Below are 115,343 nucleotides of genomic sequence, written 5' to 3' on the forward strand. Positions count from 1 at the left end.
TGGCCGGGTCCGGGCCCGGCACCCAGCACAGCACCGACAGCAGCGGGCGGACCGAGGCACGGCCCGCCGACACCCCCTCCACCACCAGCACGTCCGGCACGGGAACCACCACCTCGGAGCCGAGCCGCGGTCGGCCGGTGCTCCAGTCCATCCGCCGGTAGCGGCCGGGTCGCCCCTCGGCCAGCGGCCGGAGCACCCCGTCGTCCAGCCGGGGCCACCAGCTCACCGGGTCGTCCCAGGTGGCGAAGTGGTCGGTGGGCACGAGACCGACCCGGCGACCCCTGGCACGCAACCCGGCGACCACGGCCACGGCGAGGGTGGACTTGCCCGCGCCGGACGGGCCGTCGACCGCGAGCAGCCGGACCCGACCGAGCCGGGGCGGCGCGGCGAGCACGGCGGCGACGATCCCGACGGTGTCCACGAGGGACCAGCGTAGGGCGGGCCCGGCGGGGCGTTCGCGAGCCGGAAGGCAGCATCGGAAGGGTCAGGACGACACGGGGACGCCGAGCGCGACGACCAGCCGCATGCCGGCGTACTTCTCGCGCAGCTTGCGCCGCCGCAGCATCTCGACCACGACGAGCAGCACGACACCGGCGATCACGATGCTGAGCGCCTGCCAACAGGCCACGCCTGTCGGCCCTCCTCCACGTTGTCGTCGCTGTCGTCGCCGAACCCCGTGCCGCGCGGCGGTCGCCGGGTGCGTTGCCCGAGCCGGTCCCGTCCTACGCCGCGGCGTGCCGGGTGAGCCACTCCGGCTCCACGGCGTCGGCCGAGGGGCGGCGCCGGAGCAGGGCCAGCAGCAGGGCCAGCCCGGCGCGCCCCAGGTACGCCGCGGCCCGCAGCGGGGACTGGCTCGGCCGGCCCGACGCCCGCTGCCACATCACCACCGGCACCTCGCGCACGGTCAACCCGGCACGGAGAGCGGCCACCAGGACTCCACGGTGTCGCCGAGATACTCGGCCGGGTGGGTCGTGGCGAACAGCCGCACGCAGCTGTCCCTAACGACTCATCGGCCGTTGACTGGCTCGTTCACACCTTCGTACCGGTAGATCACCGCATCCTGGTTACGGAAAACTTCTTGAAAACTCTCGGTAGTGCCGAGGTCGGTCAGGCCGGACACCCGCTTGAAGTACTTGCGGACGTAGCCGTTGCCGAGCACCACGTACCGCACGCCGAGATCGGCCAGTGCCTCGCGGACCGCGGGGTTGCTGTCGGCCTGGTTCAGATGGCCGGTGAGGAAGAACGGCGTGCTGCCCTCCGGGCTGCCGTAGAAGGTCCACTCGACCGGGTGAACCCCGGCGAGCGCGTACATCCAGACCGAGCCGTCACCGAGGTCGTTCATCACCCGCTCGCCCGGCACGGTGTGCGCCCCGAGCCACTCGTACGCCTCCCGCTCGCCCTTCGTCACCGTCGGTCCCTCGGTGTAGATACTGGCGAGCCGGCCGGCGTTGCGACCGATGTAGCCGCCCTTGCTGATCAGTCCGAGCACCAGGCCGATGACCACGGCGACGGCGACCGGCACCAGCGGGCTCCGCCACCGCGGCCGCCACGCCCCGAGCTTGCCCGCCACTCCGTCCGACGCCGAGGACAGGAACTGGCCGAAGGCGACCGCGCCGGACAGCGGCACCAGCGCCGCGATCCGCCAGTGGTCGTTGTAGAACGGCCCGGTGAGTGTGTGGATCAGCGGCGTCTCCAGCGACACCGTCGCCGCGAACAGGCCGCCGAACAGCAGAAACGCCCCGACCATCCACATCATCCTGCGCTGCTTGACCAGCAGGAAGATCCCGGCGAGCGCGGGAAGGCCGACCCACCACTGCGGGAAGCCGTGCATCGGCGAGAAGGTGAGCATCTGCCCGAAGCCGCCGGCCGGGCTGGCCTCCGAGTGCCAGATCGACGCCGTGACGTCCTCGGCGCTGCTCAGCGCGGGCAACACCACGGGAAGGGCGAGCACCACGCCCAGCACGGCCGTGCCGACCAGGCTCGGCGCGCTGCGCCGCCAGTCGATCCGCTCCCAGCCCACCAGCACGGCCACCAGGATCAGCAGGAAGTAGGCGGCGATGACGAACCCGAGGCTGGTGTGCAGGCCCACCAACCCGGTCACGCCGAGCGCGACGCCGAGCGGGCCGGCGGGACCGCGCGGGGTGACCAGGTGCCGGGCGACCGCCAGCACCGCGGGGATCAGCGCGACCCCGGCCGCGTACGGCCACAGTGGACCGCGGGTGAGCGGGTCGAACGGGAAGGCGGTGAACCACGTGGACACCGCGGCGGCGCCGGCGACCGCGAGGGTCGGCATCCGCCACGCCGCGGTGAGCGCGGCGATGCCGAGCGGCCAGGCGAGGACCGTGGCCAGCGCCGCGATGTTGAGCAGCCGCGGCGCGTCGAGGCCGGCCGTGCCGAACAGCGTGGCCAGGAGCGCGTGGTAGGTGTCCGGGTAGAAGTAGTTCGGGTTGTCCGCCTGGTTGGCGATCGGGCCGAGCACCGACGGCAGCGCGGAGCCGTGCTCGTGGATCCAGCGGACGGCGTTGGCGTGGAACGGCGCGTCCCACTCCTGGATGATCTTGGCGAGCCCGCCGACGCCGCGCAGGAACGCCGTCACGCCGACGGCCATGCCGACCACGACACCGCCGGCGATCAGCAGGTGGTCGCGCGGCGGGCGGCGCCGCTCGACAGTGATCTCGGTCTCGGTCTCGGTCCCGGCTTCGGCGCGGGGCGGCCAGCGGCGGGCGAGCAGCAGCGAGCCGGCCGCCAGGACGAGCGCGACCAGCGCCGCCCACATCGCGACGTTGACGAGGTTCCAGGTGATGCCGAGCCGGCCCAGCACGATCGTGCCGACGGCGACGACGCCGAAGGTGAGCGCCGGCGCCGCCGCGGCCAGCGTCCAGCCGCGCAGCCGGATCGCCGCGCCCACCGCGAGCCCTGGCAGCCAGAACGCGAGGAGGACCAGCAGGACGTTCATCGTGAAACCAACCTCTCCCGCACCGACGCGCGTCGGGCGACGAACGTGAGCGCGACCGCGAGCCCGGTGGTCGGCCCGAGCACCAGGCCGAGCACCGCACGCAGCACGGTATCCCCGGGCCCGAACGCGAGCGCCAGCGCGGTGGTCGCCGCGACCACCGCCCATGTGACGAGCACCCGCCGGGCCTGCACCCTGGCCACCAGCACCGCGCCCAGCAGCTGGACCGTCGCCAGCACCACCGACGACCAGACGAGCCCGGCCACCGCCGGGCCGTCCACCTGGTAGCCCGGCCGTAGAGCAGCCGGACCAGCCAGGGGCCGACCAGCAGCCCGGCCAGCGCACCCACGGCGGCGAGGGTGAGCGCGGCGACCGTGCCCACGCCGAGCAACCGGCGCAACCGCTGCCGCCCGGCCTCGTCGCCGGAGAGCCGCACCACTGCCGGCACGGCCAGCGCCTGCACCGCACCGAGCATCAGCAACGGAATCCTACCGACGGTCAGCGCGGCGAAGAGCGCGCCCAGTCGGTCGGCGTTCCCGCCCGGCGCCAGCAGACTGACCAGCGCCGGGTAGCCGGTGACGACGCTCGCGGTGAGCGCGGCACCGAGCATCAGCGTCAGCACCCTGCGGCCCACCACCCCGCACGGTTCCCCGGGCGACTTCTGTCGACATGTCTATTCATTCCCGGGATGAATGCCAGCCAGGCGAACGAGCCGGCGGCGACGGTGAGCGCCAGCGGGAGCATCCCGGTGAGCCCGGCCAGCACGACCACGACGACCAGCGCGGGTCGCACCGCGGCCTCGAGCACGACCAGCCACGCGTACCCGGCCGACCTCGTGCGGGCCCACCAGCAGCCCGCGCACGACGAACTGCGCGGCGAAGGCGACGGCGGCGCCGAGCACCACGACGGCGAGCGCCGGATACCCCGGGAAGAGGCGCTCCCGTACCGCGGGCAGCAGCGTCACCGCGGCGGCCACGGCGACCACGCCGGCCCCGGCGGCGAGCGTGCGGAGCACGGTCCGGTCGGCAGCGGTGCCCCGCTCCCGCGCCACGGCCGCCAGCCGGGACGCCTCCTGCTCCAGCGGAGACAGCGTGCTGCCGAGTCCGAAGAGGACTCCCCAGAAGGTGAGGAACACCGCGAACTCGGCCGGGCTGAGCAGCCGGCCGACCGCGACGGTCAGCGCGTAGCCGAGCAGCGACCCGGCGGCGATGGCGATCCCCACCGTGCCCACCGCCCACCCGACCCCCGGCGCGGCGACTTCGCCCTGGCCATCACCCCGGCCCGCGCCGCGGTCCCGCCGGCCATCCCAGCACCGCAGCCCGTGCCGGTTCACCGGTCCGCTCGGCGCTGTCCCGGCAGCCGCGCCCGCAGCGCGAGGGCCAGCCCACGCAGCAGGCCCGCGCCGAACCCGGCCGCGAACAGCGGCAGCAGGGTCGCCACCGCGCGGGCCTCCGGTCCGCTGGCCCCGCACCGGCGCACCACCGCGCCGGCCGTCGCCGCGCCGGCCGCACCCAGCGCCACGGCGGTCCTCGGCCGCCGAACCAGCAGCGCGAGGCCACCGGCGCCGGCGCCGAGTGCGGCGAACAGCGCCGTGCGCGCCGGCCCCGGCGCGCCCAGGTAGGAGTCCACGTAGGTGGTGCCGCGGAAGTAGGACTGGGCGAGGAACTTCCGCAGGGTGTCCCGGCCGTGGTAGATCGCGGCGAACGCCGGCGCCAGGTGGATCCGCTCGCGCTCGGCGATCCAGCGGAGCATGCGGGTGTCGTCGCCGGCCAGCCGGAGATCGTCGAACAGCGAGGCGAAGCGGCCACCGCGCCGTCGAGCAGCTCTCGGGGCGCGCAGAAGAAGCCGGTGCCCTTGGGGTAGTGGTCGAAGTCGGTGATGTCGTAGGACATCGGCCGCGGATCGGCGATGTAGCGGCGCCACGGCACCGTGACCATTCCGGCGAGGAACCCGGCGTACGGGTTGCCGGCCGAGGCGACCTCGACGTGCCCGTTCCACACCCGGCGCTCGAGGTGGGTGGTGAGCTGCTCACGCAGGAACACCAGCGCGTCCGGGTGCACGATGACCCGGCTGTCCAGCAGCATCTGGTCGCCGGCCGCCTTGGCGAGACCGGCGCGGCGGGCCTCGGCCTGCCGTGCGCGATCCACCGCGAGCGCACCGAGTCGCGCGACCAGCTCGGCCATTCGATGGTGCTCGCCGGGCTGCGCCGGGACACGCTGGCGGAGTTCCTGGGCACCTTCCCGACCCGGCGCGGTGAGTCCTTGTTGGACCGCTTCCACCCGACGAGGGCCGTCGTCGACACCCTCGCCCAGCTCGGCTACTGCTGAGTGCTCCGAGGGGTGTTCAGAGGGCCCGGCGACCGGAGAGGGCGCGGCCGAGGGTGAGCTCGTCGGCGAACTCCAGGTCGCCGCCCATCGGCAGGCCGGAGGCGAGCCGGGTCACCGTGAGGCCGGGGAAGTCGCGCAGCATGCGCACCAGGTAGGTGGCGGTGGCCTCGCCCTCGGTGTTCGGGTCGGTCGCGATGATCACCTCGGTGACCTCCTCCGCGCCGATCCTGGCCAGCAGCTCGCGCATCCGTAGCTGTTCGGGTCCCACGCCGGAGAGCGGGTCGAGCGCGCCGCCGAGCACGTGGTAGCGGCCGCGGAACTCGCGGGTGCGCTCGACGGCCAGCACGTCCTTGGGTTCCTCGACGACGCAGAGCACCGAGGGGTCCCGCCGGGCGTCCCGGCAGATCCGGCAGCGCACCTGCTCGGAGACGTTGCCGCAGACCTCGCAGAACTGCACGCCCTCCTTGACCTTGCCGAGGATCTCCTGCAGCCGGGAGAGGTCGGCGGGGTCGGCGGCCAGCAGGTGGAACGCGATCCGCTGGGCGCTCTTCGGTCCGACACCGGGCAGTCGGCCGAGCTCGTCGATCAGGTCCTGGACGACACCTTCGTACAACTGCTACTGCCCGGGGAGTCCGAGCCCGCCGAGGTCGGGCATACCGCCACCGAGCCCGCCGGCGAGCGGGCCGAGCTTCTCCTCGGTGAGCTTCTGCGCGCTCGCCGTGGCGTCCCGCACCGCCGCGACCACCAGGTCGGCCAGCGTCTCGGTGTCCTCGGGGTCGACCACCTTGGGATCGATCGCCAGGCTCTTCAGCTCGAGCCCGCCAGACACGGTCGCGGTGACCAGCCCACCGCCGGCGCTGCCGGTCACCTCGGTCTCGGCGAGCTCCTGCTGTGCCGCGAGCAGTTGCTCCTGCATCTTCTGCGCCTGCTGCAGGATCTGCTGCATGTCGGGCATTCCACCGCCGGGTTGCACCATGATTCGGCTTCCGATCCTCGAACTGGTTGGCACGTGCCTCCAGCCTAGCGGCTGCCGGTGTGGCACCGTGTCGGCGTGCGACGTCTCGCGATGCTGGTCGCGGCGGCCGGCTGCCTGGTGGCGGCCTGCTCGGCCGCCCCGGAGTCGACCGGAGCGGCGGTCGTGCCGTCCCCGGCCACGTCCTCCGCGCCGGCGCTGTCCCCGTCGGTTCCTCCGTCCACCGTGCCGGAGCGGGCGGCGCCGCTGGTCGTGCTGGATCCCGGGCACAACGGCGGCAACGCGCGGCATCCCGGGGAGATCAACCGCCCGGTGCCGGCGGGGCGCGGGCGGACCAAGGCATGCAACACCACCGGCACGTCCACCGACGCCGGGTATGCCGAGCACGCGTTCACCTTCGACGTGGCGCGGCGGGTCGGTGAGCTGCTCACCGCGCGGGGCGTGCGGGTGGCCTACACCCGCACGGACGACGAGGGCGTGGGGCCATGCGTCGACGAGCGGGCGCGGATCGGGAACGCCGCGGGGGCCGACGCGGTGGTGTCGATCCACGCCGACGGCTCCCGCGCGGCCGGGGCGCATGGCTTCCACGTCGCGTACTCGGCCCCGCCGCTGAACGACGCGCAGGGCGAGCCGGCGCTGCGGCTGGCCAGGGCGGTGCGGGACGGGATGCGCGACGCCGGGCTGGCGGTGGCCGGCTACCTGGGCGAGCGCGGCCTGGCGGCGCGGGACGACCTGGCCGGGCTGAACCTGTCCACCCGCCCGGCGGTGCTGGTGGAGTGCGGGAACATGCGCGACCCGGCGGAGGCGGCGGCGATGTCGTCCGCGGCGGGCCGACAACGCTACGCCGAGGCGATCACCACCGGCATCGCCGCCTACCTGGACCGCTGACCCGGACTCAGCACCCGGCCCCGCCCCTCGAAGAACACCCCGAAAAAACGCCCGAAACGCCGCAAAGGTGGGAAAACGCCGAAAACGCCGCGAGTTCGCCTTACCCCATCCCCCACCCGCTCCTGGGGGCCGGCCCCGCTTCCAGCCTACCCAGGACAGGGGCCACGGAAGGGGAGCGCGGAAATCTGTGGATCACTAATGGGGGATGTGGACAACTGGCGCGGGATCGGAAGGTGCACATCAACAGCTGGCACTGGTCCCCGACGACGGCCGGCCGCCTATACGCCTGGATGATCCGCACCTTCCGCACCAGGCTGCACCGTGCTGCACCGGGCCTCGCCGGGCTGCACGGCGCCCCACCGGGCTGCACCACTTCCCGCTGAGCTCAACCGGGCTACACCACGCTCTGCCGAACTACACCAGGCCCGCACCACACCGCACTGGGCTGCGCCAGTCTGCGCTGGGCTGCACCGCGCCCCGCCGAACTGCACCAGGCCCACACCGCACTGGCCTGCGTCAGCCTGCGCTGGGCTGCACAGTGCTGCGCCGGTCGCACCGGGCTCATGTCCACAGCGGACAGAACGCGGGCAGCGCGGCGTCGTCCAGCGACTCCTGCGGTGACGAGCGCCGGCTACTCCCGGGTGCTTCGGAGCGTGGAGCGCCCACGTCGGGGTCAGTCCAGCGGGCGGGCGCCCAGGTGCTCGGACAGCAGGCGGTGCGCGGTCTCGTCCGGATCCTCCGCGGTGGAGGGCACGGGCGCAGGGCCACCGCCGTCGGGGTCGTCCGCCCAGCCAGCGGCGTGCAGGTCCTCGTCGTCCTCCGGCTCGGGGGGCAGCGGGATGTCCGGCTCCCCCTGCGCCGGCGCCGGGCGCCGGGCGGGGGGCGCCGTTCGCTGCGCCTGCTGCTGTGGCTGCTGCTGCCGTGGCGGCTCCCGGCGCGGATCCTCCCGCCGCGGGGCCTCCCGCCGGGCGTCGTCCCGGGGCGGTTCCTGGCGGGGCGCGCTCCGCGGGCCGCTGGAGGGTCGCGGCGACGTCGGGCGGGCCGTGGCCTGCCCAGCCGCCCCACCGCCGTGCACGCAGCGCACCTGCCAGCTGCCGCCGAACAGGTCGTGTATCGCGTCGACGATGTGCCGCGTGCGGGACTCCTGGTCGAGCTGGCGCATCAGCGGCGCGGTGGGCATGGACAGCACCAGCGTCTCGCCATCCACGTCGTGCAGCGTCGCGTTCTGCAGCAGCACCAGCGTCGGCTTGTGCCGCTCGCCGACCTTGCGCAGCAGGTCCGGCCAGACCCGGCGGATCTCGGTGGCGTCCAACCCGCCACCCGTCGACGCGGGCTGCTCGGCGGGGGCCGGCTGCTCGTGGTCGGTTCCGGGGTCCGGCGCCGGCCGCGCGGGACGCTCCGCCGGCGCGCTGACCGGGGGCGCCGGCTCCGACCCCGTCGCCGCACGCGCTGCCTCCGCACGCGGTGTCCCCGGTCCCGGCTTGTCCGGACCTGGCGTCTCCTGACCCGCGGGCTCGGGGCCGGACGGAGCCTCGCGGCGCTGGGAGGGCCGCTCGAAGCTGCGCGGCGCACCTGCCGGACTCGGCGCGCCGTCCTGGGCCGCCGGCGCCGCACCGCCACCGGCGGTGACCCGGCGCTCCAGCCGCTCGACCCGCTGCAGCAGCGCGGCCTCGTCCTCGGCCGCCGAGGGCAGCAGCATCCGCGCGCACAGCAGCTCGAGCAGCAGCCGGGGCGCGGTGGCGCCGCGCATCTCGAGCAGCCCGTTGTGCACGATCTCGGCGTACCGGGTGAGTGTCGCCGGCCCGATCCGGCGAGCCTGCTCGACCATCCGGTCCAGCTCCTCGTCCGGCACGGCGACGAGGCCCAGCCGGCCGGCGTCCGGCACCGAGCGGAGCAGCACCAGGTCGCGCAGCCGGTCGAGCAGGTCGGTGGCGAACCGCCGCGGGTCGTGCCCGGCCTCGGCGAGCCGCTCGACGGTGCCGAACACCGCGCCGGCGTCGTCGGCGGCGAGACCGTCGATCATGTCGTCGATGAGGGTGACGTCGGTGACCCCGAGCAGCGCGACGGCCCGCTGGTAGGTGACGCCCTCCGGGCCGGCGCCGGCGAGCAGTTGGTCGAGGACCGACTGGGTGTCCCGCGCCGAGCCGCCGCCCGCGCGGATCACCAGCGGGTAGACCGCGGGCTCGACCGGGATGTCCTCCGCCGCCACGTTGCGCTCCAGCAGCTCCCGCATGGCCTTGGGCGGGATCAGCCGGAACGGGTAGTGGTGGGTGCGCGAGCGGATGGTGGGCAGCACCTTGTCCGGCTCGGTCGTGGCGAAGATGAAGATCAGGTGTTCCGGCGGCTCTTCGACGATCTTGAGCAGGGCGTTGAAGCCCTGCGTGGTGACCATGTGCGCCTCGTCGATGATGAAGACGCGGTAGCGGGACTCGGCCGGCGCGTAGAAGGCGCGGTCGCGCAGCTCCCTGGCGTCGTCGACGCCGCCGTGGCTGGCCGCGTCGAGTTCGGTGACGTCGACGCTGCCCGGCCCCTCGGGGGCGAGCGCCCGGCAGGAGTCGCACGTGCCGCACGGGTCGGGGGTGGGGCCCTCGACGCAGTTGAGCGAGCGGGCCATGATCCGCGCGCTGGACGTCTTGCCGCAGCCCCGCGGGCCGGAGAACAGGTAGGCATGGTTGATCCGCCGCGCGGCGAGCGCCGTGCGCAGCGGTTCGGTCACGTGCTCCTGCCCGACGACCTCGGCGAAGGTCGCCGGACGGTACTTTCGGTACAGCGCGAGTGCCACGCCGCGAGACTACCGGCCCACCCCGACACCCACCCGCCCGCGTTCCCGCGCCCGCTCCGCTTCCAGGTGGCGGCGCGTGGGGTCCTCGACTTGGGGCCTTGCTCGGCGCCCCCGGGGGGTGGGCGGGGTGCACCGTCCCTTTCCCCTTCTGGGGCCGGCAGTGTCTGACGGGGTGGGGCTCGCCTCAAGGGCGCCTTCGGCGTCGCTGCGCGATTCGCTTCGCTCACCCTGGACCCGAGCCCCACCCCGCCAAAGCCGGCAAGGACGAAGGGGACGGGGGAGAACCAAGGCGACCAACACCGAAGGTGACACACCACGAAACGTGCCCAGCGCGCCCAACCCACCCCGCAGGTGGTACCAGCGAGCGAGCGCAGCGAGCAAAGCGATCAAGAAATGCCGCCCCGCCTTAATGCGGAACTCATCGTCCCGAACGCAGGTTTCGCGGTCCCGAACGAAGATCACGTGCCCAGCCACCCGACGGGCGGCACGTCGCGAACGAGCGCCAGCGAGCGAAGCGACAAGAAGACGTGGAACCCCGCGTGATGCTGGTTCACGATCAACGTCACCAGCGCTCGCCCAAGGCGAGGAGCTCGCACCGTGGGGGGTGTGGGGGGCTCGGCCCCCCACTGCGGACACGTCACCGGGAAGGTGGCCGTCAGGCCAACGAACAGGCGGAATGGGGACCCCGCGCACCCGTCAGAGCCTGCTTATCCTTGCTGCCTTCCGGCCCTGGGGAGGTTCACAGGGTGGACGCCGCGCGGGGTCCGGGGGCCAGTGTACTCAGGTGTCGCGGCGGTACTGGGCGGGGGAGGTGCGGGTGGCCGGGTCCTCGTACGAGCCGGGGCGGCCGCGGTCGACGTGGAAGGTGGTCAACGTGCGGACCGGGGAGTCGGGGACCCTGCGGTCGCCGATCACCCGGAGGTGAGTGCTCCACCGGCCGGGTGTCACCTCGTAGAGGTCGTAGCCGTAGTGGTTGCCCTCGAAGTACTTGAGGTGCGGGTTGGCCCGTCCCATGACCGGGCCGTTGGTCGCGTTCCATTCCGGCGAGTAGGCGCCGGAAGAGATCGAGTGGGCGGTGAACTCGGTGCCGATCACCGGCGCGGAGGGGTCGTCGAAGTCGGGGCGGATGTCGTCGACGAAGGCGGAGTGCCAGTCCCCGGTGATGACGACGAGGTCGGGCATCCCGGTGTCGTGCACGTGGGTGAGCACCTCGGTCCGCTCGGCACGGAAGCCGTCCCACTGGTCGGTGAAGTAGTAGCCGCCGCCCGTTCTGGCCAGCTGGCTGAGCATGATCGAGTTGACCCAGCAGTGCCAGCCGTCCCCCGCGGTCGAGATCCGGTCGCGCAACCACGCCTTCTGCTCGGCGCCCAGGATGGTGCCGTCCGGCAGGTTCTGCTCGGAGCGGTACTGCCGGAGGTCCAAGATGGACAGATCGAGCAGGTCGCCCCAGCGGCGCTCCCGGTACACCCGTGGCGTGGTCGGGTGGTCCGGCCGCACCGGCATGTGCTCGTACCACGCCTGGTAGCCGGCGTCGCGCCGGCGGCGCAGTGAGGGCCGGGTGCCGCTGTAGTCGTTGACCACCTCGTGGTCGTCCCAGGTGACGAACCAGGGGTGCGCGGCGTGCGCGTCCCGCAGCGCCGGGTCGCCCTTGTACAGCGCGTGCCGCCGGCGGTAGGCGGGCAGGGTCGTCACCGCGGGGCCCTCGTGGTCGCGCACGTGGTCGCCGCCGACCTTGCCGTGCTCGTAGATGTAGTCGCCGAGGTGCACCACGAAGTCGAGCCGCTCGCTGGCGATCCCCCGGTGCGCGGCGTAGTAGCCGTCGTGGAACGCCTGGCAGTTCGCCGAGGCGAAGCGCACCCTGCCGACCCTGCCGACGGGCGCCGTCCTGGTCCGGCCGACCCGGCTGGTCCGGCCGCGCGCCGAGAACCGGTAGAAGTAGCAGCGGCCCGGCTCGAGTCCGGTGACCTCGACGTGCACGCTGTGCCCGAGCTCGGCGCCGGCGGGAGCGGTGCCGGCGGCGACCCGGCGGCGGAACCCACGGTCGGCGGCCACCTCCCAGCCCACCTCGACGGTGTCCGGCAGCGGCTGGGTCTCCGCCAGCGGCTCGGGCGCCAGCCGGGTCCACAGCGCCACGCTGTCCGGCAGCGGATCGCCGGACCCGACGCCTAGCGTGAACGGCGGCTCGTCCCACCGCGCGCCCAACGCCACCGCGGCCTCGGTCGCCTGCGCGACGGTCAGCCGGCCGGACAGCGGCCAGGCCAGCCCCAGCGCCCCCGCGGCCGCCGCGCCGCGCAACAGATCCCTGCGGTTCACTGCCATTCCGCATCTCCCTCGGTCGAGTCGTGCCCCGGACACCGAACCGGCCGCACGTTGCCACCACCTGGCACCCGGGTGAACCGTGGCGGAACTCGCGCTGCAGAGGTCAGGGGCAGGCCGTAGGAATTGAGGCCCTGGCGGCCACCGTGCTGATAGGATGCGGCTCGCGATGCGGGGCACGCTTGAACGTGGCTTGGCCGCGCGAGCGCACGTTGCTCCTCTCGACCCGTTCGCCACACCACTGAGTCGCCTCTACCTTGAGCCCTTCTAGTCCGAATAGAAGTGTCGCCCTCTTGTATTCACCGTATTGGCAACACGAACTCCAAAATCAAGATCTTCCTCGGCAACAGCAGTGACGTCGAACCCGGAGACTGTCAGGAGAACACCTTCATCGACTTGGTACTCAACTCGAACAAATACCTCGCTACCGCTCCTAACCACCAACACCCGCCTCGCGCCGTCCCGCTCGAACGCTGCGGAAACGCGATCGGACAACTCAATCCTTCTATTGTTGACTTGCAAGTAGACACTGTCTCGACACCGGTCTAAGATCACCGTCTCGCTGCCCAGATCTCCGAAAAGTCCAGACACATCCTCCCGTCTTGGCAATCCGCTTAGCTCGAACCGCTGCAAATCATTTGTTTTCCTTCTTGCCGCAAGTTTCGCAAATCTGCAAACTTTCGCGATCCCCAGACTGTCCCACTGAGGCGATGAGCCGCCACTTCCCACTCTCTGGATCCCACTTGTAGACGTTGCCGTCTTCGTGGATCACGGGCCGTGGCAGGCTTCCGGCGAGTTCAGACGGAGGCTCGTCGCCCACTGACTGCACGACGGGCGAACTTGGATCGACGAACTTGCTCTTGAACTTGCGGTAGACGTCGTTCAGGTCCTGCACTCCGTCGGTGACACTCGACACCACCTCGGCAGGAACGTTCGGGTTCGACGAAACCACGCCCCCGGCAAGCACCAGCTCCATCGCCGCCCGAGGAATCGCGATCGCTACGTTGATCGCCCTTGCCCGAGCATCGATACGAGCCTTGATACCGGGTGGTGGCGGTGGTGGAGGCGGAACCAGTCGAACGAAGCGCGTTCGACCGCCGAATGCGCCTACCCGCCCGTATCGCCCGGCCTTACCTCGTCCAACGACGCCCCCGTGGCCGACCGAGCGCCAGGTCCCGCTGTTGGCCGCCCGCCCGAAGGGCTCCCCGTGCTGCCCCAGTAGAGCGGTCCCACCAGTAGCTGGCGGATCGACGCTCCCGTCGGGTCATAGCCTGGAATGGGAGTCGGCGCAGGACCTGGCCTGGGCCTCGACAACATCGAGCCGAGCACCGCGGCTCCCCGGAATACCAGCACCGCCGTGTTGACGGCGGCCGCGGTGCACAGCGGTAGCGCGACAGCGCACACCGCCGGCACCAGGTGGCCGTCGGGGTCGATGTGGTTGGTGGGGGAGCCGAGGGCGTAGGTGTAGCGGTTGCCGGCGATGGAGGGATTCACCGGCAGGTCGATGTTGTCCCGCGCGGTGAAGGTGCCGGTCTCCGGGGCGTTCCAGCGGGCGCCCATGTCCACCGCACCGGTGTCGGGATCCGTGTAGTCGGACTGGTAGCCCAGTGCCGAGCGGGCACCCGACGCGGCCAGCACGCGGCCGAACGGGTCGAACGACGCCGACCCGGCCAGCCGGCCCGTCGTCGGGTCGAGTCCGGCGACGACGTCCTGGTGCCGGTCGGTGACGGCCAGCTGACCGGCACCACCGACGGACTGCGCCAGCGGGTCGCCGCCCGCCGGGGCTCGTCGGCCGTGGAACCACCGGTTCCCCGCCCGACGGGCCCCGGCTTGGTGTCGGAGGCCTTCCTCCGCCCGATGCCGGTGACCGCCGACGTAGCTCAACACCGGCTGTTCCCTCAGGCGGGCGGCCGGGTTCACGGGGTGTTCGGGAGGGCCGGCTAGCGTCCGGCGGCGGGTGAAGGGAGTCCGGATGAGAGCCGGAAGGGTGTTGCTGGCCGTCGTGGTGTTGGTGGGGGCGTTGACGGGTGCGGCGCCGGCCCACGGCGGAGTGCCCGGTGCCCTGCGGGTGTTGACCTGGAACGTCTACCTCGGTGGGCACGGCGTCGGCCCCGACAACCTGGACGACCTCCTCGACCAGGTCGTCGAGCTCCGCCCGGACGTCTTCTTCAGCGTCGAGACCTACGGGTCCGGCCCGCGGATCGCGGAGGCGCTGACCCGCCGGGCCGGCAAGGGCGGCTACACCGGCGTCCAGGTCACCGACCACCCCGCGGGGCGGGACAACCTGTGGATCTTCACCCGCTTCCGGGTCACCGAGGTGTTCGACGCGGCCGCCGGGCTCAGCGGCGACTTCCACTTCGGCGGCGCCCGCGTCCAGCCCCGGCGCGGCCCGGCGCTCAACCTGTTCGCCCTCTGGCTCCCCTACACCAACCCGTGGAACGGCTACCTGGTCGACGAGAACGCCGCGGGCGTCCGCGCCGGCCTGCCGCCCCGGCACTCCGCCGCCGACGTGGCCCACGCCGAGCGCGCGCAGACCGACCACATCACCGACATCGTCGACCGCCGGCTACCGGCCATGCTCGCCGGCAACACCGACCCCGTGCTGATCGGCGGCGACCTCAACACCCTCCCCGCCGACGACTGGACGCCGCGCTGGGCCGGCTGCCCCCACCACTTCGGGATGAGCTACCCGCTCCGCGCCACGCGGGTCCTCACCGACGCCGGCTTCGTCGACACCTACCGCGCCGCCAACCCCGACGCGTGCACCCACCCCGGCGCCACCTGGAGTCCGCTGCCCACCGAGCGGCTGATCACCGAGCAGCGCATCGACCTCACCTTCGCCCGCGGCCCGCTCGAGGTACGCCGCGCCTTCGTGGTGGCCGAGCGGATGCGCCGGCACGGCCCCGGCACCTTCTACTCCGACCACGCCGCGGTCGTCACCGACCTCGCCCTGCCGCGCTGACGGCCTCCCGCTCCGCATGATCGACGAGCGCGTAATCCAGGTGTGACCTGCCTCACTTGAGCCCCGCCGCGGGGCGGAACAGTGCGGGTGGCTACCCGGGAAGATCGAACTGGCCGGCCTTGACGGCCGCGACGAACGCCGCCCACTCGCGACTGTTGAAAACGAAAACCGGACTGTCCTCGAGCTTGGTGTCGCGCACCCCGACCATCCCGCGGCGGCCAAGGTTCACCTCGACGCAGTTGCCGCCGTTCGGCTCGCTGGCGAAGGACTTCTGCCAGGTCGCGGCATCGAACAGGGATGCGGCGGTGCCGGGGTCGTACTCCGCCCGCGCGCCAGTGTCGGCCATAACCGCTACCTCCGTGCCCATCTCGTGGAGGGGTGCGAGCCTGTGGAACGCGCCCTCATCACCGTGCCCCGAACATCTGCCACCCGCGGTATGCCTCCGTCCGAGCGACATCGCCGCTCGCGACTCGACAGTGTGATTAATCTGCGAGTAAGATTATTACTAACCGGTACACCTCTTCCGCGCAATCCGATCGCACGTGACGAAGGGAACACCGGCCACAGGCGCTACAGACTGGGGAGGACATATGAGCGCTCCATATCCGCCGGCCGTCACAGTACGTCACATTTCCGGTACAAGCCGCAGCGCGGCTAGGCTGGCTGGGTGATCTTCCGTGGCCGTTCGACTGAACATTGACGCGCATCGTAACGCAAAGTCACGAATTGCCGCCGCGGCGGCCGACCCGGGGCCGACCTGCGGATCCGTGGCGCGGCTGCGGGACCGCTTCGGGCTCAGCCTCCGCCGAATCTCCTTCCGGAACTCCGGCGACTCCTGGCTGGAGGACCTCGACGACGAGCGCCGGCAACTCGCCGCCAGGGCGCAGGCGGCCTGGCAGGCCCGGCCGATGCTGTTCGACGACCAGGGCGACCTCCGCCTGCTGCTCCGCGGCCAGGCGGTCGCCAGGGGCATCTGACCGGCCGAGCACCACGGCGCCGGGCCGGCACCGGCCCGGCGCCGCTCAACCGTTCATCTGGTCGCGGTAGAGCTCGGCCATCTCGCGGAGGAACTGCCGGGTCTCGTCCCGCTCCATCGCCGCGCCGCGCAGCCGGTCCCAGGAGTCGACGAACAGCTGGAAGTCCTTCACGTCGTCGAGGTAGAGCCCGCCGGCGGAGTGCTCCACGTACACGAAGTCCCTGGTCCGGTCGGGGAACCGCATGATCGTGAAGTCGTTGGGCACCGACGCCAGCTTGGCCTCGAACGGCAGCACGTGGACGTAGACCCTGGGCCGGGCACCGAGCTCGAGCATGTGCTCGATCTGGTCGAGCATCACCGCGGGGGCCCGCCCGCCCGGCGCCCTGCGCAGCGCGGACTCGCTGAGGATGAACCGGTAGTACGGCGGCTGCGGCTGGTCGAAGACCGCTTTGCGGTCGAGCCGGTTGCGCACCAGCGAGGTCACGTCCGTGGCGCCGAACTCGGTGAACTGCTTGAGCATGTAGTGCTCGGACTGCAGCGGCCCGGGGATCCGCTCGCCGTGCCAGGTCATGATCTCCGCGGCGGCCGGCTCGAGGTCGGTGAACGTGCGGAACCAGTGCGGGACGACCGAGCGGTAGCCGGACCACAGACCACGCTGGCCCGCCGCGGCCCGCGCCAGGTTCATCAGCGTGTCGGCCTCGTCGCCGGTCACCCCGTAGGCGTCCAGCATCGTGCGCACGTCGCCGAGCTTGACCCCGACCGCGCCCGACTCGATCTTGTTGATCTTCCCCTGGGTGCAGCCGAGCACGTTGGCGACCTGCTGCTGGGTCATCCCCGCGGCGGTGCGCGCGTGCCGCAGCTCGTTGCCGAGCTGCTTCCGCCGCGAGGTCACCGTGCTCGCCATCTACCGGCCTCTCACCAGCGCACCACACCTCACTCCGGATGATCGAGTCTTCGCAGGCCATGACGTTACCTTCTCCGGGCCGCCAGTTCGAGCCCGACGCCCACTCGTCCACTGTGGACCCCACGCCCGGCCGAGGTCGCCGCGCACCCCGCGACGGGGATAGCCTGCGAGCAGGCGATCAGCGGAAGGTGACGAATGAGCGACAAGGCGAGCATCGGAGTGACCGGACTTGCGGTGATGGGCCGCAACCTGGCCCGCAACCTCGCGCGGCACGGGCACACGGTCGCCCTGCACAACCGGTCCGAGCAACGCACCAGGGACCTGGTCGAGCGGTTCGGCGCGGAGGGGACGTTCGTCCCGACCTACTCCGCCCGCGACTTCGTGGCCGCGCTGGAGCGGCCGCGGAAGCTGGTGATCATGGTGAAGGCCGGGGCACCCACCGACGCCGTGATCGAGGAGTTCGCGCCGCTGCTCGACGAGGGCGACATCATCGTCGACGCCGGCAACGCGCACTTCGCCGACACCCGGCGGCGGGAGGCCGAGCTGCGCGACCGCGGCCTGCACTTCGTCGGCACCGGCGTCTCCGGTGGTGAGGAGGGCGCCCTGCACGGGCCGAGCATCATGCCCGGTGGCTCGCCCGAGTCCTACGACACGCTCGGGCCGCTGCTGGAGGACATCGCGGCGAAGGTCGACGGGACGCCGTGCTGCGCGCACATCGGCCCGGACGGCGCGGGGCACTTCGTGAAGATGGTGCACAACGGCATCGAGTACGCCGACATGCAGCTCATCGCCGAGTCGTTCGACCTGCTGCGCGGCGCGCTCGGCCTCGAGCCGGCGCGGATCGCCGAGGTGTTCCGGACGTGGAACACCGGCCGGCTCGAGTCGTACCTGATCGAGATCACCGCCGAGGTGCTCGCGCACACCGACGCCGCCACCGGCACGCCGTTCGTCGACGTCGTGGCGGACCAGGCCGAGCAGAAGGGCACCGGACGGTGGACCGTGCAGGTCGGGCTCGACCTCGGCGTGCCGATCACGGGGATCGCCGAGGCGACGTTCGCCCGCTCGCTGTCCGGCCACACCGAACTGCGGTCGGCCGCCCGCGGCCTGGCCGGACCCACCCGCGCGCCGCTGACCGGCGCCGCCGCCGAGCGCTTCGCCGACGACGTCGAGCAGGCGCTGTACGCGTCGAAGGTGGTGGCCTACGCCCAGGGCTTCAACCAGATTCAGGCCGGCAGCGCCGAGTTCGGCTGGGACATCGACCTCGGCGCGGTGGCGGCCATCTGGCGCGGCGGCTGCATCATCCGGGCCCGCTTCCTGGACGACATCCGCGCGGCGTTCCGCGCCGAGCCGGACCTGCCGACCCTGCTGACCAGCGGCGAGTTCCGTGGGGCGGTGGAGGACGCGCAGGATGCCTGGCGCTCCGTGCTGTCCACCGCGGTCCGGCTGGGCATCCCGACCCCGGGCTTCTCCACCGCGCTGGCCTACTACGACGCGCTGCGGGCCGAGCGGCTGCCCGCCGCGCTGGTCCAGGGGCAGCGGGACTACTTCGGGGCGCACACCTACCGCAGGGTCGACCGCGAGGGCACCTTCCACACGGAGTGGGCCACCGAGGGGCGACCGGAGCAGCTGGCGTGATGGGCGCGCGGGACCGCCTCGCCGCGGGGCTGGCCCGGCAACTCGGCCACCCGAGCGGGCTGCCGGGGCTGCTGGTCGGCGCGCTGCTGAACCGGAGCAACGCCAGGCCGGTCGCCGCCGCCGTGCGAGCGCTGCGGCTGGCGCCGGGCGAGGAGGTCACCGACATCGGCTACGGCGGTGGCGCCGGGCTGCGGCTGCTGCTCGACGCGGTGGGCCCGGCCGGGCGGGTACACGGCGTGGAGCTGTCGACCACCATGTCCGAGCAGGCGCACAAGCGGTTCTGGAAAGCGCTGGCCGCCGGCCGGCTGCGGCTGCACCACGGCTCGATCACCGCGCTGCCGCTGGACGACGACTCGGTGGACGCGCTGATCACCATCAACACCGTGTACTTCGTGGCCGACCTCGACCGCGCGTTCGCCGAGCTGGCCCGAGTGCTGCGGGCCTCCGGCCGGCTCGTGGTGGGCATCGGCGACCCGGACGCGATGGCCGGCATGCCGTTCACCGAGCACGGCTTCCGGCTGCGCCCGGTGGCGGAGCTGGTCGACGCGCTCACCGCGGCGGGCCTGCCGCTGCGCGAGCACCTGCGGGTCGGCCAGGGTCCGCGCGCGTTCCACCTGCTCGTGGCCGCCCACTGAACGCGACGAGGCCGCCGACCCGGTGTGCGGGAGCGGCGGCCTCGTGCGCTCGGGTCAGCCGGCGTGCTGGCTGATCCAGGAGGAGTAGGCGGGTGCCGAGGTGTAGATCGACGGTCCGGTCGCGCAGGTCGGGTCGCCGTTGCCGCTGCGGCTGGTGATGCCGATCAGCTCCCAGGCGGAGCCGGTGCGGACGATCTGCGGGCCACCGGAGTCGCCGTAGCACGCGCCGGCCTTGCCGCCGGGGTTGTCGGTGCACAGTTCCACGGACCCGTCGATGTCGGTGCACTTCGCCGCGTCGAGCACCTGGGTGTCGAGCTGCTGCAGGGTGACCGGCGCACCGCAACCGCCGCGCTCCGGGCAGGTCTGCCCCCAGCCCAGCAGCCGCGACTTGGTCCCAGGGTCGGTGGTCGAGCCGAGCGAGACGGGCGCCGACTTCGCCGGTGCGGACAGCTTCACCAGCGCGATGTCCGCGCCGGCCGACTGGCCGTCGTAGTCCGGGTGCACGACGATCTCGGAGGCCGCCGCGGTCTCACCACCCTGGGTGCGGTCGTTGCTGCCGATCCGCGCCCGGACCGAGCCCGGGCTGGTGCCGTCCACGCAGTGCGCGGCGGTGAGCACCCAGTCGGGCTTGATCAGCGAGCCTCCGCAGAAGTGCCCGCCGGTGCCGCGCTGCAGCGACACCATGAACGAGTACTCCTGGTCGGCATCCGAGCCACCGACGATCAGCGGTGTGACATCGGCGCTCGCTGTTCCGGTCCCGAGCAGGCCGGCCAGCGCGAACCCGGCGCCGGTCAGCAGTGCGGTGACCATGGAACGTGCCCTCATGCTGTTTCTCCTTCCGTGTCCCTCCCCGCGGGGACTGACACGGAACGTAACCGAGCTGGTGCGCTTGCTCCCACCCTCCGAAAGTTCCGAGTCGCTCGTTCGTGGAGGATTTTGGACCGTGAGTAACCGGACCGTCGGATTGTCCTAAAAGTACGACTCGATTGAGTGATGCGCCGAAGTCGCCTGCGGGCGGGGCGAAAAGTGGTTACGTTGACCGGCGGGGCCGGTGCGCCCCGATCGGGCGGGTCCACCGTGGACGGGAGTGCAGGTGCCGGCGTTGGGGCGCGCGGGGTGGCGCAGGCTGCTGCCGGGCTGGCGGCACCCGGCACGGATCGTGGTCACCGCCTTCGCCGTCGCGATCCTCGCCGGGACGCTGCTGCTGACGCTCCCCGCGGCCACCGCGGACGGCCACCCGGCCGACCTGGTCACCGCGCTGTTCACGGCGACCTCGGCGGTGTGCGTGACCGGGCTGGTCGTGGTGGACACACCCGACTACTGGTCGGCGTTCGGCGAGGTGGTGATCCTCGGCCTGATCCAGATCGGCGGCCTCGGCATCATGACCCTGGCCTCGCTGCTCGGGCTCCTCATCGCCCGGCGGCTGGGGCTGCGGTTGCAGCTGACCGCGCAGGCCGAGACCAAGGCGCTCGGCCTCGGCGAGGTCCGCCGCGTGGTGTCCGGGGTCGTGACGGTGAGCCTGCTCTTCGAGGCGGTCACCGCGGTCGTGCTCACCCTCCGGCTGGCGCTCGGCCATCACTACACCTGGCCGGACGCGCTCTACCACGGCGTGTTCCACGCGGTGTCGGCGTTCAACAACGCCGGGTTCGCGCTCTACTCCGACAGCCTCGTCCGGTTCGCCACCGACCCGTGGATCTCGCTCACCGTCGCGCTCGCGGTGATCGCCGGCGGACTCGGCTTCCCGGTGTGGCTGGAGCTGTGGCGGCACCGGCGCGGGCGGCGACACTGGTCGCTGCACGCGAAGATCACCCTGCTGGTCATCGGGATGTTGCTGGTGATCGGCACCGTGGCGATCATCGCCGCCGAGTGGACGAACCCGAGGACGCTGGGCGCGCTGGACCCCGGGGAGCGGCTGCTGGCCGGCTTCTTCACCGCGGTGATGACCCGCACGGCCGGGTTCAACAGCGTCGACATCGGCCAGCTCGAGCCGGGCACGCTGCTGGTGCACGACATCCTCATGTTCATCGGCGGTGGCAGCGCGAGCACCGCCGGCGGGATCAAGGTCACGACGTTCGCGCTGCTCGCGTTCGTCATCCTCGCCGAGGTCCGAGGTGAGCCGACGGTGCACGTGATGGGGCGCCGGCTCCCGGCGGCGGTGCAGCGGCAGGCGCTGACCGTCGCGCTGCTCAGCGTGGGCGCGGTGGTGGCCGGCACGCTGGCCCTGCTCACCCTCACGCCGCACGACCTCGACGAGACACTGTTCGAGGCGGTGTCCGCGTTCGGCACGGTCGGGCTGTCCACCGGGATCACCGCGGACCTGCCCACGGCGGGGCGGCTGGTGCTCGTCGCGTTGATGTTCGTCGGTCGGCTCGGGCCGATCACACTTGCCTCGGCGCTGGCGTTGCGCGACCGTACGAGGCGGTACGAACTTCCGGAGGAGAGGCCGATCGTTGGCTAGCAGGAAACGGCTGCACCGGGTGGTGGTCATCGGGCTCGGCCGCTTCGGCGGGTCGCTGGCCCGCGAGCTGGCCCGTGGCGGCTGCGAGGTGCTCGGCATCGACGCCGACGCGCGGCGGGTGCAGCGCTACGCCGACGAGCTGACGCACACCGCCGTCGCCGACACCACCGACGAGGAAACGCTGATCCAGCTCGGGGTGAAGGAGTTCCGCCGGGCGGTGGTCGGCATCGGCACCGACATCGAGGCGAGCATCCTCACCACGTCGCTGCTCGCCGACCTGCACGTCGAGAACATCTGGGCCAAGGCGGTGAGCCGGCAGCACGGACGGATCCTCGAGCGGGTGGGAGCCCACCACGTGGTGCTGCCCGAGCACGACATGGGCGAGCGGGTGGCGCACCTAGTCACCGGCCGGATGCTGGACTACATCGAGTTCGAGGACGACTACACGATCGTGAAGACGCTGGCGCCGGAGGAGGCGATCGGCAGGACCCTCGGCGACAGCAGGCTGCGGGTACGGCACGGCGTCACCGTGGTGGGGGTGAAGCGCCCGGGGAAGGGATTCACCCACGCCACCGCCGAGACGGTGATCCACCAGGACGACATCCTCGTGGTGTCCGGCCGGCGCGACGATGTCGAGGACTTCGCCGACCTGACCTGAGCTCGTTCGCCGGGTCCCGGACGTCGAACTCGCCGTCCCGAACCTCGAACTCGCGGTCAGTCGAGGTCGGGGCGGGCGCCGGTGGGGAGGTTGTCCGGGGGCTCGACGCGCAGCGCCCTGGCGACCGGCACGTCGGTGGACGAGTGCAGCACGATCGACAGCGCGATGGTGACCGCGACGAGGTCGAACACCACCTCGTTGTTGGGGATGCCGGACTGCAGGGCGAGGAGGCCATAGACCACCGAGGCGAAGCCCTTCGGGCCGAACCAGGCGGCGGTGACCCGTTCGGCGCGGCTGAGCAGCGGCGTGCGGGCCAGCGAGAGCAGCATCGCCGCGGGCCGGACCAGCACGATCGCCAGCACGGCGAACGCCCACTCGCCCACGCCGAGGTGCGAGAGCCGATCCGGGGTGATCAGCGCGCCGAACACCAGCAGCGCGGCGAACTTCGTGACCTCCGACAGCAGGTCACCGAACGGCTCGAAGCGCTCCGCGGCCAGCGCGTCCATGGTGGCCAGGGTGGAGCCGGCGGCGAACGCGGCGAGGTAGGGGTTGGCGTGGGTCAGGTGACAGGCGCCGTAGAGCACCACCGCGATCGCCATCGGGCCGAGTGCCTGCAGCCGCGGCTCCGCGGTGAACAGCCGCAGCCGCCAGGCCAGGGTCACCAACGCCGGCACCGCGACGCCGAGGACCAGCCCGAGCAGCAGCTCACCGGCGATGGTCAGCGGGTGCGAGGCCTCGTGCTCCACGATGGCCAGGAAGATCAGCACGAACGGCAGCGCGAGACCGTCGTTGAGGCCGGACTCGACGTTGAGCAGCCGGCGCAGCCGCAGCGGCACGTCGTTGCGGCCGACGATGGCCGAGGCGAACACCGGGTCGGTGGGCGAGAGGATCGCGCCGAGCAGCAGCGCCGTCGGCCAGTCCAGCCCGGCGAGGAAGTGCGCGGGCACCGCGATCCCCACCATGGTCAGCGGCATGGCCAGCCCGAGCGCCCTTCCGGACAGCCGCCAGTTCTCCCGCAACGCCCGCAGGTTGGCCCGCTGCCCGTCGGTGAACAGGACGGTGAACAGCGCGATGTCGGCCAGCACGGTGACCAGCGGGTCCCGCGGACCGATCTGGACCAGACCGAAGCCGCCCTCGCCGATCAGCGCGCCGGCGAGCAGGAACAGCAGCGCCGTGGACAGGATCGTCCGCGCGGCCACTCCGGACAGTGACACGCTGATCAGCAACACGACCCCGAAGGCCAGCACCAACGCCACGAACACCCTCCCCAGCAGACACCGTGCGCCGACCGTAACGATGCCGCAGCCCCCGACCCCCGGCAAACCCGGGCCAGCCCCCGCCGTGTCCGCGCTCCACGATCACGTGTCCGCGCCCCGCGACGCGGACACGTGTGCACGGGGCGCGGACACGCGTGCACGGGGCGCGGACACGCGTACACGGGGCGCGGACACACCGTGCGTGGGGCTCACTTCTGGTGGGGGGCCTGGTAGTCCTTGGCGTCGGGGGCCTCGAACAGCGGCTTGACGTACTTCAGCCCGCCCTCGGCCGCGGCGTCCGGCTGGGCCACGTACACCTTCCGGGTGGCCGGCGCGCCGGGCTGGGAGAAGTCCAGCTCGGCGACCAGGTCGCCGGTGTCCACCGAGCTCGTCCGCTGGAACGCGGCGTGCACGCCCTCGCGGGTGAGGTCCTTGTTCTCGCACGCCCTGCGCAGCACCGCGCCCCACACCTCGGCCACCGCGTAGCCGTAGGGCACCCCGGCGTTCGGCGGCTCGGTGTAGCGGGCCTGGTACTTCCGGGCCACCTCCTGCGCCTTCGGGATGTCCGCGGAGAACGGCACGCTGCTGGCCACCACGTACAGCTTGTCCAGCGCGTCGGCCGCGGGGCTCGAGTGCAGCACCGGGTCGAACACCGGGTTGTTGCCGAGCACCGGCACGTCCAGGCCGAGCGCCTTGTTCGCGGCCAGCACCGATCCGGTCTGGGTGGGCGAGGTGGTCAACAGGATCGCCTTCACGCCGTCGCCCTTGAACCCGGTGACGATGTTGGTCAGGTCGTTGTCCGTCGAGGTGATCTTGACCTCGCGCAGGTCCAGGTCGTGCTGCTCGGCGTAGTACTTCGCGCCGCGCAGGCCGTTGGCGCCGTACTCACCGTCGATGTAGATGTGCCCGACGGTGTCGCCGTCGGCGATCATGCCCTGCTCCTGCAGGTAGGACAGCCCGTCGATCATCTCCACGTCGTAGGTCGTGCCGACGATCATCAGGTACGGGTTGTCCAGCAGCTCCGACGACCACGACGCCGGCGCGGCCACCGCCTTGTCGGACGCGAGGTTCTGCTTCAACGCGGCGGTGATCGGCGAGCCGAGCAACTGCACGAAGCCGAGCACCTTCGGCTCGATCTGCGGGTACAGCGTCTTCGCGGTGTCCGCCTTGTAGCCGTGGTCGACCTGCTCCAGCCTGACCTGCCGGCCGCAGATCCCGCCGGCGGCGTTGACGTCGTCGACCCACAGCTCGTTGCCCTGGGTGATGCCGAGCCCGAGGTTCTTGAACACCCCGGTCTTGTCGGTCATCACGCCGAGCGTGATGTCGGCGTCGGTGACCCCGACCCCGGTCTTCACTCCCGACTCGTCGGTACCCGACGACCCGGAGTCACCTCCCTTGGTGCCGCACGCGGTCAGCGCGAGCGCGGTGGCGAACGCCACGGCGACCAGTCGCTTCATGGTCACTGTTCCTTTCCAGGGTGCTTGACGGTCAGTCGGCCCGCGATCCTGCGGCCGATCGCCGCGAGCCCGCCGGGTTCGAAGAGCACGACGAGGATGATCGCCGCGCCGTAGACGAACGAACTGATCAGGATCGGGGTGAGCGCGCCGTCACCGGTGCCGGTGAACCAGCCGAGGTCGGCCGCGTAGAGCGACAGCACCTGGGGCAGGCCGTTCACCAGTAGGGCGCCGACCAGCGCGCCGGGCACCGAGCCGAGCCCGCCGATGATCACCATCGCGAGGTAGGCGATGGACACGTTGATCCCGTAGGTGCCGAACTCGCTCTCGTCGGGCTTGAGGATGTCGAACCAGAGCACGGTCATCACCCCGGCGAGCCCGGCGTAGGCCGAGGACACCGCGAACGCCCCGGCCTTGGCCCTGCCGACGCTCACCCCCATCACCGCGGCCGCCGGCTCGCTGTCCCGCACCGCGCGCCAGGCCCGCCCGATGCGGCTGGTGACCGCGCCGCGGGCGAGCACGAACGCGATCACGGTGAGCGCGAGGAACAGGTACCAGACCCGCTCGGCCTGGCGGATCGGCACGCCGAGGATCTCGATCTCCGGGCCCGCGTTGCTGAACGGGAAGCCGAACAGCGAGAACTCGGCGGGCGAGCGGCCGGTGGACGTGCCGCCGGTGAGCGACTCGAAAGCCTGTCCGAAGTAGAGCCCGAGGAACACCAGGGACAGCGAGGCCACGCCGAGGTAGATGCCCCGCAGCCGCCCGGCGACCGGGGCGAACGCCAGCCCGAGCAGGGTGCTCACCGCCACCGCGCCGAGCAGCGCCAGGCCGGGATCGAGGCCGAGGCCGACCACCCGCTCGTCGTCGGTCGGTCCGGACAGGACGGTGTAGGCGGTGGCGCCGACCAGCAGGAAGAACGCGTGCGCGAGGGAGAGCTGCCCGGCCTGGCCGATCAGCATGGTCAGCCCGATGGCGCCGACCGCGCCGATCATCATGTACTGGCCGGCCTTGAGCCACGCGGCGTCGAGGTAGAGCGGCAGCGCCAGCAGCACGGCGAGCAGGGCCAGCCAGAGCAGCAGCCGGACCAACCGCAGCGGGTCGCGGCGACGGACCTCGACCGGCGGCGCGGGCGGGGTGACCGGCGGCAGCGAGGTCACGGCGGTGTCAGACACGGGTGCTCTCCCTCGTTCCGAACAGCCCGGAAGGGCGGACCACCAGCACGACGAGCATCACCAGGAACACGGCGCTCTTGGAGAAGTCGAACGACACGTAGTGCGCGGAGAGGGCCTCCACCAGACCGACCACCATGCCGCCGACCACCGCGCCGGCGGTGGAGTCCAGCCCGCCGAGGATCGCCGCGGGGAACGCGGCCAGCGCGATCGAGTGGGTGCCGCGGGACAGCCCGGCCCCGGAGAAGTCCTGGGTGGCGATGAACAGCACCGCCACCCCGGCGAGCAGCCCGGCCACCAGCCACGCGGTCGCGGTGACCCGGGAGCTGCGGATGCCCATCAGCGCGGCGGCCTCCCGGTTCTCCGCCTGCGCGCGCATCGCCACGCCCCAGTTGGAGTGCCGGAACGCCAGGTAGAACGCGGTGATCAGGACCGTGGCGACGACGAGCGCGACGAGGTGGGTGCGGAACAGCGTGATGCCGCCGACCTGCACCGGCTGGGCGTCCCAGGCGTCGCCGATGAACGGCAGGCTCACCCCGAGGCGGCGGACGATCTCCTCGGTGATGATCACGTCCACGCCGATGGTGAGCAGCGCGAGGCTGTTCGGGTCGGCGAGCCGGGACCGGGACAGCAGCAGCCGCTCGACGGCGAGCGCGAGCAGGCCGGCGCTGACCACGCCGAGCACCGCGGCGCCCGCCCAGCCGAGGCTCTCCCGAGTGGCGACGACGATGTAGCCGCCGAACAGCACCAGCGACCCGTGCGCGAAGTTGATGACCTCGGTGGCCTTGAAGATGATGACGAAGCCCAGTGCGAGCAGCGCGAACACCGCACCCTTGCCGAGGCCGTTCACCGTGAGTTGCAGGAAGGTGTTCACGCCGGATCCTCCAGGCCGTCCACTGTGTCCTCGTCCGAGCCCGTGCCCAGGTACGCCTTCACCACCTCCGGATCGGCCTGCACCTCGGCGGGCGTACCGTCGGCGATGCGCCGGCCGAAGTCCAGCACCGTCACCCTGTCCGCGATGGCCATGACCAGGCCCATGTCGTGCTCCACCAGCAGGATCGAGATGCCCAGCTCCTCGCGGATCTCCCGGATCGTGCCGGCCAGCTCGGCCGTCTCGGTCGCGTTCATCCCGGCGGCCGGCTCGTCGAGCAGCAGCAGGGTGGGCTCCACGGCGAGCGCGCGGGCGATGTCGACCCGCTTCGCGGCGCCGTAGGGCAGCGCGCCGACCGGGGTGTGCAGCACGGCGCCGATGCCGAGGAACTCGCAGATCTCCGCGGCGCGGGCGGCGTGCCGGCGCTCCTGCCGGGTCACCCAGGGCATGCGGGCGCCGCAGGCGAGGAAACCGCCGCGGGTGAGCGAGTACCGGCCGAGCATGACGTTGTCCAGCACGGTGGACCGCGGGGACAGCGCGGTGTTCTGGAACGCCCTGCCGACGCCGAGCGCGGCGAGCTTGTGCGGGCGGACGCCGGTGATGTCGCGGTCGCCGAGCAGCACCCGGCCGGCGGTGGCCCGGTAGACGCCGCTGATCACGTTGAAGCAACTGGACTTCCCGGCGCCGTTGGGGCCGATGAGCGCGTGCAGCGAGCCAGGGCGGACAGTGAACGAGACGTCGTCCAGCGCGGCCAGCCCGCCGAAGCGCAGCGTGACGTTCTCCACCCGGAGCTCGGGCACGTCGGTCCGGGTCTCGGTGCGGGTCGCCGCGGTCATCAGCGCCACCTCGACAGCCGGCGGGCGCCCGCGCGGGCGCCGGCCGCGGCCAACTCCGCCTCGGCGGTGGCCTGCGACTCGGCGTGCCCGCCGAGGTAGAGGCGTTGGACCTCCTCGCTGCGAACCAGCTCGCCGGCGGTGCCGGCCAGCGCCACCCTGCCGACCTCGAGCACGACGGCGGAGTCGGCCACCCGCAGCGCCATCACGGCGTTCTGCTCGACCAGCACCACGGCGGTGCCCTGGTCGTGGATCTCCCGAATGATCGCGCCGATCCGGTCGACCACCTTCGGGGCGAGGCCGAGCGAAGGCTCGTCGAGCAGCAGTAGCGACGGGTTCGACATCAGCGCGCGGCCGATCGCCAGCATCTGCTGCTCACCGCCGGAGAGCAGCCCGGCGCGCTGCCGGGACCGCTCGGCCAGCACCGGGAACAACTCGTGCACACGGCGCCGGGCGGCGACCCGCTGCTCGGCGGAGCGGGCGCCGATGCCGCCGGCGCGCAGGTTCTCCTCCACCGTCATCCTGGCGAAGACCTGCCGTCCCTCCGGTACACCGACCACACCGAGGTGCACGATCGCCGCGGGGTCGAGCCGGTCGATCCGCCGGCCAGCGTAGGTGATCTCACCGCCGGTGACCGTGCCGCGGTGCAGCCGGAGGGTGCCGGAGATCGCCCGCAGCAGGGTCGACTTGCCGGCGCCGTTGCTGCCCAGGACGGCCAGCACGCCGTCGTCGGGAACCTCCAGGTCGACCCCGTGCAGGGCGGCGACCGAGCGGCCGTACCGGACCCGCAGGTCCCGCACGCTCAACACGCTGTCTCCCCAGGTCGGACGATCGTGCGCACGCAGCCTCCTCCGCTCCTGTGACTGGGGTCACCGGCAGTGGCGGCAATCCTGATTCGAGGGCCGACGATCGGGCACCCCCACGTGGAGAGGGACGGCGAGATTCGTTGCGCCGCTGTGACAAGGATCTTCGCGGCCGTGCCACCGGCAATCGTGGACCCGGAAGCCGGGCTGAGTTGCTCACCCTCCGTGGTTCCCGCCCCCGGGACCCGCGCGCCTGCCTACCGGGTGATCGGGTTGGCGACTCGGAGGGATGGGGGATCACGTCCACCCCCGTTGGCTGGAGGCTGGACCGGGTGGAGCGCCACGTACCACCCCGAGGCGTGTCGGTCCCCTTGGTGCTTCGCTGTCCCTTTCACCTGTGCCGCCTCGCGCGAACTGGGGGCCGGCACGGGTGGGCGCCTTAGGCATCACCCGGGGCGTGGCGTGGCCTTGGTTCTCCCCCGTCCCCTTCGTCCGTGCCGGTCCTGTGCGGGGTGGGGCTCGGGTCAAGGGTGAGCGCAGCGAATCGCGCAGCGACGCCGAAGGCGCCCTTGACCCGAGCCCCACCCCGTCAGACACTGCCGGCCCAGAAGGGGACGCGGGACGGTGCACCCCGCGCACCCGCGGGGAGGATGCGGCCCCGCCCACCCCGGGGTCGCCGAGCCGCTCCAGCGTATCGCCACCCGGGGTGCCGGGACGGTGCGCGCGAAATCTGTGGATCACTACCGGGGGATGGGAACAACTCGACAGGTGCACAGCGCCGTTTGCTGCGCCGGGAGGGTTCTCCTCGCATACCCGCTGCGGGTGCATCCCGTGCCGGGGTTGCCGTGTCGTCGGGTGGTGGGTCCCCACCCCGAAGCCTGATTGTGTCGACGGTCGTCGGCACCGTGTCAAGGCGGGAAAGCGTGCCTTGACACGGCACCGCCGACCGCAAAGCGGCTTCGGATCGGGGTGGGGAGAGGGAGTGGCTGCAGCCTGCAACCCGTGGGGTGGGGGCGTGCCCCGACCCGGGTGGGAACAGCGGGTGCTCTCGCGCCTGGTGGGGCGTGCCTCGGCCCCGGGGTGGGAACGACGGGTCGTGGCCCGAGCCGGGGTGAAACGGCTGCTGTCCCGCGCGTGGCGCGCGTCGGAGGGCGCTCTCTGGCCAGCAGCGTCGCGTCCTGCCCGGGTCCTCGGCGGGACGGAGGCAACGCCCGCGCCACCGAACGAAGATCTCGCCGTCCCGGATGTAGATCTCGCGGAGGCTCTCGAGGTTCGCGGGTCGGGGTGGTCAGAGTAGGCCGGCTTCGCTGGCCTTGCCGATGGCTTCGACGCGGTTGCGTGCGCCGAGCTTGTGCAGCGCCGACTGCAGGTAGGTCTTCACCGTGTTGCGGGTCAGCCCGGTGGACTCGGCGATCTCCGGGTTGGTCCGGCCCTGCGCGGCCAGCCGGATCACCTCGTACTCCCGGCGGGTCAGTCCGCTGCGGGCGAGCGCGTCCGACCGGTACGCGGCGTCCGGCATGATCCGCGGGTCCACCACCCGCTCCCCGCGCAGCACGCGGCGCAACCCCGAGACCAGGTCCGTGCCGGCGACGTCCTTGAGCAGGCACCCGTTCGCGCCGGCCTCGAGCGCCGCGATGACGCCCTGGTGGTCGCCGTGCGCGGTGAACACCACGACGCGCACGCCGGGGTCCTTCTGCCGCAGCCCGGAGATCACCTCGGGGGCCAGCATGTCCGGCAGCCGCAGGTCCAGCAGCACGAGGTCGGGCCGCAGCTCCTCGACCCGCTCGAGCGCGGCGCGCCCGGCCTCGGCGGTGCCGACCAACACCAGCGACGGGTCCGAGCGGAGCAGGAGAGTGACGCCGTCGCGGACCACGGGGTGGTCGTCGACCACCATCACCCGGACGGTCATCGCGGGCCCGGCGGCTCGACGTCGGGCAACCAGGCCCGCAACGTGCACCCACCGTCCTCGTCCCGCACCAGGCTGACCCGGCCGCCCAGCCGGGCCGCCCGCTCGGCCAGCGAACGCAGTCCCATCCCGGTCCCCTCCCCGCCCTCGCCGACATCGCCGGTGCCGTCGTCGGCCACCATGACCTGCAGCCCGCCGTCGCACGGGCCGAGGCTCACCACCACCGAGTGCGCCCGCGCGTGCTTCTCCACGTTGAGCAGACCCTCCCGGACCACGGCGACCACCAGCGCGGTGCGCTCGGCATCCATCGGCGGCACCGGCGCGAGCTGCACGAACCGGGCGGGCACCCCGCGGCGGGCCTCGAACGACCGGCAGTGTTCGGCCAGCTCCACCGGCAGCGCCCGTTCCGGGCTGGACTCCGACAGGGCCAGCAGCGCCTCGCGCAGCGCGCTGGACGCCGCGGACACGTCCGACTCCAACCGGCGCAGCCGCAGGTCCAGCGCCGGGTTGTCCTGGATGGACTGGTGCAGGTCGCGCACCTGCACGCCGATGGAGAACAGCAGCGCCCCGACCGAGTCGTGCAGCGCACTCTGCATCCGACGGCGCTCGGCGGCGACCGCGTCGGCCCGGCGGGACTCGGCGACCGTGGCCAGCCGCAGCGCGTTGGCCGCCTGGTCGGCGATCGCCTCCAGGTCGCGCACCGCGTCGTCGCCGAACTCGGCCCTCTCCCGCAGCGCGGCGTAGGCGATCGCGACGGTTCGCGGCCGGCCGCCATACCGGTCGATGATCGGCACGGCGAGCATCGCGGCGAGCCCCTCACCGCGGACCTGCGCGTCGAACTGGTGGGTGATCGTCGGCGAGCTGACGTAGTCGCTGACCCTGGCCGGCTCACCGAGCGCGAGCACCCGCCCGCCTATTCCCTGGCCGATCCGCAGCCGCAGGTTCTGCAGGCTGGCCGTGCGGTTGCCGGCCAGCCAGCGGATCACCGCCTCGTCCGGGCCGTCCAGGTCGGCGACGAAGCCGGAGTGCGCGCCGAGCGTCTCGCGGATGAGCTGGGCCGTGCCGCGCAGCGCGGCGACCCGGTCGAGCGACGCGAGCAGGCTCTCGCGCTCGCGCAGCAGCCCGTCGAGCACGGAACTCCGCTCGACGGCTCGCTCCATCGCGACGTGCTGCTCGGCAGGCACGGGCCAACCTTCGCACATCACCCGGCTCCACGGAAATCCCCGGGCACGGATGTCGCCCGCCCAGCGCTCGAGCCGGGGAGCTCAACGCGGGGAACGCAGCGGCACGCGGCGGAAGGTGATCGTCTCGTACGGCCCTTCGACGCCGGTCTCGTAGAGCAGGCCGACGGTTCCGCCGTCGAGCTGGACCAGGTCGGAGTACGCGGCGGGAGCGCTGGAGACGGTCACCGCGGACCGCCAGGTGCGGCCGCCGTCAGCGCTGGCCCGCAGGGTCATCGCGCGCCGCGCGTCGGGGTCGGCCGGGCCGGAGAACAGCAGCAGGTCCGGCCGGACGGTCTGCAGGACGCTGCCCTGCACGCGGGGCCCGACCAGCCCCGGCTGCGGACGGTAGGGCGCGGCGAGGCTCTGCCCGCCGTCCGTGCTGCGGGCGTCGACGCGGTGGCCGGGCGCGGTGCCGTGGTCGCGGCTGTTGAAGTAGAGCGTCCCGTCGGGCAGCTCGGCGACGGTCGTCTCGTTGGCGGCGACGACGCCGTCGGTGCGGTCGTCGGTGAAGCCGATCCGCCAGCTGCGCCCACCGTCGTCGCTGAGCAGGTCGTGCCCGCCGTAGTACTTCTGCTCGGTGCCGAGGTCGGGAGAGCCGGCCGGTGGCGCGCTGGAGTGGTTGGCGGGCACCACGATCCGCCCGGCGTGCGGGCCGTGCCGCAGCACGATGGCGTGCCCGGGGCCGGTGGCGTACCAGCGCCAGTGCCCCAACTTGGCCGTCGCGGTGATCTCCCTGGCGGGCGACCAGGTCCGGCCGGCGTCGGTGCTGCGCTGCACGAACACCCGCCGGCTGTCCTCCGGCGCCACCGTGCCGGCCATGATCTCCCGTTCAGAGACCCGACCGTTGCGGACGGTGAGCAGCACGATGTCGCCGTTCGGCAGCGTGACCGGGGTGGGGTTGCCGGCGGTGGCGTCGCCGTTGCCGCTCACCACGGTGAGCGGGCCCCAGGTGCAGCCGTGGTCGCGGGAGCGGCGCTGCACGACCTCGATCGCGCCGGTGTCGCTCGCCGAGTCGCGCCGGCCCTCGGCGAACGCGAGCAGCCCGCCGGTCGCGTCGCGGACCAGCGCGGGGATGCGGAACGTGTGGTAGCCCTCGGTGCCCGCGGTGAACGGCACCGAGGACGCGCATCTGTACTGCTCCGCGGCGGCGGGAGCGGTGGGTGGGGCCAGCACGGCGAGGGCGGCGGCCAGCACGGCGGTCAGTGCGGCGCGGCGGCGGGGGGACCGGACCACGACTCCTCCTAGTTATAGGACGTCCTATGTCCGAATCCTGGCGAGGGAGGAGCATCGGCGTCAAGAGCCCGGCCGCGCCGCCTGCCGGTCGGTGGGGCGGCGCGGCCGGGATCGGTCCGCCGTCAGTAGGCCGTCAGTAGGTGTTGTAGCCGGTGGCCAGCCGCTTGTCCCCGGCCGGAATCGAGCAGCGCCCCCCACCCGCGTTGGTCAACCCCTCGGGCTTGAGCTTCCACGTGGGCAGGTTCGCCGAGCCGGCGTAGTTCCGCCCTAGCTTGTTGGAGAAGAACCGGTTGTGGAACGACGCGCACTGCCGCTGCGCGCCCGGGTTGGCCGCCACGCACGCGGCGTCGCAGAACTCGCCCTTGTAGTGCGCCTGCCGGCCGGTGCGGACGAACGTGTTGTGCTCGAACGAGTTGTAGTTGCTCTGGTTGCGCACCTTCACCGGATCACCGGAGATGTAGGTGAACTTGTTGCGGGTGACCCGATTGCCGGAGCTGTAATGCGTGATGTAGAGGCCGTGCACCAGCGACGCCTGGTTGCCGGTGTTCTCCACGTAATTGAACGCGTTGTTCTCGATCCGGTTGTCCGACGACGTGGTGGTGAGGATGGCGGCGTAGCCGGTGGCACCCGGCGCGTGCTTGTTGCCGATGTCGCGGAACTCCATCCCGAACACGCTGTTGCCATTGACGCCGGCACTCGGCTTGATCCGCCAGTTCTGCTCGTCGACGTACGTGCGGCCGGTCTGCCCGTCGAAGGACAGCCCGTTGGTGTAGTTCCGCACCTTCAGGTACCGGAAGTGCACGCTGGTCGTGCCGCCGCCGTGGAGCGGATCGGCCGGGTCGCTCGGCAGCATCACCCGGAACCACCAGCCCGGTTTGTAGGCGCCGTCCTCCTTGACGTTGGTGAACACCGGGCGCCCGGCGATCCCGCTGGCGTTGTCGCCGGGCTCGTAGTCGACGGGCACGAACGAGATCGAGTGGCCGGGCACGTAGAACCGCCAGTCGGTCTGCCCCGCCACGTAGGTGCCCTGCTTGATCCGCACCTCGACATCGGTGGTGGGCTTGGCCGCGACGAGCACCTGCTGGGCCCTGGCCAGGGTGCGCACCGACTGCTCGGGGCTCAGGCCGCTGTTGGCGTCCGAGCCGGTCGGTGAGAGGTACACCTGGAACGCCGCCGCCGGTCCGGTTGGCGCCGCCTCCGCCAGCGCCGACCCTGGGGCGGCCGCGAGCACGGCCAGCGCCGCGGCCGCCCGGAGAAAGGTCCTTCGCATCTTGACTGTCCTTTGTGGTCTCGATGGGAACGTCACTTGCCCGACTGCAGGGCCTTCCAGGTGTTCGGTCCGACGATGCCGTCCACGCCGAGGCCGCGTGAGGACTGGTAGCTCTTCACCGCCGACTCCGTGGCCGGGCCGAAGATCCCGTCGATGTCCAGCTTGGCCATGGTCGCCGCGTTCAGCGCCCGCTGCAGCCGGGTCACCGCCTCGCCCTGCGCGCCGTTCTGGATCTGCGGCGTCGTGCCGCGGGAGAGCAGCGCGGTCCAGGTGTGCGAGTCGATCGTGCCGTTCGCCGGCAGCCCGACCTTGGTCTGGAACGCCTTGGCCGCCGCGATCGTGCCGGCGTCCACGGTGCCGCTCGGGTCACCCTCTCCGGTGCTGTGCCCGGCCGCGCGGAGCAGGCACTGCGCCGCGGTGACCGCCGCGCCGGTGGCGCCCTGGTTCAGCGTGGGGTAGGTGGCGAAGTCCAGCCGCGCGGTCGTGCAGGCGCTCGGCTTCGGCGGGTTGCCCGCCTTGACGTCGAGGAAGTTGCGGTCGATGTTGATCCGCACGCCACCGTGGGTTTCGGTGACCTCGCCCGCGTACTGCTTGATCCGCTGGCCGTCGGCCCACTTGTGCGCGGCGAGGTAGGACCCGAAGTCGGTGTCGGCATTGCCGTTCCACCACGCGCCCCAGATGTGGTCGGGCAGGGTGTAGGTGCGGCTGCCGTAGTGGTTGTTCATGTCGGTGACGCCGGAGGCGCCGCTGGAGTAGAACCCGGACAGGTAACCGTGCTGGTGCAGCCGCTCGGTCCAGCCGGAGGTGTGCGAGAGCACCGCGGCCGAGCAGGAGCTGGTCCGCGAGTACGCCTCGATGTCGAGGTAGATCGCGGTGCCGGCGGGAAGGCCCAGCCTCCTCGCCGCGGCGACCGCGGTGTCGGCCTCCGCGACCCCCTGCTGCTTGGCCGTGCTCGGGTTGCTGGAGAACTTGGTCCGGAAGTTGGTGCACGGCGCCTGCGGGCCGACGTGGATCGGGGTGAGCCGCCACCCCTTGCCGACCTGCCGGCCCACCCAGTCCGCCGTGAGGTTGCCCTGGCCGCAGGCGCGGACGCTGCCGCTGGTGTAGACGCCGATCGCCCGGTACGGCGAGGACAGCCAGGCGTCCATCGCCGAGTTGGACGGTGCGGCGCAGGCGTCGAAGCCCTTGCCCCGGTAGGTCCCCGGCTGCGGGCCGACCGCCGCGGCCGTGGACTCCCCCTCGGCGCGCTGGGCCCGCGGCGCCGGCCGGGCGGCGCTGGTCAGCTCGGCCGTGCGCAGCACTCCGGCGACCTCGGCGGCGTCGGACCCGGAGTGCACGGCGGTCACCAGCACGCCGGCGCCCTCCACGGCGAGCTCGAAGCTGCCGTCCCGCCAGGCCGGGCCGGCCGGGTCGAGTGCCGCGTCGGCGGGCCGGGCGCTGCCCGGCTCGGCCGACACGGGGTCGCCCTCGGCCGCCGCCAGCGCCCGCCCGTCCAGCGGCCGCACCACCAAACTGGCTGCCCGGCCGACGGCGCCGCCGGCGCAGTTCGTCTGGTCGCCGGGGTGGCCGAGGTAAATCGTCGGGTGGTCGAACCGCACGCAGGTGTTCGGGGCCCGCTCCAGGTCGACCACCCGCCAGCCGGCGGGCACCTCCACGGAGAAGCCGCGGTAGTCGACGGTCGTGCCGGCCGGTGCGGCGGCGCTCGGGGCCGCCGCGATGGCCTGGCCGGTGGCCGCCAGCACACCGCCGGCTACGGCCAGCGCGGCGGCGCCGATTCGCAGGGAATATGACATCGGGTGTCCTCTCGCCAACGTGGACAATCACCGGCCGCACGCGGCGCGGCGGGACGGACATTAGCCGCGGCGCGCCGGGAAACCAGCCGGCAATCGGACTATCTCGCCGTTTGTTAACCTTTCCCTCCGGCCGCCTGACCAGGACCTACAATTTCCGGTGAGGGAGTTTAGGATTTCGTTGGGTTCTGTCTTCGCGTTGACCGGTCGCCGCGCCGCGTGATTCGTTGGCGCCGTCTTCCGACCCTCATTCCAGGAGTCTCGATGAGAAGAGTGACTACGGTGGCCGCCGGCGTACTCGCCATGGCCCTGATCCTGATCGGCCTGTCCGGGGTGGCCAACGCCGCCAGCTGGCCGCTGGTGCAGAGCGGGCACAAGGGCACCAACGTGCGCACCGTGCAGCACCTGGTGACCCACCACGGTTTCGCGACCGACGTCGACGGGGACTTCGGGCCGAACACCAAGAACCAGGTGACGGCGTTCCAGCGGGCGAACAGCCTGGACGCCGACGGCATCGTCGGCCCGAACACCTGGCCGAAGCTGGTGGTCGAGGTCGCGGAGGGCAGCACCGCGAGGCACGCGGTCACCGCCGCGAAGGAGCAGCTCAACAAGCACGGCGCCAAGCTCACCGTGAACGGCACGTTCGACGCGGCCACGACCGAGGCGGTGAAGAAGTTCCAGAGCGCCAACGGGCTCACCGCGAACGGCGTGGTGAACACCAGCACCTGGCGCGAGCTGGTCGCCGGTGCCGGCGCGGTCGGTGGGTACTCGCTGCCGGTCGCCAAAAGCGTGCTGCCGCGCAGTGAGTACGACGACCCGCACCACGACTACCCGGCGATCGATCTGCCGGTGTCCTCGGGCACCCCGGTGTACGCGGTCAACGGCGGCAGCGCCACCAAGATCCCGAACACCGGCAGCTGCGGCTACGGCGTGACCGTCAACGCGAAGGACGGCGGCGTCTACACCTACTGCCACTTCCGGCAGGCCGCGGTGGCCAGCGGCGAGGTCAAGGCCGGCCAGCTCATCGGCTACTCCGGCAACACCGGCCGGACCAGCGGACCGCACCTGCACCTGCAGATCAAGCGCAACGGCACCCTGGTCTGCCCGCAGCGGCTGCTGCTGGCGATCTACGACGGCAAGCCGGTGCCCTCCGTCGGTTCCCTACCGACTACCGGCTGCTTCTACTGATCCCCGTCGTAACCCGCGCCCGGGCGACTGTGGCGCCCTCGCCGGCACGGCCGGTCCAGCTGCCTGCCCCTGGTCCGGTGGCAGAGGAGTGTCCGGGTGGGGCTGCCGCGGGCCCCACCCGGCGGCGGCAGCACGACGGGGCCGCGGGCGAGAATCGGGCGACAAAAAGCCAGCCGCGCGGAGCGATAAATGCTCCGCGCGGCTGGCCGCTACCTACACTCCGAATGACCTGGTCTTGGTCTGTTGTGCTTGCTTCGGAGCGAGTTCAACCTCGACGCCGAATCAGTGGCCGTCGTCGACGTAGGTGTGGGTGTCGGCGACGCAGAACTTCGACCAGGAGGTGACGTCCGAAGCGTCCGAGCCCGGGGACAGGATCGGGATGTTAAGGCCCAGGTCGTTCAGGACCTCGTCCAGCTCGATGGCGAGGATGTTGACATCCCAGTCGCACAGACCGATGTCCAGGTCGTTCAGGACGTCAGCAACGTTGAGCAGCCCGAGCTGGGGCTGGATGTGGTTGTCGTCATTGCCATCCTGCGCGAAAGCCGGCGACCCAGCCATCATCAGCGCAGCCGTTGTAGCGGCGACAACTGCAGCCTTCTTGAACACTGAAATCTCCCTACACAGCAATCAATAGGATTGAGTACGACAGCTATCTTGTCTGCCGGTGGCGATGAGACTACAACACCGTCCCGATCGGCCGCACATCCGACACGAAGAGGGAGCTGTAACCGAAAGGGATGAAAGATATCGGCCCTCTCGAGCGGGAGCGGGAGTTGACCGGCGAGGGCAGCCCGACAAACATCGCAGCTAGAACGCTTGGAGTAGCCGATCCGACCCGATAACCGACAGGGCGGTTATCTACGGACAGTAATGGGACGCGACTCGCGTCATACTGCCGATACCTCGAACCGCTAGCAAACTGTAACCATCTACCGTCCACACACTACCTGTTCGGGTGTTCTTTACTCGGCTATGATCTGAGTCGGGTGCCCGTGGACGGCCGGCGTGGCCCATCAGAGGGGCTGCTCTCACTCACCCGCTTCGCAACGGCCACACCCGCCACGTGCGGCAGCCCCCTCTGGCGCCCGCTCACGCGCGATCGTGGAGCACACTCGGTCGGGTCATGATTGAGGAGGCTCCGGCCAAGGGGGGGCCCAGCGAGCTGCGGGCACGCAAAGACATCTGGTATCGGCGGCGCTGCTTCCCGTCACGTCGCCGTCGCCCTACACGGGAGCGAATACGAAAGTGGGCCCCGGTCCATCGACCGGGGCCCACTGCTCATTGAGGGTTCACGATTTCGCACCCGGCGAGCCGGGCACGAGTGGAGGCGCGACTACTCCTCCTCGTCCTCCTCGTCGTCGCTGTCGATCTCGATCTCCGCGTCCGCCATGACCTCGGCGTCGGCGTCGGCCGAGTCGACGCTCTCCATGCTGGTGCTGCTCACGTCGGCCGCGACGACCGGCTCGGTGGTCACGGCATCCCGGTTGCTGGCCTTCGCCGCACCGGCGAAGCCCGGGCCCGCAGCGGTGGCACCTTCGCGCTCGATGGTGTTACCGAGGATGTCCTCGGCCGAGGCGATCTTGTGGGTGCCGGCACCGGCCGGACCAGCGGTGGTCGACTTCTGCCAGTGCGCGCTACCGGCGTCACTCGCGGTGGAACCGACCTTGTGCGTCGCCGCACCGTTGATCCCGGCCACCGTGGAGAAGCTGCCGTACGCACTGCCGTGCTCGTTGGCCATCGACTTCACGCTGTTCGTCGCGGCACCGTCGACGCTGGCCGCGGCGGAGTTGCTCTTGAAGGCACTGGCACGCGTGCCGGCCAGCGACTTCACAGTGTGCATCGAGGCACCGTCGATACCGGCGGCGGCCGAGTGGTTCCAGTGCGCGGTACCACGCGTGCCAGCCAGCGAGCCGACCTGGTGCGTCGCGATGCCGTCGTCATCAACCGCCGTTGACTGCTTCCAGTACCCGATACCGCCCCAGAGAGTGGGCAGGGTCCCGGAGGTGTGGCAGTCCCGGTCGTCGCAGTCCCGGATCGGGCGCTTGTGGTCGCACACCTTGTGATCACACGGCCTCTGGCTGCACACCTTGTGATCACACGGCCTCTGGTTGCACACCTTGTGATCACACGGCCTCACGATCGGCCGCTTGTGGTCGCACACCTTGTGATCGCACGGCCTGACGACCGGGCGCTTGTGGTAGCAGTCCCGATTGCAGTCGCCGACGACGTAGTGGTTGTCGTAGTCCACGTGGTCCACGTAGATGGGGTGGTGGTAGTCCACGTGGTCCATGTACACGGGGCTGTAGTCCGCGTGGTCCACGTACACGGGGCCGTAGTCCACGCCGTCGAGGTACACATTGTCGTGGTCCACGAACGTGTCGTCGCCCGTGTCGACCGAGACCTTGACCCAGCCGCCGCCCACGTGGCTTCCGGACACCGGGCTAACACCCGGGTGCAACCACGGTACGGAGGTCCGGGTATAGTCTCCCGCCGACGCGACACCGGCGGTGCCAAGCGCCACCAGGAACGTAAGCGCTCCGGTCATGATGGCGCGTTGAACTACTCGCATGAAAGAATCCCTTCTCTGTTCGGTGAGCAGAGCAGGGCCTGGTCACTCCAGACTTCCACGGTACGAGGAGGGGCCAGGCCCTGTGTTCACTCCGGCCGCCCGGGCCGCGGCAACGGCTCCGGGCCTCCGGCTTGGTTCCGCTGTCCACACAGTTGACTCGGTATCTCACATATGTTGAACCAATCTGTCGTTTGCTACTCGACGCCCGACCGACTGCTCGCAGTCCCGTCGGGTGGTCCTCCACGATGAGGTTGTCGCCCTCGCGCCAAGCTTAAGCACTGCTTCGACATGTTCGAAGTGTTGTCCCCCCACTACCGAAAGAAACCACTCGAAACGGTAATCCGTGGTGCTGGTGTTCACCGCACTCTTCCGGTAACCGGCGAGACTGTTGTCCGTCTGCCAAAATGCCGCCTTTCCAGGCATCTGGACGGCCGTCCGAGCAGATGGCGCCGACGCGCGCCACCGGATCCGAACCATCGGCGGCCATTTCCCCATCCCCGATCGGGGGAACTTCCGGCAGTCCTGGTCCCGGGCCGGGACATGGCCAGGTGGCCAGCCGAGGACCCGCCGTCCACAGCGGGTCGTCCGCTTGCCGCACCCGCTCCACCGCATGACACTGGGCTGGTCGCCCGTGCGCGTGGCGGGTCCGGCCGATTTTCCGGAAGTCTCCCACCGGGTGCTTCCGGCGGCGCATCTCTCCGACAAGGGGGTAGCGGTGAACTTCGAAGATCGCGACGAGCCCGGCGGCGCCGACCACCCCGACGCCGAGCCTTCCCGGCGCCGACCGCTGGCCACCCGCCTGCTCCTGGGTGGGGTGATCGCCCTGGTGGGCGTCGTGGCGGCGTTGGTGGTGGGAATGGTGGTGCCCGGGCCGACCGTCGCCGTCGCCGGGTCCCCAGGTGACGTGCTGGCCGGCGGCACGCTCCGGGTGACGGGTGTGGTAAGCGACGCGCAGGTGTTGATGGACGGTCGACCGGTGGCCGCGCAGCGCGACGGTGACCGGTTGGTGGTGGACGTGAGTCGGCTCGAGGACGGGGAGCACGCGCTGGTGGTGCGGGTTCCTCGGGCGCTCCCGCTGCTGCCGGCCCGTGAGGTCACGCATCGGTTCCGGGTGGACACCACGCCACCGGAGCTCGAGGTGGCGGACCCGGTGCAGGCCGAGTCGCTGCGCGGGCCGGTGGTGATCCGGGGCCGCGCGCGGCAGGCCAGCGCGGTAACGGTGGACGACGTGCCGGCGCGGTTGGTGGGCGACGAGTTCACCGTGGAGCTACCGCGGCCACCCGCGGTGGCGCACGTCGTGGCGCGGGACGAGGCCGGCAACGTCGCCGAGCGGGACGTCACGGTGCAGGTACGGCATCCGGGGATGCGGGCGGTGCACATGTCCGCGCTGGCGTGGAGCTCGCCGAGCCTGCGGGAGCCGGTGCTGCAGATGATCCGCGAAGGCCGGATCGACACCGTCCAACTCGACATCAAGGACGAGAGCGGCGAGGTCGGCTACGACTCCCAGGTCCCGCTGGCGCGGGAGGTCGGCGCGGTCAAGGGCTACTACGACGCCGAGGAGACGCTGAGCCAGCTGCACGCCATGGGAGTGCGGGTGGTGGCCCGGCTGGTCGCCTTCCGGGACCCGCTGTTGGGCGCGGCCTCCTGGCGCGGCGGCCAGACCGACCGGGTGGTGCAGACCACCGACGGCCGGCCCTGGTCGGCGCACTACGGCCAGTACGCCTTCACCAACTTCGCCCACCCGGAGGTGCGGCAGTACAACATCGACCTGGCCACCGAGGCCGCCGAGTTGGGCTTCGACGACATCCTCTACGACTACGTACGCCGCCCGGACGGCCCCATCGCGCAGATGGTCTTCCCCGGCCTGGAAGACACACCGGAACACTCGATCGCGGAATTCCTCCGGCAGACCCGCCACCCGGTCCGCGCCCAGGGTGCCTTCCTGGGCGCCTCGGTGTTCGGCATCGCCGCCACCCGGCCTACCCAGATCGGCCAGGACATCTCCGCCATGGCCCACCACGTCGACTACATCGCCCCCATGGTCTACCCCTCTCACTGGGGCGCCGGCGAGTACGGGGTCGCCAACCCACCCGCCCAGCCCTACGACATCGTTCACCGCTCGCTGGCCGACTTCGGCCATCTCGTCGAGGGCACCGCCGTGACCATCATTCCCTGGCTCCAGGCGTTCTCCCTGGGCCACCACTACGGACCCGCGGAGATCCAGGCCCAGATCACCGCCGCCGGCGACAACGGGATGTCCTCCTTCCTCCTCTGGAACGCCGCCTGTCGCTACGACTCCTCGGCACTCCAGCCGGCGGGGTGAGTCCACCGTCGAGCGTCGCCGGGCCTCGGTTACCCGTCGCGCCCGCGATCGCGGTGAGCACCGCCGCCAAGGCCACCCCGGGACCTCGGCACCGCCGAGATTAGTGGTACAACGCGTCACAGATACTTGCTAGACTCCGCGATCGTGCGCAGCTACTTCGTGACCGGTGGCACCGGCTTCCTCGGCCGCAGGCTGGTGCCGCTCCTGCTGGAGCGGCCGGACTGCGACCGCGTGTACGTGCTGGTCCGGGAGCGGTCCCGGCCGCGACTGGCGGAGCTGACCGAGCGATGGCCGCACCCCGAGCGCGTGGTGCCCGTGGTCGGCGACCTCACCGCGGACCATCTCGGGGTCGACCCGGCCACGCTGCCGGAGCCGCCGGAGCACGTGCTGCACCTCGGCGCCGTGTACGACCTCACCGCCGATCCGGCGGTCAACGAGGCGGCCAACGTCGCGGGAACCCGCAACGCGCTCGATTTCGCCGCGCGCGCCGGGGCACGGTGGTTCCACCACGTCTCGTCCATCGCGGTCGCCGGGGAGCACCCCGGCCGGTTCACCGAGCGCGACTTCGACCTCGGCCAGCGGCTGCCCACCTCCTACCACGAGACGAAGTTCGCCGCGGAGAAGCTGGTCCGCGAGCAGAACCGGGTGCCGTACCGGGTGTACCGGCCCTCCGCGGTGGTCGGCGACTCGCGGACCGGCGAGATGGACAAGGTGGACGGTCCGTACTACTTCTTCCCGGCGTTCACCCGGCTCGCCCGCCTGCCCGCCTGGCTGCCGCTGCTCGCCCCGGAGCTGGGGAAGTCCAATGTGGTCCCGGTGGACTACGTGGTGCGGGCGATGGTCCACCTCGTGCACGCCGACGCCGAGTCTGGGGCCACCTACCACCTCGCCGCGCCGGAGTCGCAGTCGCTGAACGAGATCTACAACGCCTTCGCCGGTGCCGCCGGTGGCCCGCGGGTGGTACGCACCCTGCCGGTGGACCTCTCCGGACCGCTGCGCCGGGCCGGCCGCGCGCTGGCCCGGCCCGGCTCGGTGCGCCGGCAGGCGCTCACCGCCGCGCTGCGCGAGGTCGGCATCCCGGCCGAGGTACTGCCCGCGCTGAGCAGCCCGGTGGAGTTCGACACCACGGCCACCCGCGCGGCGCTGGCCGGAACCGGAATCGAGTGCCCGCCGCTGGCCGAGTACGCGCCCACGCTGTACCGGTACTGGGCCGAGCACCTCGACGTGGACCGGGCGCGCCGGGCCGAGCACGGCGCCCCGCTGCTCGGACGGCGGGTGATGATCACCGGGGCGTCCGCGGGGATCGGGAGGGAGGTGGCCCGGCAGGCGGCGCGGCGTGGCGCCACCGTGCTGCTCGTCGCCCGGCGCGCGGACGAGCTCGACGCGCTGCGCGACGAGATCGTCGCCGCCGGCGGGCAGGCGCACGGCTACCCGTGCGACCTCACCGACCCGGAGGCCGTGGACGCGACCGTGAAGCGGGTGCTGGCCGAGCACGGCGCGGTGGACATGCTGGTGAACAACGCCGGGCGGTCGATCCGGCGGTCGGTGGCACTGTCCACCAACCGGATCCACGACTTCGAGCGAACCATGGCGCTGAACTACTTCGCACCGCTGCGGCTGACGTTCGCGCTGCTGCCGGCGATGATCGAGCAACGGTTCGGCCACGTGGTCAACGTGACCACCCAGGGCCTGCAGAACCACACGCCGCGGTTCGCCGCGTACCTGGCGTCGAAGGCGGCGCTCGACGAGTTCGGCAAGGTGGCCGGGCGCGACCTGCTCGCCGAAGGGGTGACGTTCAGCCTGGTACGGCTGCCGCTGGTGCGCACCGCGATGAGCGCGCCGAGCGCGAAGGTGTACCGCCGGTTCCGGGCGCTGGACGCCGAGCAGGCCGCGGCGCTGGTGGTCCGGGCGTTGGAGCGGCGCCGCGAGGTGATCAACATGCCGGCGGGTGCCGCGGCCGACCTCGCCGACCGGGTCGCGCCACACAGCATGCGGCTGCTCACCCATCTGGCCGCGTACCAGGCGATGCCGGAGACCGCACCGGACACCCGCAGGCTCGAGCCGCGGCGGCACCCCGTGGTGGCCGTGGCCGCCACCGTGGCCCGGCTGCTGTGGCGACCGCGGTAGGTTCGTGGCGTGTCGGGACCGGCCAGGGATGGGCGCGCGGCCCGCTGGGAGGGCCAGCGGGAGCGGCGGCGCGCGGAGTTCGTCGAGGCGGCCATCGCGGCGATCGAGGAGCACGGGCCGGACGTGCTCACCGAGCAGATCGCGGCGCGGGCCGGCGTGGCGCGGACCCGGTTGTACCGGCATTTCGCGGACAGGGCCGACCTGCAGGAGGCGGTGTGCCGGCGGATCGTCGAGCGGCTGATGGGCGAGCTCGCGCCGATCTGGCGGCGCGGCCGGTCGCCGATGGAGCTGATCACCTCGGCGGTGGACACGATCCTGCGCTGGCTCGGCGCGCACGAGCCGCTGTACCGCTACCTCGGCCGCTGCTCCCGGGTGGACAGTGGCCGGTCGGCGGCGTTGGGCGACGTGACCGGGACGTTCGCGCTCAGCCTGAGCCGGCTGCTCACGGGTGCGCTGGACACGCTGGGCCGGGACGGGCGGGGCACCGAGCCGTTCTGCTTCGGGCTGGTGGCGTTCACCGAGGCGTCGGTGGGCCGATGGTTGGCCCGGCCGGGAGACCTGCCGGCCGCGGATTTCTCCGCCGACCTGGTGCGCGGTCTGTGGGCCCTGCTCGACGCGTTCCTCCGCGAGCGTGGTGTCCCCGTGGACCCGGACCGCCCGCTGCCGGAGCAGCTCCCGATCCCGGCCCTCGCCCCGGACCCCGCGCGGAGTGTCACGCCCGGTGAGAGCGAACGGCACCCTGCCAATCGAGCGTTCCGCGACCGGCGTTCGGGCGCTCGGGTATCAGCGCCACGCACAAACGCGGACGCACGGCCACACGGCTGAGCGAGCGCCACCGGAGCCACTGGCCTCGGCGACCAACCGCCGAGGCCTCGTCCCGACCGCCACCCAGGTCGTGCCGTAACTCCACAAGGGACGGTCCCAAACCCCCAAGCGAACTCGAAAATCGCAGCCATTCCTTTACCCCCACCCCCACCCGCACCAAGGGGGCCGGCCCCGCTTCCAGTCTAGCGGCCACCTCCGGCGGGTTGTTCGGAAAACGCTTCCTCGAGGGGAGTTGTCCACATCGCAGCGTGGGTGTGGACAAACCAGGAATTGCGCTCCGACCAGGGGTTACCTGGGTGGCGCGCGCTGGCCCGCGCAGGAGACTCGCATCCTGAAGGGGGAACTTTCGGTCCGAATACGGGATAACGCAGTGATCCGGAGGACCACGGAGCACCAGCGGAGCCACTGCCCGACGGGGAGCCCTTGTCGGGCCGAAGGTGACCCGACGAGGTATCTTGGTGGTCAGCAGGCGGCCCCGTGGCGAGCCTTGCGGTCAGGAGGCGGCCGCGCTGTGTCCCGGAAGGGCTCGCGGTGCCGAACACCGAACCCACTCCGCCCGTGGATCTCGCGATCCTCGACCAGGTCCCACGGCCAGGACCTGGACATCGTGCCCTGAAGCGGCGGAACTTCAGCACTCCGCCAGCAGGGCTCGCGACCCTCAGCGCGCAACCCGCGCAACCCGCGCAACCCGCGCAACCCGCGCCACCCAACGCAACCCAGCGCAACTCGGGCCACCCACGCAACCCGCACGACCCTGAACGTAGATCTCGCCGTCTCGAACGCAGGTCTCGCCGTCTCGCACGTAGATCTCGTGCTTCGGGGCGTGGGTCAGCGGGCGGTCAGTAGGCCCTTGGCGATGTGGGTCACCTGGATCTCGTTGCTGCCGGCGTAGATCATCAGCGACTTGGCGTCCCTGGCGAGTTGCTCCACGCGGTACTCGGCCATGTAGCCGTTGCCGCCGAAGAGTTGCACCGCCTCCATGGCCACCTCGGTGGCCGCCTCGGACGAGTACAGCTTCATCGCCGACGCCTCCGCCAGCGACGGCAGCCGCCCCGCGCGCACCGTCTCGATCGCGCGGAACACCATGTTCTGCACGTTCAGCCGGGCGATCTCCATCCTCGCCAGCTTCTGCTGGATCAGCTGGAACCGGGCGATCTCCTGCCCCCACAGCGTCCGGCGGCGCGCGTAGTCCAGGCTGAGCCGCAGGCACTCGTTGATCACGCCGAGCGCCATCGCCGCCACCCCGAACCGCTCCAGGGAGAAGTTCTCCCTGGCGCTGTCCCGGCCGTCACCGCCACGGTGCTCCTCCGTCTCGCCGAGCAACCGGTCCCGGCCCAGCCGCACGTCCGAGAAGAACAACTCACCGGTGGGCGAGGACCCGATGCCCATCTTCCGGAACGGCCTCGACCGCTCCACCCCGGGCATGTCGCCGTCGAGCACGAACGTCAACACCCTGCGGTCCCGCGGGTCGGTGCCGTCGCCCTCGTCCAGCTTCGCGTACACCACGATCGTGTCGGCGTAGGGCCCGTTGGTGATGAACGTCTTCCGTCCATTGAGGACATATTCGTCCCCGTCCCGACGCACGTTGGTCTTCATCCCGCCGAAGGCGTCCGACCCGGAGTCCGGCTCGGTGATCGCCCACGCGCCCACCTTCTCGAACGTGAGCAACCCGGGCACCCACCGCTCCTTCTGCGCCAGCGTGCCCCTGGTCATGATCGTCCCGGCGGCCAGCCCCAGGCTCACCCCCATCGCGGTGACGATCCCCATCGACACCCCGCACAGCTCGGAGATCGCGACCATCGCCAGCGCCTCCTGGCCGTTCAACTCCATCCCGAAACCAGGGCGCCGGCCGCCCGAGCGCTCACCGGCGGCCTTGCGCTTCTCGTGCTCGACCAGCTCACCGAACGCTTCCGACGCGATCGCGCCGACCCCGAACGACGTGAACAGCTTGCGGATGATGTCGTACGGCGGCAGCTCACCGCTTTCCAGCGCGTCGACATGCGGCCGTATCTCCTTGTCGACGAACTCCCGGATCGCCTCGCGGATCAGCTCGTCGGTCTCGGACCACTCGATCATGTCAGGCTCCCGGAAGCCGCTCGGCGATGTCGTCGATCCGCCACGGACCGTCGGTCTCGATGGTGCGCACGTCGTGCCACCCAACCAGCTCGCTGATCGCGCCGCCCTGCACGGCGAACACCTTCCCGGTGATCGGGCACGTCGAACTGGCCAGGTACGCCACCAGCGGGGAGATGTTGGCCGGGGCGAACGCGTCGAACTCCCCCTCCGGCACCTCCTGCGCGAAGATCGCCCCCATCCCGGGCGTCGCCAGGGTCAGCCGGGTCCGTGCGATCGGCGCGATGGCGTTGACCCGCACGCCGTAACGCTCCAGTTCCTCAGCGGCCACCAGGGTCAGCGCGGCGATGCCCGCCTTGGCCGCGCCGTAGTTGGCCTGCCCCGCGTTGGGCACCGTGGTCCCCGACGCCGAGGCGGTGTTCACCACGGAGGCGGCCACCGGCTCGCCGGCCTTGGTCCTGGTCTTCCAGTACGCCGCCGCGTGCCGCAGCACCGCGAAGTGGCCCTTCAGGTGCACGGCGATCACCGCGTCCCACTGCGCCTCGTCCATCCCGGCGACGAACGCGTCCCGCAGGATGCCGGCGTTGTTGACCACCACGTCCAGCCCGCCGAACTCGGCGACCGCCTGCTCCACCAGCCGCCGCGCGCCAACCCATTCGGCCACGTTGTCGATGTTGGCCACCGCCTTGCCGCCGGCCGCGGTGATCTCGTCGACCACCTGCTGCGCCGGCCCGGTGTCCGCGCCGGTGCCGTCGTTGCTCCCGCCGAGGTCGTTCACCACGACGCTGGCACCCTCCCTGGCGAACAGCAGGGCGTGCTCCCGCCCGATGCCCCGGCCCGCCCCGGTGATCACGGCGACCCGGCCGTCCAACACGCCCATCGCTACCCCTCGCTCCCTTCGGCGACCACGGCCAGCCCGTCCTTGACCACCACGTCATCATCCACAGTGGTCTCGTAGGCGTATCGCGTCGCACCGTCGTCCACGTCGGACTTCCAGATCCGGGTGGTGATGTCCTGCCCCGGCAGCACCGGCCTGGCGAACCGCACCGCCAGCCGGCGCAGCCGCCGCACGTCGGAGCCGGCGACCTCGGTCAGCACGGCCCACGAGGTGAACGCCATCGTGCACAGGCCGTGCGCGATGATCCCCGGCAGCCCGGCGGCGCGCGCCACCTCCTCGTCCAGGTGGATCGGCATGGGGTCGCCGGCCGCCGGCGAGTATCGGAACGTCTGGTCGTCGTCCACGTGCTGGGTCACCTCGGCCGCCGGCTCGGTGCCGCGCAGCTCGTCCGGGAACCGGTGCTCCGGGGCCAGCTCCCCGACCCGCTCATCGGCGTCGAACCCGCGCACGAAGAACGTCACGTTCTGCTCGTTCACCAGCTCGCCGGACTCGGTGCGGGTCTCCAGGTAGACGTTGGCCCGCGTGCCGTTCGGCAACCCCTCGTAGCCGCGCATCGTGCCACGGGCGACCAGCACGTCGCCGGGCCGGATCGGCCGGTGGAAGCGGAAGTCCTGCTCCCCGTGCAGCACCCGGCCGATCACCTCGAGCGGCACCACCTCCAGCGCCGGCTCCAACAGCGACTGGAACACCGGGACGATCGCGAACACCGGTGGTGCCACGTCCCCGGCCCGGTGCGCCGGGATGGGGTCGTTGGTGGCCTCGGCGTAGGAGACGATCCGTTCCCTGGTGACCTCGAACCGGGTCGGCTCGGTCCACCTGCCCAGACCAGCGGCGTCGAACCGCGGGGCCTGCTCGTCCACCGCCATGCCTCAGCCCGCGAGCAGCTGCGCGAAGTTCGCCAGCGACGTGTCGAGCTGCTTCTGGCCGTCCTTCTCCACGGCCTTGCCCAGCGCGCCGACGATCATCGAGCCGGTGAACTCCGCGTCCAGCCGGGCGCGCGAGCCGCCGTCCCCGGCCGGCTCCACCGACATGACGATCGCGACCTTCACCCCGGCCATCCCGGTACCGGAGATCCGGACCCGCTTCGGCTCCTCGTAGTCGTCCACGGTCCAGGTGATGGTGTTGGGCATGCCCAGCATCGTCACCACCTCGGTGATCTGGCTGCCGGCGGAGAACTGCCGTGGCACCTCGCCCTTCCACTTGGTGTGGATGGTCAGCCACTTCTCGAAATTGCCTGGGTCGGCGAAGACGTCCCACACCTTCTGCGGGTCGGCCGGCAGCTCCACCTCGGCGTTGATGCTTCCCATGAGGACTCCTTCGGTACGGAAACGGTCGGTTCAGCGCTCGGCTGGCCGGTAGGCGGTCACCACGGCGGCGCCGCCGAGGCCGATGTTGTGCTGCAGCGCGACCTTCGCGCCGGGCACCTGCCGCGCCCCGGCGGTGCCACGCAGTTGCCAGGTCAGCTCGGCGCACTGGGCGAGCCCGGTGGCGCCGAGCGGGTGCCCCTTGGAGATCAGCCCGCCGGAGGGGTTGACCACCCACCGGCCGCCGTAGGTGGTGTCGCCGGCGTCGACGAGCTTGCCGCCCTCACCCTCGGGGCACAGCCCCAGCGCCTCGTAGGTGATCAGCTCGTTGGTGGAGAAGCAGTCGTGCAGCTCGATGACGTCCACATCGGACGCCGAGAGCTCGGCCTGCCGGTAGACCCGCTCGGCCGCGGCCCTGCTCATCTTCGCGCCGACCAGGCTGATCGCCGAGTCGTCCTCGAACGTGCTCGGCAGGTCGGTGACCATGGCCTGGCCGACCACCTCCACCGCCCGCCCGGCGAGGCCGTGCCGCTCGACGAACCGCTCGCTGGCGACGACGGCCGCGCCGGATCCGTCCGAGGTCGGCGAGCACTGCAGCTTGGTCAGCGGCTCGTAGATGACCTTCGCGCCCAGCACGTCCTCCAGCGAGTACTCCTCCTGGAACTGCGCGTACGGGTTGTTCACCGAGTGCCGGTGGTTCTTCACGCCGATTCGAGCGAACTGCTCGGCGGTCGTGCCGTACTTGCGCATGTGCTCCCGCCCGGCCGCGCCGAACATCCACGGCGCCGGCGGCATCGCCACCTCCTCGAGTTCGGCCAGCGCGAGGATGTGCCGCATCATCGGCTGCTCGCGGTCGTCGTACGTGCCGCCCAGCGAGCCGGGCTGCATCTTCTCGAAGCCCAGCGCCAGCGCGCAGTCCACCGCCCCGCTGCGCACCGCCTGCACGGCCAGGAACAGCGCGGTCGACCCGGTGGAGCAGTTGTTGTTGACGTTGACCACGGGGATGCCGGTCAGGCCCAGCTCGTAGACCGCCCGCTGACCCGAGGTCGACTCGCCGTAGACGTAGCCGACGTAGGCCTGCTCGACCCGCTCGTAGTCGATGCCGGCGTCGGCCAGCGCCGCCGAGCCCGACTCCCTGGCCATCTCCGGGTAGTCCCAGCCCTCCCGCCGGCCGGGCTTCTCGAACCTGGTCATTCCGACACCCACGACGTAAGTCCTGACACCCACCGCGGCGACTCCTTCGACGTCGGCTGCTCGATGCCCAGCACGCTAACATACGTACCGTCCTGAATGTAAGTTACGAAGGCGAGTTTCCCGCCCGCCACGATGATCTTGGCCGCGCACACCGCGCGCCCGAGGGTGGGCCATGGACGGTTGCGTGCACCCCTGCCGACCGGAGCCGGCGGTCAGGACCGGGCGGACACCTGGCGAAGCAGGTCGTCGACGCTGACCCTGGCGCGGTCGAGCACCGCCTCGGCGAGCACCCGCAGCTCCGCCTTCGCCCGCCGCCACCGCGCCGCGAGCTGCCGCTCGTCCCGCGCGGCGAAGCCGCCGACGAGCACCCCGCGCACGGTGTCCATCACCGTGTAGAAGTAGTTCAGCAGCTCCTGCTGCGTCGCGCGGTCCGGCAGCAGGGCCTGGGCGATGCCGATCATGGAGCCGGTGGCCGCCGGCTCCACCGCGACGATCTGCCGGCGCAGCTCCGGGTCGGTGCGCGCGACCAGCCACAGCTCGACCGTCGCGGTGAACACCGGCCCCTGGTGCAGCTCCCACACCAGGTCGAGTACGTCGCCGATCGGGTCGGTGGACTCGACCAGTTGGGACATCCGCTGGATGGCCTGCTCGGTGCGCCGGGCGGCGAGGTGGTGCACGGCGGCGGTGACGAGGGCGGCCTTGGTCGAGAAGTGGTGCGCCTGGGCGCCTCGGGTCACCCCGGCCCTGCGCACCACCCTGGACGTGGTCATCCCCGCGTAGCCGTGCTCGACCAGGCAGTCGATCGTGGCGTCGAGGAGCTTGCGCCGCGTCTCCGCGCTGCGCTCGTCCTGCGTGCGGCGCGGCCGCGCCGGTGCGTTCATCCGCCACCTCCCTCGATCGACCTTCGGGCGGGCGGCGACGCACCTCCCGGGCGGGCGAACCCGCATCGTACTTCGGCGGAGCCGATCAGAACACGGAAACCGGCAGCCCTGCCGGTAACCACATTGGTCTGGACAAATTGATCAACGCTCTCTACCGTGGCCACATCCGCCGCCACTCCACCGCCGCGCGACGACCGGCCAAGCACTGACCGAGCCCCGGCGAGGTGAGGAGTGCGGCACGGAAGGCACTGGGAGCCGAGCGGAGGGAGGACATCCGTGCACCTTCGCCGCGAACTCGGTCGCAGACTCGGCGCACTCGCCCTCACGGCCGCCGCGCTGGCCGCCACGGCGCCCGGCACCGGCGCCGCAGATACCGCCGGCGGCGCCGGCACCGCCGGCGTGGCGCACCGGCCCGGCTGGCGGCTGGTCGCGGCGGAGGGCTTCGGCCGCCCGCTGCACGTCGACGCCGCGCCCTGGGTGCGCGACCCGCTCGGGCCGAACAGCCCGTGGGCGGTCGACGCCTTCGACGACGACGGCGCGGCGTTCCGCGCCATGAGCGACCCGGACTTCTCCGCGCAACTGGCGACGCTGGACATCTACCGCAAGCGGGTGGCCTTCGGCGAGCGAGGCTGGCTCACCGCGGAGATCGCCGCGGTGGACTCCGACCGCGACGGCCGGCCGGACTCCAACCCAGGACTGTCCACCGTGCACGTTCCAGGGCACGGAAGGGCGGCCAGGATCGACCAGCCGAGCTGGGACGCCGGGGTGCTGATCCGGCCGACCCGGCCGCTGCCGCCGCGGTACCGGGTGGAGATGACCCTGCGCGCCATCGACTTCGGCGGCACCCGCGACGGCTCGTTCTCCTACGACGGCAAGTTCAACGGGTACCGGCCGACCGGCTGCAAGACCAGCTACCCGTGGACCTTCACCGGCGCGTTGCCCGGCACCGCGCGCTGCGACTACCCGGACGTCACCCGGTTCAACGGGTTCTACTACCTGACGATCCTGGACCACGCCAACCCGGCGCCGCACGGCAACCCGGGCATCCACTACCGCCGCAAGGTCATCATGGACGGCTACTACACGGCCACCCAGAACCCGTACGGCACCTGCAACCCGGCCACCGGACAGATCTACGGCACCCCGGACAGCAGCGCCAACGGCGTGAACGCGATCTTCGCCAGAGGGGACCGGTTCCGGAACAACAACGTCAGCAACGAGTACTACTTCAAGACCGCGTGCGGCGAGTTCGACGGCACAAAGCCGTTCGGCCCGGACGGCCGCTACCGGGGCATCCTGACCAGCGCCGAGCTCCAGCCGGAGCTGCTGCCCGCGGCGGAGTACCGGTTCGCGGTCGAGCGCGACGGGTCCGGCTACACCATCGAGATGAGCGGGCCGTTCCGCTTCGTCGGCCAGACCACGCTGCGGTTCCGGCACGAGTTCGTCGAGGACGGCCGGCCGATCTGGCACCACAACAACACGCCGGACGCCTACGGCGGCGAGTTCGACACCTCGCTCACCTCCACCGGCCCTTCCGGGGAGTACCGCACCGAGCACACCTGGCCGGCCGGCTCGGCCTACCCGGACACGTTCATCATCGGCGACCCGCACCTGAACTTCTACGAGGGCTCGGCGGTGGTCGACGACATCCGGCTCTACGTCCCGCGGAGGTGAGCGGTGGACGCCATCCAGAAGGTGCTGGCCTTCCTGGCCGACAACATCTTCGGCCAGGTGCCGATCCTCATCGGACTGATCACCCTGGTCGGGCTGCTGCTGCAGCGCAAACGGATCGAGGACGTCGTCGGCGGCGCCCTGCGGGCAACGATCGGCGTGGTGATCCTGTTCATCGGCATCGAGGTGTTCACCGGAGGGCTCACCAGCTTCCAGGCGGTGCTGGCCGACGCGATGGGCACCACCCCGCCGAAGGCCGACCGCACGCTGACCGACTTCCTGAGCACCCACGGCGGCACCATCGCGCTGGTCATCACCGTCGCGTTCGGCCTCCACGTGCTGCTGGTCCGGCTGTTCCCGGCCGCCCACTACCTCTACCTCACCGGTCACCTGATGTTCTGGGTCAGCGCGGTCACCGTGGCGATGCTGGTCACCGTGGCCCCCGGCGCCGACCAGCTCACCCTGGTGCTCTGCGGTGCGGGGTTCGTCGCCGCCTACTGGACGCTGCAGCCGCTGTGGATGCGGCCACTCATGCGCGGGGTGATCCCGCAGGACACCTTCGGCTTCGCCCACACCAGCTCGCTGACCTGCGTGCTCGCCGGTGTCGCGGCCCGGCCACTGGGCAGCAGGGAGCGGCACGACACGGAGAAGCTGCGGCTGCCCCGGCAGCTGTCCTTCTTCAAGGACGTCAACGTCAGCACCGCGCTCGTCATCTCGGTGCTCATGCTGATCGGCGTGGCGCTGGCCGACCCGGCACTGGTCGCCGGCCAGGCCGCGGAGCTGGACGAGAAGCTCTCGCCGTGGGTGTGGGGGCTGCTGGTGGGGCTGCGCTTCGCCGGCGGCATCGCCATCCTGCTGTTCGGCGTGCGGATGTTCCTCGCCGAGATCGTGCCGGCGTTCAAGGGCATCAGCGACAAGGTGATCCCCGGCACCCGCCCGGCGCTGGACGCGCCGACGGTGTTCCCGTCCGCCCCCACCGCGGTGATGCTCGGGTTCGTCTCCGCGACCGCGGTGTTCCTGGGTTGTCTCGGCGCGTTCGCCGCGGCCGGCTGGTTCACCCTGGCCCCACCGATGATCATGCTCTTCTTCGTCGGCGGCGCGAGCGCGGTGTTCGGCAACGCGGTGGCCGGCTGGCGCGGCGCCCTGCTCGGCGGGGTGCTGACCGGGCTGGTGCTGGCCATCGGGCAGGCCGTCACCTGGGGTGCGCTGTCCGGCACCGCGCCGGAGTTGGCCACCCTGGCCGACCCCGACTGGTACGCGATCGTGTGGCTGCTGCAGCTGGTCCGGCCGCTGGTCGGCGGGGCGGCGATCTGGGTGGTGCCCGGGGTCGCGCTGGCCGCGACCGTCGGGGTGCTGATGCTGCTCGGCCGGCGCGAGCGGCGCGCCGCCGGGCGCGAGCTGTCGACGGCGTGAGGGAGGAACGGCGTGGCACTGGACCGACCGCTCGAGGTGCTCACCGTGTGCGGGGTGGGCATGGGCTCGAGCCTGATGCTGAAGATGACCGCCGAGGAGGCGCTGCGCGGCCTCGGCGTGGACGCGACCGTGGAGTGCACCGACGTGTCCACCGCCCGCGGCCGGCGACCGGACGTGGTGATCGGGCAGGAGATGCACACCAGCGAGCTGACCGACCTGGCACCGGTGGTCGTCGCGGTCAGCGACTTCCTCGACAGCGCGGCGCTGCGGACGACGCTGAGCGCCGAGCTCGCGGCGCGCGGCTGGTTGCCGTGAGCGCCCCGCTCACCGGGGCCCGCGACGGGGTGGTCGCCGCCGAATGGCGGGCCGCGGTGCGCGCGGCGGCCCACGTGCTGGTCGACCTCGGCGCGGCCGGGCCCGAGTACCCCGCGGCGTGCGAGTCGGTGGTGGCCGAGCACGGGCCGTACATCGTGCTGGCGCCCGGGCTGGCGCTGGTGCACGCGCGGCCGGAGCACGGCGGCCGCGGGGTGGGTGTCGCGGCGACCAGGCTGGCGGATGGTGTCGCGTTCGGGCACCCGGACAACGACCCGGTGGACCTGCTGCTGGCGTTCTGCACCCCCGACCCGGACGCGCACGTCGCCGCGCTGTCCACCCTGGCGAGGGCACTGACCGGCGGGCTCGCCGACCGGCTGCGCGCGGCCGGGGACGAGAACGCGATGACCGCGATGCTGAAGGAGGCACTGGGTGAGTGAGGTTCCGGCCCGGATCCGCGGGCTGCTCGACGAGGTCGACGAGCGGTCGGGAGCGGCCGTGCGCGAGGCCGCGCGGCTGCTGCTCGACGCGATCGAGAGCGGGGGCATCGTCCACACCGCCGGCGCCGGGCACTCGCTGGCCATGGTGTGCGAGACGTTCTACCGGGCCGGCGGGCTGGCGCCGGTGCGGCCGCTGTGGGAGCCGCCGATCCTGCCGCTGACCGGCGCCGTGCCCAGCACGCGGCACGAGCGTGAGCCCGGCAGGGGGCTGGCCGTGCTGCGCGCCGCCGCGCCGGCACCACCGGACGTCGTGGTGGTGTTCTCCACCAGCGGGCGCAACCCGTACCCGGTGGAGATCGCCAGGGAGGCGGCGGCGCTCGGCGTGCCGGTGGTCGCGGTGACGTCGCTGCCGGCGTCGGCGGTGGCCACCGACCGCGCGGGCGGCAGCATCGCCGACTCCGCCACCGTGGTCCTGGACACCCGGGTTCCGCCGGGCGACGCGGTGTACCCCGCGGCCGAGCCCCGCACCTCGGCGGTGTCCACGATCCTCGGCGCGTACCTGTGGTCGCTGCTGCTGGCCGAGCTGCACGACCTGGCCGCCGAGCGCGGCGTGACGCTGCCGGTGTGGACCAGCTCCAACGTCCCCGGCGGCGACGAGCGCAACGCGGCCCTGCTGGCCCGCTACGCCCCCCGCATCCCCGAGCTCGGCGCCCCCTGAGCCGTGTCCGCGCCCCGTGCGCGCGTGTCCGCGCCCTGTGCGCGCGTGTTGGCGTCGTGCGACGCCGACACGGGTACACGGAGCGCGGACACGGCAAAGGGGTCGGCTACTCGCGCTTGCCCTTCACCATCACGACGGCCAGCGCGATCATCCACACCCAGGCCACCGTGGTGAACGGCACGATGACGGAGAACGTCATCAGCACCGCGCCGGCCAGCCAGCCGGCGCCGGCGACCGCGCCGATCCAGCCGAGCCAGCGGGGCAGGTCCGTGCTGAGCGCGATGCTCACGCCGTAGAGCAGGATGGACAGTCCCAGCAGGCCCTGCGCCGGGAACGCGACGCTGGCCAGCACGTCCAGGACGGCCTGTGTCTCGGTGAGCATGGCCTCCCGCGCGGCGCCCGACGCCTCGACCCACCGGTCGGCCATCGCCGTGGTGCCGAAGGCGTGGATGCCGAAGTACACGGTGTAGACGCCGGCGGTCGCGGTCAGCGTGGCCTGCGCGTAGCGGGCCACGCGGTGCGCCGCGGTGCCGGCGGTCGCGCCGGTGAGCGCGGTGAACGCGCCGAGCCACAGGAACACCGCGAGGATGTTCACCATGTGCTCGGCCCGCCACAACGGACGGTCGGCCACGTAGTCGAGGATCTCGTCCGGCTCGGTGATCGGCGGATCACCGTGCAGGAAGCTCATCGCCGCGTACAGCACGGTGCCGGCGACGAGGGCGACGGCGCCCCAGAGCAGCTTCGGCCGTGTGGTCGGCGCCGCCGTGGTGGTCCTCGTGGCGGTGCTCGTCATGGGATGCTCCCTTTCCCAGGATCGGCGGCGGGAGGCGGTGGTGAGGACACGATCGTGGGGACCCAACCTGACATCCCCGGCTCCCGGGCCCTCCCGCCGAGGCATCGAGATATCTTTGTCAGTAGAAGTGTCGCACGCATCGAATTACTCGTCCAGCCGAGATAACCGGGAGGCACCATGTCCGGTCGGGACGACGCCCGCGAGCAGCTGGGCGAGACCCTCCGCCGCGTCTTCGCGGAGGTGGTCGTGCACAACCACCAGATCGCCCAACGGCTCGGCCTGGAGGCGTCGGACAGCCAGGCCCTCACCCACCTGGGGTTCCACGGGCCGCTGACCGCCGGCCGGCTGGCGAGGCTGATGAACATGGGCAGCGGCACCATGACCGGCGTGCTGGACCGCCTCGAGAACCAGGGCTTCGTCGAGCGCCAGCGTGACCCTGGCGACCGCCGCAAGGTGATCGTCACCCTGCGGCAGGAGGAGGTCGCCCGCCGCGCGGCCCCGCTGTACCGGCAGCACCAGGAGCAGCTCGAGTCGGTGGTCGAGAAGTTCGACGACGCCGAACTCGCCGTCGTCCAGCGCTTCCTCCAGGCGCTGCTGGAGGCGAGCGGCACCGAGCAGCCGGATCAGGGGTGAGTCAGGAGCCGACCGACTCCACCGGCACGCCCCGCCAGTGCGTGCCCCCGCCGAGCCGCTCACCCTTCAGCACCAGCGACAGCGGGTCGACCCGAGCGCCCGCGCCCACCACGGCGTCGTAGAGCACGACGCCGCGGCAACCCACGCTCGCGCCCGGCTCGACGCGGACCGTCGACATCTTCATCACCCTGTCCTCGAACAGGTGGGTCTGCAACGAGGTCGCCGGGCCGACCGCGGCGTCATCACCGACCCGGACCAGGTCGAACTCGGTGAGATACGTCGAAGCCAGCCACACCCGGCGGCCCATTCGCGCGCCGAACAACCGCAGTAACGCCGGCAGCATCGGCGTGCCGGCGAGCGCGCCCAGCAGCGCGGGCACCGCCGCGTCCTCGTACAGCCCGGTGACCAGCTCGCTGCGCCGGACGAACGTGCTCCACAGCGGCTCGGCGCGCGGCGCGTACCGGCCGACCAGCAGCCACTTCAGCAGGACGACCACCAGCACCACGGCCAGCCCGGCCGCGGCCAGCACCAGCGGAGTGGCCAGCACGGTCACGGCCACGCCGGCGTGCCGGGCCAGCCCGACCAACGCCAGGAACGCGCCGAGCGCCGCGGCGGCCAGCACCGTCGCCGGCAGCACCACCCGGAACAGCTCGATCGCGAGTCGTCCGGCCACCCGCGCCCGGGACGGCCGGAAGGTCAGCTCGGCGCCGAACCGTGGGCTCTCCTGGCGGCGGGGCAGCCGGATCGGCGGCGAGCCCAGCCACGACGTGCCCTCGGCCACCGCACCATGTGGGGCGAGGCTGTGCGCCCCCACCAGCGTCTCGGCGCCGAGCCGGGTGCCGGCCGGCACCAGCGCCGCGTTGCCGACGAACGACCGCCTCGCCAGCTCGGTGCGGCCCAGCGTCATCCGGCCGTGCCGGAACGCGGCGGGGCCGACGGCGGCCTGGTCGGCGAGGAAGCACTCGGGACCGGCTCGGAGCAGGTCCGGATCGAGGTGCGCCACCGTGGACACCTCCGAGCGCGGCCCGATCCGCGCGCCCAGCAGCCGCAGCCAGGGCACGGTGTACAGGGTCGCGTAGAGGGTGCCGGTGGTGCGCAGGCTCGTCTCCAGCAGCTTGTCACTCACGTACTTGCGCAGCCCGAGCGCCGAGCGCAGTGGGAACGTGCCGGTGGGCGTGCGGCGCAGCACCGCGCGCCGGCCGAGGGCGACGAGCAGGCACGTGGCGAGCACGAACAGCGGCCCGGCGGCGAGGGTGGCCCACAGCACGGCGACGGCACCGGCGCGCAGCGCCCGGCACAGCAGCACCAGCGCCGGCACGGTGGCGGCGACCGGCACCAGCTCCACGGCCAGCCAGCCGAGGGCGAACCCGGCGAGCAGCCAGCCGGACCAGCGCCCGGCCGGCCCCGCGGGCCCCTCGGCCCGGCCCCGGTCGGCGGCGGGGGTGCCCGCCCAGCGCCGCCCGGCGGGGAGCCGCTGCCCCGGCGCGACCAGCGAGTGGTCGGCGAGCTCGGCGCCGTCACCCACCTCCCCGCCGGCGACGACGGCGTTGGTGCCGACGACGGAGCCGGCGCCCACGGTCACCGGGCGCAGGACCGCCCAGCCACGCTCGACGTGCAGCGGCTCCAGCCGGGCCCCGTACCCGACCGACGCCCCGGCGCCGAGCGTGGTGAACGGCGGGAGCGGCACGCCGGCGGTGGCCACGTGCCCGCCCTGGCCGACCCGCGCCCCGAGCGCCCGCAGGTACGGCGGCAGCAGCGGCGAGCCGCTCAACGTCGCCAGCGGGGCCAGCGCGACGAGTTGCCGGGCCAGCCAGATCCGCAGGTAGGCCGGTCCCCACAGCGGGTACCGGCCGGGCCGCAGCCGCGCGGTCAGCAGGCGGACGCCGGCCACCGGCAGCACCAGCCGGCCGACCAGCAGGCCGCCGAGCGCGACCAGCTCACCGCGCCACAGCAGGTCGGCGGGCGGCACGGCGCCGGCGCCGGCGACCAGCGCGGCCAGCGGGGCCGACAGCGCCAGCAGCACCGCCGCGTACGCCGTGGCCTGCGCGCCACCCGCGGCCACCACCCCGCGGGCGCGGTGCCGCAGCGGCGGCGGCCCGGTGTCCCCGGCGCTCGCCTCCCCGATCTGCCGGGCCAGCTCCCGGACCGTCCGGTGCCGGTACAGCGCCGCCACGGACAGGCCCGGCGCCACGTCGCGCAGCCGACTCACCACACGGGTGGCCAGCAGCGAGTGGCCGCCGAGGTCGGTGAAGAAGTCCGCGGTCGCCGACACCTCGGGGACGTCCAGCACTCGCGCCCACACCGCGGCGACGGCCCGCTCCCGCGCGGTCGCGGGCGGGGCCCCGTCTCCCCTGGCTCCCCCGACCAGCCGGCCGGCTCGCGGCGCCGGCAGCGCGGCCCGGTCGACCTTCCCGCTGGGCAGCATCGGCAGGTCGGCGACCACCTCGAGGTACGCCGGCACCATGTACGGCGGCAGCCGCCGGCGCAGCTCGCCGTGCAGCTGATCGCGCAGCCGCGCCCGGTCGACCGGGCCGGCCACGGTGACGTACCCGGCCAGTTCGCCGGCCGGCAGCAGGCGGACCGCCGCCCCGGTGACCGCGGGATCGGCGAGCAGCACGCTCTCGATCTCCTGCAGGTCGACCCGGTGCCCGCGGACCTTCACCTCGCTGTCGACCCGGCCGAGGTAGGCGATCTCGCCGTTCGGCAGGAGCCGGCCGAGGTCGCCGGTGCGGTAGATCCGGGTGCCGGCGCGCTCGACGAACCGCTCGGCGGTGCGTTCCGGCAGGTTCCGGTACCCGCGGGCGACGCCACGTCCGGCGACGCAGATCTCCCCGACCGCGCCGGGCGGCACCGGAGCGAGGGCATCGTCCCGGACGTCGACCAGGTACCCGGGCAGCGGCACCCCGATGGTCACCGGCCGGTCGGGGCGCAGCTCCGACCAGGTCGCGGTCACCGTCGCCTCGGTGGGGCCGTAGGTGTTGAGCATCCGCCGTCCGGGCCGGCTCCACCGGCGCACCAACTCGGCCGAGCACGCCTCGCCGCCGACGACGAGGGTGCGCAGCTCGGGCAGGTCGTGCTCGATCGTGGCGAGCACGGTCGGCACGCAGTAGAGCACGGTGATCCGCTGCTCGGCGAGGAAGCCGGTGAGCCCGGCGCCGATCCTGCGGTCGTCGTCGGCGCCGGCGACCAGCGTGGCGCCCACCGCCCAGGTCGGCCAGATCTCCTCGAGGGAGAAGTCGAACGCCCAGGTCATACCCTGGTACACCCGGTCGTCGGGGCGGATCCGGTAGATCCGCGGCACGACGTCGAGGAAGTGGCCGATGGCGGCCCTGGTGACCTCCACGCCCTTGGGCCGACCGGTGGAGCCGGACGTGTAGATCACGTAGGCCAGCTCGTCCGGGTCGGGCGGGAGGTCCGGCGGGGTGGCCGGGAGGCCGGCGGCGGCCGCCTCCGCCTCGGCCACCGGCAACACCGGGCCCGGGATCCCGCCGGCCGGTCCTCCGGTCAGCAGCAGCCGGATGCCGGCGTCCTCGACGACGAACGCCACCCGGTCGGCCGGCGCGGCGGGGTCGATCGGCACGAACGCCGCGCCGGCCCTGACCACCGCGAGCAGCGCCACGTAGCCGCCCACCGAGCGGGGCAGGCGCAGGCCCACCCGGTCGCCCGGCCGCACGCCCCGCGCCCGCAGGTGGTGGGCCAGCCGGTTGGCCCGCGCGTCCAGCTCGGTGTAGGTCAGCCGGGTGCCGGCGCAGTCGAGGGCGACGGCGTCCGGCCGGGCGGCCAGGCCGCGGTCGAACACCGCGGCGAGGCCGGCCGTGGCCGGCGCGCTCCTCGCCGGCTGGACGGCGGTCATGACGCCGGAGCCGGCGCGACCGCCACCGACCTCGCCGGCGCGGCGGCGTAGCGGCGGGCCAGCGCCGCGCACGCCATCAGCTGGATCTGGTGGAACAGCATCAGCGGCAGCACGATCAGGCCGACGCTCTGGTCGGCGAACAGCACCGCCGCCATCGGCACGCCGCTGGCCAGGCTCTTCTTCGAGCCGCAGAAGACGATCGCGATCCGGTCCTCGCGGGGGAAGCCGAGCCAGCGGGAGCCGTAGCCGGTGGCCAGCAGCACCACGCCGAGCAGCACGACGTTGACCGCGACCAGGCCCAGCAGCCGCGGCACCGGGAGCTGCTGCCAGATGCCGGCCTGCACGCCCTGGCTGAACGCGGAGTACACCACGAGCAGAATGGCGCCCTTGTCGGCGAGGCCGAGCACGCGGCGGTGCCGGGCGATCCAGTCACCGATCCAGCGGCGCAGCAGCTGGCCGGCGACGAACGGCAGCAGCAGCTGCACGGCGATGTCCAGGATGGGCTCGGCGGAGAGGCCCCCGCTGGTGGCCAGCAGCAGTCCGACGATCAGCGGGGTGAGCACGATGCCGAGCAGGTTGGACAGTGACGCGCCGCAGATGGCCGCGGCGACGTTGCCCCTGGCGATCGAGGTGAACGCGATCGAGGACTGCACGGTGGACGGCAGCGCGCAGAGGAAGACCAGTCCGATGTAGAGCTCCGGGGTCAGCACGGCGGGCACCAGCGCGTGTGCGGCGAGCCCGAGCAGCGGGAACAGCACGAACGTGCTGACCAGGACCACGATGTGCAGCCGCCAGTGCCGGATGCCCTCCAGCACGGCCTGCGGCGACAGCCGGGCCCCGTAGAGGAAGAACAGCAGCGCGACGGCCGTCTCGGCGGTGCCGTCGACGGCACCGGCCGCGGCGCCGCGGGCCGGCAGGAGCGAGGCGATGGCGACGGTGAGCAGGATCGCGACGATGTACGGGTCGACGATCCGGGTCAGGCGCTTGAGCATGGGGATATCTCCTCCGCGGGACGGGGTCCCCGGCGCGCCGCCGGGGACCCCTTTCCGGCACGGTCAGGACCCGACCAGGGCCGGCTTCGGGTGGTGGCGGCTGATGTTGCGCTCGAGCAGCAGCAGCGACTCGGCCACGCCGACCTGGTCACCGCCGTGCGGCAGCCGGCCGTCGTTGTCCTTCAACTCGGTCAGCGCCCTGTCGATCGCCGCCTGCGCGGCGAACAGGCACGGCGTGCTGTAGATCGCGACGTTCACCCCGATGCTCTCCAGTTCGGACAGTGAGTAGCGGGGCGACTTGCCGCCGGCGATCTGGTTGAACAGCAACGGCTTGTCCCCGATCACCTTGCGCACCTTGGTGATCCAGTCGGTGTTGCGCACACCGTCGACGAGGATCACGTCGGCGTCGGTCTCGGCGAGCGCGCGGGCCCTGCGCAGGATCTCCGCCTCCTCGGTGGCGTCGGTCCTGGCCACCACGACCAGGTCGCGGCGGGTCCGCAGGACCAGCTCCAGCTTCTCCAGGTACTCCTCCAGCGGGAGGACCTGCTTGCCGTCGACGTGCCCGCACCGGCGCGGCCGCTTCTGGTCCTCGAGGATGACCCCGGAGGCGCCGATCGCCTCGAGGTGCTCGATGACGTGGCAGGCGACCTCGGGGTCGACGTAGCCGTCGTCGATGTCGACGAGCAGGTGGTGCCGGGGGAAGGCCAGCCGCAGCCGCTGGACGAAGTTCACGATGTCCGGCCAGGCGATGAATCCGATGTCGGGAAGGCCGTAGTACGACGCGGCGAAGCCGAAACCGGACACGAAGAACCCGTTGTAGTGCTGCGCCGCCACGGAGGCGGAGAACATGTCGTAAACACCGATGAGTGGGGTGATCTCGTGATCGGTGATGTCGTTGTGCAGGGATTGACCTGGACGCATTGTGTCTCCTCGATCGACTCGCGTTCGTCGGGCAGGGTTGATCGGTTCGCCGCGCGTCCGCGGCCCAGCGCTGGTGTTCGGCGGCCTCGTCGACGTCACGCCGGATGGGGGAGGTCACGGCCAATAGCCGAACGACTTTCATCTTGACCGGAGGGGGTGACGTGGTCAATGGACATAAAGGACTTCCCAGCTCGTGAAATAGTCCAATGTTGAAGCTCGACCAGCTCGTGATCTTTTTGTTTACCTTGGCCCCGCGACGTGTTCTCGTTGCCAGGAAAGGAAACAACGCACTGGCCGGACCGGTGCGGAGCCCGCGGCCGAGGGTGTCGGGTACCCCCGAGAGTACCCGGCGGTTCACCCAAACTTTCTTTTGTGGTGAAATCCTCACCGGCAACCGCGTCGCGAAAATCGCTGAGTCCCGCCAACGGAATCCGCCCGTTGGCACTGACCGCGGTACAGGGCGAGGTCGGGTCGGCCTTGGACGTGCTCGCGGTGCCGGTGAGCAGCCGCTCTCGGTCGATCACCTCGTCGGCGGCCCCGCCCTCGGCCCCCCCCCGCCCCGACTGAGTGAGCGCGCGCAGGGTCGGTCACGGACCAACCATCACCGGGCCGCTCAGCGCGACCATCCGCCCGGACGGCTTCCGGCGCACCTCCACCCGGAGGAACAGGCAGCCCCGCGCCGGTGCCCCGTCGGTCCATTGTGGCCACTCCGGTGGCGTCGGGGCGCCGGTGATCCGGACCGTCCCGGTGACCCGTTCGTCGCCGCCCACCGGCAGCTCCGCGCCGATCGTGCCCGACTCCCACCAGCTCCGCCGGGCGCCCCTGGACCAGCCGTGGAAGCCGGCGTCACCCCGCGCCCCCAGCCCGCCTGGTCGAACAGGCACAGGTCGAGCACCTGGGACAGGGCGGGCGTGGCCAGCTCCTCGAACCAGGCGGCCACCGAGCTCCGACGCGCGCCCGGTCCGACCGGGAAGGGCAGGTACTCCCACCGGTCCATGCCGAACGGTGAACGGCCGGAGAAGGCGGGTGTCCGCGTGTCGCCGCCGGTCGTGGTCCGGGCCTCGGCGACGGCCGGCACCATGTCGGCGAGCCCGGTCAGCGCCAGCGCGGAGCCGGGGCGCAGGACCTGGCGGCGGGACGGGTCGCGCTGCGCCACGATGCGCTCCTCTCCGGGTGGCTGGTCGGTCGGGATGACGGCGCCGCTGTTCCGGCACGGCGCGTCGCCGCCAGGTCGCGCGCCTCCACGGAGGACCCAGCCGTGGCGTCTCGGGCAGCTCAAACCGGATTGCGCGACGAGCACAAGGGGCGTGGGGCGGGCCCGCCGTTCCTCGGCCAACCGTGCGCCACCGAGCGCCGGGCGAGCTCACGGGCCCCGACCCTCCCCGCCGGGCCGCCCCGTGGGACGGGGTCACCGCCGCGTCCGGTACCCTGCTCGGCGGAGGATTGGCCGAGCGGCCTAAGGCGCACGATTGGAAATCGTGTTGGGTGTAACAGCCCTCACGGGTTCGAATCCCGTATCCTCCGCTCTCCTACCAGGCAGAACGCCGGGCGCGGTGACGATCAGCGCCCGGCGTTCCGTCATCTCGGGCGCCGCGGCGTCCGGTCCACGGCACGCGATCGCGCGTCCTTCGGCAACGACCCACCCGATGATCTTGGTCACCGAGCCACCCCTACGATGGCGTCCGTGTTGGGTGTCACGGCCCGTACGGGTCCCAACCCGTCATCCACCATTCCTCCTCGAGTGCCGCCCGCCCGCGCGACCCGCGGGTCGACGCGTCGCTCGCCGGTCACCGGAACGCTCCCCGGCCGCCCGCGGCGGGCATTCGGCCCACCTCGGATGAGCCGCTCGCCGCGCGGGTGCCGCCCGCACACCGCAGGGTCGTGCACCCGACCTGCGTCTGTCCGGAGTCGTCCGGTCACGCTAAGTTTGTTACGTACCGTCGCACCTCCCAAGGAGCACACCCCATGCCCGGAGTGGAAGAGATCCGCGCGGGGATCGCCCTCGCGAACGAGAAGGCTTCCGCCAGCATCGCCGCCCTGCAGCAGGCCGCACAGGCCCTCGAAGAGGCCCAGCAGACGCTGGCCGCGGCCACGTCGGGCAGCACCCAGCAGGAGGTGACCCAGGCCCACGGCCTGCTGGCCGAGGCCTTGCAGGGCATCAACGGCACGCAGAGCACCATCCAGGCGTGCATCTCGTCGGCCGACTCCTACTCGGCACGGCTGTAGCCCGTGTCGCTGGAACAGCTGCACCAGCTACTCGCCACGGTGCGCGGCGGCCTCGACGACGCCCGCGCGCACGCCAGCCGTGCGCGCGGGCTGCTCGAGGAGTCCCGCCGTGCCATCGTGGAGGTGCAGGCACAGGCCCAACCGTGGCTGCCCCCGCAGCTCGCGCAGGCGTTCGACCAGCTCGACGTCAACACCGGCAAGCTGGCCGGCGCCGACGACCTGCTGAACCGCTACGAGGCACGCCTGTAGGCGCGCGGTGAGAGGTGGCGCATGCGCCGGAAGGCCAATGAGCAGCGCGCGCGGGTGGTCGCGGCCCTCGACCAGCTGCGCCACCAGATCGGGCTCGCGCTCGGCGCGGCCCGCAACGCCCGCCTCGCCGCCGAGCTCGAACTCGCCAAGCTCGAGCTCGAGCAGCTCGTCGTGCGGGCCGGGATCGACCGCGCCGGCGAGGACCCGCGGGTCGCCGAGCGCGCGGCCGACCCGGCGATGGCCGGCGTGCTGTCCTGGCTCGACACCGTCCGCCGACAGTTCTACGCCGAGTGGGCCGACGGGCCGAACCGGCTGCGCGAGCTGGTCGCGGCCGGCGCCCCTGGCCCGGCCGGCCGCCCGCCGAGCGAGTGGCTCGGCCGGGTCGGCACCTCCCGCGGCGTCACCGCGCCGGAGCTGTGGCGCATCGGCGAGGCCAGCGTCGACGGCGCCAGCGCGGGCCGCACCCCCGGCGTCGAGCTGACCTTCGACGTCGCGGTGCCGCTGCTCGACGAGTCCCACCTGTCGATCACCTCGGCACCGAGGACCCGGCCCGCCATCGACGCGCTGGTGGAGAGCCTGCTGCTGCGGGTGCTCAGCACCTTCGAGCCGGGTGCGGTGAAGGTGCACCTGTGGGACATCGGCCAGCTCACCACGGTGCTGCCCAACTTCTACGCGCTCAGCCGCACCAGCGCGCTCACCGTGCACGACCCGACCCGCCTCGTCGACCTGCTCGATGAGCTCGCCGGGCACATCCGGCGGATCCACGCGCACATCCTGCAGGCCGGCTACCCCTCGCTGCGGGCCATGCGCAGGGCCACCGGCAAGCGGGTCGAGCCGTGGCGGATCGCCGTGCTCTACGGCAACGGCGAGTCGCTGCTGCCCGAGCAGCTGCGCGAGCTCAAGCGCATCGCCAGCGGCGCGCTGGCCGCCGGGATCTCGCTGATCCTGGTCGACGTGCCCACCACGCTCGGCGGCGCGGTGGAGACGATCAGCCTGGTCGACGAGCGGCGGGCGGTCAGCAGCATGACCGGCACCGACATCGTGGTCCGGCTGGACCCGCCGCTGCCGCCGGGCCAGGTCGGCACCGCCGCCGCCCGCATCGCCGAGGCGCTGGTCGCCAAGCAGGGCGGTCCCCGCTCTTTCGACGACCTGCTGCCCACCGAGCTCGGCCGGGAGCACTCCGCCCGCGAGCTGCGCGCCCCGGTCGGCTTCTCCGAGGGCGAGCCGGTGGAGTTGGTGATCGGCGACGCCACGCCGCACGCCCTGATCGGCGGGCCGAGCGGCTCGGGCAAGACGAACTTCCTCTACGCGCTGCTCGGCAGCCTCGCCGCCCGGTACTCGCCGGACGAGCTCGCGCTGTACGTGCTGGACTTCAAGGAGGGCGTGTCCTTCGCCGGCCTCGCGCCGGGCCGGAAGGACGAGAGCTGGCTCCCGCACGCCCGACTGGTCGGGGTGAACGTCAACACCGACCGCGAGTTCGGGCTGGCGCTGCTGCGGTTCCTCGCCGACGAGCTGCGGCGGCGCTCGGCGGCGGCCAAGGAGCACGAGGTGACGCACCTGGCCGAGCTGCGGGAACAGGACCCCGAGGGGCACTGGCCGCGGATCGTCGCGGTGATCGACGAGTTCCAGTACCTGTTCGCCGGCAGGGACGCGGTGACGGCGCTGGCGACGTCGCTGCTGGAGGACATCGCCCGGCGCGGCCGCTCCCAGGGCATCCACCTGATCCTGGCCAGCCAGGACGTCGCCGGAATCGAGGCGTTCTGGGGCAAGCCCGCGGTGTTCGAGCAGTGCACGCTGCGGATCGCGATGCCGAAGGCGCGCCGGGTGCTGGCCGACACCAACCAGGCCGCGGTCGCCGCGCCGCGCTGGCACGCGGTGATCAACCACGAGTCGGGGATCGCGCACGGCAACCAGCTCGCGCACATCCCGGACGCCAGCGCCAAGGGCGTGTTCGCCGGGTTGCAGCGGCGGCTGTGGGAGCGCTACGCCTCGTCGCACGGTCAGCCGCGGCTGTTCGACGGCGCGCACGCGCCGGTGCTCACCGAGTCGCCGGCGTTCCGCGAGCTGACGCCGGTGGCCCGGCCGAAGGCGCTGCTCGGCCAGTCCATCGACGTGGCCGACATCGCCCGCGGGGTGGAGCTGTCCGGCGCGCCGGGGCGGCACGTCGCGGTGATCGGCACCGCGCCGAGGGAGGCGCTGTCCATCCTGGACTCCGCGGCGCGGTCGCTGGCCCGGCAGTTCCCGCCGGGTCGGGTCGACTTCGTGCTGAGCTGCCTGGTGGACACCTGCGTGCCGGCGGTCACGGAGCTGGCCGACTGGCTGGCCGCCGAGGGGCACAAGGCCGAGGTGGTGTCCGGTGCCGACCTGCCGGACCGGGTCGGCGTCCTCGCCGAGGAGCTGCCCACCGCGGGCAGGCGAAGGATGCTGATGCTGTGGGGGGTGGACGCCGTGCTGCCCGCGCTGGAGCGGAAGGCGCCCGGCCAGCAGAGCGGCCTCGACCACCTGCGCACGTTGCTCAAGCAGGGGCCGACGAACGGGCTGCACGTGCTGGGCTGGTGGCGGGGCGTCGCGCGGTTGAAGGACACGCTGGGGTTCGCCGGCACCGACGACATCGGCGCGTGGGCCGCGCTCGACGTGCAGGGCAACGACCTGAGCCCGTTCTGCGCCGGGCAGGTGGTGCACTGGTCGCCGCGGCCGGGGCGGGCGTTGTTCTTCGACCGCAGCACGCACAGCTCGCCCGAGGTGATCATTCCCTACCACCGACCGGAGCCCGACGATGACTGACCAGCACGGTGAGGTCACGGCCGCGATGCGGTACAAGGAGACCATCGGCCTGGCCAGGAAGGCGGCCGACGACCTGCGGTCGTGGGAGCTGGCCAGGGCCGAGGAGCTGGCCGTCGCGATCGCCGCGGCCAGGGCGGAGGTGGCCAGGGCGGCGGAGCGCGAGGAAGCCATGGCCGAGCGGGCGCACCGCTGGTGGCGGATGGCGGCGGACAACGTGGACCGGGTGTCCTGGCTGACCGCGGGTGAGCCACCCGAGCCGGTGCCCTCCGCGCGGGGCGAGTGGGTGGACCGCTACGCCGAGGACGTGCGCCCCGCCTACCACGAGCTGAACCAGGCGATCCTGCACCTCGGCTGGCGGGCCCGTTAAGTCGTGCTACCTCGAGGTAGTAACGGTGGTAGCATCGTGAGTATGAAGCTGAGTGTGAGCCTACCCGAGGACGACGTGGAGTTCGTCGACGAGTTCGCCCGGCGGCACGCCAGCGCCTCCCGGTCGGCGGTGATCCACCAGGCGATCACCCTGCTGCGCAACGCGACGCTGGAGAATGCCTACGCCGCCGCGTGGGACGAGTGGGCCGACGACGCCGACGACACCGCCGGGGCCTGGGAGGGCACCGCGGCCGACGGGTTGGCCGATGCCGGCAGGTGATCGCCAGCTCTGCCGGGGCGACGTGTACTGGGTCGACCTCGAGCCCGTGCGGGGCGCGGAGTCGAACAAGACCCGCCCGGCGGTCCTGGTCAGCAACGACGCGGCCAACGGGGCCGCCCAACGCCGGGGCCACGGCGTGGTCACCGTGGTGCCGGTGACCACCAACACCGCGCGGGTCTACCCGTTCCAGGTGCTGCTACCGGCCGCCGCCACCGGCCTGCCCGCCGACTCGAAGGCGCAGGCCGAACAGGTCCGCTCGGTGGCGGTCGACCGGCTGCGCCAGCGAGCCGGCGGGGTTTCCCCGGACCTGCTGGCCCAACTCGACCGCGCCCTCCGCCTCCACCTGGCCCTCTGACCCCGCCACCCCCGCCAACTCCACACGGGCGAGCCGGCGCGGGTGCACGGTCGCCGTGAGGAACGCGGCCGGTGCGCGGCACCATCCCGGCGCGCTGGCCCTGGCGCCTCACTCGGCGTGGCCGCGGCCGGTGGGACCGACGCCAGGTGGGTCGACCGGAGGCACGACCCCCGCCTGGTTTCGGCTCCTTGGTCGAGGCGCGCCGTGTGCGTCGGAGTCGTCCTTCGCCATCCCGCGTCGGTTCTCCGACCGTGTCCCCCGCGTTGGCCGGCCTTGCCCTGGGTCATGCCGGCCTCGGCCTCGCCTCAGCATTGGTCAACCTCGAACAGAGGTTCGACACGAACAGGTGAACCTTGATTTCTGTCCACAAAGGACAAACAAGGGTTACCGTTCCCGAGCCAGAAAGCTCAGCGCCACGAGCCGAAGAGGCGCTCCAGCAGGTCGAGTAGGTCGTACGCCGCGTCCAGTGCCGGGTTGCCGGACGCCGGGCGGAAGCGCACCACCTGGGGGTCGTGGTCGCTGGCCTGCTCGGCGAACTCCGCGTTGAGGTGTACCACGTCGTAGTCGACACCCCGCGGTGCGCGGGAGATCAGCACGTGGTCCAGCACCTGCGAGCGTCCCTCGAAGACGTAGCTGTACCGCTCCGTCTCGGGCAACGTGTCGATCAGCGCGGTCAGCGCGCCGCCCTCGGTGAGGGTGCGCACGGTCGGCGAGAAGGCGTAGTCGTTGATGTCCCCGGCCACCACCACGTTCGCGCCGCGGTCGGCGGCCAGCAGCTCGTCGACGAACGCCCGCAGCACCCGCGCCTGCGCGATCCGCTGCGTCTCCGACCCCCGCGTGGGCGGCTGGAACCGGCCGTGCAGCGGCTGGTCACCGCCCTTCGACGCGAAGTGGTTGGCCACCACGAACACCGTCCGCCCGCGGAAGACGAACTCCCCGGCCAGCGGCTTGCGGCTGTCCTCCCACGCCGGGTCGGTCGGGTCCACCCGGCCGGGCGAGATCGACAGCCGCGCCTTGCCGCGCGAGCGCTCCACCCGCACCGGGGTGGTCGCGTCGCCACCGGGTCGGTCCACGAAGGACACCCGCTTCGGGTCGAACAGGAACGCCACCCGGATGTTCCCGCCGGGCTGCCCGCCGTCGGCGAGGTCCACCGGGTCGATCTGCCGCCACTCGTACCGCGGCCCGCCGGCCGCCACGATCGCGTCGACGAACCGCGCCAACGTCCGCTCGGTCGACACCACCCCGTCGCCGTGCCCTTCCGGCCCGTTGTCGTCCTGGATCTCCTCCAGGGTCACGATGTCCGGCGCGGCGAGGTGGTGCACGATCCCGCGGGCCAGCTCGTCGAACTTGGCCTGCTCGTTCACCGCCGACAGGTTCTCCACGTTGTACGTGGCCACCGCCAACTCGCCGCCGCGCTGCCGACGGGTGACCTCGCGGGTCAGCCCGTTGTCCCGCACCTCGCCGAGCACGCTGGCGAACAGCGTGTAGCCGCCGAACCGGTCGTACTCCACCGGGCCGGACGTCGCCCCGGCCAGCGTGTCACCGGTGTTGGCCTTCGGGAACGGCCGCTGCCCGAACGGGATCAGCGACTCCACCTTGAGCACGCCGGTGTTCGGCCGGTCGTAACCGGTGTAGACGGTGCCACCGCGGGCCGAGGCCCACTCGTCGGGCTTGGTGGTCACGTACAGCTCGTGGTACTCCGTGGTCGGCCCGACGACCCGGGCGTCGCGCACGCCGACCAGCTCGCTCTCGTGCGCCTCCCAGAAGTCGAGCGCGTACCGGTCCGGCTCCAGCGGCAGCGGCTCGATGTTCCCGTCCGGTTGCGGCGCGTACTCGCCGGGCACGGCGTCCGGCGTCAGGCCGAGCGGCTCCGGCACCGGGCGGCCCCGGCCCGTCACCGTCCACTCCGGACTCGCCAGCTGGGTCAGCGACTGGTACGCGGAGTGGGCCGGGTTGTCCGGGTAGTACTCGCCGACCGTGCCGCTCACGCTGACCGCGTCGCCGGGAGTGAGCGGTGGCGTGGTGGAGCCGGTGAAGACGAAGAGGCCCTCGCTGGTGCGCGGGTCGGCGTCGGGCTCCGGGTCCTGCAGCCAGAACCCGCGTGCCGAGCCGAACGAGCGCACCGCGGTGACCACGCCGGTCACCCCGGCCACCCGCTGCCCGTTCAGCGGTGAGACCCGGGTGGTGCCCTGGATGTCGTGGACCCGCGCGGCGACCGGCTCCGGGCCCTCGCCAGGGGCCTCCCCAGCGGCGTTGGTGGGGGTGGGCGCGCCGGCGGTGAAGTCGGCGACGTTGGAGTCGGTGTCGGTGAGCTGCCCGCGGGCCACCGAGGTGGTGTTGCTGGCCGCCGGCGCCGGGGTGCCCTCCCTCACCACGGCGTTGCCGTAGCCGACCAGGTCGACGACGCGCTCGTCCGCGGCGCAGTCGGCCGCCGTGCGGCAGGTGAGCGGCGCGGTGTCGCGGACGAGGGCCACCGTGCCGGCGGTCGCGCCCATGGCGATGCCGCCGGTGGCGTCCGCGGCGGGCAGGTCGACGGTGCCGCCGGCGCCACGCCCCTGCGCCACCAGATAGCGGGAGCCTGGCCACACGCTGCCGGTGAGCGGCGTGGCCTGCCAGCGGCTGCTCGCGCTCGGGCTGGCCGGCAGGTACTGCACGCTCCAGCCGGCGAGGTCCACCGGCTCGGCCCCGGCGGTGGCCAGCTCGACGAAGTCGGTGGTGAGCGTGGCGCCGGAGTTGCCACCACCCCCGTAGACCTCGGCGATCAGGGCGTCGTCGCTGGGGGCGGCACCGGCCGGGGGTGCGACGGTCAGGGCCAGCGCCAGTGCCAGTGCCAGTGCCATGGTGGTGGCGGCGGCGCCGCGGTAGGGCAGGTTCACCCGGTGTCCTCTCGGTACGGGAACATCCCGGGCATCCTTACCCAGACGAGTGAACGAGGGAAGACACTCCGTACAACGGTCCGCTACCAGCCCTGCCGACCAACGCCATGAAGGCCACCTTCATGGCTTCACCTGGGCGGTCGGATGTGCGGAGTCAACCGAGCATGGCCTCGCAGCTGCGGATCACCGTGATGGCCACCCGGCGCCCGCCGGCGTCGAGCAGGGGGCTCTGTGCCCACGCCCGCCACCGCCGCACCGCGTCGAGCACCGTCGCCGGGTCGCCGGCGCCGCCGAGCCGGTCGGTCCCGGCGGTGCCCTCGTCGCCGAGCAGCCGCAGCGCCTCGGCCCGGGGCTCGTCCGGCAACCCAGCCCGGCCCGCCCGCAGCCGGGCCAGCTCCCGCAGCTCACGGAACTCGTGCGCGCCGGCCACCACCCGCTCCAGCTCCGCTGCCAGGGACACCGCGGCCGGGCTCGGCTCGTTGCGCAGCACGATCTCCAGCGCGATGAGCGCCGAACGGGCCTTGAGCACCGGCCGGGGCGCGACGAACCACCGGTCGATCCCGGCCACCAGCTCCGCCAACCCGCTGCGCCGGACCAGCTCGGCGGCGAGCGCCTCGGCACCGCCCGTGCCCTGACGCACCAACGTCACCGCCAGCCGCACCCCGAAGAGACCGAACCGGCCGATCAGCCCGGCTCGCACCTCCGCGGGCAACCCACCGGGTACCGCGGGCCCGGCGAACCGGTCGGCCGACAGCAGGTGCGGGTCCAGCTCCGCCCTGGGCACGCGGGCCAGCACGGCGAACGCGCCGACCTCGTCCTCCCGCAGCGTGCGCCCGGCGTCGGCGAGCAGCCCGGCCACCGGCAGCACGTCCTGGCACAGCCCACCCAGCTCGGTCGCCCTCCGGTGTCGCCGGGCGACCTGCCGCGCCGAGATCAGCGCGTCCACCCGGCCGCCGCCGAGCTCGTCGGCGCGGGAGAGCACGGCCAGCGCGTTCACCGGGGCCGCTCGCGCGATCGCGTGGTCCTGCATCGCGCGCAGCAGCCGCGGGTCGACCTGCGCCGGCCGGGGCACCAGGTACAGCACGGCGTCGGCGTCCATGCAGGTCCGCTCGACCGTGTCCGGTTCGGCCGCGTCCAACGGCGGCGTGTCGACCATGACGGCCCGGTCCGTCCCGATCGCCCGCACCAACGTCGTCTTGCCCGCCGCCCGCGGCCCGGCCACCGCCAGCCGCACCGGCTCGTCCAGCCGCGCGCGATGCCGGCGCAGCCACACGGTGGCGCGCGCGCTGTCCCGGTACAGCTCGAGCGCCCGGTCGAGCAGGCCCCGAACCTGGACGTCCAGGGTCATGCGGTCAGCTCGCGCGGCGCCGCGCCGCCACCACCGCGCAGCGCGTGCGCCCTCCGACGCAGCAGGGCCAGCTCGTCGATGCCGCGCTTGAGCTCCTGGGCGCGGGCGCCCCGCTGCACGGCGTCGGCGTCGATGATCTCCTTGATGGCCTTGGCCGACTCGGTGATCTCGGCCCGCCGCTCCTCGGCGATCTCGCTGAACCGGTCCCGCAGCGCTCGGTGGATCAGCCGGGCGGTGTCCTTGCTGTGCTTGCCGTAGCCGAGGTAGAAGTCGTCGACGTAGCGGTGCGCCGCGGTCCGCGCGGCGGCCTGCCGGCGCTTGAGCCGGTTGCCGCGCTCCTCGAACACGCTCTTCGCGCCGAACGCGGCGCCGGCGCCCAACGAGATCGGGTTGATCAGCGACATCCCGGCGAGCGTGGTGGCCAGGCCGAACATCAGCAGCCCGCTGTAGGAGCCGCGCATGCCGACGAACAGCTTCTGCCCGATGCCGAACCGCTCGATGCTCGGCATCCGCAATTCGCCGAGCTGCCCCGGTGGGGCGTCCCTGGCCACCGCGGCGGGCAGCACGTCCGGCTCGCGTGGTGCGACGTGCCGGCCGATCTTGCGGGCGATCCAGTCGAAGCGGTCGAGCAGCCATCGTGAGTTGGTCTCGGCGACGGCGGTGAGGTTGTCCCGCAGCCACCGCTCGAACTCCGGCCACACCTTGGCGGGGTCGGCCACCTCGAAGTACTCGTCGACCTCGCGCAGGATCTGCCGGGTCCGGTCCCGCAGGTCGTACTCCACGTCCGACTGCAGGTCGGCGACCTCGTCGGCGAGCAACGTCTGCCACCGGGCCGACGCGCGCTGGAGTCGTTCCAGCGCACGCCCCGCCTCCCGCCACCGCTCGGTGAGCTCGCCGGTGTCCGCCTGCCGGGTCGCGGTGTACGCCTCGCGCAGCGGCGCCAGCAACTGGTCGACGGCCAGCCCGCTGGCGACGCCGGCCGACTGGCCGGCCAGGACGTCGACCCGGCCGAGCAGGTCGCGGTGCAGGCAGCGGACCAGCTCGCCGAACCCGGACTCCTCGTTGAGCGCGCGGTCACCGGCGCGGGCGGCGGCCAGCCGGAGCGCGGCCGACACCGGGAGCACGGTGGCCGGCAGGCCGCCGTTGGCCAGCCGGGTCCGGTTGCGTTCGGCCACCCGGCGCCAGTCCGGCGTCAGGTCGATCTTGGTCAGCACCACCAGCACCATGGGGCACAGCCGGACGACCTTGCCGAGCAGGTCGAGCTCGGTGGGGGACAGCTCGCCGGTGGCGTCGGAGACCACGAGCGCGGCGTCGGCCTGGGGCAGAGCGGTGGGCACGGACAGCGCGGCCGGGTCGGTGACCGGCGGGGTGTCGATCAGCGCGAGCCCGCCGGCCAGCAGCTCCCGGGGCAGCCCGATCTCGATCCGGGCGAGCGTGTCGGGCGAGCGGTTGGCCCTGGCGGTGGCGGCCTCGACGGCGACGGGGGTGCGGGCGGGGACGGGCCTCTCGAGCGCGCGGGGACCGGCGGTGAGACCGTCGTCGGCGACCAGGGTGGCGCTGGGAGTCTCGGCGTGCTGGACGACCGCGGGGACAGTGGTGGTGTGGTCGTCGCCCACGGCGCAGACCGGCGCGTTGACCAGGGCGTTGACGAGCTGGCTCTTGCCCTGTCCGGCCGCGCCGACCACGAGCACCCGCACCTTCCGGTCCAGCAGCTGGGTGCGGCGACCGTGCAGCCACTCCACCAGGTCCTGGCGCCGATGTGCGACACAGGCCCGGATGGTGTCGTCCAGTACCTCCAGCCAAGGCGCGGTCATCACCCCGCGAGTGTGCCGCGTCCCCGACGGTCGGCAAAAGGCGGGGCCCGCCTTGCTCGGCGGGCCCCGCCTTCGTCAGCTGGGTCCGGCGCTCAGTGCCCCAGGTCCAGGTCGTCGGCCGACTGCGGGACGGACAGGTCCTTCCCGAGGTTCTCCAGGCCGCCGAGCGGGCTCTGCGACACCGCGTCGCCGAGCGGGCTGCTCGAGATGCCGTTCTCCAGGTCCGCGCGCAAATCGGTCGGCTCCGGCAGCGGGTTGACCACCGGCAGCTCCGGAAGGGCCGGCAGCTCAGCGGGCAGCTGGTCCGCCGACAGAACGCCGGACACCTGCTCCGGCAGGTCCTTCGGCAGGTCCACCGGCAGCCCGAGCCCGGTCTCCGGCATCCCGACGTCCTTCAGCTGGATCGGCTGCCCCAGGCCGGAGGACAGGTCACCGTGCCCCGCGGTCTCCGGAAGCCCTTCCGGCACGCCGGGGGTGGGCAGGTCCGCCGGCAGGGCGCCGGAGAAGGCCTGGCCGTCGGACGCCATGTACGTGGCGAGCGCGCCGCCGGCGCCCTCGCCACCCCGGTCCAGCGCGTCGAGGTCGAGCAGGTCGGCGTGGTCGACGAGCCCGGCCGAGGGCGCGGCACCTTCGAACGTCGCCCCACCCGAGGCGCCGTCGTGGTCACCGGACACGGAACCCTCACCGGAAGCGTGGTCGCCCCGGTAGGAGCCCTCACCGGAGAAGCTGTCCTGGTCGCCGGAGCCGGCGAAGGCGAACTGGCCGAGGCCGGAGCCGGAACCGTCGTCGATGGTCACGCCGTTCGTGCCCGCCGAGACGGCCATGGACTGGTCGATCCGCTGGAACTCGACGGCACCGCCGACGGTCCCACCGCTCGTGTCGACGTCGGCGGCACCGGCGACCGAGCCGACGTCGGACAGCACCCCGCCCGCACCGGCGACACCGTCGCCGCCCCCGTCCACGGAGCCGGTCAGCATCCCGTGGCGCGGGAGGTCGGCGGCCAGCGCGCCGCTCGCGCCGTCCGCCCCCGCGGTGACGGAGCCCGCGGTGTCGAGCCGCTCGCTGTCGTAGCCACCGGCCATCGAGAAGCCGTCCGCGCCGCCGTCCCCGGTGACGGCGAACTGGAACTGCTCGAGGCCGACCCTGTCCGCACCGGCCTGCGCGATGGCGTGGAGCTGGTGGATGGCGGCCTCGGTGTCGCCGAGCGAGGGGGCGGCCGGCAGGTCGGCCAGGTCGGCGCGCGGGGCGTCGGCGGCGGGCACGCTCGGGACGTCGGCCGCGGGCACGCTCGGGACGTCGGTGGCGGGCAACTGCACGTGGTCGAGGACGAGCGGCACCACTTCCTGCACGTCCTGCGCGGTGACGTCGCTCAGGCCGGCGGCGTCGAGCGCGGCGACCGGGTCATCGGCGAACGCGGAGCGGGCGGCCGGCTCGGTCAGCAGGGCGAGGACGAACTCGTGCAGCGTCTGCGGCTCGTGCTCGCACTCACCCGCGTGGTGTGACATCGACAACGGAGCATCTCCTTGGTCGGGAAGTCGTGAAAGTGACCACGCCCGGCGGGGGGCACCGCCGGGCGATGGCAGTGAGGTTATGGACTCCCGCGAGGCCGCCACATCGGGGATCGGCCCGAGTCCCCACCAGCCCGCCGGCTAGGGGACGGCCCTCCGCTCGTTAGGGGGTTAGGGGGTGCCGAGGGCACCTACTCGGGGACTGCCATTCGGGGTAGCCCTTTGGTACGAAAGGGAGCGCCCCCGCGGGGGTCGAGTTCGGTCGAGCAACCGAGGGGACCGCTGCATGCGCTACGTCCTGGGCGTCGACGTCGGCGCCACCCGCACGGCGGCGGCGGTCTCCCGGCACGCCGAGGGCTCCTGGGACGAGCCGCAACCGGCCTCGCTCGACGGCGGGCGCTGGGTCGAGTCGGTGCTGCACGTCTCCCCGGAGGGCGTGCTGGCCGGGGGGAGCGCCCGCCGGCTCGGGCTCGCCGAGCCGGAGCGCGTCGCCACCGGTTTCCTCCGCCGGATCGGCGACGACGTGCCGTTCGTGTTGGGCGACGCCCGGTACCGGGCGGAGGTGCTCACCGCGGCCCTGGCCGGCTGGGTGGCCGACCGGGTGGCCGAGGCCGAGGACGGCGAGGCGGTCCAGGTCGCGGTGACCCACCCGCCGGGGTGGGGCGCGCACCGCCGGGCGCTGCTGCACGACGCGTTGCACGAGGCCGGGCTGCCCGGCGCGCTGCTGCTGCCGAGCCCGGTCGCCGCCGCGCAGGGGCACGAGCCGGATGTCGGCGCGGCGATCGCCGTGTGCCGGTTGGGCGGCGAGCACGTCGAGGCCACCGTGCTGCGCCGCACACCGTCCGGGTTCGAGCTGGTCGCGCACACCGAGGCGGCCGAGCCCGCCGCCGGCGCGCACTTCGACGACCTGCTGCTGCGGCACGTGCTGGGGCGGCTGGACGAGCCCGCGGTGGCCGAGGACGTCGCGGCGCTGGCCCGGCTTCGGGCGGAGTGCACGGCGGCGAAGGAGCGGCTGTCGTCGGTGACCGACGTGACCATCCCGGCTCCGTTCGCGGCGGCCGGCGGAGTGCACGTGAGCCGGGCGGAGTTCGAGCGGTTGATCCGCCCGGCGGTGGCGGGTACGGTCGCGCTGCTGCGCGGGGTGGCCGACGCGGTGCCCGCCGAGCGGCTCGCGGTGGCGGTGCTCGCCGGCGGCAGCGCGCGGGTGCCGTTGGTCACCGACCTGGTGCAGGAGGCGTTGCCGTGCCGGGTCGCGGTGGACGCCGACCCGGGAACGGCGTTGTGCCGGGGCGCGGCGCTGGCGGCTCAGCCGCACCCGGTCGACCCGCCCCACCCGCCGGAGCCGCGGGGCAGCTCGACCGCGCTGGTGGCGTCGAGTCCGGACCTGCCGGCCCTGCCCGACGACGACCTCGGGCCACCGCCGCGACGCCCACCGGTGGAGATCACCCCGCTGGAGCCGCCGCGGACCCGGCTCGGCCGCCCGCGCAGGGCCACGACCACGAAGGACGGCGAGTGAAGCAGCCCACCGCGACCCCGACCGACCTCGTCCTCGACGAGCCGACCCGGCGGCTGGCCGCGGCCGTCGCCACCGGGCGGCTCGCGCCGGCCCGGCTGGCGGTCGTCGCGCCGGGCGGGTACGGCAAGTCGGCGTTCCTGGCGCACCTGGAGCGGGAGTGCGTCCGGGTCGGCACGCCGGTGGCCCGGTTCCGGCAGGGTGCCGAGCCGGCGGCGGTGGTGCTGGTGGACGACGCGCACGACCTGGGCGAGCGGGAGCTGGCCGGGCTCGCCGAGCTGGCCGCCGACGAGCGGACCGGGCTGGTGATCGCGGCCAGGACGTGGCCGCGGTCCGCGGCGTTGAACGCGATGCTCGGCGGACTGCGCGGGCAGGTGGTGCTGCGCCCGCTGGACGCCGGGCAGATCGCCGAGTTGGTGCCGGCGCGGCTGGCCGAGTTCGTGCACGCGCAGACCGGTGGCGTGCCGGGGCTCGTCCGGATCCTGGCCGGAGCGTTGACCGGGCGGACCGAGCGCGAGGTGCCGGCCGCGGCGCTGGCCGAGCTGCGGCACGAGCTGGACCGCGCGGACACCGACACGCTGCGGGTGCTGCTGGCCGCCGACGTGGGCGCGGGGCGGGACGTCGACCTGCTGGCCGGGCTGCTGGAGACACCGCCGGAACGAGCGGTCGAGGCGGCGCGGGCGACCGGGCTGCTGACCCAGGACGGGACGCTGCTGCCGATCGGGAGCCGGGCGCTGCGGGCGCTGGTGCCGGCCAGTCGGCGGCACGCCGTGTGCCGTCGGCTGGCGGAGCTGCGGCTGCGGCGGGGCGGCCGGGTGCTGCCGCTGGTCCGCCCGCTGCTCGACGTCGGGTTGGGCGGACCGGAGGTGGCGGCGACGTTCCGGGCCGGGGCCGAGGAGGCCGCCGCTGGTGACCCGGCGCTGGCGGCGCGGCTGCTCGACGCGGCGGTGGCCGCCGGCCTGCCGGCGGCGGAGGTCGGAGCGTGGCGGGCGGAGCTGGCCGCGCGAGCCGGCGACCTGGACACCGCGTTGCGCCTGGCCGACGAGGTGATCGCCGCCCCGGAGGCACCCGAGCGGTCGGCGGGCGCACGGGTGGCCGGGGTCGCGCTGGCACACCGCGGGCAGCTGGCTCGCAGCGCGGAGCTGTTCCGTTGGGCGGGCAGCGCGCCGGCGTTCGCCGCGATCGGGTTGCTCGGCACCGGGCGGCCGGCCGAGGCCGGTGCGGTGCTCGACGCGGCGCCCGGCGACGCGCCGCCGACGCTGCTGTCCGGTGCGATGTCGGCGGCGGCGCGGGGCCTGCTCGACTCGGTGACCGGGTCACCCACCCTCGCACTATCCACTTTGGCCAGCTCCGCGGAGATGCTGGAGCCGGTGGGGCGGGGTGTGCTGCTGCCGGACAGCCCGGCCGCGCTGGGCGCGGTGGTCGCGATCCACGACGGTCAGCTGGCGATCGCGGAGTCGCTGGTGGAGCGGGCGCTCGCGGCCGGGGTGGGTGGCGCATTGCTGGCGGCCCGGCACCGGTTGCTGCTGGCGTGGGCGGCGATGGTGCGCGGCGACCTCGAGACGGCCACCGCTCGGCTGCGGGCGGCGGGGCAGCCGACGGCGCCGCGGGACTGGCTGTTCGCGGTGGGGCTGCGGGTCGGCCTGGCGCGGCGGGCGAGCGACGTCGGGGGGTTGCGACGGATCTGGGGGCAGGCGTGCGAGGCGGTGATCCGGCACCCGGTGGACCTGTTCACGCTGTTGCCGTTCGGGGAGCTCGCGGTGGCGGCCGCGCGGCTCGGCGACCACGACCGGTTGGTGCCGCACCTGCGCCGGGTGCGCGAGCTGCTCACCGCACTGGACGAACCTCCACTGTGGACGACACCGGTGTGGTGGAGCGCGCTGCACTCGGCGATCGTGGCGGAGCGACCGGAGGAGGCGGCGGAGGCTGCCGAGGCGCTGGGGGTCGGTGGGGGCTCCTACCGGGCGACGCTGGCGGCGGCGGCGCGGTGCTGGGTGCGGGTGATGGGCGGGAAGGTCGAGCGCGACGAGGTGGAGGCGGCCGCGCGCGGCCTGCACGACGCGGGGCTGTGCTGGGACGGGGCGCGGTTGGCCGGGCAGGCGGCGATCCGGACCCGCGACCGGGCGGCGATGGTGGCACTGCTGGACACGGCGCGGGGGTTGCAGGGGGAGGGCGCGGCACCGCGGGTGGAGCCGGCCGCGCCGGGTGGGGGGCGGTTGAGCGAGCGGGAGCTGCAGGTGGCGGAGCTGGTGGTGGCCGGGATGACCTACAAGCAGGTCGGCGACCGCCTGTTCATCTCGGCGAAGACCGTGGAGCACCACATGGCCCGCATGCGTCAGCGGCTGGGCGCCCGCAACCGCGCGGAGTTGCTGGCCCAGCTCCGCGCCCTGCTCGGCAAGTGAGCGAATCCTTCGACAGCAGCAGCCCGGCGAACGTCCGCCGACCAGCGCCAGCGAGGAGGAGACCGCGGGCGAGCCTGCGAGCACGCCATGCAACACAGCAGCCCGGCGAACGTCCGCCGACGAGCGCCAGCGAGGAGGAGGCGTGAGCGCGGGTCAGTCACGGGACACGACGAGCCGGAAGCCGGCGTCGTACTCCCGCTGGTCGAGCAGGTCCTGGTGCCGGCGCCGCCACCGCCCGCCGGCCAGGTCCGCCCGTAGGCGCCGCAACCCGCGCTCGGCGGCGGCGGGGTCGCACCGCGCGAGGGCGGAACAGTTCCGCCGGACCTCCGGATCGAGGTAGGCCTCCGGCCGGCGCCAGTGGGCGGGGAACACGCCATCGGTGAAGTCCCAGGGCAGGGGCAGCGGGATCATCCGCTCGGCGCCGAGCTCGGCGGCGATCTCCGGAGCGGACGGCCGGCGCCGTTCCAGGTCGGCGATCTCCGGTACGTACTCCCGCACGAACCAGTAGTCGAGGTGCCGTCGAACGTCGTAGGCCAGCACGACCCGCAGCGGGGCGACGCGGCGCAGCTCAGCGAGCCCGCGACGCCAGTCGGCCCAGTGGTGCACGGTGAGCACGGCGAGGGCGGCGTCCACCACTCCGCTGCGCACCGGCAACCGCTCGGCCACCGCACGCACCACGGGCGGCGAGCCCTCCGGTCGCTGCCGGATCATCGCGGCGGATGGCTCGACGGCGATCACGTCCCGGTCGGCCGGTTCGTAGGATCCGGTGCCGGCGCCGACGTTCACCAGTGACTCGGCGTCTCCGAGGGATTCGGTGATCACCGACATCCAGCGGGGATCGGTGCGGCGACCGCGGGCGTAGGAAGTCCCGATTCGGTCATAGAGCTGATCCATCGGCCCACGCTCCCACGGTCGATGTGATCGCTGCCGTACGGAGCTCCGGCGCGCGCTGTTCGGCATGTGAGCTTCGGCCGCCCCGACTGGGCTCGCCGTGCTCGGCTCCGGACCTCGCGATGCGACACGACCAGTCCCGCCGGTGAGTCAGCGCTCGAGCTGGTGCCCGGTCGCGCCGAGTGCCTCGCGGAGGACGCGGACCGCCTTGGGACCGACGCCGTGCAGCGCCAGCAGCTCGGCCTCGGTCAGGTCGGCGACCTGGGCGAGGGTGGTGATGCCGGCGCCGGCTAGCGCCTGCGTGGCCGGTCGTCCGATGGCCCTGGGCAGGTCACCGACCTCACCGGGGACCACGGTCTCCGCGGCTGCCGCCCGCGCCGCGAGCCGGTCGGGGGCGTGCGCGAGCCAGGCTCGGCGTACCCAGTGGTTGAGCTGCTGGCCGTCGACGTCCCCGAGCGGGACGCGAACGCCGGCGGGGGTCAGCCGCTCGGCGGTCGGGTGCGCCGCCAGCATCTCGTCCGCCTCCTCCGCGGGGAGGTGAAGCCGCACGGTGTCGTTCTCGCCCGTCGAGGCGAACCGTGTGCCGCCGACGATGAACGCCACCATGCCGGAACCGATGGCGTGCTCGGCGGTCCCGGGAAGGGACAGCGCGGTCCTGCGAAGCTGCGCGAGAGTCGTCACGAGCACACCGTGACACGCGGGTCCGACAGTGTCGGGGCCGGTGCCGGGCCGGTGCCGGACTGGTTATCGGCCTCACCGCCGGGCACCGCTGCCGGGCACCGCTGCCGGCGCTCGCGCAAGGCTCGACACGGTCGACCCGGGCACGGACTCGTACACCGTTTGACCCGGACCATCGGGCCCAACGCGAACACCCCGTCGACCGGAGCAGACCCGCCGAGGACAGCGGCCCGACGAGCCAGGGCAGCCGGCTCACTAAGCCAGGGCGTCGGCCCCACGAGCCGAACATCGGGCCAACCAGGCAGGACAGCCGGCCCCACGAGCCGAACAACGGCCCACGAGCCAGGATGGCGGCCCCCGAGCCGAACATCGGGCCGACGAGAACGAACGGGCTCAACGGCGACGATCGAACGAGAACGAAATGGGCTCAACGAGAACGAACGCGAGCCCTCCGACCCACCTACCTACTACCCGCCGCACCCTGGGGGCCATCCCCGGGTCCATTCTATCGGTCCTGGGGGTCGGCAACGGGCGCTCGCGAAATCTGTGGATCACCGATGGGTGATGTGGACAACTCGATGCCGGCAGGCCGCGGAACCCCGCGGCCATGGTGTCGGGCAGGGAACCCCGCGGGCGCCGGCCGGGCATGGTGGAACGCCGGCTGAGCCGGCACGCGCCAGCCCGCGGAGCATCCGCGAGAGGCGGCCGGCTCGGGGAGCCGTCCACCGGGCGGTCGAGCACCGCGCTCGGCCGCCTCCATGTGGAAGCAGCCGTGGGAGCGACGGTTCACGTCGGCACGACCGGTGGAAACAGTCAGGGCGGGCGCCGGAAGTCCGACGCCCGCCCTGATCACGGCGGTAGCGGTGGGATTTGAACCCACGGAGGGGGGTTGCCCCTCACGCGCTTTCGAGGCGCGCTCCTTCGGCCGCTCGGACACGCTACCGCCGAACACCATACCGGACCCGGTTCCCGCCCCTCGAAGGCCGGGTCCGTCCCTGGCGCTCCCACCGCCGACGCCGCCCGCCCGATCCAGCGCGCCACCATCGCGGCCGATCCCGGGGCCAAGCCGCGAGGCACGGCCTCGACCACACCGCCGACGCTCGCACGCCGGCAGGACCCGCCCGAGCCAACCCACCGACACGACCCGACCAACCCGAGCAAGACCGGGAAGCACGCGCCGCGGCCGGGACGCACCGCCGACACCCGCACACCGGCAAGACCCGCCCGAGCCAACCCACCGACACGACCCGATCATCTCCGAGCAATGCCGCGAGAGCACATGGCGCGGCAAAGCCCGCCTGAGCCAACCCCGCCGTCACAACACGGCCAACCCCGAGCAGGACCGGGAAGCACGCGCCGCGGCCGGGACGCACCGCCGACACCCGCGAGGCCCGCCCGAGCCAGCCCGCCGTCACGACCCCGAGCAAGGCCGGGAGGCACACGGCGTCGACACGCCGACCCGGGAGGCGCCGCTGACGCCCGCGCGCCGGCGAGGGCCGCACGATGGCGAGGCCCACCCGAGCCAACCCCGCCGTCAGGACGCGATCAGCCCGAGCAAGGCCGGGCGCACGCCGAGCCCACCCGGCGCTCGCCGGACCGGGCCGGGTTGCTACTTGTTGAACTTGTCCTTCAGGTCCTGCACCGCGCCGGTGGCCTTGTCGCGCAGGTCGTGGCCGGTCTCCTTGGCCTCGCCCCTGGTCTGGTCGGCCTTGCCGGAGTCGCGCAGGTCCTCGTTGTCGGCGGCCTTGCCGAGCTTCTCCTTCGCCGCGCCGGTCGCCTGCTCGGCCTTGTCCTTCGCCTTGTCGAACGCACTCATCGTGGTGGTCCCTCCTTGTCGCGCCCGGCTGGAATGACCGGACACCAGGTGGGATACCCCGGGACGGCGGAACCGTCACGGGCGGCGAGCGTCGATCACCCCTCGGGATTAGCCCGATGCGAACCGAAGAACTCCGCCAGCAGCGCGGCACACTCGTCGGCGAGCATCCCGCCGCGCACCTCCGGCCGGTGGTTCAGCCTGCGGTCCCGCACGACGTCCCACAGCGACCCCACCGCCCCGGTCCGCGGCTCCCACACCCCGAACACCACCTTCGCCACCCGCGCGAGCACCAGCGCGCCGGCGCACATGGTGCACGGCTCCACGGTCACCGCCAGGGTGCAGCCCTCCAGCCGCCACCCGTCGCCGTACGCCCGAGCGGCCGCCCGGAGCGCGAGAACCTCCGCGTGCGCCGTGGGGTCGGCGAGCTCCTCGCGGGCGTTGTGCGCGCTGGCCAGCGGCGCCCCGTCCGGGGCGAACACCACGGCGCCGATCGGCACGTCGGCCGTGCCCCGCGCGGCCCGGGCGGCGGCGATGGCGGCCCGCACGGCAGCCTCGTCGCTGACCATGCGGCTACAGCTCGTCCAGCAGCGCCGTGAACTCGTCGGCGAAGCCGCAGCGCTGGGCGATCATCTGCAGCTGCTCGTCCGGGTAGAGGTCCACCTCGCCGACGATCACCTCGAGCTCCCCCGCCGGCAGGCCGAGGTCGGCGAGGATCTCCAGGTCGCCCTCCGGCCACACGGTGTCGTCGTCCTCGTCGGGCGGGTCCACCCGAAGCAGGTCGAGCACGTCCGCGGCGATGTCGTAGTCGAGCGCCGCCGCCGCGTCGGACAGCAGGAGCGACACCCCGCGCGGGCTCGGCCGGACGACCACGAAGAACTCGTCGTCCACCGCGAGCAGGCCGAACACCGCTCCCGTCGATCGGATCTTGCGTAGCTCGGTGATCGCCGCGTCCAGCTCGGCGAGCGCGGCCGGGTCCAGCGGGTTGCACCGCCACCGGCCGTCCTCCCGGACCACGGCCACTGCGAATCCCGCGATCGGCTCCTTCACCGCCATGCGCACACCGTATTCCGCCGGGCGGTGGAAAGCACGCGCAGTCCCCTCTCGGGCCGCCAAGGTGTCACCATCGAGCCATGGAACCCACCGAGCTGCCATCGCTGCGACCAGCCCCGCCGCGTTCCGACATCCGCTTCGCCGACCTGCTGGACCAGGCGCGGGCACTGCAGCCGAGGACGGTCGCGCTGCGCCGGGACATCCACCGGCATCCCGAGCAGGGCCTGGATCTGCCGCGCACCCAGGCGGCCGTGCTCACCGTGCTGGACGAGCTGCCGGTGGAGATCCGCCGCGGCCACTCGGTGGGCTCGGTCACCGCGGTGCTGCGGGGCGCGCTGCCCGGGCCGGCGGTGCTGCTCCGGGGCGACATGGACGCCCTGCCACTCACCGAGGACACCGGGTTGGAGTACGCCTCCGCCGTCGACGGCACGATGCACGCGTGTGGGCACGACCTCCACGTCGCGATGCTCGCCTCCGCGGCGAGGCTGCTCGCCGAGCGCGCCGACGAGCTCGCCGGGTCGGTGGTGTTCATGTTCCAGCCGGGCGAGGAGGGCTACCACGGCGCGCGGCACATGCTCCACGAGGGCGTGCTGGACGCCGCCGGTGAGCGGGTGCGCCAAGCGTTCGCGCTGCACGTCGACGCCAAGTCGCCGAGCGGGCTGGTCGCGACCCGGCGGGGCCCGATCATGGCGTCGGCGGACCGGTTCACCGTGTGGGTCACCGGCAAGGGCGGGCACGGCTCGGCGCCGCACGACGCGATCGACCCGGTGCCCGCGGCGGCGGAGCTGGTGGGGGCGTTGCAGGCGCTGGTCACCCGTCGGATCAGCGTGTTCGAGCCGACGGTGCTGTCGGTGACCAGGATCTCCACCGGCACCACCAGCAACATCATCCCGGAGACCGCCGAGCTCGAGGGGACCGTACGGACGCTGTCGGAGAGCACCAGGGCGTTCGTTCGGGAGGAGCTGCCGAAGGTGTGCGAGCACGTCGGCGCGGCGCACGGCTGCCGGGTCGCCGTCGAGATCGAGCCGGGCTATCCGGTGACGGTGAACGACGCCGCGACCGCAGACCAGGTACTGGCGCTGGCCGCGGACGTGCTCGGCGCGGAGCACTCGGCGCCGATGGTCGACCCGGTGATGGGCGCCGAGGACTTCTCCTACGTGTTGCAGCGAGTACCGGGGGCGTTCGCGTTCCTCGGCGCGTGCCCGCCCGGCGTCGACCCGGCGGAGGCGGCGGCCAACCACTCGAACCGGGTGCTCTTCGACGAGGCGGCGATGGCGCACGGCGTCGCGCTGTACGCGGCGTTCGCGCTGGCCGCGCTGCGTTGATCCCGCGTTGCTCCAGCATTGATCCCGCGTTGATCCCGCCCTGAGCACGGGCGCGATGTGCCGGCCGTGCTCGGCCGGCGGCTCGGTGTGACCGGTTCTGTCGGCCGGGTAGGGCAGGATGTCCGACGTGCGAGCGATGTGCGTGATCGGACTCGGATTGATCGGCGGCTCCCTGCTCCGCGCGGCGAGCGCGGCGGGCCACCCGGCGTGGGCGGCCTCCGCGTCCACGCCGGACGCCGAGGCGGCCGCCGCGGACGGCTTCGACGCGGGCACCGACGTCACCGGCGCGCTGCGGCGAGCGGCCGACGCCGACGCGATGGTCGTGCTGGCGGTGCCGCTGACCGCGGTCGACGACGTGCTGCGCGCCGTCGCCGAGTACGCGCCGGAGTGCCTGCTCACGGACGTGACCAGCGTGAAGGGGCCGGTTCGCGACGCCGTGCGCCGGCGGGTGCCGCGGGCCCGGTTCGTCGGCGGGCACCCGATGGCGGGCACCGCGCGGTCCGGGTGGGCCGCCGGGAGCGCGGCGTTGTTCTCCGGCGCGGCCTGGGTGACCTGCGTCGAGGAGGACACCGACCTGGCGGCGTGGGCCGAGGTGGCCGCGCTGGCCCTCGCGGTGGGGGCGCACGTGGTGCCGCTGCCGGCGGACGCGCACGACGAGGCGGTGGCGCGGATCTCGCACCTGCCGCACCTGTTCGCGGCGGTGCTCGCCGGGGTGGGGGCACAGGGCGGGCCGGTGGCGGCGGCGCTGGTCGCGGGGTCGTTCACCGACGGGACGCGGGTGGCGGGCTCGCGGCCCGAGCTGCTGCGCGCGATGGTGGAGGGCAACCGGGACGCGCTGCTGCCGGTGCTGGACGAGGCGCTCGGCCGGCTCGGCGCGGCCCGCGGGTCGCTGGCGTCGACCGGTGGCCTCGCCGCGACGATCAACGCGGGGCACGAGGGTCGGCGGGCCCTCGAGGAGCTGCGCGCGGCCACCCGGGCGGGGGTGCGGGTGGACCTGACGGCGCCGGACGCCCGGCAGGGCCTGCGCGCGCTCGGCGAGCGCGGCGGCCGGCTCGTCGCGCTGGACGGGACCGTGGCCGTCGGCGAGGTGGCCCAGGCATGACGCCGCTGGGGATCCTGGTCTCGCTCAGAGCAGGCGCGTCATGAACGCGCTGTTCGGGTCGGGCCGGTAGTCCGCGAAGGGCTCGCAGTAGCGGAATCCGAACTTCTCGTACAGCTTCCTGGCGGGCCGAAAGAACTCGGCCGAGCCGGTCTCGAGGCTCAGCCGAGCGAATCCGCGGCGCGTGGCCTCGGTGATGATGTGCTCCAGCAGCAGGGAGCCGATCCCGCTTCGCTTGCGCGCCGGCGTGGTTCGCATCGACTTCAGCTCGGCATGGCCGGCGTCCAACCGCTTGATCGCCCCGCAGCCCACCACCTCGTCCCCGTCCAGCACCGACCAGAAGGTGACCTCGGGCCGGCGGAGCGCGTCGAGGTCCAGGGCGTGCGCGCTCTCCAGTGGTGTGATGGACCGCATCTCCCGGACGTGCTCCTGGAGGAACTCGGCGATCCGCGCGCCGGACAGGTCGTCCACGACGATCTTCATCCCGCTCCCCTCCCTCGAGGTGTCCCGGCGCCGAGGCGCGGCGCCACTCTAGATCCCTTCCGGCCGAGGAGCACCACCTTTGTGAGCAGCACGAAGAGCGGCGCTCTCGCTCCTCAACGAGAGGAGCGAGAGCGCCGCTGGTGAACCCGAATCCACGCTCGACAGGCGGCGTTACCGGCCCGGGGGAGGGCCCGGCTTCGGCGGCGGCTGCTGCCCACCCCCGGGCTGGCCACCCTCGCCCTGGCCGCCCTCACCCTTGTTCAGCAAGCCCTTCGCCTTCTGCGTCGCGCTGTCGATCTTGTCCGAGTGCTGCCCGAACTTGGACTTGGCGACCTCATTGGCCTTGTCCAGGCCCTGTGTCACCTTGTCGCTGTGCTTGCTCACCGCGTCCTGCGCCTTGTTCTTCAACTTGTCGAAGTTGATGCCCATTTGCGCCTCCTTCCAGACCCCGGGACTCCGCGCTCGGGGGCGCCACGCTCCCGGGTTCCCGGCTGCTCCCATCCCAACCGTGCGCGGGAGAACTCGCAACGCGAGCGTCCTCCGCCGTCACCCACCCGGGTCGCACCGCCTCGAACACTGCGTTGACCTGGTCGACCACGCCGGACAGCTGCTCCCCGCCGGGCAGCGGCACGGGCACCGGGTCGCGCTCCGCCCGCAGCGCCGCGGCGAACTCGGTGAGTGCCGCGGTCACCAGCCGCGCGTCCGCGGGGTTCGGCTCCGACGCCCCGTGCTCGACCGACACGACCACCTCCGTCACCGCGTCGGCCACCCGCTCCAACCCGACGATCGCCGGCCACCACGCCGTCGCCTGCCGCCCCGCCGGCGACGGCTCGACCACCACCTGCTGGAACGCGGTGCGCAGGTCGGTCAGCCCGCGGTAGGCGCGGCGCCGCAGCCGCGCCCGCTCGGTTCGCTCCGCCGCGGTCCGCGCCGGCAGCAGCCCGCGGTCGACGTACCGGGCCACCGCCTCCGCCACGTCGGCCAGCCGCCCGCCGATCCGTGGCCGCCGGCTGCCCGGCCACAGCAGGTACCCGAACACCAGCACGATCGCGCACCCGATCACCGTGTCGACCAGCCGGGCCAGCACCACCGCCCATTCGCCCTGGTTGGTCAGGTCCATCTGCACGATGATCAGGGGCGTCACGAACGCGCTGAGGATCCCGTAGTTGCGCACCTTTCCGATGGCCACGCCGGCGGCGAACACCGCGACCAGCGCCACCAGCGGCCAGCCGCGCACCCCGAGGCCCAGCACGGCCGCGCCGATCCCGACGCCGATCACCGTGCCTAGCGCGCGCAGCACGGCTCGCCCGAACACCGACCCGAAGTCGGGCTTGAGCACGATCCCGACGGTGAGCGTGATCCAGTACGACCGTTCCACCGGCAGCACCAGCCCGGCCAGCTCGGCCAGCGCCACGCACAGCGTCAGTCGCAGCGTCGCCAGCCAGGTGAGCGGCCCGGACGCCAGCGACCGGGCCCACTCCTGGAGTCGTTCGATCGCCGGCACCCGCGGCCGCCGGGCCCGCCGAGCGTCGGTGCCGATCTTCGCCAGGCCCGAGTGCAGCGCGACCAGCAGCGGGTCGTCGTCGCCCGCGGCCGGCGGGTCGGGCAGCGGTGCTCGTGCCAGCACGGCGGTGGCGACGCCGACGAGGTGGTCGATCACGGCGGTGGGGACGCGCCGGCCGGCGTTCACCACGGCCACCCCGGCCTCGACCGCCGGTGTGGCCGCGGCCAGCAGGTTCAGCAGCTCGCGGTAGGTCGCGTCCCGGCCGGACAGCCACGACCGCGCGGTGAGCAGCCGGTCGTACGCCGTGTTCAGCGCGGTGGTGAGCTGCTGCCGCGCGGCCCGCGAGGTCTCCTCGTCCTGCGCGGAGAGCATCGCCGCGAGCTCGATGAACACGTGCGCGACGGCGGTGCGCTCCGGCGAGGTCGCCCGCACGGTCCAGCCGACCAGGGCGACCAGCAGCCCCCACACCGCGCCGGCGAGGAACGCCGGCACCGCGACGGCCGCCGGCATGCCGAGCTGGTGTTGCGCGGTCCCGAGCACGGCGAACACGATCAGCTGCAGCCCGGCAACGGACGCGTTGCTGCCCGCCGCGCTGATCAGCGCCGACACCGCGGCGACGCCCACCAGGGTGAGCACCGACCACACCGGCGAGAACCCGGTGAGCACACCGAGCGCGAAGCCGGCCCCGGCGGCCGCGACCGCGCCACTCAGCCGGACCGCGCGGTAGTGGTACGTGCCGCCGGACTCGGCCAGCACGGTGGGCAACGCCCCGGTGGAGACCAGGGCGCCGAGGGCGAGGTTGCCGAGGCCGTAGCCGACGGCCATCGGCACGGCCAGCGCGATCGCGGCGCGCACCGCCCTGCTCCACGGCACCGGCGCCGGCTCGCTGCGGAGCAGCTGCACCAGCCAGTGCGGGGCGGCGAGGTCACCGCGGAGCGACCGCACGGCACCCCTCCTCGTTAACGTCGTGACACCAGGAGCCCGGCCCCACGGTCGCGCCCGACGCTCCCCACCGGTGATGGCGCGGCGGGGGCCGCCGGGGGCTGCGGGGCACGACACGGACGGAGGCCGCCGATGCCGTCGAGGACATTCTCCTTCGAGGTCAACCGCGTCAGCAGCGCTCGACCGGAGACGCTGTTCCGGTTGGAGACCGACGGGGAGTTGTGGTCGAGCTGGGCGCGCCCGCTCGTCCTCCAGTCCGGGTGGGTCCGGCACGGCGACCCGCCGCCCGCCGGCGTCGGGGCGGTGCGCAGGGTCGGGCTGTGGCCGGTGCTGCTCCAGGAGCGGACCGTCGAGTACGAGCCCGACCGTCGCCACGTCTACGCCTTCACCGGCCGGATCATCCCGGCCCGCGACTACCGCGCGGAGGCGCTGTTCACACCCAACGCCGCCGGTGGCACCGACCTCCGCTGGCGCGGCACGTTCACCGCGGCTCGGCCGCTGGTCGGCGCCGTCACGCTGCGGCTGCTGCACGCCGCGATCCGGTTCCTCTCCGCCCGGCTGGTCCGCGCCGCCGAGCGAGCCGAGCACCGCGACGCCGACGCGTGACCGGGGGCCTTGGCGGCGGCGCCCAATGCCACCAAGGGGCCCTCAGTGGTGCCCGGCCAACGCCGTCAAGGACCCCTTCATTGCGCTCAACGCCGAGAAGGTGGCCTTCATGGCACTCAACGCCACATCTACCGCGCGGGCGGGGGCAGCACGCGGGCCAGGTGGTCGGCCCAGAGGCGGTAGCCCGCCGGGCCGGGGTGGAAGCCGTCGGTGGCGAACGAGCCGGGGGTGAGGAGCACCCGCGGCAGGGGAGCGTGCGCGACGCCGGGCAGGGCGACCAGCGAAGCCGCGGCCGCGTCGAGCGCGCGGGCGCGCAGGCCGAGGACGGTGCGCAGGGGTTGCGGCAGTGCCGGGAACTTGGCCAGCGGCGGCACCCCGGTGAGCACCACCGGCACCGGGCCGAGCCGGGCCCGCAGGGTGGCGATCAGCCGGAGCAGGTCGCGCCGGTAGCGCGGCGCGGCGTGCAGCGCGACGGTGTCGTTCACGCCGAGCGCGACCACCACGACGTCCGCCGGCTCGTCGAGCGTGCCGGCCGCCAGCTCGCCGTGCAGCGCCCCGGCGGTCGCGCCGGACCGGCCGATCGCCCGCCACCGCACCGGCCGGCCGGTGCGCCGGGACAGCTCGGCGGCCAGTTGGCCGGTCAGCGCCTCGCCGTGGTCGCGGGCCCCGACGCCGGCCACCGTGGACTCCCCGATCACCAGGAGCCGCAGGGGCGGGCCCTCGCTTCCGACCACGCCGAGGTGCGGGCCGGCGGCGTCCGGCAGCCGGGGCACCGACCGTCGCAGCCGGAGGCCCTGCGCGACCAGCGCGGGCGCGAGCGCCACGGTGGCCAGAGTCGCGACGAGTTGCCGAACCATGCCCCGGTCCCTCCGCCGAAGTAAATGTAACGTCGTTACCAAACTAGCCGAGAGCAGGAAGATCAGCCAGGTTCTTCAGTGGAACGACCGGCCCGACGGGCGGCCCCAGCCAGCCGCCCGACCTGTACCCGTCCAGCCCGTCATCCCGAACGGCCACCCTTGACCACCGCCACCACGGGCACAGGCCGGCGGGTCGCGGATCGCGACGTACCGGGGGACTCGTTCCTTCACCGCAACCAGCCTCCACCGCAACCAGCTGAGCCTCCGGCGACGCCAGCGGTCACCATCCGGTTTGAGAGACCCCTCGCCGCGCTGCGCGGAGCGGATGTGCGTTGAGAGAACCTTTCGCCGCGCTGCCCGGAGCGGATGTGCGCATCCACCGACTGGCCCCCGGCCCACCCGCTACCGCTCCGCTCGACCTGAGCCCACCCCTACCGCTCGGCCTGACCCGACCCCACCCGCTACCGCTCCACCGGTGGGCAATCCTCGCCCCGAGCAAGCCCCGCCCACCCAGGGATTCAGGGGGCGCCCCGGTTGCCAGTCTACTCGGGACTTAGGATGGCGGCGGGTGGTAAGCGCTTTCAAGCGGAAGTCGGTCCACATCGGCGTGGGGCTGTGGATAAGCGCGGGCGCGGAGGAGTGGCACGGCTACTGAGCAGGGGAAACGCGGCACTACTTCGCCCGCCAGCCCGCGGCGTCGATGCGGTTACGCCACCGGCGAAATCGGGCACGCAGGCTCGTGCCGGCTACGGCACGACGTAGCCGGCACCCACCGCGACGTGGGCGGCACACGGCATCGAAGGCGGGGAACACAGCGAAGCCGACGGCCAGCACGCCAACGCGGGCGGCCGCCGCGCCGGCACCGGCAGCACTCCCGACACACCTGGCCATCATCGACGCCGGTGACCAACCAGCGACGCGAGCCGCCAACACGACGACCCGAGCGGCAAACACAGCGACGCAGACCGCCAACACGACGACGCCGACGGCAAACACGACGCGGGCCGCCAACACGACGACGCCGACGGCAAACACGCGCGCCATCGACGCTGTGGGGCCGCCGGCGCCGTCGTGGCGTTCCATCCGACGGAGGTGACCACAACGGCAGGTGAGCGAAGGGGTCAGCCGGCGCGGCGTTCGGCTTCCTCGTGTTGCCGGCGCCAGCGTTCGAACAGCGCGGGCAGCTCGCGGATCATGAACTCGAGGAAGTCGCACATGTCGGCGAGCCGCTTGCCCGCCGGGGTGTCGCGGCCCAGCACGCGGATGCCGTCGACCGTCGCGTCCCGCCACATCATGATCATCCGGTCGCGCTTGAGGAACGACGAGTACCAGAGGTCGTCGTAGAGCCGGTAGTGGTCGCGCCGCTCGCCGGGCTCGCGCACCTTCGCGACCATCCCGAGCTGCTCCAGGAACCGCACCGCGCCGGAGATGGCCGCGGGACTCACCGAGAGCCGCGAGGCCAACTCCGCCGCGGTGGCTTGCCCGCTGTCGGTGACCATCAGCGTGGCGAACACCCGCGCCGCCATCCGCTGGAACCCGATCTGCGTCAGCACGAGCGCGAGGCTCTCCACGTACCTGCGGACGGCGTCCTCGTCCCGCTCGACGGCACCCCCGTCCGCCCCCTCGACACCCGGGTCACGCTGCGAGTACGGCCTGCTCGACATGGCTCCATCCTTTCCGACGCGGTGCGACGACCACACCTAACCTATACGTTTTCTTAACTTCACAACTTTATGAAATGACTGTAGCTTCACGCCATGGACAACGCCATCACCATCTCCGGCCTCCACAAGTCCTTTGGCCGGACCAAGGCGCTCGACGGCCTGGACCTCACCGTCCGGACCGGCGAGGTGCACGGCTTCCTCGGCCCCAACGGGTCCGGCAAGTCGACGACGGTCCGCATCCTGCTCGGCCTGCTCCGCGCCGACGCGGGCCAGGTACGGCTGCTCGGTGGCGATCCGTGGCGGGACGCGGCCCAGCTGCACCGGCGGCTGGCCTACGTCCCCGGAGACGTGAGCCTGTGGCCCAACCTCTCCGGCGGCGAGGTGATCGACCTCCTCGGCCGGCTCCGCGGCGGCCTCGACCAGCGCCGCCGCAGGGAGCTGATCGAGCGGTTCGACCTCGACCCGAAGAAGAAGGGCCGCGCCTACTCCAAGGGCAACCGGCAGAAGGTGGCGATCGTCGCCGCCCTGGCGTCCACTGTGGACCTGCTGATCCTGGACGAGCCGACCTCCGGCCTCGACCCGCTCATGGAGGCCACCTTCCAGTACGCCATCCAGGAGGAGCGCGAGCAGGGCCGCACGGTGCTGCTGTCCAGCCACATCCTCGCCGAGGTCGAGGCCCTGTGTGACCGGGTGAGCATCATCCGCAACGGCCACGCCGTCGAGTCCGGCACGCTGGCCGAGCTGCGCCACCTCACCCGCACCTCGATCACCGCCGAGCTCGCCGGCCCGCCGAACGGGCTCGCCGACCTCGCGAACGTGCACGACCTGCGGGTCGACGGACACACCGTGCGGTTCGACGTCGAGACCTCCGCGCTGGACGACGCGCTGCGCCGGCTCACCCGCATCGGCGTACGCAGCCTCACCAGCCAACCGCCCACCCTGGAGGAGCTGTTCCTCCGGCACTACACGAACGAGGCGAGCACGCGATGAGCCCGATCCTCGGCACCCGCCACCTGGTGCGGCTGGCCCTGCGCCGCGACCGGATCGTGCTACCCATCTGGGTCGTGCTGATCGGCACGGTCCCGGCCAGCATGGCGCGCACCTACGAACAGTTCTTCCAGAGCGAGGCCGACCGGGCGGGGCTGACCGCCAACATGGCGGCCAACCCCTCCATCGCCGTGCTCTACGGCCCGGCGTACGACCTGTCCACCGCGGGCGGCTTCACCGCGTGGCGGATCGGCGTGTTCGTGGCCCTGTTCACCGGGCTGATGGCGATCTTCACGGTCACCCGGCACACCCGCGCCGAGGAGGACACCGGGCGCGGGGAGCTGATCGGGTCGGCGGTGGTCGGCCGGTTCGCCATGCTCACCGCCGCGGTGCTGGTGGCCGGCGGTGCGAGCGTGACGATCGGGCTGGTGCAGGCGCTCGCGCTGATCGGCGCGGGGCTGCCCGCCGGCGGGGCGTTCGTGTTCGGGGCGGCCACCGCGGTCACCGGGTTGGTCCTCACCGGGGTCGCCGCGGTCACCGCGCAGATCGCCGAGTACTCCCGCACCGCCAACGGCATGGCCTCCGCCGTGCTCGGGATCGCGTTCCTGGTCCGGGCTGTCGGTGACTCCAGCGAGGCGACGTGGTTGTCCTGGCTCTCGCCGCTCGGCTGGGCGCACCTCGCGCGGCCGTTCACCGGCGACCGGTGGGCAGTGATCGCCCTCGGGCTGGCGGCGGCGGTGGCGGCCGGCGCGGTCGGGTACGCGCTGCTGCCCCGCCGCGACTTCGACGCCGGCCTGGTGCGCCCCCGGCCCGGCGCGGCCACCGCGGCGCCCTGGCTGGGCAGCCCGCTGGCGCTGGCGTGGCGGCTGCACCGCGGCGCGCTGATCGGGTGGACGGTCGTGTTCGTCGCGGGTGGGGCGGTGATGGGCTCGATCGCCGACGGCATCAGCGCTCTGGCCACCGACAACGAGCAGGCGCAGGAGATCTTCGCCCGGATGGGCGGGTCGGACGCGCTGGTGGAGGCGTTCCTCGCGGTGATCGTCGGGATGTTCGGCATGCTGGTCGCGGTCTATGGGGTGCAGGCGACGCTGCGGATGCGCGCCGAGGAGGTCGCCGTGCGGGCGGAGCCGCTGTTGGCGACCCGGGTGAGCCGGCTGCGCTGGACGTGGAGCCACCTGGCGTTCGCGTTCCTCGGCACCGCGTGGCTGACACTGGTAGCCGGGCTCGCGGTCGGGCTGACGCACGGCCTGCGGGCCGGCGACGTGCCCGGCGCGCTCGGCGACGTGCTGGCCGGCACGGTGGTGCAGCTGCCGGCGGTGTGGTTGATCGTCGGCATCGCGACGCTGCTGTTCGGGCTGCTGCCGAAGCAGGTGGTGGCGGTGGCGTGGGCGGTGGTCGCGCTGGCCGTGCTGCTGAGCCTGTTCGGGCCGATCCTGGACCTGCCACGGGTGGTGGTGGACGCCTCGCCGTTCGCGCACGTGCCGAAGCTGCCCGGCGCCGAGCTCACCGTGGCACCACTGGTGTGGCTGGCGGCGCTGGCCACGGTGGCCCTGGCGGTGGGTCTGGGCTCCTTCCGCCGCCGCGACGTGGGTTAGTCGGACGAAGGTCACCGCTCTGAGGCTCAGGCATCGGGGCGGTGACCCTCGTACTCGCTTGCCAGCTTGGCAATCCACTCTCGCGACGCCGGCTCGCTCATGGCGATCTTGTTCAACGTTGCCAGGAGCTTCCGGTAGATCCCCACATGCAGCTCGTCCTCGAGGAAGAGGCAGGCCGCGTGGCTCTGGGCATACGCCACCGGCGAGTAGGCCTCGTACTCCATGAGCCGAAACGGTCCGTCGAAGGCCCCGTACGGCAGGGCAGTCGTTGGCACAACTCGAACCGTGAACTCGGAGCGTGCGGTGGACAGCAGTACGTGCAACAGCTGCTCGTGCATCAGTCGAGTGCTACCAACTATCGATCGGAACACCTGCTCGTGGATGTAGAAGGTGAGCCGCGGTGGGTTCGGTCGACGGAGGAGATCCTGCCGTCCGATGCGCGCCTGAACGTAAAGCTCGATCCTGTTCTCCGGTAGCGGCCCCGTTGCGAAGATCTCGCGCATGTAGTCGGCGGTTTCCAGGAGCCCGGGCACCAGTAGTGGGTCGTAGCTCTCGATCGAGTCCGCGGTGCTTTCGTGGACCACCAGTGACTCGATCGGGCCCTGTGGCCACACATCGTCGGGTTGGTTCTCCCGCAGCTGATAGAGGTTGTCCGGCTGCTGGGCGAGTTGGAGGAGGCGCGCGATCTCCTTGGGAGAGGCATCGAGGCGCGACGCGTACAGCGCCACGTCCACCGGTCCGACACCGCGGTCACCGCTTTCGACCCGCGACAACTTGCTGGGCGACCAGCCGAGCTTCCGGGCCAGCTCGTTGGCCGGCATGTCCGCCCGGACTCGGAGTCGCCGGAGCCCCATCCCCAGTTCACGGTTGCGCGCAGAGACAACTCGGTCACTCATGGGAGCAACCTAGAACTCCGAGCCCGCGAAATCACCGCCCTCCACGCGAAATCACCGCAACGGATATCGCGTGACCGGCGGTCAATCGCAGATTTCGCGGAGCTGGGTGACGAGGTCCGCCGGGTCGGCGCCGAGCGGGGTGACCAGCAGCGTGGTGACCCCGGCCTCGGCCATCGCGGCGACCCGCTCCTTCACGTACCCCGGCGGGCCGACCAGGGAGATCGCGCGCAGCAGCTCGTCGGGCACGGCGGCCGCGGCCTCGACCTTCTTGCCGTCGAGGTAGAGGTCCTGGATCTCCTCGGCCGCCTTCTCGAAGCCGTAGCGCCGGGCCAGGTCGTTGTAGAAGTTCTTGCCCCGCGCGCCCATCCCGCCGATGTAGAGCGCCAGCATCTGCCGGTAGGGCTCCAGCAGGTGCTCGACGTCCTCGCCGATGGCCAGCGGCGCCGCGGCCACCACGTCCAGCTCGCCGAGCGCCGGGTCGCGCTTCGCCCTGCCCTCGGCCAGCGCCGCGCCCCACACGTCGGCCGCCTTCTCCGGATGGAAGAAGAGCGGCTGCCAACCCTCGGCCAGCTCGGCCGCCAGCGCCACGTTCTTCGGGCCGAGCGCCGCGATGATGATCGGCACGCGCTCGCGCACCGGCTGGTTGATCAGCTTGAGCGGCTTGCCCAGCCCCGTGCCCGCGCCCTCCGGCAGCGGGATGCGGTAGTGCCGGCCCTCGTGCACCAGCCGCTCGCGACGCCAGACCGCCCGGCAGATCTCGATGATCTCCCGGGTGCGGCCGACCGGCGCGTCGTAGCGCACACCGTGGAAGCCCTCGATGACCTGCGGGCCGGACGCGCCGAGGCCGAGCGTGAACCGCCCGTTCGAGACGTAGTCCAGCCCGGCGGCGGTCATCGCGGTGAGCGTCGGCGTGCGGGTGTAGAGCTGCAGGATGCCGGAGGCCAGCTCGATCCGCTCGGTCTTCGCGGCGAGGTAGCCGAGCTGGCTGACCGCGTCGAACGAGTAGGCCTCGGGCACGAAGACGATGTCCAGGCCGGCGCGTTCGAGTCGGGCCACCTCCTCGGCGGACGTGGCGAAGTCGCCGGAGTAGCTGAGCTGGGTGCCGATCCGCATGCCGAGCCTTTCGGATGAGTTACATGCCAATCGGAACGTAACACGCCGGCCCAGCGCGGGGTGCTCAGTGTGGCCGGACACTCCCGTCGCCGGTGACCGTGAGGTGGGCCTGCGGGCCACCGGGCGGGCAGTCCTCGCCGTTCGGGTAGGTCGGCTCCGGCGTGACCTCGACCCGGTGGTCGACCAGCGCGCCGCTCTCCCCGTGAGGGCGAGGGTGAGGGTGACCTCGACCGGGGCGGTGGGCAGCTCCGGCAGCTCGACGAAGCCGACCTTGCCGCCGGTGGGTTCCATCTGCGTGGAGCAGACGTCGCCCGTGCAGGTGGTCTCGACGGTCGCGGTGGCCGGGTACAGCTCGAGCGGTCGGTTGCGGCAGTCGCGGCCCCAGCAGGCGGTGAGCTCGCCGCCGGCGACCCGCTCGGCCATCGCCGGCTGCCGTGTCCGCGCGTCATGCACATGTGTCCGCGCGTCATGAACACGTGTCCGCGCCCTGCGACGCGGTTACGCGTACACGGACCGCGGACACGCGTACACGGACCGCGGACACGTGTGCAGGGAGCGCGGACACGTTTCCCCGGGGGGCGGGACATGTGCTTCGTTCGTCGCCGCCGGGACCAGCAGGGTTAGCGCCCGAACCCGGGGCGCATCCGTGCCGCCACCGAACCGACACCGAGCAAATGGTTCCGTAACACAAATCCGAATCAACGTTCGCGTATTTTGCCTTTCCGGGATCTTCGGGTAGTTTTTCTCCCGCCGGAAAATCACCGGGCAAACCATCCACTCCGCATCCGCGGCCGCTCGCGCCCGAACGGACTCGTGTCCGCACGGGCAGTGCGCGGCCTGATCCGTCCTGTCCGCGATTCGAGGAGATTCGAGGAGCAGTAGCAGTGGGTTCACAGTTCGCCATCGAGGCCACCGGCCTCGTGAAGGCCTTCGGCGCCAACCGCGCCGTCGACGGCCTCGACCTCACCGTTCCTCCCGGCGTCGTCTACGGGGTGCTGGGCCCCAACGGCGCCGGCAAGACCACCACCATCCGCATGCTCGCCACCCTGCTGCGGCCGACCGGCGGCACCGCCATCGTGTTCGGCCACGACATCCGCCGTGAGGCCGCCGCGGTACGCGCCCGGATCGGCCTCACCGGGCAGTTCGCCTCGGTCGACGAGGGGCTCACCGGCCGGGAGAACCTGGTCCTGCTCGGTCGGTTGCACGGCCACACCTGGGCCGCCGCCCGGGCCCGCGCCGCCCGGTTGCTCGCCGCCTTCTCCCTCACCGACGCCGCCGACCGGCAGGTGAAGGGCTACTCCGGCGGCATGCGCCGGCGGCTCGACATCGCGGCGAGCATGGTCGTCACGCCCGACCTGATGTTCCTGGACGAGCCCACCACCGGCCTCGACCCACGCAGCCGGCTGCAGGTGTGGGACATCGTCCGGGCGATCGTCGCCGGCGGCACCACCGTCCTGCTCACCACGCAGCACCTGGAGGAGGCCGACCAGCTCACCGACCGGATCGCGGTGATCGACCACGGCAGGGTGATCGCCGAGGGCACCAGCACCGAGCTCAAGTCCTCGGTCGGCGCCGGCACGCTGCGGGTCCAGTTGTGGGACGCGCGGCGCCGCCCGGAGGCCCAGCGCCTCCTCACCGACGCCCTCGGCGTCCCGGTGGACCGCGGGTCCGACCCGGTGACGCTGACCGCCCGCGTCCCGGACGAGACGCGCGTGCCGGCCGCGCTGGCGGAGCTGACCGGCGCCGGCATCGACACGCCGTCGTTCTCCCTCGGCCAGCCCAGCCTGGACGAGGTCTTCCTCACCCTCACCGGACACCCCGCGCAGGAGAAGAACACCGAGGAGGCAGCGTGAACGACAACCACGGAGCCCCGCTCACGGCGGCCGACCGGGCGCGGGTGTCCCGCGAGACATCGGGCGGCGTGACCGACACCCTCGCTCGCGCCGTGCCGACCCAGGATCTGGTCGACCGGAACCGGCCGCCGGCGCCGGGCCCGCTGTCGACGTCGCTCAGCTTCACCTGGCGGCAGTTGCTCGGCTTCAAACACGCGCCAGAGCAGCTGGTCGACGTGCTGTTCATGCCGGTGCTGACCCTGCTGATGTTCAACTACCTGTTCGGCACGGCCATCTCCGGCTCGACCGGCGACTACCTGCAGTTCGTGCTGCCCGGCGTGCTGGTGCAGATGATCGTGCTGATGAGTGTCTACACGGGAACGTCGTTGAACAACGACCTCACCAAGGGCATCTACGACCGATTCCGCACGCTGCCCATCTGGCAGCCGGCGAACATCGTCGGCAACCTGGTAGCCGACGTGTCCCGGTTCGTGATCACGGTGACCGCGACCGTGCTGCTCGGCCTGCTGCTCGGGTTCCGGCCGGCTGGCGGGCTGCCCGGCGTCGTGCTCGCGGCGCTGGTGCTCCTGGCGTTCGCGTTCGGCGTCGGCTGGGTCTTCGCCGCGCTCGGCATGCTCGTGCGCAAACCGGAGTCGGTGTCGACCACCAGCATGGCCGTGGTGTTCCCGCTGACCTTCCTCAGCAACATCTTCGTGCCGGCGGAGACGCTGCCGAGTTGGCTGCGGGCGTTCGTGGCGGTCAACCCGATCAGCCACGCGGCGACGGCGATGCGTGGGCTGATGCACGGGACCGCCACGGTCGGGCAGGTCGGGCTGGTGCTCGGCGGGTCGGCGGTGCTGGTCGCCGTGTTCGGGTCGCTGACCATGTATCTCTACCGCAACCGCGAGTAGCACGAATGCGCGGTGCCGCCGCGGGGTAGCCGCCGGGTATGGATGCTCCGCTCGACCGCGTACCCAAGCAACTCTACCTCGACGGGGAATGGCGGGAGGCCGCGAGCGGCGCCCGCTTCCCCGTCGAGGACCCCGCCACCGAGGAGCGGCTGTGCGATGTCGCCGACGGGCAGGCGGCCGACGCCGAGGCGGCGGTGGAGGCCGCCGTCGCCGCTCAGGAGGAGTGGGCCGCGACGGCGCCGAGGGAGCGCGGGGAGATCCTGCGCCGGGCGTGGTGGCTGATGACCGACCGCGCCGACGAGCTGGCCACGGTGATGACCCTGGAGATGGGCAAGAGCCTCACCGAGTCCAGGGCCGAGGTCGCCTACGCCGCGGAGTTCTTCCGGTGGTTCGGCGAGGAGGCCGTGCGGATCGAGGGCCGGTACGCCCGCAACCCGGCGGGCGGCGGGCGGATGCTGGTCAGCAGGGAGCCGGTGGGGCCGTGCCTGCTGGTGACGCCGTGGAACTTCCCGCTCGCCATGGGCACCCGCAAGATCGGGCCGGCGGTGGCGGCCGGCTGCACGATGGTGGTCAAGCCGGCGCAGCTGACCCCGCTGTCGATGCTCACCCTGGCCGACCTGCTCGCCGAGGCCGGGCTGCCGAGGGGCGTGCTCAACGTCGTGCCGAGCACGTCGGCGACCCGGATCGTCGACCCGGTGCTGGCCGATCCGCGCATCCGGAAGATGTCGTTCACCGGGTCGACGGAGGTGGGCAAGAAGCTGGTCGAGCAGTGCGCGCCGAACCTGCAGCGGATGTCGATGGAGCTGGGCGGCAACGCGCCGTTCCTGGTGTTCGACGACGGCGACCTCGACGCGGCCGTGCGGGGCGCGATCACCGCGAAGATGCGCAACAACGGCGAGTCGTGCGTGGCGGCGAACCGGTTCCACGTGGCGGAGTCGGTGGCCGAGGAGTTCACCCACCGGCTCACCGAGGAGATGGCCGCGCTGAAGGTGGGGCCGGGCACCGAGGACGGCGTCGCGGTGGGGCCGCTGATCACCATCGCGCAGCGGGACCGGGTGGTGGAGTTGGTCGCCGACGCGCTCGACCACGGCGCCAAGGCCACCACCGGCGGCGAGGTGCCCACCCGGCGCGGCTTCTTTTACCCGCCGACGGTGCTGGCCGACGTCCCGCCACGGGCGCGGATCCTGCACGAGGAGGTGTTCGGCCCGGTCGCGCCGATCACGACGTTCACCGACGAGGACGACGCGGTGCGGCAGGCCAACGACACGGAGTTCGGCCTGGTGGCCTACCTCTACACCCGTGACCTCGACCGCGCGGTGCGGGTGGGCGAGCGGCTGCGCACCGGGATGGTCGGCGTGAACACCGGGCTGGTGTCCAACCCGGCGGCACCGTTCGGCGGGGTCAAGGAGTCCGGCTTCGGTCGCGAGGGCGGCACCGAGGGCATCGAGGAGTACCTGGACACCAAGTACCTGGCGCTCGCCGTGGAGTGACCTAGCGGGGCTCGCCGTACCAGCGCCAGCTGGTCAGCCGCGGGTGGCCGGGCAGCTCGCCGCGGCCGGTGGCCCACAGCAGGGTGGGCCAGGGCGCGGTGGTGGCCGGCGCGTTCGGGAACAGCCGGTGGAGCACCCGCGCGCAGACGTCGGCGGGTGGTTCCCAGTGCAGGCCGAGGCCCTCGGCGAGGTCGTGGGTGTGCACCAGCGCCTCGACCAGGCCCATCGCGGCGAAGCCCTCCGGGTCGGACACCCCGAAGCCGTGGAAGCCGCGGGTGGTCGGCGGCGCCGTGCGGACCATGGCGGCGAGGAACGCCCCGCAGGCGTCCAGGACCTCGAGGAGCCCGGTCGGGCCGGCGGTGGGGTCGGCGGTGACGGAGTTGTCCGGGCCGTCGGGGCGCCGCCGGCCGTAGCCGAACGGGACGTGGTGATCCACCGGCGGCGGCTTCGGGCCGAGCTGGGCGGCGTAGGCGAAGAAGTCGTCGGCGAGGTGCTCGACGGTCTCCCAGCAGGTCCAGTCCAGCCCGCCGGCCCTGTGCTCCCAGGCGTCCGGCGGTGCCGCGCGGAGGGTGTCGACGACGAGCCGGACGACGTGGTCGACGTCGTCGGCGGTGACCGGGCCGGGGCTGTCGGGCATGGCGGAACCCTAGCGCGGCGGCCGGTTCCCACGGCACGGTTTCCGTCACCAGGTCACGGGCAGCTCGCTCAGCCCGCCAGCGAGCACGTCGTTACGGAGGGCCAGCTCGGTGATCGGCACGGCCAGCCGCATGTCCGGGAACCGCGTGACGAGTTGGGCGAACACCGCGCACAGCTCCATCCGGGCCAGCGGTGCCCCGATGCAGTACCGGATGCCGTGCCCGAAGGCGAGGTGCGCGGCGGCCGGGCGGGTGACGTCGACCCGGTCGGGATCGGTGAACACGGCAGGGTCGTGGTTGGCGGCCCCGAGGTCGAGCAGGATCAGGTCGCCGGCGCGGATCGGAACACCGCGGACCTCCAGGTCGGTGCGCGCGTAGCGGGGGACCCCGCCACCGCCCTTGCGCGCCGTCCGCAGGAGCTCCTCGACCGCGTTGGGGACGAGGTCGGGGTCGCGCCGCAGCGCCTCCCACTGGTCCGGATTGGTCAGCAGGGCGAGCGTGCCGAGACCGATCTTCACCACGGTGGTCTCGTGGCCGGCGAACAGCAGCGTCATGGCGAGCATGGCCCCCTCGTCGTCGCCGACGTCCTCCGTCGCGCAGATCCGCGACATCACGTCGTCGCCGGGGTCACGCCGCTTGCTGACCACCAGCTGCCTGCCGTAGTCGAGCAGAGCGGCAAGGCCCTGCTCGGAGTGGGCACGGTCGCGCACGTCGGCGGCGGCCTGGGTCCAGCCGCGGAACCGGTCGCGGTCGGCGTGGGGCACGCCGAGGAGCTCGCAGATCACCAGGATCGGCAGCGGCAGCGCGAGTTTCTCGTGCAGGTCGGCGGGTGGCGTGCCGGCGGCCAGCGCGTCGAGCAGTTCCGTTGTCAGTGCGTCGACGCGGGGCCGCAGCGCCCGCAGGTGCTTGGCGGAGAAGTGCGGCTGGAGCAGGGCGCGCATGCGGGCGTGGTCGGCGTGCTCGGTGGCGAAGTCGCCCACCGGCCCACCGAACAGCACCGACTCGCTCAGTCGCGCCGCGGTCTCCGGTCTGGGATGTGACCGGCCGAGGCGGTCGTCGGACAGCAGCCGGCGGGCCTCCGCGTAGTCGGTGACCAGCCACGCCTCGTCGCCGACGGAGGTGTGAATCTTGTGTACCGGGCCGGCGTCCTGGAGCGCGCGCAGGATGGGCGAGACTGCCAGTGGGTGGGGTTGGTCGAACGGGAGCCGGGGCATGGTGCTGGTCATGACCATCCTCCAAGTTAAATCTATCTTGTACAAATTATCCTAAACGATAGGGTGTCGCACTCGAGAGGGACAAGAGGGAGGCTGGATGGCCACGGACCACCCGCCGGGTGGGAGCCGGCGGCTGCCGCGCGCCGAGCGGCGGGAGCAGATCCTCGACGCGGCCACCCGCGCGTTCGCGCGGAGCGGGTTCGCCGGCACGGGGCTGGACGAGGTGGCCGCGGAGGCCGGGGTCACGCACGTGATCCTGTACCGGCACTTCGCGTCGAAGGCGGAGCTGTACCGGGCGGTGCTCGACCGGGCGTGTGCCCGGCTCGAAGAGTCCGTGGGGTTCGGCGACTACGACGAGCGCGCGCTGCCCGCCCTGCTCCGCGCCGCGGCGGCCGACTCGGAGGGGTTCCGCTTGCTGTTCCGGCACGCGGCACGGGAGCCGAAGTTCCGGGACGTCATCGACTCGCTGCGGGCGGCCTCGACCGAGATCGCGGCCAGAGAGCTCGCCGCCCGGATCCCCGCCGGCCCGTGGCGCGACTGGGCGGCGCGACTGGTGCCGACGGTCGCCCTCGAGGCGTTGATCGCCTGGCTCGACACCGGCCAACCCGACCCCGACACGGCCGCCGACCACATCGGGCAGGCCGTCGAGGGCGTGCTACAGGCGGCGGAGACGGCGAGCGGGCCACCACCCGAGGGGTGACCATGCCGTGCGGTGATCGTCCACAACAGAGCAAAACGTCCTGGCTCCAACCAGCCTGGTTGCCACCGACCACTAGTCCGAAATAGACTGCTGTTCGCTGAACAGTCCCCCTCGACGAGCGCAGGATCAGCGCAAAATCTTCGCCAGCCTCCCCAGTACATCCCCCACCCGATCCCGGGGGCCGGCCCCGCTTCCAGTCTACCGGGGGCAGGGGTGCGTGGGACGCTTCGGCGAAATCTGTGGATGGCTGAACGCGATGTGGACAAGTCGGCGAGTCCGGCACTCTCACAGCCGGTTCGCGTCGTAGTGGTGCGCTATGCGCGGCGGCCCGACCGAGTGGCGAGAGTGGGCGGACCTGCGCGGCCGCGGCGAGCCGGCGGCCAGGTAAGGCCGGGCCGCAGCTCCTGAACGCCCTCGTGGGCAGTGCGTGTGAGGCCGGCCACGGGTGACCAGCGCGGCTGAGTGGGCCTGGTGAACGAAACCCAGACCGCCGGGGCCCACGAATCGTGAGGCACGCCTGGTCCACGCGCGTTCCGCCTCGGCGACCTCCCGCTCGGCGCCGGCCACGAGCAGCGACTTGCCCGCCCTCCGCACACCTCACATCCCCGAACCCGGGCGACGTGCCACGCCACGCACGACCCTCGACTCGCGCTACACCCGCTCCGCGGCGCGTTCCGCCTCGGCGACCTCCCGCTCGGCCCGGTCGAACTCGGCACGCGCCAACGCCGTGGCCTTGCGGGCCTGCTCCTCCGCGCGCTCGGCGTCCCGCAACCGGCGGTGCGCCTCCCCGCGGGCGGCCCTCGCCTCGCGCACACGCTTGCGGGCGGCCGCCTGCTCCTCCCTCCGGCGCGCCGCCTCGGCCCGCTCGCGCCGGGCGGCCTCCGCGCGCTCCCTGGCCGCCTCCGCCCGCCGTTCCCGCTCGGCCGCGGCACGCTCGGCCCTCTCCCGCTCTGCCTTCGACCGCTCTGCCTTCGACCGCTCAGTCTTCGACCGCTCGGCCTCGGCCCTGGCTCGCTCCGTCTCGGCCTTCCCGGCCTTCGCGGCCTTCCCACGCTCCCGTTCCTCGGCCTTGACGCGCATGGCGGCCGAGCGCCCATCCCTGGCCGGTCGAGCGGCCTTCTCACCGGTCGGCTTCGCCCGGTCCGCGCGGGCGGGCTTCTCCCGACCGCGACCGGCCGGCGGCGCGACCCCGGCCGACGACAACCACTGCTCCGAGAGCACGTCACCCGGGCGCACCGCCGAGCTCAACCGCCCTGCCGCCAGCTCCTCGGCCACCTCCGGATCACCGAGCGCCGCGTCCAGCGTCTCGCCGACCTCCTGGGCCACCGCGTCGCTCACCCCCACCCCGCGTTCGCGGCCCACCTGCCGTACCCGCGCGGTCAACGCCCGCACCAGCTCGTGCCGTTGCCGGGACAGCGCCCGCAGCTCGTCCCCGGCCAGCTCGGCGTGCGCGCGCCGCAACGCCGCCCCCAGCTCACCGAGCCGCCCGACCTCGCCGGCCCGCGCCCTGGCCAGTTGGTTCAGCAGCCACGCCGCGGTGGTCGGCTTGCGCAACCCGTGGATCCGGGTCGCCAGCTGCCGGTCCCCGGCCGCTCGTGCCTGCTTCGCGCGCTCGTCCCGCAGCTCGGTGAACTCGTCGCGCGCGGCGGCGTACAGCTCATCGACCACCGAGTCGAAGTCCATGCGGCTCAGCTAAACATCAGCGTGCCTCGGCGGCCAGCCGTACACCCAGTCCGATCAGGACGGTGGCGGTGATCCGGTCCAACCAGCGGCGCACCCGCTCGCGCAACAGCAACCGGCGCGCCCGCTGGGCCGCCCACACGATCACCGGCAGCCAGAGCAGCCCCGCCGCCAGGTGGATCGCCACCAGCAACGCGCCCCACGCCGCCGAGCCGGGCCCCGCGGGGAGGAACTGCGGCAACAGGCTCATGTAGAACACGCCGACCTTGGGGTTGAGCAGGTTGGTCACCAAGCCCGCCCGCCACGCTGGCCACCATCCGGCCCGCCCCTCCGGCGCCACCAGTTCGGCCGGCTCGGTCGGCCGGTTCCGCGGCAACGTCCGCCACAGCGCGGACGCGCCGAGCCAGACCAGGTAGACCGCCCCCGCGATGCGCACGACGTGGTACGCCAACTCGGAGGCGGTGAGCAGCGCGGCGAGGCCGGCGAGGCTCGCCGTTCCCCAGACCAGGCACCCGAGCGTGATGCCCAGCACCGCGGCCAGGCCGACGCGCCGCCCGCCGAACAGCGCCTGGCGCAGCACGATCATCGTGTCGAGTCCTGGTGTCAGCACGCCCAGCAGGGCGACGACCGTGAATCCGAGTACCCCAGTGGTGGTCACGCGCTCATCACAGCACAGGTCGGGCCCGCCGGGCTACAACTCGGCGAACGGCGCGGGGTAGGCGAACGGACCGCGGATCTCCGGCCGGTACGCGCCGAGCGTGCGGACCTGGAACGCCTCCGCCCACTCCGGGGCCGGTGGGACGATTCCGTACTCGGTGGCGGGCCGGAACCCGAAGCGCGGGTAATAGCCGGGATGACCGAGCAGCGCCACCAGCGGTTCGCCGAGCGCGTCGGCCGCGCCGAGCACGGCGTGCATCAGCGCCTGCCCCACGCCGCGACCCTGCCACGCCGGGCGCACGCCCAGCGGCCCCAGCGCGAGCGCCGGCTCGCCCCCGACGGCCGCTTGGGTACAGACGACGTGGCCGACCACCCCGCCGTCCGGGCCGGTGGCCACGAGCGAGAGCGCGGGAAGCCACGCGTCGTCGGTTCGTAGCGCCTCGACGAGGCCCACCTCCACCGGGATCTCGCCGCCCCCACGAGCGAACGCCTCGGCATGGACGACCGCGATGTCAGCGGCGTCGGCGGGACCCTCACGACGAACGATCACACCGCACACGATCACCGCTGCGTGATCGACATCGCAACCGAGTTTCCGCGGCGGCCGAGTTTGCCCCACGTGCCCCGACGCGCGGGTAACGTGCGCATGAATGTGGAGTCGCAAAGGAGCAGAAAGTGACGGCCCAGCGAGAGCAACGGAGTACGCGCCCGCTCACCGGTGAGGAGTACGTCGAGAGCCTGCGCGACGGTCGTGAGGTGTTCATCTACGGCGATCGGGTGACGGACGTGACCACCCATCCGGCGTTCCGCAACGCCGTCCGGATGACCGCCCGCCTCTACGACTCACTGCACGACCCGGACCGTCGCGGGAAGCTCACCGCGCCGGTCGACACCGACGCCGACGGCGTCACCCACTCGTTCTTCCGGACGCCCCGCTCGGCGGCCGACCTGCGAGCGGACCGGGACGCGATCGTCGAGTGGGCCCGGATGAGCTATGGGTGGCTGGGCCGGAGCCCGGACTACAAGGCGGCGTTCCTCGGCACGCTGGGCGCCAACTCGGAGTTCTACGCGCCCTTCGCCGACAACGCCCGCCGCTGGTACGCGGAGTCGCAGGAGAAGGTCCTCTACTGGAACCACGCGATCGTGCACCCGCCGGTGGACCGCGACCGCAGCCCCGACGAGGTGCGCGACGTCCACATCCACGTCGAGGAGGAACGCGACGACGGGCTGATCGTGTCCGGCGCGAAGGTCGTGGCCACCGGCTCGGCGATCACCCACTACAACTTCATCGCGCACTACGGCCTTCCCATCAAGAGGAAGGAGTTCGCGCTGGTCTGCACGGTGCCGATGAACGCGCCCGGCATGAAGCTGATCTGTCGGAACTCCTACGCGAGCGTGGCCGACGCGACCGCGACTCCCTTCGACTATCCGCTGTCGTCGCGGTTCGACGAGAACGACACCATCTTCATCCTCGACCGGGTGAAGATCCCGTGGGAGAACGTCTTCATCTACGGCGACCCGGAGAAGGCGAGCAGCTTCTTCCCCGCGTCGGGGTTCCTGCACCGGTTCACCTTCCACGGCGTCGCCCGGTTGGCGGTGAAGCTGGACTTCCTCGCCGGGCTGCTGCTGAAGGGCGTCGAGGTCACCGGCACGAAGGACTTCCGTGGCGTGCAGGGCAGGGTCGGCGAGGTGATCGGCTGGCGCAACCTGTTCTGGGGACTGTCCGACGCGATGGCCGCCACGCCGAGCGAGTGGAAGGACGGCGCGGTACTGCCCAATCTGGACTACGGGCTGGCGTACCGCTGGTTCATGACCGTGGGATACCCGCGGGTGCGGGAGATCATCCTGCAGGACATCGGCAGCGGGCTGATCTACGTGCCCTCCTCCGCGGCGGACTTCCGGTCGCCCGAGATCCGGCCCTACCTCGACCGGTACGTGCGCGGCTCGGGTGGGTACGACTCGGTGGAGCGGGTCAAGCTGATGAAGCTCATCTGGGACTCGATCGGCAGCGAGTTCGGCGGGCGGCACGAGCTGTACGAGCGGAACTACGCGGGCAACCACGAGGCGGTCCGGCTGGAGATGCTGGCGGCGGCGCAGATGGCCGGCACCACCGACGCGATGAAGGGCTTCGCCGAGCAGTGCATGGCCGAGTACGACCTCGACGGCTGGACCGCGCCCGACCTGCTCAGCGGACCGGAGTAAGGGCGCGGCGGGCGGCCGGGCCCCTTCCCGACCGCCCGCCGACGTCCCGGCTACCTGCCCGACTGCAGGGCCTTCCAGGTGTTCGGGCCGACGATGCCGTCCGCGGCCAACCCGCGCGACGACTGGTACTGCTTGACCGCGGCCGTCGTCTTCGGCCCGAACAGACCGTCCACGTTCAACCCCGCACCGACCGCGGCGTTCAGCGACCGCTGCACCCGCACCACCGCGTCACCACTCGACCCGTCCTGCACCTGCGGCGTGCCACCCCGCGACAACAACGCCGTCCACGTGCGCGAATCCACCGACCCCGACGCCGGCAGACCCACCTTCACCTGGAACTGCTTCACCGCGGCGACCGTCGCCTCGTCCAGCGTGCCGGTCGGGTCGCCCTCACCGGTGCCGTGCCCGGCCGCGCGCAGCAGGCACTGCGCGGCGGTGACCTGGTTGCCGGTCGCGCCGGCGTCGAGCGTGCCGTAGCTGGTGAAGTTGAGCCGCACGCTCAGGCAGCCCTTGCGGCCGGCCACCAGGTCGGCGGCCGCCTGCTCGCCCTTGCGCACGGCGTCGGCGTGGTTCTCAATCGGGTTCGCCTTCACCTCGGGGAACACGATGTAGTCCACGACCTTGCCGGACACCCCGCCGCTCCTCGGGTCGGGGTTGATGCCGAGCGCCTTGGCCAGCGCGTAGGAGCCCTCGCCGATCGCGTCCTTCGGGCCGCGGTCGCCGACCACCGCGTAGACGACCCTGCCCTGGTAGACCACGGCCGCCACCGTCCCACCGGTGATGTTGGACCGGAAGTGGTCCCAGATCGAGCTGCTGATCGGCACCACCACGAACGGCAGCTTCTCGGCGTTGAGCGGCTTGCCGTCCGACTGCGGCCAGGCCGTTCCCGACTGCCACCAGGGATCGGTGCTCGGGTTGCACTTCGGGGTGCGCTGGCCGTCGCAGTCGATGGTCATCCCGGACCGCCAGTGGACGGCGTTTCCGGTGGCGCACACCGGAACCGTCCTCGTGCCGCCGGAGCGTTCGGCGTACCTGCCGCTGGAGATCTGCTTCGTGCAGTCCTTCACCGCGGTGCTGAGCTGGCTGCCGGTGGGGGGTTCGGCCGCCGAGGCCGGGGCCGTGGACAGCGCGGTCGCGCCACCCGCGAGCAGCAGTCCGACCGCCAGTTTCACCAATGTCGCGCGCATCTGCTTCCTCACTTCCCGGCCTGCAGGGCCTTCCAGGTGTTCGGGCCGACGATGCCGTCCGCGGCCAACCCGCGCGACGACTGGTACTGCTTGACCGCGGCCGTCGTCTTCGGCCCGAACAGACCGTCCACGTTCAACCCCGCACCGACCGCGGCGTTCAGCGACCGCTGCACCCGCACCACCGCGTCACCACTCGACCCGTCCTGCACCTGCGGCGTGCCACCCCGCGACAACAACGCCGTCCACGTGCGCGAATCCACCGACCCCGACGCCGGCAGACCCACCTTCACCTGGAACTGCTTGGTGGCGTTGGCGGTGGTCTCGTCGAACGTTCCGCTGGGGCCGTCGGCGCCGGTGTTGAATCCGGCGCTGGTGAGCAGGCACTGCGCGGCCTTGACGAGTTCACCGGTCGCCCCCTGGTCGAGCTTGGGGTACCGCAGGTGGTTCTCGTTCACCACGGCGCAGGTCCTGGCGTCGCCCTCGATGACGTTCTTGTAGCGGATGGCCTGGAACCGGGACGTACGGCTGGCCGACCAGGTGCGCTCCGAGGCGACGGTGCCCGTCCGGTACTGCTCGCGCACGACGGCCTGGGTCTTCGCGGAGTCGGCCCAGCGGACGAACAGCGCGACGTGCTGGGTGCCGCCGCTCTGGTGCAGGAACAGGGCGTCGCCGGGCAACAGGTCGGCCTTGCTGATCCTGGTCGCGACCTCCATGAGGTTGCCGGTCCACCGGGAGTCCCTCAGGCCCCAGGACATGGAGACGAAGCCCGAGCAGTCCTGGCGGTAGCGGCCGTACTGGTTGGTGTGGAAGCTGGACTGGCTGTAGGGCACCCGCTCGTCGATCCAGCTCTTGGACCGCTTGAGGATGTCCGCCCTGGTGAGCTTCAGGTTCGTGGTGGGGTGGCCGGCGGTCTGCGCCTGGTCCTGACTGGTCTCGATCGTCGCCGTCGCGGCGCCGGACGTCGCGGTCGTCGCGGTCGCCGCCGTGGGCATCGCCACCAGCACGGCCAGCGCCGCGCTGGCGACCAGGGATGATCTGACACTGACACGCATCGCTGCTTCTCCATGTTCGGCCGAATCGATGCGTTATCTGTACCGCAGAAAATGACCCCGACCGGCGAACGGCGGGGAAAATAAATACCGCCAACACGAGTGCCAGCGGCCGGCCGCCGAGGTTGGGAAAAATTATAGTTCTCGGCAGGTCTACCGCTGTTCATCGACAGCGGTCACGGCCAGCGAAGGCCACGGTGGCGCCCATGCGTCTCGAGCCCGTGGGGCCACCGGGCCCGGGACGCCCACGGCCAGCGCATGTCCAGCCCGTGGGGTCGCCAGGTCCGCAACACCTCGGCCAGTCCGCTCGACCCCGCGCCGACAGCAGGGCCGAAAAGCCCAAGACCAGCTCATTCAAGCCCGCGCCGACACCAGGTTCCAGAAGCCACGGCCAGCCCGCTCGAGCCCCACCGGCACCACAGCGAGAAGCCATGGCGAGCCCGCTCGAGCCCATGGCCAGTCCGCTCGAGCCCGTTGGGCCGCCGGTCCGAGACGCCCACTCACCTCGACCTTTCGCCCAGAAACGGCACGAACGGAGCCGCCGAACCACGAAGTTGTCCACATTTTCCGCAACCCCCTCCGCGCACCCCCACCCACCGATAGAATGGAAGCGGGGCCGCCCCCCTTGGAGTGGGTGGGGGGTGCGCTCGGGGGGTTTTGTCGAACTGCGCGGGAAAGTCTTGTTCGACCGCGGCGGTGGTGCCGGGCACGTCCTTCGACCATAGTGGACGTGGCCGGCAGCGCCAGTGTCCGGCAACGCCAGTGCCCGGCAGCGCCAGTGCCCGGCAACGCTCGTGGCCGGCCGCGCTCGTGCCCGCCGCGCCAGTGGCCGGCCGCGCTCGTGGTCGGCAGCACCAGTGGCCCCGCTCCTGACCGGCAGCACCAGTGGCCGGCCACGCTCCTGGCCGGCCGCGCTCGTGGTCGGCGCGGACACGTTCCCGCGGTCGGTGCGCACACACGGCGCCCGGTGCCTGCGTATACGCCTCAGCTGGCGCTGGACCAGGTGCGGGTCTGCACCAGGGCGCGGGCCACGTCCTGGCTGAACCACTTCATCGAGAGCCGGTCGAAAATGTCCTTCGCCGAGCACAGCGCCCGCTCCGCCTCGTCCCAGCGGCCGGTGCGCACGCACAGCGCCCCGAGGCTGCGCAGCGTGTACGCCTGCCCCCTGCGGTCCCCGAGGGTCTCGAACACCTGCCGGCAACGCTCCAGGGACTCGGCCGCCGTGTCGTAGTCGTGCACCTGCGCGTCCAGGTCCGCCAGGCAGCGCAGGGTGAACGCCGCCGCGTGCGCGTGCCCGTGCTCGGTGAACAGCTCCAGCGACCGGGTCAGGCTCGCCCGCGCCGCCGCCGTGTCGCCGGTGTACCGCTGCACCTCACCCAGGCTGCGCAACGCGTGCGCCTCCCAGTGCCGGTCGCCGGTCCGCCGCGCCCCGGCCAGCGCCTCCTCCAGCAACGCCGCCGCCCGGTCGTAGCGCCCCGCCCGGCGCAGCACGTCCGCCCGCCGCTTCAACACCGCGATCACCGTGCGCTCGTCGCCGGCGCCCCGCGACAACCGCAGCGCCTCCGCGAAGCACCGGTCGGCCGAGGCGAACTCGCCCGCGTCCGCGAGCACCCCGGCCAGCTCGTCCAACGCCGTGGCGTGCACCCGGTCGTCGCCCGCGCCGGCGGCGACCTCGATGGCCCGCTGCAGCAGCTCCCTGGCCCGCCGCACCTGCCCGGTCTCCACCAGCACGTCCGACTCCACCACCAGGGTCCTGGCCAACTCCACCCGGTCGTCGAGCCGGCGGAACCGCTCGGCCGCCGCGGTCAGGTACCGCACCGCGCTGGACACCTTCAGCTGCTGCCAGTGCAGCTCGCCCAGCCGGCGCATGCTCACCGCCTCCGCCCGCAGGTCGCCACCGCGCCGCGCCGCCCACACGGCGAGCACGGTGACGTAGCGCGCCGCGGCGAGGCCGGGGCACACCGTCGCGCGCTCGGCGAACGTCTCGGCCACCTGCCACGCCCGCGACCACCACCGCCGGCGCACCGCAGCCTGCACCACGGCGAGCACGTTGTCCGCCTCGACCTGGCACCACGGCGCCGGCTCCCGGGCCGCCCGCCCGGTGCGCATCGCCTCCAGGTAGTGGTCGAGCAGTCCGGCCAGCCCCGCCTCCAGCTCGGCGACCGAACCGTCGGACTCCGCCTTCTCCCTGGCGAACTCGGCGATCAGGTCGTGCAGCTGGTACCGCACAGTCCCGAACCCGTCCCGGCCGGTGACCTGCGACATCTGTGCCTCGACCAGCGACTCGGCCACCTCGGCGCCGACCTCGGTCGGCACCCCCAGCAGGCGGGCCACCGCCGGCCGGGAGATCGCGGGCAACCGCACCTCGCCCAGCAGCCGCAGCGCCCGCCGGGTGGGCACGGCGCACTCGGCGTAGCTGACCTCGATGGTCGCCCGCACGTCGAGGTCGCCGGCCCGCATCTCGGCCAGCCGGGAGCGGCCGGCCCGGATCCGCGCGCCGAGCTCCTCGAGCGTCTCGTGCGGCCGCGCCGCCAGCTTCGCCCCGACGATCCGCACCGCCAGCGGCAGCCCGGCGCACAGCTCGAGCAGCCGGCGCGCCGCCTCCGGCTCGGCCGCCACCCTGTCCGTGCCGACGATTCCGGCCAGCAACTGCCACGACTCGTCCTCGGCGAACCCGCCCACCTGGATCGTCTTCACCCCGGCCAGCCCGAGCATCCGCCGCCGCGAGGTGACCAGCACGCCGCAGTCCGCGCCGGCCGGCAGCAACGCGCGCACCTGCGCCTCGTCCCGCGCGTCGTCGAGCAGCACGAGCACGCGGGCGTCCGCGGTGCGGCTGCGCCACAGCTGCTGCCGCTCGACGAAGCCGTGCGGGACGGCGTCCTCGGCGACGCCGATGGAGAGCAGGAACCGGCGCAGCACCTCGGCCGGCTGGCCGGGCTCGCTGGTGAGGTCGGCGACCAGCTGGCCGTCGCAGAACTCGCGGCGGAGCAGGTGCGCGGTGCGCACCGCGAGGGTGCTCTTGCCGATGCCGCCCGGCCCGCTCAGCGCCACCAGCCGCGGGCCGCGCCCGGTGAGCGCACCACGGATCCGTTCGAGCAGCTCGCCGCGGCCGGTGAAGTCGGCCAGCTGGGCGGGCACCTGCGCCGGGCTGGCGGG

99 protein-coding genes, 2 tRNA genes, 1 other RNA gene and 2 pseudogenes (2 of these 104 only partly in view) are annotated in these 115,343 nt (G+C 72.7%); 37 read left to right on the plus strand and 67 right to left on the minus strand.

The features are described 5' to 3' along the window. The 7 genes and pseudogenes from BM051_RS09670 to BM051_RS30480 all read right to left on the minus strand — a co-directional run. Window positions 1-421 carry the 5' portion of a uridine kinase family protein gene (locus BM051_RS09670; RefSeq protein WP_243859909.1) on the minus strand. The gene continues 155 nt to the left of window position 1, outside the view, so 421 of the gene's 576 nt are visible here — the first part of the coding sequence; it begins with the start codon at window positions 419-421; its stop codon lies off the left edge, out of view. 72 nt (window positions 422-493) lie between these two features. Next, window positions 494-628, minus strand: a pseudogene (locus tag BM051_RS28390) (DUF2304 domain-containing protein); the annotation flags it as partial. A 94-nt stretch (window positions 629-722) separates the two neighbouring features. Then, window positions 723-988, minus strand: a pseudogene (locus BM051_RS09675) (hypothetical protein); the annotation flags it as partial. Window positions 989-1,006: 18 nt separating this feature from the next. Next, a complete protein-coding gene (locus tag BM051_RS09680; protein ID WP_092530335.1) occupies window positions 1,007-2,956 on the minus strand; it encodes a DUF6541 family protein in 1,950 nt (649 codons plus the stop codon). Beyond that, window positions 2,953-3,219 carry a hypothetical protein gene (locus BM051_RS29750; RefSeq protein ID WP_243859910.1) on the minus strand — a complete coding sequence of 89 codons (267 nt, stop codon included), beginning with the start codon at window positions 3,217-3,219 and terminating at the stop codon, window positions 2,953-2,955. The genes BM051_RS09680 and BM051_RS29750 overlap by 4 nt, the downstream gene beginning before the upstream one ends. Window positions 3,220-3,626: 407 nt before the next feature. Further along, entirely contained in the window at window positions 3,627-4,286 is a 660-nt protein-coding gene (locus BM051_RS29755) for a hypothetical protein (protein WP_092529762.1), read from the minus strand. Then, window positions 4,283-4,705, minus strand: coding sequence for a hypothetical protein (locus tag BM051_RS30480; RefSeq protein ID WP_092529763.1), 423 nt, complete (start codon window positions 4,703-4,705; stop codon window positions 4,283-4,285). Before BM051_RS30480 ends, BM051_RS29755 begins: the two co-directional genes overlap by 4 nt. Window positions 4,706-4,938: 233 nt before the next feature. On the opposite strand from BM051_RS30480, the gene BM051_RS30485 reads away from it, so the two are divergent. Continuing rightward, window positions 4,939-5,280 (plus strand): hypothetical protein, encoded by a 342-nt coding sequence (locus BM051_RS30485; RefSeq protein WP_092529764.1) that lies wholly within the window; start codon window positions 4,939-4,941, stop codon window positions 5,278-5,280. A gap of 16 nt (window positions 5,281-5,296) precedes the next feature. On the opposite strand, the gene recR is transcribed toward BM051_RS30485, so the two are convergent. Next, the gene (gene recR / locus BM051_RS09700) at window positions 5,297-5,893 is read right to left on the minus strand and encodes a recombination mediator RecR (protein WP_092529765.1); all 597 of its coding nucleotides are present in this window, start codon (window positions 5,891-5,893) and stop codon (window positions 5,297-5,299) included. A gap of 3 nt (window positions 5,894-5,896) precedes the next feature. Beyond that, on the minus strand, window positions 5,897-6,256 hold the full coding sequence (locus BM051_RS09705; RefSeq protein WP_092529766.1) for a YbaB/EbfC family nucleoid-associated protein: 360 nt from the start codon (window positions 6,254-6,256) through the stop codon (window positions 5,897-5,899). Window positions 6,257-6,346: 90 nt separating this feature from the next. On the opposite strand from BM051_RS09705, the gene BM051_RS09710 reads away from it, so the two are divergent. Beyond that, window positions 6,347-7,141, plus strand: coding sequence for an N-acetylmuramoyl-L-alanine amidase (locus BM051_RS09710; RefSeq protein ID WP_092529767.1), 795 nt, complete (start codon window positions 6,347-6,349; stop codon window positions 7,139-7,141). A 673-nt stretch (window positions 7,142-7,814) separates the two neighbouring features. Here the strand turns inward: BM051_RS09710 and BM051_RS09715 are convergent. The 5 genes from BM051_RS09715 to BM051_RS09730 form a co-directional block, all read right to left on the minus strand. Next, window positions 7,815-9,923 (minus strand): DNA polymerase III subunit gamma and tau, encoded by a 2,109-nt coding sequence (locus BM051_RS09715; protein ID WP_092529768.1) that lies wholly within the window; start codon window positions 9,921-9,923, stop codon window positions 7,815-7,817. A 674-nt stretch (window positions 9,924-10,597) separates the two neighbouring features. Continuing rightward, window positions 10,598-10,692: signal recognition particle sRNA small type (ffs, locus tag BM051_RS09720), an RNA gene on the minus strand. A gap of 11 nt (window positions 10,693-10,703) precedes the next feature. Continuing rightward, entirely contained in the window at window positions 10,704-12,242 is a 1,539-nt protein-coding gene (locus tag BM051_RS09725) for an alkaline phosphatase D family protein (protein WP_092529769.1), read from the minus strand. A gap of 631 nt (window positions 12,243-12,873) precedes the next feature. Further along, window positions 12,874-13,215 (minus strand): hypothetical protein, encoded by a 342-nt coding sequence (locus BM051_RS28400; RefSeq protein WP_134046115.1) that lies wholly within the window; start codon window positions 13,213-13,215, stop codon window positions 12,874-12,876. 131 nt (window positions 13,216-13,346) lie between these two features. Next, window positions 13,347-14,126 (minus strand): RHS repeat-associated core domain-containing protein, encoded by a 780-nt coding sequence (locus tag BM051_RS09730; protein WP_166677677.1) that lies wholly within the window; start codon window positions 14,124-14,126, stop codon window positions 13,347-13,349. A gap of 85 nt (window positions 14,127-14,211) precedes the next feature. Here BM051_RS09730 and BM051_RS09735 point away from each other — a divergent pair, with 85 nt between their 5' ends. Further along, a complete protein-coding gene (locus tag BM051_RS09735) occupies window positions 14,212-15,201 on the plus strand; it encodes an endonuclease/exonuclease/phosphatase family protein (protein ID WP_092529771.1) in 990 nt (329 codons plus the stop codon). 91 nt (window positions 15,202-15,292) lie between these two features. Here the strand turns inward: BM051_RS09735 and BM051_RS09740 are convergent, their stop codons facing one another. Next, window positions 15,293-15,547, minus strand: coding sequence for a DUF397 domain-containing protein (locus BM051_RS09740; RefSeq protein ID WP_092529772.1), 255 nt, complete (start codon window positions 15,545-15,547; stop codon window positions 15,293-15,295). A gap of 421 nt (window positions 15,548-15,968) precedes the next feature. Between BM051_RS09740 and BM051_RS09745 the strand changes: the two genes are divergently transcribed. After that, complete coding sequence (locus BM051_RS09745; protein WP_092529773.1) at window positions 15,969-16,178, plus strand: hypothetical protein; 210 nt, start codon at window positions 15,969-15,971, stop codon at window positions 16,176-16,178. A 45-nt stretch (window positions 16,179-16,223) separates the two neighbouring features. Here BM051_RS09745 and BM051_RS09750 read toward each other — a convergent pair whose 3' ends face one another. After that, entirely contained in the window at window positions 16,224-17,081 is an 858-nt protein-coding gene (locus BM051_RS09750; RefSeq protein WP_092529774.1) for a helix-turn-helix domain-containing protein, read from the minus strand. Between the two features lie 195 nt (window positions 17,082-17,276). On the opposite strand from BM051_RS09750, the gene gndA reads away from it, so the two are divergent. Together gndA and BM051_RS09760 are read left to right on the plus strand one after the other, a co-directional pair. Further along, window positions 17,277-18,716, plus strand: coding sequence for an NADP-dependent phosphogluconate dehydrogenase (gndA, locus tag BM051_RS09755; protein WP_092529775.1), 1,440 nt, complete (start codon window positions 17,277-17,279; stop codon window positions 18,714-18,716). After that, entirely contained in the window at window positions 18,716-19,351 is a 636-nt protein-coding gene (locus tag BM051_RS09760; protein ID WP_092529776.1) for a class I SAM-dependent methyltransferase, read from the plus strand. Before gndA ends, BM051_RS09760 begins: the two co-directional genes overlap by 1 nt. 54 nt (window positions 19,352-19,405) lie before the next feature. Here the strand turns inward: BM051_RS09760 and BM051_RS09765 are convergent, their stop codons facing one another. Continuing rightward, window positions 19,406-20,176, minus strand: coding sequence for a S1 family peptidase (locus BM051_RS09765; protein WP_092529777.1), 771 nt, complete (start codon window positions 20,174-20,176; stop codon window positions 19,406-19,408). 277 nt (window positions 20,177-20,453) lie between these two features. Between BM051_RS09765 and BM051_RS09770 the strand changes: the two genes are divergently transcribed. Continuing rightward, complete coding sequence (locus tag BM051_RS09770) at window positions 20,454-21,809, plus strand: TrkH family potassium uptake protein (protein ID WP_243859495.1); 1,356 nt, start codon at window positions 20,454-20,456, stop codon at window positions 21,807-21,809. Continuing rightward, the gene (locus tag BM051_RS09775; protein WP_208325914.1) at window positions 21,802-22,467 is read left to right on the plus strand and encodes a potassium channel family protein; all 666 of its coding nucleotides are present in this window, start codon (window positions 21,802-21,804) and stop codon (window positions 22,465-22,467) included. Before BM051_RS09770 ends, BM051_RS09775 begins: the two co-directional genes overlap by 8 nt. Window positions 22,468-22,523: 56 nt before the next feature. Here the strand turns inward: BM051_RS09775 and BM051_RS09780 are convergent, their stop codons facing one another. The 11 genes from BM051_RS09780 to BM051_RS09830 form a co-directional block, all read right to left on the minus strand. Beyond that, complete coding sequence (locus BM051_RS09780) at window positions 22,524-23,723, minus strand: cation:proton antiporter (RefSeq protein WP_092530337.1); 1,200 nt, start codon at window positions 23,721-23,723, stop codon at window positions 22,524-22,526. Between the two features lie 209 nt (window positions 23,724-23,932). Next, a complete protein-coding gene (locus BM051_RS09785) occupies window positions 23,933-25,180 on the minus strand; it encodes an ABC transporter substrate-binding protein (protein ID WP_092529779.1) in 1,248 nt (415 codons plus the stop codon). 2 nt (window positions 25,181-25,182) lie between these two features. Continuing rightward, window positions 25,183-26,325, minus strand: a complete 1,143-nt coding sequence (locus BM051_RS09790) for a branched-chain amino acid ABC transporter permease (RefSeq protein WP_092530338.1) — start codon at window positions 26,323-26,325, stop codon at window positions 25,183-25,185. A 16-nt stretch (window positions 26,326-26,341) separates the two neighbouring features. Beyond that, on the minus strand, window positions 26,342-27,220 hold the full coding sequence (locus BM051_RS09795) for a branched-chain amino acid ABC transporter permease (RefSeq protein ID WP_092529780.1): 879 nt from the start codon (window positions 27,218-27,220) through the stop codon (window positions 26,342-26,344). Then, window positions 27,217-28,053, minus strand: coding sequence for an ABC transporter ATP-binding protein (locus BM051_RS09800; protein WP_092530339.1), 837 nt, complete (start codon window positions 28,051-28,053; stop codon window positions 27,217-27,219). The genes BM051_RS09795 and BM051_RS09800 overlap by 4 nt, the downstream gene beginning before the upstream one ends. Beyond that, window positions 28,053-28,859 (minus strand): ABC transporter ATP-binding protein, encoded by an 807-nt coding sequence (locus BM051_RS09805; protein WP_092529781.1) that lies wholly within the window; start codon window positions 28,857-28,859, stop codon window positions 28,053-28,055. Before BM051_RS09805 ends, BM051_RS09800 begins: the two co-directional genes overlap by 1 nt. A 1,282-nt stretch (window positions 28,860-30,141) precedes the next feature. Then, window positions 30,142-30,762, minus strand: coding sequence for a response regulator (locus BM051_RS09810; protein ID WP_092529782.1), 621 nt, complete (start codon window positions 30,760-30,762; stop codon window positions 30,142-30,144). Next, a complete protein-coding gene (locus BM051_RS09815) occupies window positions 30,759-31,961 on the minus strand; it encodes a GAF domain-containing sensor histidine kinase (RefSeq protein ID WP_424923268.1) in 1,203 nt (400 codons plus the stop codon). Before BM051_RS09815 ends, BM051_RS09810 begins: the two co-directional genes overlap by 4 nt. A 63-nt stretch (window positions 31,962-32,024) precedes the next feature. Next, the gene (locus tag BM051_RS09820; protein WP_092529784.1) at window positions 32,025-33,215 is read right to left on the minus strand and encodes a sialidase family protein; all 1,191 of its coding nucleotides are present in this window, start codon (window positions 33,213-33,215) and stop codon (window positions 32,025-32,027) included. A 133-nt stretch (window positions 33,216-33,348) separates the two neighbouring features. Then, a complete protein-coding gene (locus BM051_RS09825) occupies window positions 33,349-34,485 on the minus strand; it encodes a right-handed parallel beta-helix repeat-containing protein (RefSeq protein ID WP_092529785.1) in 1,137 nt (378 codons plus the stop codon). Window positions 34,486-34,517: 32 nt separating this feature from the next. Continuing rightward, window positions 34,518-36,278, minus strand: coding sequence for a glycoside hydrolase domain-containing protein (locus BM051_RS09830; protein ID WP_092529786.1), 1,761 nt, complete (start codon window positions 36,276-36,278; stop codon window positions 34,518-34,520). A 261-nt stretch (window positions 36,279-36,539) separates the two neighbouring features. Here BM051_RS09830 and BM051_RS09835 point away from each other — a divergent pair, with 261 nt between their 5' ends. Continuing rightward, window positions 36,540-37,463, plus strand: coding sequence for a peptidoglycan-binding protein (locus BM051_RS09835; protein WP_092529787.1), 924 nt, complete (start codon window positions 36,540-36,542; stop codon window positions 37,461-37,463). A 282-nt stretch (window positions 37,464-37,745) separates the two neighbouring features. On the opposite strand, the gene BM051_RS29770 is transcribed toward BM051_RS09835, so the two are convergent. Then, entirely contained in the window at window positions 37,746-38,069 is a 324-nt protein-coding gene (locus BM051_RS29770; RefSeq protein WP_243859476.1) for a hypothetical protein, read from the minus strand. 727 nt (window positions 38,070-38,796) lie between these two features. Next, window positions 38,797-39,900 carry a hypothetical protein gene (locus BM051_RS09845; protein WP_134046113.1) on the minus strand — a complete coding sequence of 368 codons (1,104 nt, stop codon included), beginning with the start codon at window positions 39,898-39,900 and terminating at the stop codon, window positions 38,797-38,799. 847 nt (window positions 39,901-40,747) lie between these two features. On the opposite strand from BM051_RS09845, the gene BM051_RS09850 reads away from it, so the two are divergent. The 3 genes from BM051_RS09850 (at window position 40,748) to BM051_RS09860 (ending at window position 45,307) form a co-directional block, all read left to right on the plus strand. Then, the gene (locus BM051_RS09850) at window positions 40,748-42,355 is read left to right on the plus strand and encodes a putative glycoside hydrolase (protein WP_243859475.1); all 1,608 of its coding nucleotides are present in this window, start codon (window positions 40,748-40,750) and stop codon (window positions 42,353-42,355) included. A gap of 144 nt (window positions 42,356-42,499) precedes the next feature. Continuing rightward, window positions 42,500-44,482, plus strand: a complete 1,983-nt coding sequence (locus tag BM051_RS09855; protein WP_092530341.1) for an SDR family oxidoreductase — start codon at window positions 42,500-42,502, stop codon at window positions 44,480-44,482. A gap of 9 nt (window positions 44,483-44,491) precedes the next feature. Continuing rightward, window positions 44,492-45,307, plus strand: coding sequence for a TetR/AcrR family transcriptional regulator (locus BM051_RS09860; RefSeq protein ID WP_092529789.1), 816 nt, complete (start codon window positions 44,492-44,494; stop codon window positions 45,305-45,307). Between the two features lie 828 nt (window positions 45,308-46,135). Here the strand turns inward: BM051_RS09860 and BM051_RS09865 are convergent. From BM051_RS09865 to BM051_RS09890, 6 genes are all read right to left on the minus strand, one after another. Continuing rightward, window positions 46,136-47,383, minus strand: a complete 1,248-nt coding sequence (locus BM051_RS09865) for an acyl-CoA dehydrogenase family protein (protein ID WP_092529790.1) — start codon at window positions 47,381-47,383, stop codon at window positions 46,136-46,138. Window position 47,384: 1 nt separating this feature from the next. Beyond that, window positions 47,385-48,260, minus strand: coding sequence for an SDR family oxidoreductase (locus BM051_RS09870; protein ID WP_092529791.1), 876 nt, complete (start codon window positions 48,258-48,260; stop codon window positions 47,385-47,387). Between the two features lie 2 nt (window positions 48,261-48,262). Continuing rightward, window positions 48,263-49,144 (minus strand): MaoC/PaaZ C-terminal domain-containing protein, encoded by an 882-nt coding sequence (locus tag BM051_RS09875; protein ID WP_092529792.1) that lies wholly within the window; start codon window positions 49,142-49,144, stop codon window positions 48,263-48,265. Between the two features lie 3 nt (window positions 49,145-49,147). After that, the gene (locus tag BM051_RS09880) at window positions 49,148-49,585 is read right to left on the minus strand and encodes a type II toxin-antitoxin system Rv0910 family toxin (RefSeq protein ID WP_092529793.1); all 438 of its coding nucleotides are present in this window, start codon (window positions 49,583-49,585) and stop codon (window positions 49,148-49,150) included. Window positions 49,586-49,615: 30 nt separating this feature from the next. Then, window positions 49,616-50,809 carry a lipid-transfer protein gene (locus BM051_RS09885; RefSeq protein ID WP_092529794.1) on the minus strand — a complete coding sequence of 398 codons (1,194 nt, stop codon included), beginning with the start codon at window positions 50,807-50,809 and terminating at the stop codon, window positions 49,616-49,618. Between the two features lie 179 nt (window positions 50,810-50,988). After that, entirely contained in the window at window positions 50,989-51,657 is a 669-nt protein-coding gene (locus tag BM051_RS09890) for a TetR/AcrR family transcriptional regulator (RefSeq protein ID WP_092529795.1), read from the minus strand. Between the two features lie 276 nt (window positions 51,658-51,933). Between BM051_RS09890 and BM051_RS09895 the strand changes: the two genes are divergently transcribed. From BM051_RS09895 to BM051_RS09915, 5 genes are read left to right on the plus strand one after another with little or no spacing between them, the layout of a single operon-like run. Further along, window positions 51,934-53,331: a hypothetical protein gene (locus BM051_RS09895; RefSeq protein ID WP_177216912.1), complete on the plus strand. Its 1,398-nt coding sequence runs from the start codon at window positions 51,934-51,936 to the stop codon at window positions 53,329-53,331. 3 nt (window positions 53,332-53,334) lie between these two features. Continuing rightward, entirely contained in the window at window positions 53,335-54,741 is a 1,407-nt protein-coding gene (locus BM051_RS09900; RefSeq protein WP_092529796.1) for a PTS ascorbate transporter subunit IIC, read from the plus strand. A gap of 12 nt (window positions 54,742-54,753) precedes the next feature. Beyond that, window positions 54,754-55,056: a PTS sugar transporter subunit IIB gene (locus tag BM051_RS09905; RefSeq protein ID WP_208325913.1), complete on the plus strand. Its 303-nt coding sequence runs from the start codon at window positions 54,754-54,756 to the stop codon at window positions 55,054-55,056. Then, window positions 55,053-55,493 (plus strand): PTS sugar transporter subunit IIA, encoded by a 441-nt coding sequence (locus tag BM051_RS09910; RefSeq protein ID WP_166677676.1) that lies wholly within the window; start codon window positions 55,053-55,055, stop codon window positions 55,491-55,493. Before BM051_RS09905 ends, BM051_RS09910 begins: the two co-directional genes overlap by 4 nt. Continuing rightward, window positions 55,486-56,211 (plus strand): SIS domain-containing protein, encoded by a 726-nt coding sequence (locus BM051_RS09915; RefSeq protein ID WP_092529798.1) that lies wholly within the window; start codon window positions 55,486-55,488, stop codon window positions 56,209-56,211. Before BM051_RS09910 ends, BM051_RS09915 begins: the two co-directional genes overlap by 8 nt. A gap of 106 nt (window positions 56,212-56,317) precedes the next feature. On the opposite strand, the gene BM051_RS09920 is transcribed toward BM051_RS09915, so the two are convergent. Further along, window positions 56,318-57,004, minus strand: coding sequence for a hypothetical protein (locus BM051_RS09920; RefSeq protein ID WP_092529799.1), 687 nt, complete (start codon window positions 57,002-57,004; stop codon window positions 56,318-56,320). 177 nt (window positions 57,005-57,181) lie between these two features. Here BM051_RS09920 and BM051_RS09925 point away from each other — a divergent pair, with 177 nt between their 5' ends. Further along, complete coding sequence (locus BM051_RS09925) at window positions 57,182-57,637, plus strand: MarR family winged helix-turn-helix transcriptional regulator (RefSeq protein WP_092529800.1); 456 nt, start codon at window positions 57,182-57,184, stop codon at window positions 57,635-57,637. Between the two features lies 1 nt (window position 57,638). Here the strand turns inward: BM051_RS09925 and BM051_RS09930 are convergent, their stop codons facing one another. The 4 genes from BM051_RS09930 to BM051_RS09945 all read right to left on the minus strand — a co-directional run bounded on the left by BM051_RS09930 (window position 57,639) and on the right by BM051_RS09945 (window position 64,287). Next, entirely contained in the window at window positions 57,639-61,562 is a 3,924-nt protein-coding gene (locus BM051_RS09930) for a Pls/PosA family non-ribosomal peptide synthetase (protein ID WP_208325912.1), read from the minus strand. Continuing rightward, a complete protein-coding gene (locus BM051_RS09935; RefSeq protein WP_092529801.1) occupies window positions 61,487-62,482 on the minus strand; it encodes a bile acid:sodium symporter family protein in 996 nt (331 codons plus the stop codon). Before BM051_RS09935 ends, BM051_RS09930 begins: the two co-directional genes overlap by 76 nt. A 63-nt stretch (window positions 62,483-62,545) precedes the next feature. Further along, entirely contained in the window at window positions 62,546-63,403 is an 858-nt protein-coding gene (locus BM051_RS09940; protein ID WP_092529802.1) for an isocitrate lyase/PEP mutase family protein, read from the minus strand. A gap of 587 nt (window positions 63,404-63,990) precedes the next feature. Further along, complete coding sequence (locus BM051_RS09945) at window positions 63,991-64,287, minus strand: hypothetical protein (protein ID WP_092529803.1); 297 nt, start codon at window positions 64,285-64,287, stop codon at window positions 63,991-63,993. A 553-nt stretch (window positions 64,288-64,840) separates the two neighbouring features. Here BM051_RS09945 and BM051_RS09950 point away from each other — a divergent pair. The 7 genes from BM051_RS09950 (at window position 64,841) to BM051_RS09980 (ending at window position 69,663) form a co-directional block, all read left to right on the plus strand. After that, a tRNA-Ser gene (locus BM051_RS09950) sits at window positions 64,841-64,927 on the plus strand. A 441-nt stretch (window positions 64,928-65,368) separates the two neighbouring features. After that, entirely contained in the window at window positions 65,369-65,629 is a 261-nt protein-coding gene (locus BM051_RS09955; protein WP_092529804.1) for a hypothetical protein, read from the plus strand. Window positions 65,630-65,632: 3 nt separating this feature from the next. Continuing rightward, the gene (locus BM051_RS09960) at window positions 65,633-65,878 is read left to right on the plus strand and encodes a hypothetical protein (RefSeq protein ID WP_092529805.1); all 246 of its coding nucleotides are present in this window, start codon (window positions 65,633-65,635) and stop codon (window positions 65,876-65,878) included. A gap of 21 nt (window positions 65,879-65,899) precedes the next feature. Continuing rightward, window positions 65,900-68,662, plus strand: coding sequence for an FtsK/SpoIIIE domain-containing protein (locus BM051_RS09965; protein ID WP_092529806.1), 2,763 nt, complete (start codon window positions 65,900-65,902; stop codon window positions 68,660-68,662). Further along, the gene (locus BM051_RS09970; protein WP_092529807.1) at window positions 68,655-69,029 is read left to right on the plus strand and encodes a hypothetical protein; all 375 of its coding nucleotides are present in this window, start codon (window positions 68,655-68,657) and stop codon (window positions 69,027-69,029) included. The genes BM051_RS09965 and BM051_RS09970 overlap by 8 nt, the downstream gene beginning before the upstream one ends. 42 nt (window positions 69,030-69,071) lie before the next feature. Then, window positions 69,072-69,308 (plus strand): ribbon-helix-helix domain-containing protein, encoded by a 237-nt coding sequence (locus tag BM051_RS09975; protein ID WP_092529808.1) that lies wholly within the window; start codon window positions 69,072-69,074, stop codon window positions 69,306-69,308. Continuing rightward, window positions 69,295-69,663 (plus strand): type II toxin-antitoxin system PemK/MazF family toxin, encoded by a 369-nt coding sequence (locus tag BM051_RS09980; protein WP_092529809.1) that lies wholly within the window; start codon window positions 69,295-69,297, stop codon window positions 69,661-69,663. Before BM051_RS09975 ends, BM051_RS09980 begins: the two co-directional genes overlap by 14 nt. A gap of 407 nt (window positions 69,664-70,070) precedes the next feature. Here BM051_RS09980 and BM051_RS09985 read toward each other — a convergent pair whose 3' ends face one another. The 4 genes from BM051_RS09985 to BM051_RS10000 form a co-directional block, all read right to left on the minus strand. After that, complete coding sequence (locus BM051_RS09985) at window positions 70,071-72,503, minus strand: endonuclease/exonuclease/phosphatase family protein (protein ID WP_092530344.1); 2,433 nt, start codon at window positions 72,501-72,503, stop codon at window positions 70,071-70,073. 190 nt (window positions 72,504-72,693) lie between these two features. Beyond that, window positions 72,694-73,887: a P-loop NTPase family protein gene (locus BM051_RS09990; protein WP_092529810.1), complete on the minus strand. Its 1,194-nt coding sequence runs from the start codon at window positions 73,885-73,887 to the stop codon at window positions 72,694-72,696. Continuing rightward, window positions 73,884-75,701 carry a dynamin family protein gene (locus BM051_RS09995; RefSeq protein ID WP_243859473.1) on the minus strand — a complete coding sequence of 606 codons (1,818 nt, stop codon included), beginning with the start codon at window positions 75,699-75,701 and terminating at the stop codon, window positions 73,884-73,886. Before BM051_RS09995 ends, BM051_RS09990 begins: the two co-directional genes overlap by 4 nt. A gap of 92 nt (window positions 75,702-75,793) precedes the next feature. Further along, window positions 75,794-77,206, minus strand: coding sequence for an IniB N-terminal domain-containing protein (locus BM051_RS10000; RefSeq protein ID WP_134046110.1), 1,413 nt, complete (start codon window positions 77,204-77,206; stop codon window positions 75,794-75,796). Window positions 77,207-77,495: 289 nt separating this feature from the next. On the opposite strand from BM051_RS10000, the gene BM051_RS10010 reads away from it, so the two are divergent. After that, a complete protein-coding gene (locus BM051_RS10010; RefSeq protein ID WP_092529814.1) occupies window positions 77,496-78,725 on the plus strand; it encodes an Hsp70 family protein in 1,230 nt (409 codons plus the stop codon). Then, window positions 78,722-81,124: a helix-turn-helix domain-containing protein gene (locus BM051_RS10015; protein WP_092529815.1), complete on the plus strand. Its 2,403-nt coding sequence runs from the start codon at window positions 78,722-78,724 to the stop codon at window positions 81,122-81,124. The genes BM051_RS10010 and BM051_RS10015 overlap by 4 nt, the downstream gene beginning before the upstream one ends. Before the next feature lie 153 nt (window positions 81,125-81,277). Here the strand turns inward: BM051_RS10015 and BM051_RS10020 are convergent, their stop codons facing one another. The 6 genes from BM051_RS10020 to BM051_RS10045 form a co-directional block, all read right to left on the minus strand. Continuing rightward, on the minus strand, window positions 81,278-82,018 hold the full coding sequence (locus tag BM051_RS10020; RefSeq protein WP_092529816.1) for a class I SAM-dependent methyltransferase: 741 nt from the start codon (window positions 82,016-82,018) through the stop codon (window positions 81,278-81,280). Between the two features lie 147 nt (window positions 82,019-82,165). Next, complete coding sequence (locus BM051_RS10025; protein WP_092529817.1) at window positions 82,166-82,696, minus strand: hypothetical protein; 531 nt, start codon at window positions 82,694-82,696, stop codon at window positions 82,166-82,168. An 852-nt stretch (window positions 82,697-83,548) separates the two neighbouring features. Beyond that, window positions 83,549-83,636, minus strand: a tRNA-Ser gene (locus BM051_RS10030). Between the two features lie 666 nt (window positions 83,637-84,302). After that, the gene (locus BM051_RS10035; RefSeq protein WP_092529818.1) at window positions 84,303-84,509 is read right to left on the minus strand and encodes a CsbD family protein; all 207 of its coding nucleotides are present in this window, start codon (window positions 84,507-84,509) and stop codon (window positions 84,303-84,305) included. Between the two features lie 95 nt (window positions 84,510-84,604). Next, the gene (locus BM051_RS10040) at window positions 84,605-85,075 is read right to left on the minus strand and encodes a nucleoside deaminase (protein WP_092529819.1); all 471 of its coding nucleotides are present in this window, start codon (window positions 85,073-85,075) and stop codon (window positions 84,605-84,607) included. Between the two features lie 4 nt (window positions 85,076-85,079). Next, window positions 85,080-85,562: a tRNA adenosine deaminase-associated protein gene (locus BM051_RS10045; RefSeq protein ID WP_092529820.1), complete on the minus strand. Its 483-nt coding sequence runs from the start codon at window positions 85,560-85,562 to the stop codon at window positions 85,080-85,082. A 77-nt stretch (window positions 85,563-85,639) separates the two neighbouring features. Between BM051_RS10045 and BM051_RS10050 the strand changes: the two genes are divergently transcribed. Further along, window positions 85,640-86,884, plus strand: coding sequence for a M20 metallopeptidase family protein (locus BM051_RS10050; RefSeq protein WP_092529821.1), 1,245 nt, complete (start codon window positions 85,640-85,642; stop codon window positions 86,882-86,884). A 118-nt stretch (window positions 86,885-87,002) separates the two neighbouring features. Next, a complete protein-coding gene (locus BM051_RS10055; protein WP_092529822.1) occupies window positions 87,003-87,986 on the plus strand; it encodes a prephenate dehydrogenase in 984 nt (327 codons plus the stop codon). A 24-nt stretch (window positions 87,987-88,010) separates the two neighbouring features. Here BM051_RS10055 and BM051_RS10060 read toward each other — a convergent pair whose 3' ends face one another. From BM051_RS10060 to BM051_RS10070, 3 genes are all read right to left on the minus strand, one after another. Continuing rightward, window positions 88,011-88,466, minus strand: coding sequence for a GNAT family N-acetyltransferase (locus tag BM051_RS10060; RefSeq protein WP_092529823.1), 456 nt, complete (start codon window positions 88,464-88,466; stop codon window positions 88,011-88,013). A gap of 171 nt (window positions 88,467-88,637) precedes the next feature. After that, complete coding sequence (locus BM051_RS10065; RefSeq protein WP_341770793.1) at window positions 88,638-88,829, minus strand: Rv0909 family putative TA system antitoxin; 192 nt, start codon at window positions 88,827-88,829, stop codon at window positions 88,638-88,640. After that, entirely contained in the window at window positions 88,801-90,915 is a 2,115-nt protein-coding gene (locus tag BM051_RS10070; RefSeq protein ID WP_092529825.1) for an FUSC family protein, read from the minus strand. Before BM051_RS10070 ends, BM051_RS10065 begins: the two co-directional genes overlap by 29 nt. 129 nt (window positions 90,916-91,044) lie before the next feature. On the opposite strand from BM051_RS10070, the gene BM051_RS10075 reads away from it, so the two are divergent. Next, window positions 91,045-91,518, plus strand: a complete 474-nt coding sequence (locus BM051_RS10075; RefSeq protein WP_092529826.1) for an SRPBCC family protein — start codon at window positions 91,045-91,047, stop codon at window positions 91,516-91,518. 128 nt (window positions 91,519-91,646) lie between these two features. Here BM051_RS10075 and BM051_RS10080 read toward each other — a convergent pair whose 3' ends face one another. From BM051_RS10080 to BM051_RS10090, 3 genes are all read right to left on the minus strand, one after another. Beyond that, complete coding sequence (locus tag BM051_RS10080) at window positions 91,647-92,375, minus strand: SGNH/GDSL hydrolase family protein (protein WP_092529827.1); 729 nt, start codon at window positions 92,373-92,375, stop codon at window positions 91,647-91,649. Window positions 92,376-93,047: 672 nt separating this feature from the next. Beyond that, window positions 93,048-93,458 (minus strand): hypothetical protein, encoded by a 411-nt coding sequence (locus BM051_RS10085; protein WP_134046108.1) that lies wholly within the window; start codon window positions 93,456-93,458, stop codon window positions 93,048-93,050. 38 nt (window positions 93,459-93,496) lie between these two features. Next, window positions 93,497-94,039: a GbsR/MarR family transcriptional regulator gene (locus BM051_RS10090; RefSeq protein ID WP_092529829.1), complete on the minus strand. Its 543-nt coding sequence runs from the start codon at window positions 94,037-94,039 to the stop codon at window positions 93,497-93,499. Window positions 94,040-94,132: 93 nt separating this feature from the next. Between BM051_RS10090 and BM051_RS10095 the strand changes: the two genes are divergently transcribed. Beyond that, on the plus strand, window positions 94,133-95,029 hold the full coding sequence (locus BM051_RS10095; protein WP_092529830.1) for an ABC transporter ATP-binding protein: 897 nt from the start codon (window positions 94,133-94,135) through the stop codon (window positions 95,027-95,029). Continuing rightward, on the plus strand, window positions 95,026-96,621 hold the full coding sequence (locus tag BM051_RS10100) for an ABC transporter permease (RefSeq protein ID WP_092529831.1): 1,596 nt from the start codon (window positions 95,026-95,028) through the stop codon (window positions 96,619-96,621). The genes BM051_RS10095 and BM051_RS10100 overlap by 4 nt, the downstream gene beginning before the upstream one ends. Before the next feature lie 26 nt (window positions 96,622-96,647). Here BM051_RS10100 and BM051_RS10105 read toward each other — a convergent pair whose 3' ends face one another. Next, the gene (locus BM051_RS10105) at window positions 96,648-97,517 is read right to left on the minus strand and encodes a helix-turn-helix domain-containing protein (RefSeq protein WP_092529832.1); all 870 of its coding nucleotides are present in this window, start codon (window positions 97,515-97,517) and stop codon (window positions 96,648-96,650) included. An 81-nt stretch (window positions 97,518-97,598) separates the two neighbouring features. Beyond that, window positions 97,599-98,630, minus strand: a complete 1,032-nt coding sequence (locus tag BM051_RS10110) for an LLM class F420-dependent oxidoreductase (protein WP_092530345.1) — start codon at window positions 98,628-98,630, stop codon at window positions 97,599-97,601. A gap of 884 nt (window positions 98,631-99,514) precedes the next feature. Between BM051_RS10110 and BM051_RS10115 the strand changes: the two genes are divergently transcribed. From BM051_RS10115 to BM051_RS10125, 3 genes are read left to right on the plus strand one after another with little or no spacing between them, the layout of a single operon-like run. Beyond that, window positions 99,515-100,483, plus strand: a complete 969-nt coding sequence (locus BM051_RS10115; protein WP_208325911.1) for an ATP-binding cassette domain-containing protein — start codon at window positions 99,515-99,517, stop codon at window positions 100,481-100,483. Further along, entirely contained in the window at window positions 100,480-101,373 is an 894-nt protein-coding gene (locus tag BM051_RS10120) for an ABC transporter permease (protein WP_243859472.1), read from the plus strand. Before BM051_RS10115 ends, BM051_RS10120 begins: the two co-directional genes overlap by 4 nt. Before the next feature lie 38 nt (window positions 101,374-101,411). Beyond that, window positions 101,412-102,863 carry an NAD-dependent succinate-semialdehyde dehydrogenase gene (locus tag BM051_RS10125; protein ID WP_092529834.1) on the plus strand — a complete coding sequence of 484 codons (1,452 nt, stop codon included), beginning with the start codon at window positions 101,412-101,414 and terminating at the stop codon, window positions 102,861-102,863. Window position 102,864: 1 nt separating this feature from the next. Here the strand turns inward: BM051_RS10125 and BM051_RS10130 are convergent, their stop codons facing one another. Continuing rightward, entirely contained in the window at window positions 102,865-103,500 is a 636-nt protein-coding gene (locus BM051_RS10130) for a maleylpyruvate isomerase N-terminal domain-containing protein (protein WP_092529835.1), read from the minus strand. Between the two features lie 45 nt (window positions 103,501-103,545). Further along, a complete protein-coding gene (locus BM051_RS10135) occupies window positions 103,546-104,724 on the minus strand; it encodes a cytochrome P450 (protein WP_092529836.1) in 1,179 nt (392 codons plus the stop codon). Window positions 104,725-104,809: 85 nt separating this feature from the next. Here BM051_RS10135 and BM051_RS10140 point away from each other — a divergent pair, with 85 nt between their 5' ends. Beyond that, window positions 104,810-105,412 (plus strand): TetR/AcrR family transcriptional regulator, encoded by a 603-nt coding sequence (locus BM051_RS10140; protein ID WP_092529837.1) that lies wholly within the window; start codon window positions 104,810-104,812, stop codon window positions 105,410-105,412. Between the two features lie 651 nt (window positions 105,413-106,063). On the opposite strand, the gene BM051_RS10145 is transcribed toward BM051_RS10140, so the two are convergent. The 3 genes from BM051_RS10145 to BM051_RS10155 are packed head-to-tail and all read right to left on the minus strand — an operon-like array spanning window position 106,064 to window position 108,299. After that, complete coding sequence (locus tag BM051_RS10145) at window positions 106,064-107,095, minus strand: hypothetical protein (RefSeq protein ID WP_092529838.1); 1,032 nt, start codon at window positions 107,093-107,095, stop codon at window positions 106,064-106,066. Between the two features lie 16 nt (window positions 107,096-107,111). Further along, window positions 107,112-107,750: a LysE family translocator gene (locus tag BM051_RS10150; protein WP_092529839.1), complete on the minus strand. Its 639-nt coding sequence runs from the start codon at window positions 107,748-107,750 to the stop codon at window positions 107,112-107,114. 33 nt (window positions 107,751-107,783) lie between these two features. Then, a complete protein-coding gene (locus BM051_RS10155; RefSeq protein ID WP_092530347.1) occupies window positions 107,784-108,299 on the minus strand; it encodes a GNAT family N-acetyltransferase in 516 nt (171 codons plus the stop codon). Window positions 108,300-108,424: 125 nt separating this feature from the next. Between BM051_RS10155 and BM051_RS10160 the strand changes: the two genes are divergently transcribed. Further along, on the plus strand, window positions 108,425-109,951 hold the full coding sequence (locus BM051_RS10160; protein WP_092529840.1) for a 4-hydroxyphenylacetate 3-hydroxylase family protein: 1,527 nt from the start codon (window positions 108,425-108,427) through the stop codon (window positions 109,949-109,951). Window positions 109,952-110,001: 50 nt separating this feature from the next. On the opposite strand, the gene BM051_RS10165 is transcribed toward BM051_RS10160, so the two are convergent. The 3 genes from BM051_RS10165 to BM051_RS10175 form a co-directional block, all read right to left on the minus strand. Next, window positions 110,002-111,138, minus strand: a complete 1,137-nt coding sequence (locus BM051_RS10165) for a peptidoglycan-binding protein (protein ID WP_092529841.1) — start codon at window positions 111,136-111,138, stop codon at window positions 110,002-110,004. Window positions 111,139-111,146: 8 nt separating this feature from the next. Then, the gene (locus BM051_RS10170; RefSeq protein WP_134046106.1) at window positions 111,147-112,190 is read right to left on the minus strand and encodes a C40 family peptidase; all 1,044 of its coding nucleotides are present in this window, start codon (window positions 112,188-112,190) and stop codon (window positions 111,147-111,149) included. Window positions 112,191-113,171: 981 nt separating this feature from the next. Continuing rightward, on the minus strand, window positions 113,172-115,343 hold the 3' portion of the coding sequence (locus tag BM051_RS10175) for an ATP-binding protein (RefSeq protein ID WP_092529842.1). Its footprint extends 741 nt past the window's final position; 2,172 of the gene's 2,913 nt are visible here — the last part of the coding sequence; the start codon falls outside the window, past its right edge — the gene reads right to left on this strand; its stop codon occupies window positions 113,172-113,174.

This window comes from Amycolatopsis arida (assembly GCF_900115565.1).
Classification (GTDB): domain Bacteria; phylum Actinomycetota; class Actinomycetes; order Mycobacteriales; family Pseudonocardiaceae; genus Yuhushiella; species Yuhushiella arida.

What these genes read in the sequence shown, in the direction of transcription:
- BM051_RS09680 (WP_092530335.1), bottom strand. Translation starts at nt 2,956, where the DNA reads ATGAACGTCCTGCTGGTCCTCCTCGCGTTCTGGCTGCCAGGGCTCGCG.
- BM051_RS30480 (WP_092529763.1), bottom strand. Translation starts at nt 4,705, where the DNA reads ATGCTCCGCTGGATCGCCGAGCGCGAGCGGATCCACCTGGCGCCGGCG.
- BM051_RS09705 (WP_092529766.1), bottom strand. Translation starts at nt 6,256, where the DNA reads ATGGTGCAACCCGGCGGTGGAATGCCCGACATGCAGCAGATCCTGCAG.
- BM051_RS09710 (WP_092529767.1), top strand. Translation starts at nt 6,347, where the DNA reads ATGCTGGTCGCGGCGGCCGGCTGCCTGGTGGCGGCCTGCTCGGCCGCC.
- BM051_RS09725 (WP_092529769.1), bottom strand. Translation starts at nt 12,242, where the DNA reads ATGGCAGTGAACCGCAGGGATCTGTTGCGCGGCGCGGCGGCCGCGGGG.
- BM051_RS28400 (WP_134046115.1), bottom strand. Translation starts at nt 13,215, where the DNA reads ATGGAGCTGGTGCTTGCCGGGGGCGTGGTTTCGTCGAACCCGAACGTT.
- BM051_RS09735 (WP_092529771.1), top strand. Translation starts at nt 14,212, where the DNA reads ATGAGAGCCGGAAGGGTGTTGCTGGCCGTCGTGGTGTTGGTGGGGGCG.
- BM051_RS09740 (WP_092529772.1), bottom strand. Translation starts at nt 15,547, where the DNA reads ATGGCCGACACTGGCGCGCGGGCGGAGTACGACCCCGGCACCGCCGCA.
- BM051_RS09750 (WP_092529774.1), bottom strand. Translation starts at nt 17,081, where the DNA reads ATGGCGAGCACGGTGACCTCGCGGCGGAAGCAGCTCGGCAACGAGCTG.
- gndA (WP_092529775.1), top strand. Translation starts at nt 17,277, where the DNA reads ATGAGCGACAAGGCGAGCATCGGAGTGACCGGACTTGCGGTGATGGGC.
- BM051_RS09760 (WP_092529776.1), top strand. Translation starts at nt 18,716, where the DNA reads ATGGGCGCGCGGGACCGCCTCGCCGCGGGGCTGGCCCGGCAACTCGGC.
- BM051_RS09765 (WP_092529777.1), bottom strand. Translation starts at nt 20,176, where the DNA reads ATGAGGGCACGTTCCATGGTCACCGCACTGCTGACCGGCGCCGGGTTC.
- BM051_RS09785 (WP_092529779.1), bottom strand. Translation starts at nt 25,180, where the DNA reads ATGAAGCGACTGGTCGCCGTGGCGTTCGCCACCGCGCTCGCGCTGACC.
- BM051_RS09800 (WP_092530339.1), bottom strand. Translation starts at nt 28,053, where the DNA reads ATGACCGCGGCGACCCGCACCGAGACCCGGACCGACGTGCCCGAGCTC.
- BM051_RS09810 (WP_092529782.1), bottom strand. Translation starts at nt 30,762, where the DNA reads ATGACCGTCCGGGTGATGGTGGTCGACGACCACCCCGTGGTCCGCGAC.
- BM051_RS09815 (WP_424923268.1), bottom strand. Translation starts at nt 31,961, where the DNA reads ATGTGCGAAGGTTGGCCCGTGCCTGCCGAGCAGCACGTCGCGATGGAG.
- BM051_RS09825 (WP_092529785.1), bottom strand. Translation starts at nt 34,485, where the DNA reads ATGCGAAGGACCTTTCTCCGGGCGGCCGCGGCGCTGGCCGTGCTCGCG.
- BM051_RS09830 (WP_092529786.1), bottom strand. Translation starts at nt 36,278, where the DNA reads ATGTCATATTCCCTGCGAATCGGCGCCGCCGCGCTGGCCGTAGCCGGC.
- BM051_RS09835 (WP_092529787.1), top strand. Translation starts at nt 36,540, where the DNA reads ATGAGAAGAGTGACTACGGTGGCCGCCGGCGTACTCGCCATGGCCCTG.
- BM051_RS09865 (WP_092529790.1), bottom strand. Translation starts at nt 47,383, where the DNA reads ATGATCGAGTGGTCCGAGACCGACGAGCTGATCCGCGAGGCGATCCGG.
- BM051_RS09870 (WP_092529791.1), bottom strand. Translation starts at nt 48,260, where the DNA reads ATGGGCGTGTTGGACGGCCGGGTCGCCGTGATCACCGGGGCGGGCCGG.
- BM051_RS09875 (WP_092529792.1), bottom strand. Translation starts at nt 49,144, where the DNA reads ATGGCGGTGGACGAGCAGGCCCCGCGGTTCGACGCCGCTGGTCTGGGC.
- BM051_RS09880 (WP_092529793.1), bottom strand. Translation starts at nt 49,585, where the DNA reads ATGGGAAGCATCAACGCCGAGGTGGAGCTGCCGGCCGACCCGCAGAAG.
- BM051_RS09890 (WP_092529795.1), bottom strand. Translation starts at nt 51,657, where the DNA reads ATGAACGCACCGGCGCGGCCGCGCCGCACGCAGGACGAGCGCAGCGCG.
- BM051_RS09920 (WP_092529799.1), bottom strand. Translation starts at nt 57,004, where the DNA reads ATGACGAGCACCGCCACGAGGACCACCACGGCGGCGCCGACCACACGG.
- BM051_RS09925 (WP_092529800.1), top strand. Translation starts at nt 57,182, where the DNA reads ATGTCCGGTCGGGACGACGCCCGCGAGCAGCTGGGCGAGACCCTCCGC.
- BM051_RS09935 (WP_092529801.1), bottom strand. Translation starts at nt 62,482, where the DNA reads ATGCTCAAGCGCCTGACCCGGATCGTCGACCCGTACATCGTCGCGATC.
- BM051_RS09940 (WP_092529802.1), bottom strand. Translation starts at nt 63,403, where the DNA reads ATGCGTCCAGGTCAATCCCTGCACAACGACATCACCGATCACGAGATC.
- BM051_RS09955 (WP_092529804.1), top strand. Translation starts at nt 65,369, where the DNA reads ATGCCCGGAGTGGAAGAGATCCGCGCGGGGATCGCCCTCGCGAACGAG.
- BM051_RS09965 (WP_092529806.1), top strand. Translation starts at nt 65,900, where the DNA reads ATGCGCCGGAAGGCCAATGAGCAGCGCGCGCGGGTGGTCGCGGCCCTC.
- BM051_RS09970 (WP_092529807.1), top strand. Translation starts at nt 68,655, where the DNA reads ATGACTGACCAGCACGGTGAGGTCACGGCCGCGATGCGGTACAAGGAG.
- BM051_RS09975 (WP_092529808.1), top strand. Translation starts at nt 69,072, where the DNA reads ATGAAGCTGAGTGTGAGCCTACCCGAGGACGACGTGGAGTTCGTCGAC.
- BM051_RS09980 (WP_092529809.1), top strand. Translation starts at nt 69,295, where the DNA reads ATGCCGGCAGGTGATCGCCAGCTCTGCCGGGGCGACGTGTACTGGGTC.
- BM051_RS09985 (WP_092530344.1), bottom strand. Translation starts at nt 72,503, where the DNA reads ATGGCACTGGCACTGGCACTGGCGCTGGCCCTGACCGTCGCACCCCCG.
- BM051_RS09990 (WP_092529810.1), bottom strand. Translation starts at nt 73,887, where the DNA reads ATGACCCTGGACGTCCAGGTTCGGGGCCTGCTCGACCGGGCGCTCGAG.
- BM051_RS09995 (WP_243859473.1), bottom strand. Translation starts at nt 75,701, where the DNA reads ATGACCGCGCCTTGGCTGGAGGTACTGGACGACACCATCCGGGCCTGT.
- BM051_RS10000 (WP_134046110.1), bottom strand. Translation starts at nt 77,206, where the DNA reads ATGTCACACCACGCGGGTGAGTGCGAGCACGAGCCGCAGACGCTGCAC.
- BM051_RS10010 (WP_092529814.1), top strand. Translation starts at nt 77,496, where the DNA reads ATGCGCTACGTCCTGGGCGTCGACGTCGGCGCCACCCGCACGGCGGCG.
- BM051_RS10020 (WP_092529816.1), bottom strand. Translation starts at nt 82,018, where the DNA reads ATGGATCAGCTCTATGACCGAATCGGGACTTCCTACGCCCGCGGTCGC.
- BM051_RS10035 (WP_092529818.1), bottom strand. Translation starts at nt 84,509, where the DNA reads ATGAGTGCGTTCGACAAGGCGAAGGACAAGGCCGAGCAGGCGACCGGC.
- BM051_RS10040 (WP_092529819.1), bottom strand. Translation starts at nt 85,075, where the DNA reads ATGGTCAGCGACGAGGCTGCCGTGCGGGCCGCCATCGCCGCCGCCCGG.
- BM051_RS10045 (WP_092529820.1), bottom strand. Translation starts at nt 85,562, where the DNA reads ATGGCGGTGAAGGAGCCGATCGCGGGATTCGCAGTGGCCGTGGTCCGG.
- BM051_RS10050 (WP_092529821.1), top strand. Translation starts at nt 85,640, where the DNA reads ATGGAACCCACCGAGCTGCCATCGCTGCGACCAGCCCCGCCGCGTTCC.
- BM051_RS10055 (WP_092529822.1), top strand. Translation starts at nt 87,003, where the DNA reads ATGTCCGACGTGCGAGCGATGTGCGTGATCGGACTCGGATTGATCGGC.
- BM051_RS10060 (WP_092529823.1), bottom strand. Translation starts at nt 88,466, where the DNA reads ATGAAGATCGTCGTGGACGACCTGTCCGGCGCGCGGATCGCCGAGTTC.
- BM051_RS10075 (WP_092529826.1), top strand. Translation starts at nt 91,045, where the DNA reads ATGCCGTCGAGGACATTCTCCTTCGAGGTCAACCGCGTCAGCAGCGCT.
- BM051_RS10080 (WP_092529827.1), bottom strand. Translation starts at nt 92,375, where the DNA reads ATGGTTCGGCAACTCGTCGCGACTCTGGCCACCGTGGCGCTCGCGCCC.
- BM051_RS10085 (WP_134046108.1), bottom strand. Translation starts at nt 93,458, where the DNA reads ATGGAACGCCACGACGGCGCCGGCGGCCCCACAGCGTCGATGGCGCGC.
- BM051_RS10090 (WP_092529829.1), bottom strand. Translation starts at nt 94,039, where the DNA reads ATGTCGAGCAGGCCGTACTCGCAGCGTGACCCGGGTGTCGAGGGGGCG.
- BM051_RS10095 (WP_092529830.1), top strand. Translation starts at nt 94,133, where the DNA reads ATGGACAACGCCATCACCATCTCCGGCCTCCACAAGTCCTTTGGCCGG.
- BM051_RS10100 (WP_092529831.1), top strand. Translation starts at nt 95,026, where the DNA reads ATGAGCCCGATCCTCGGCACCCGCCACCTGGTGCGGCTGGCCCTGCGC.
- BM051_RS10105 (WP_092529832.1), bottom strand. Translation starts at nt 97,517, where the DNA reads ATGAGTGACCGAGTTGTCTCTGCGCGCAACCGTGAACTGGGGATGGGG.
- BM051_RS10110 (WP_092530345.1), bottom strand. Translation starts at nt 98,630, where the DNA reads ATGCGGATCGGCACCCAGCTCAGCTACTCCGGCGACTTCGCCACGTCC.
- BM051_RS10125 (WP_092529834.1), top strand. Translation starts at nt 101,412, where the DNA reads ATGGATGCTCCGCTCGACCGCGTACCCAAGCAACTCTACCTCGACGGG.
- BM051_RS10130 (WP_092529835.1), bottom strand. Translation starts at nt 103,500, where the DNA reads ATGCCCGACAGCCCCGGCCCGGTCACCGCCGACGACGTCGACCACGTC.
- BM051_RS10135 (WP_092529836.1), bottom strand. Translation starts at nt 104,724, where the DNA reads ATGACCAGCACCATGCCCCGGCTCCCGTTCGACCAACCCCACCCACTG.
- BM051_RS10140 (WP_092529837.1), top strand. Translation starts at nt 104,810, where the DNA reads ATGGCCACGGACCACCCGCCGGGTGGGAGCCGGCGGCTGCCGCGCGCC.
- BM051_RS10145 (WP_092529838.1), bottom strand. Translation starts at nt 107,095, where the DNA reads ATGGACTTCGACTCGGTGGTCGATGAGCTGTACGCCGCCGCGCGCGAC.
- BM051_RS10165 (WP_092529841.1), bottom strand. Translation starts at nt 111,138, where the DNA reads ATGCGCGCGACATTGGTGAAACTGGCGGTCGGACTGCTGCTCGCGGGT.
- BM051_RS10170 (WP_134046106.1), bottom strand. Translation starts at nt 112,190, where the DNA reads ATGCGTGTCAGTGTCAGATCATCCCTGGTCGCCAGCGCGGCGCTGGCC.